Source organism: Micromonospora psammae (assembly GCF_036902725.1).
GTDB lineage: Bacteria > Actinomycetota > Actinomycetes > Mycobacteriales > Micromonosporaceae > Micromonospora.
Map to the genome: position 1 here is coordinate 1 of NZ_JBAKHM010000026.1, position 93620 is coordinate 93620.

General features: G+C 72.0%; 89 protein-coding genes and 3 tRNA genes. 51 read left to right on the forward strand and 41 right to left on the reverse strand.

What is annotated here, in order from left to right:
- Together V6U79_RS24755 and V6U79_RS24760 are read right to left on the reverse strand one after the other, a co-directional pair.
- Nucleotides 1-291: LLM class flavin-dependent oxidoreductase (locus V6U79_RS24755; RefSeq protein WP_334616000.1), on the reverse strand; the 291-nt coding region annotated here is incomplete at its 3' end.
- Between the two features lie 219 nt (nt 292-510).
- Entirely contained in the window at nt 511-1071 is a 561-nt protein-coding gene (locus V6U79_RS24760) for an NADPH-dependent FMN reductase (RefSeq protein ID WP_334525023.1), read from the reverse strand.
- 104 nt (nt 1072-1175) lie between these two features.
- Between V6U79_RS24760 and V6U79_RS24765 the strand changes: the two genes are divergently transcribed.
- From V6U79_RS24765 to V6U79_RS24775, 3 genes are all read left to right on the forward strand, one after another.
- Nucleotides 1176-1652, forward strand: coding sequence for a MarR family winged helix-turn-helix transcriptional regulator (locus V6U79_RS24765; RefSeq protein WP_334525026.1), 477 nt, complete (start codon nt 1176-1178; stop codon nt 1650-1652).
- A 39-nt stretch (nt 1653-1691) separates the two neighbouring features.
- Nucleotides 1692-1937: a DUF2283 domain-containing protein gene (locus V6U79_RS24770; RefSeq protein ID WP_334616001.1), complete on the forward strand. Its 246-nt coding sequence runs from the start codon at nt 1692-1694 to the stop codon at nt 1935-1937.
- 261 nt (nt 1938-2198) lie between these two features.
- Complete coding sequence (locus V6U79_RS24775) at nt 2199-3152, forward strand: TerC/Alx family metal homeostasis membrane protein (RefSeq protein WP_334616002.1); 954 nt, start codon at nt 2199-2201, stop codon at nt 3150-3152.
- 33 nt (nt 3153-3185) lie between these two features.
- On the opposite strand, the gene V6U79_RS24780 is transcribed toward V6U79_RS24775, so the two are convergent.
- Complete coding sequence (locus V6U79_RS24780) at nt 3186-3713, reverse strand: winged helix-turn-helix transcriptional regulator (RefSeq protein ID WP_334616003.1); 528 nt, start codon at nt 3711-3713, stop codon at nt 3186-3188.
- An 86-nt stretch (nt 3714-3799) separates the two neighbouring features.
- On the opposite strand from V6U79_RS24780, the gene V6U79_RS24785 reads away from it, so the two are divergent.
- Both V6U79_RS24785 and V6U79_RS24790 read left to right on the forward strand, forming a co-directional pair.
- A complete protein-coding gene (locus V6U79_RS24785; protein ID WP_334616004.1) occupies nt 3800-5236 on the forward strand; it encodes an MFS transporter in 1437 nt (478 codons plus the stop codon).
- A gap of 206 nt (nt 5237-5442) precedes the next feature.
- Nucleotides 5443-6633: an MFS transporter gene (locus tag V6U79_RS24790; RefSeq protein ID WP_334525040.1), complete on the forward strand. Its 1191-nt coding sequence runs from the start codon at nt 5443-5445 to the stop codon at nt 6631-6633.
- Between the two features lie 18 nt (nt 6634-6651).
- Here the strand turns inward: V6U79_RS24790 and V6U79_RS24795 are convergent, their stop codons facing one another.
- On the reverse strand, nt 6652-7623 hold the full coding sequence (locus tag V6U79_RS24795; RefSeq protein WP_334616005.1) for an MBL fold metallo-hydrolase: 972 nt from the start codon (nt 7621-7623) through the stop codon (nt 6652-6654).
- Nucleotides 7624-8077: 454 nt separating this feature from the next.
- On the opposite strand from V6U79_RS24795, the gene V6U79_RS24800 reads away from it, so the two are divergent.
- The 3 genes from V6U79_RS24800 to V6U79_RS24810 all read left to right on the forward strand — a co-directional run bounded on the left by V6U79_RS24800 (nt 8078) and on the right by V6U79_RS24810 (nt 11109).
- Nucleotides 8078-8755 carry a C39 family peptidase gene (locus tag V6U79_RS24800; protein ID WP_334525044.1) on the forward strand — a complete coding sequence of 226 codons (678 nt, stop codon included), beginning with the start codon at nt 8078-8080 and terminating at the stop codon, nt 8753-8755.
- Between the two features lie 240 nt (nt 8756-8995).
- On the forward strand, nt 8996-10093 hold the full coding sequence (locus V6U79_RS24805; protein ID WP_334616006.1) for a hypothetical protein: 1098 nt from the start codon (nt 8996-8998) through the stop codon (nt 10091-10093).
- 359 nt (nt 10094-10452) lie between these two features.
- Nucleotides 10453-11109, forward strand: a complete 657-nt coding sequence (locus tag V6U79_RS24810) for a hypothetical protein (RefSeq protein WP_334616007.1) — start codon at nt 10453-10455, stop codon at nt 11107-11109.
- A 423-nt stretch (nt 11110-11532) separates the two neighbouring features.
- Here V6U79_RS24810 and V6U79_RS24815 read toward each other — a convergent pair whose 3' ends face one another.
- From V6U79_RS24815 to V6U79_RS24825, 3 genes are all read right to left on the reverse strand, one after another.
- Complete coding sequence (locus V6U79_RS24815) at nt 11533-13326, reverse strand: S8 family serine peptidase (RefSeq protein ID WP_334616008.1); 1794 nt, start codon at nt 13324-13326, stop codon at nt 11533-11535.
- Between the two features lie 111 nt (nt 13327-13437).
- Nucleotides 13438-16230, reverse strand: a complete 2793-nt coding sequence (locus V6U79_RS24820) for a LuxR C-terminal-related transcriptional regulator (RefSeq protein ID WP_334616009.1) — start codon at nt 16228-16230, stop codon at nt 13438-13440.
- A 133-nt stretch (nt 16231-16363) separates the two neighbouring features.
- Complete coding sequence (locus tag V6U79_RS24825; RefSeq protein WP_334616010.1) at nt 16364-17245, reverse strand: phytanoyl-CoA dioxygenase family protein; 882 nt, start codon at nt 17243-17245, stop codon at nt 16364-16366.
- A 96-nt stretch (nt 17246-17341) separates the two neighbouring features.
- Between V6U79_RS24825 and V6U79_RS24830 the strand changes: the two genes are divergently transcribed.
- The gene (locus V6U79_RS24830) at nt 17342-18202 is read left to right on the forward strand and encodes a helix-turn-helix transcriptional regulator (protein ID WP_334616011.1); all 861 of its coding nucleotides are present in this window, start codon (nt 17342-17344) and stop codon (nt 18200-18202) included.
- A gap of 320 nt (nt 18203-18522) precedes the next feature.
- Here the strand turns inward: V6U79_RS24830 and V6U79_RS24835 are convergent, their stop codons facing one another.
- The 4 genes from V6U79_RS24835 to V6U79_RS24850 all read right to left on the reverse strand — a co-directional run bounded on the left by V6U79_RS24835 (nt 18523) and on the right by V6U79_RS24850 (nt 21022).
- Nucleotides 18523-19080: a hypothetical protein gene (locus tag V6U79_RS24835; RefSeq protein WP_334616012.1), complete on the reverse strand. Its 558-nt coding sequence runs from the start codon at nt 19078-19080 to the stop codon at nt 18523-18525.
- 73 nt (nt 19081-19153) lie between these two features.
- Entirely contained in the window at nt 19154-19300 is a 147-nt protein-coding gene (locus V6U79_RS24840) for a hypothetical protein (RefSeq protein WP_334616013.1), read from the reverse strand.
- Nucleotides 19301-19467: 167 nt separating this feature from the next.
- Nucleotides 19468-20370 (reverse strand): hypothetical protein, encoded by a 903-nt coding sequence (locus V6U79_RS24845; protein WP_334616014.1) that lies wholly within the window; start codon nt 20368-20370, stop codon nt 19468-19470.
- Nucleotides 20371-20554: 184 nt separating this feature from the next.
- A complete protein-coding gene (locus V6U79_RS24850) occupies nt 20555-21022 on the reverse strand; it encodes a hypothetical protein (RefSeq protein WP_334616015.1) in 468 nt (155 codons plus the stop codon).
- 167 nt (nt 21023-21189) lie between these two features.
- Here V6U79_RS24850 and V6U79_RS24855 point away from each other — a divergent pair, with 167 nt between their 5' ends.
- Nucleotides 21190-22509, forward strand: coding sequence for an MFS transporter (locus V6U79_RS24855; protein WP_334616017.1), 1320 nt, complete (start codon nt 21190-21192; stop codon nt 22507-22509).
- A 42-nt stretch (nt 22510-22551) separates the two neighbouring features.
- On the opposite strand, the gene V6U79_RS24860 is transcribed toward V6U79_RS24855, so the two are convergent.
- A complete protein-coding gene (locus V6U79_RS24860; RefSeq protein WP_334616018.1) occupies nt 22552-23295 on the reverse strand; it encodes an ABC transporter permease in 744 nt (247 codons plus the stop codon).
- A gap of 108 nt (nt 23296-23403) precedes the next feature.
- On the opposite strand from V6U79_RS24860, the gene V6U79_RS24865 reads away from it, so the two are divergent.
- A complete protein-coding gene (locus V6U79_RS24865) occupies nt 23404-24666 on the forward strand; it encodes a PP2C family protein-serine/threonine phosphatase (RefSeq protein WP_334616019.1) in 1263 nt (420 codons plus the stop codon).
- 41 nt (nt 24667-24707) lie between these two features.
- Here V6U79_RS24865 and V6U79_RS24870 read toward each other — a convergent pair whose 3' ends face one another.
- Both V6U79_RS24870 and V6U79_RS24875 read right to left on the reverse strand, forming a co-directional pair.
- Entirely contained in the window at nt 24708-25160 is a 453-nt protein-coding gene (locus tag V6U79_RS24870) for a MarR family winged helix-turn-helix transcriptional regulator (RefSeq protein WP_334616020.1), read from the reverse strand.
- Between the two features lie 353 nt (nt 25161-25513).
- Entirely contained in the window at nt 25514-26116 is a 603-nt protein-coding gene (locus tag V6U79_RS24875; protein ID WP_334616021.1) for a hypothetical protein, read from the reverse strand.
- A 330-nt stretch (nt 26117-26446) separates the two neighbouring features.
- Between V6U79_RS24875 and V6U79_RS24880 the strand changes: the two genes are divergently transcribed.
- Nucleotides 26447-26968 carry a GNAT family N-acetyltransferase gene (locus V6U79_RS24880; protein ID WP_334616022.1) on the forward strand — a complete coding sequence of 174 codons (522 nt, stop codon included), beginning with the start codon at nt 26447-26449 and terminating at the stop codon, nt 26966-26968.
- A gap of 93 nt (nt 26969-27061) precedes the next feature.
- Here V6U79_RS24880 and V6U79_RS24885 read toward each other — a convergent pair whose 3' ends face one another.
- Nucleotides 27062-27256, reverse strand: coding sequence for a helix-hairpin-helix domain-containing protein (locus V6U79_RS24885; RefSeq protein ID WP_334616023.1), 195 nt, complete (start codon nt 27254-27256; stop codon nt 27062-27064).
- 263 nt (nt 27257-27519) lie between these two features.
- Between V6U79_RS24885 and V6U79_RS24890 the strand changes: the two genes are divergently transcribed.
- A complete protein-coding gene (locus tag V6U79_RS24890; RefSeq protein ID WP_334616024.1) occupies nt 27520-28632 on the forward strand; it encodes a hypothetical protein in 1113 nt (370 codons plus the stop codon).
- Nucleotides 28633-28746: 114 nt separating this feature from the next.
- Here V6U79_RS24890 and V6U79_RS24895 read toward each other — a convergent pair whose 3' ends face one another.
- The 3 genes from V6U79_RS24895 to V6U79_RS24905 all read right to left on the reverse strand — a co-directional run bounded on the left by V6U79_RS24895 (nt 28747) and on the right by V6U79_RS24905 (nt 32164).
- Nucleotides 28747-29358 carry a hypothetical protein gene (locus V6U79_RS24895; RefSeq protein WP_334616025.1) on the reverse strand — a complete coding sequence of 204 codons (612 nt, stop codon included), beginning with the start codon at nt 29356-29358 and terminating at the stop codon, nt 28747-28749.
- Between the two features lie 868 nt (nt 29359-30226).
- Entirely contained in the window at nt 30227-31450 is a 1224-nt protein-coding gene (locus V6U79_RS24900) for an exonuclease domain-containing protein (protein ID WP_334616026.1), read from the reverse strand.
- Nucleotides 31451-31459: 9 nt separating this feature from the next.
- The gene (locus tag V6U79_RS24905; protein WP_334616027.1) at nt 31460-32164 is read right to left on the reverse strand and encodes a DUF6218 family protein; all 705 of its coding nucleotides are present in this window, start codon (nt 32162-32164) and stop codon (nt 31460-31462) included.
- Nucleotides 32165-32443: 279 nt separating this feature from the next.
- On the opposite strand from V6U79_RS24905, the gene V6U79_RS24910 reads away from it, so the two are divergent.
- The 3 genes from V6U79_RS24910 (at nt 32444) to V6U79_RS24920 (ending at nt 36425) form a co-directional block, all read left to right on the forward strand.
- The gene (locus V6U79_RS24910; RefSeq protein WP_334616028.1) at nt 32444-33310 is read left to right on the forward strand and encodes a YDG/SRA domain-containing protein; all 867 of its coding nucleotides are present in this window, start codon (nt 32444-32446) and stop codon (nt 33308-33310) included.
- Nucleotides 33311-33368: 58 nt separating this feature from the next.
- Nucleotides 33369-33959: a GIY-YIG nuclease family protein gene (locus V6U79_RS24915; protein WP_334616029.1), complete on the forward strand. Its 591-nt coding sequence runs from the start codon at nt 33369-33371 to the stop codon at nt 33957-33959.
- A 753-nt stretch (nt 33960-34712) separates the two neighbouring features.
- Nucleotides 34713-36425 (forward strand): GmrSD restriction endonuclease domain-containing protein, encoded by a 1713-nt coding sequence (locus tag V6U79_RS24920; RefSeq protein WP_334616030.1) that lies wholly within the window; start codon nt 34713-34715, stop codon nt 36423-36425.
- Nucleotides 36426-37328: 903 nt separating this feature from the next.
- Here the strand turns inward: V6U79_RS24920 and V6U79_RS24925 are convergent.
- The gene (locus V6U79_RS24925) at nt 37329-38837 is read right to left on the reverse strand and encodes a peptide deformylase (RefSeq protein WP_334616031.1); all 1509 of its coding nucleotides are present in this window, start codon (nt 38835-38837) and stop codon (nt 37329-37331) included.
- Nucleotides 38838-38954: 117 nt separating this feature from the next.
- The gene (locus tag V6U79_RS24930; RefSeq protein ID WP_334616032.1) at nt 38955-39320 is read right to left on the reverse strand and encodes a GntR family transcriptional regulator; all 366 of its coding nucleotides are present in this window, start codon (nt 39318-39320) and stop codon (nt 38955-38957) included.
- 144 nt (nt 39321-39464) lie between these two features.
- On the opposite strand from V6U79_RS24930, the gene V6U79_RS24935 reads away from it, so the two are divergent.
- The 10 genes from V6U79_RS24935 (at nt 39465) to V6U79_RS24980 (ending at nt 46808) form a co-directional block, all read left to right on the forward strand.
- The gene (locus tag V6U79_RS24935) at nt 39465-39863 is read left to right on the forward strand and encodes a transcriptional regulator (protein ID WP_334616033.1); all 399 of its coding nucleotides are present in this window, start codon (nt 39465-39467) and stop codon (nt 39861-39863) included.
- Between the two features lie 94 nt (nt 39864-39957).
- The gene (locus V6U79_RS24940) at nt 39958-40122 is read left to right on the forward strand and encodes a hypothetical protein (RefSeq protein WP_334616034.1); all 165 of its coding nucleotides are present in this window, start codon (nt 39958-39960) and stop codon (nt 40120-40122) included.
- Nucleotides 40122-41768 carry an FtsK/SpoIIIE domain-containing protein gene (locus V6U79_RS24945; RefSeq protein ID WP_334616035.1) on the forward strand — a complete coding sequence of 549 codons (1647 nt, stop codon included), beginning with the start codon at nt 40122-40124 and terminating at the stop codon, nt 41766-41768. The genes V6U79_RS24940 and V6U79_RS24945 overlap by 1 nt, the downstream gene beginning before the upstream one ends.
- Nucleotides 41765-42073 (forward strand): spread protein, encoded by a 309-nt coding sequence (locus tag V6U79_RS24950; RefSeq protein WP_334616036.1) that lies wholly within the window; start codon nt 41765-41767, stop codon nt 42071-42073. The genes V6U79_RS24945 and V6U79_RS24950 overlap by 4 nt, the downstream gene beginning before the upstream one ends.
- Before the next feature lie 31 nt (nt 42074-42104).
- Entirely contained in the window at nt 42105-42293 is a 189-nt protein-coding gene (locus V6U79_RS24955; RefSeq protein ID WP_334616037.1) for a hypothetical protein, read from the forward strand.
- Entirely contained in the window at nt 42290-42910 is a 621-nt protein-coding gene (locus V6U79_RS24960; RefSeq protein WP_334616038.1) for a hypothetical protein, read from the forward strand. The genes V6U79_RS24955 and V6U79_RS24960 overlap by 4 nt, the downstream gene beginning before the upstream one ends.
- Nucleotides 42907-43347, forward strand: coding sequence for a hypothetical protein (locus V6U79_RS24965; protein WP_334616039.1), 441 nt, complete (start codon nt 42907-42909; stop codon nt 43345-43347). Before V6U79_RS24960 ends, V6U79_RS24965 begins: the two co-directional genes overlap by 4 nt.
- A gap of 220 nt (nt 43348-43567) precedes the next feature.
- Nucleotides 43568-45304, forward strand: coding sequence for a replication initiator (locus tag V6U79_RS24970; RefSeq protein ID WP_334616040.1), 1737 nt, complete (start codon nt 43568-43570; stop codon nt 45302-45304).
- An 11-nt stretch (nt 45305-45315) separates the two neighbouring features.
- Complete coding sequence (locus tag V6U79_RS24975) at nt 45316-45591, forward strand: helix-turn-helix domain-containing protein (protein WP_334616041.1); 276 nt, start codon at nt 45316-45318, stop codon at nt 45589-45591.
- Nucleotides 45591-46808, forward strand: coding sequence for a tyrosine-type recombinase/integrase (locus V6U79_RS24980; RefSeq protein WP_334616042.1), 1218 nt, complete (start codon nt 45591-45593; stop codon nt 46806-46808). Before V6U79_RS24975 ends, V6U79_RS24980 begins: the two co-directional genes overlap by 1 nt.
- A 57-nt stretch (nt 46809-46865) precedes the next feature.
- On the opposite strand, the gene V6U79_RS24985 is transcribed toward V6U79_RS24980, so the two are convergent.
- Both V6U79_RS24985 and V6U79_RS24990 read right to left on the reverse strand, forming a co-directional pair.
- Nucleotides 46866-46940 (reverse strand) — tRNA-Val (locus V6U79_RS24985).
- Nucleotides 46941-47035: 95 nt separating this feature from the next.
- Nucleotides 47036-47611 carry a TIGR02611 family protein gene (locus V6U79_RS24990; RefSeq protein ID WP_334616043.1) on the reverse strand — a complete coding sequence of 192 codons (576 nt, stop codon included), beginning with the start codon at nt 47609-47611 and terminating at the stop codon, nt 47036-47038.
- Between the two features lie 294 nt (nt 47612-47905).
- On the opposite strand from V6U79_RS24990, the gene V6U79_RS24995 reads away from it, so the two are divergent.
- The gene (locus tag V6U79_RS24995; protein WP_007457244.1) at nt 47906-48337 is read left to right on the forward strand and encodes an SsgA family sporulation/cell division regulator; all 432 of its coding nucleotides are present in this window, start codon (nt 47906-47908) and stop codon (nt 48335-48337) included.
- Nucleotides 48338-48441: 104 nt separating this feature from the next.
- Here the strand turns inward: V6U79_RS24995 and V6U79_RS25000 are convergent, their stop codons facing one another.
- Nucleotides 48442-49218, reverse strand: a complete 777-nt coding sequence (locus tag V6U79_RS25000; RefSeq protein WP_334616044.1) for an SDR family oxidoreductase — start codon at nt 49216-49218, stop codon at nt 48442-48444.
- Nucleotides 49219-49381: 163 nt separating this feature from the next.
- Here V6U79_RS25000 and V6U79_RS25005 point away from each other — a divergent pair, with 163 nt between their 5' ends.
- The 4 genes from V6U79_RS25005 (at nt 49382) to V6U79_RS25020 (ending at nt 51751) form a co-directional block, all read left to right on the forward strand.
- Nucleotides 49382-50302, forward strand: coding sequence for a helix-turn-helix transcriptional regulator (locus V6U79_RS25005; RefSeq protein ID WP_334616045.1), 921 nt, complete (start codon nt 49382-49384; stop codon nt 50300-50302).
- A 7-nt stretch (nt 50303-50309) separates the two neighbouring features.
- Nucleotides 50310-50765, forward strand: coding sequence for an RrF2 family transcriptional regulator (locus V6U79_RS25010; protein WP_334525108.1), 456 nt, complete (start codon nt 50310-50312; stop codon nt 50763-50765).
- Nucleotides 50766-50926: 161 nt separating this feature from the next.
- Entirely contained in the window at nt 50927-51106 is a 180-nt protein-coding gene (locus V6U79_RS25015; protein ID WP_208569874.1) for a DUF4236 domain-containing protein, read from the forward strand.
- A 126-nt stretch (nt 51107-51232) separates the two neighbouring features.
- Complete coding sequence (locus V6U79_RS25020) at nt 51233-51751, forward strand: potassium channel family protein (protein ID WP_334525111.1); 519 nt, start codon at nt 51233-51235, stop codon at nt 51749-51751.
- On the opposite strand, the gene V6U79_RS25025 is transcribed toward V6U79_RS25020, so the two are convergent.
- Together V6U79_RS25025 and V6U79_RS25030 are read right to left on the reverse strand one after the other, a co-directional pair.
- Complete coding sequence (locus V6U79_RS25025) at nt 51711-52616, reverse strand: hypothetical protein (RefSeq protein WP_334616047.1); 906 nt, start codon at nt 52614-52616, stop codon at nt 51711-51713. The genes V6U79_RS25020 and V6U79_RS25025 overlap by 41 nt on opposite strands.
- A gap of 25 nt (nt 52617-52641) precedes the next feature.
- Nucleotides 52642-53163 (reverse strand): VOC family protein, encoded by a 522-nt coding sequence (locus tag V6U79_RS25030; RefSeq protein ID WP_334616048.1) that lies wholly within the window; start codon nt 53161-53163, stop codon nt 52642-52644.
- A 49-nt stretch (nt 53164-53212) separates the two neighbouring features.
- Here V6U79_RS25030 and V6U79_RS25035 point away from each other — a divergent pair, with 49 nt between their 5' ends.
- The 3 genes from V6U79_RS25035 (at nt 53213) to V6U79_RS25045 (ending at nt 57734) form a co-directional block, all read left to right on the forward strand.
- Nucleotides 53213-53674: a MarR family winged helix-turn-helix transcriptional regulator gene (locus V6U79_RS25035; RefSeq protein WP_334616056.1), complete on the forward strand. Its 462-nt coding sequence runs from the start codon at nt 53213-53215 to the stop codon at nt 53672-53674.
- A gap of 57 nt (nt 53675-53731) precedes the next feature.
- Complete coding sequence (locus V6U79_RS25040) at nt 53732-55249, forward strand: tetratricopeptide repeat-containing protein (protein ID WP_334616049.1); 1518 nt, start codon at nt 53732-53734, stop codon at nt 55247-55249.
- A 130-nt stretch (nt 55250-55379) separates the two neighbouring features.
- Nucleotides 55380-57734, forward strand: a complete 2355-nt coding sequence (locus tag V6U79_RS25045; protein WP_503629765.1) for a HelD family protein — start codon at nt 55380-55382, stop codon at nt 57732-57734.
- A 67-nt stretch (nt 57735-57801) separates the two neighbouring features.
- Here the strand turns inward: V6U79_RS25045 and V6U79_RS25050 are convergent, their stop codons facing one another.
- Nucleotides 57802-58221: a hypothetical protein gene (locus tag V6U79_RS25050; RefSeq protein ID WP_442933312.1), complete on the reverse strand. Its 420-nt coding sequence runs from the start codon at nt 58219-58221 to the stop codon at nt 57802-57804.
- A 260-nt stretch (nt 58222-58481) separates the two neighbouring features.
- Here V6U79_RS25050 and V6U79_RS25055 point away from each other — a divergent pair, with 260 nt between their 5' ends.
- Nucleotides 58482-58859, forward strand: a complete 378-nt coding sequence (locus V6U79_RS25055) for a hypothetical protein (protein WP_334525125.1) — start codon at nt 58482-58484, stop codon at nt 58857-58859.
- A gap of 88 nt (nt 58860-58947) precedes the next feature.
- Here V6U79_RS25055 and V6U79_RS25060 read toward each other — a convergent pair whose 3' ends face one another.
- The 3 genes from V6U79_RS25060 to V6U79_RS25070 form a co-directional block, all read right to left on the reverse strand.
- Entirely contained in the window at nt 58948-59877 is a 930-nt protein-coding gene (locus tag V6U79_RS25060; protein WP_334616050.1) for a sporulation protein, read from the reverse strand.
- Between the two features lie 108 nt (nt 59878-59985).
- The gene (locus tag V6U79_RS25065) at nt 59986-60762 is read right to left on the reverse strand and encodes a DeoR/GlpR family DNA-binding transcription regulator (protein ID WP_334525131.1); all 777 of its coding nucleotides are present in this window, start codon (nt 60760-60762) and stop codon (nt 59986-59988) included.
- A 44-nt stretch (nt 60763-60806) separates the two neighbouring features.
- Nucleotides 60807-62855 carry a beta-galactosidase gene (locus V6U79_RS25070; RefSeq protein ID WP_334616051.1) on the reverse strand — a complete coding sequence of 683 codons (2049 nt, stop codon included), beginning with the start codon at nt 62853-62855 and terminating at the stop codon, nt 60807-60809.
- Between the two features lie 279 nt (nt 62856-63134).
- Between V6U79_RS25070 and V6U79_RS25075 the strand changes: the two genes are divergently transcribed.
- From V6U79_RS25075 to V6U79_RS25090, 4 genes are all read left to right on the forward strand, one after another.
- Entirely contained in the window at nt 63135-64463 is a 1329-nt protein-coding gene (locus V6U79_RS25075; protein ID WP_334525137.1) for an ABC transporter substrate-binding protein, read from the forward strand.
- A gap of 21 nt (nt 64464-64484) precedes the next feature.
- Nucleotides 64485-65444 carry a carbohydrate ABC transporter permease gene (locus V6U79_RS25080; RefSeq protein WP_334616052.1) on the forward strand — a complete coding sequence of 320 codons (960 nt, stop codon included), beginning with the start codon at nt 64485-64487 and terminating at the stop codon, nt 65442-65444.
- Nucleotides 65441-66352: a carbohydrate ABC transporter permease gene (locus V6U79_RS25085; RefSeq protein ID WP_334525144.1), complete on the forward strand. Its 912-nt coding sequence runs from the start codon at nt 65441-65443 to the stop codon at nt 66350-66352. Before V6U79_RS25080 ends, V6U79_RS25085 begins: the two co-directional genes overlap by 4 nt.
- A gap of 169 nt (nt 66353-66521) precedes the next feature.
- Nucleotides 66522-68738 (forward strand): alpha-galactosidase, encoded by a 2217-nt coding sequence (locus V6U79_RS25090; RefSeq protein ID WP_334525148.1) that lies wholly within the window; start codon nt 66522-66524, stop codon nt 68736-68738.
- A 60-nt stretch (nt 68739-68798) separates the two neighbouring features.
- Here V6U79_RS25090 and V6U79_RS25095 read toward each other — a convergent pair whose 3' ends face one another.
- Nucleotides 68799-70139 carry a cellulase family glycosylhydrolase gene (locus V6U79_RS25095; protein WP_334525151.1) on the reverse strand — a complete coding sequence of 447 codons (1341 nt, stop codon included), beginning with the start codon at nt 70137-70139 and terminating at the stop codon, nt 68799-68801.
- Nucleotides 70140-70506: 367 nt separating this feature from the next.
- On the opposite strand from V6U79_RS25095, the gene V6U79_RS25100 reads away from it, so the two are divergent.
- Entirely contained in the window at nt 70507-71469 is a 963-nt protein-coding gene (locus tag V6U79_RS25100) for a TIGR03557 family F420-dependent LLM class oxidoreductase (RefSeq protein WP_334525154.1), read from the forward strand.
- Complete coding sequence (locus V6U79_RS25105) at nt 71466-72302, forward strand: alpha/beta fold hydrolase (protein WP_334525157.1); 837 nt, start codon at nt 71466-71468, stop codon at nt 72300-72302. The genes V6U79_RS25100 and V6U79_RS25105 overlap by 4 nt, the downstream gene beginning before the upstream one ends.
- Nucleotides 72303-72472: 170 nt before the next feature.
- Here the strand turns inward: V6U79_RS25105 and V6U79_RS25110 are convergent, their stop codons facing one another.
- From V6U79_RS25110 to V6U79_RS25135, 6 genes are all read right to left on the reverse strand, one after another.
- On the reverse strand, nt 72473-73276 hold the full coding sequence (locus V6U79_RS25110) for an endonuclease/exonuclease/phosphatase family protein (RefSeq protein WP_334525160.1): 804 nt from the start codon (nt 73274-73276) through the stop codon (nt 72473-72475).
- A gap of 1 nt (nt 73277) precedes the next feature.
- Nucleotides 73278-74768, reverse strand: coding sequence for a phosphatase PAP2 family protein (locus V6U79_RS25115; protein ID WP_334525163.1), 1491 nt, complete (start codon nt 74766-74768; stop codon nt 73278-73280).
- A gap of 78 nt (nt 74769-74846) precedes the next feature.
- A complete protein-coding gene (locus V6U79_RS25120) occupies nt 74847-75848 on the reverse strand; it encodes a YihY/virulence factor BrkB family protein (protein ID WP_334525166.1) in 1002 nt (333 codons plus the stop codon).
- Nucleotides 75841-76848 (reverse strand): diacylglycerol/lipid kinase family protein, encoded by a 1008-nt coding sequence (locus V6U79_RS25125; RefSeq protein ID WP_442933313.1) that lies wholly within the window; start codon nt 76846-76848, stop codon nt 75841-75843. The genes V6U79_RS25120 and V6U79_RS25125 overlap by 8 nt, the downstream gene beginning before the upstream one ends.
- Before the next feature lie 325 nt (nt 76849-77173).
- The gene (locus V6U79_RS25130; protein WP_334525172.1) at nt 77174-77752 is read right to left on the reverse strand and encodes a Clp protease N-terminal domain-containing protein; all 579 of its coding nucleotides are present in this window, start codon (nt 77750-77752) and stop codon (nt 77174-77176) included.
- A complete protein-coding gene (locus V6U79_RS25135; RefSeq protein ID WP_334525174.1) occupies nt 77752-77988 on the reverse strand; it encodes an HTH domain-containing protein in 237 nt (78 codons plus the stop codon). The genes V6U79_RS25130 and V6U79_RS25135 overlap by 1 nt, the downstream gene beginning before the upstream one ends.
- An 81-nt stretch (nt 77989-78069) precedes the next feature.
- Between V6U79_RS25135 and V6U79_RS25140 the strand changes: the two genes are divergently transcribed.
- From V6U79_RS25140 to V6U79_RS25165, 6 genes are all read left to right on the forward strand, one after another.
- Nucleotides 78070-78852, forward strand: coding sequence for a PP2C family protein-serine/threonine phosphatase (locus tag V6U79_RS25140; RefSeq protein WP_334525177.1), 783 nt, complete (start codon nt 78070-78072; stop codon nt 78850-78852).
- 628 nt (nt 78853-79480) lie between these two features.
- A complete protein-coding gene (locus V6U79_RS25145; protein ID WP_334525180.1) occupies nt 79481-80311 on the forward strand; it encodes a universal stress protein in 831 nt (276 codons plus the stop codon).
- A 127-nt stretch (nt 80312-80438) separates the two neighbouring features.
- Complete coding sequence (locus V6U79_RS25150; protein ID WP_334525183.1) at nt 80439-82841, forward strand: phosphoketolase family protein; 2403 nt, start codon at nt 80439-80441, stop codon at nt 82839-82841.
- The gene (locus V6U79_RS25155; protein WP_334616053.1) at nt 82838-83695 is read left to right on the forward strand and encodes a universal stress protein; all 858 of its coding nucleotides are present in this window, start codon (nt 82838-82840) and stop codon (nt 83693-83695) included. The genes V6U79_RS25150 and V6U79_RS25155 overlap by 4 nt, the downstream gene beginning before the upstream one ends.
- Nucleotides 83696-83926: 231 nt before the next feature.
- Nucleotides 83927-84937 carry an Acg family FMN-binding oxidoreductase gene (locus V6U79_RS25160; RefSeq protein ID WP_334525189.1) on the forward strand — a complete coding sequence of 337 codons (1011 nt, stop codon included), beginning with the start codon at nt 83927-83929 and terminating at the stop codon, nt 84935-84937.
- 92 nt (nt 84938-85029) lie between these two features.
- Entirely contained in the window at nt 85030-86703 is a 1674-nt protein-coding gene (locus V6U79_RS25165; protein ID WP_334525209.1) for a sensor histidine kinase, read from the forward strand.
- 40 nt (nt 86704-86743) lie between these two features.
- Here the strand turns inward: V6U79_RS25165 and V6U79_RS25170 are convergent, their stop codons facing one another.
- Nucleotides 86744-87382: a response regulator gene (locus V6U79_RS25170; protein WP_334525192.1), complete on the reverse strand. Its 639-nt coding sequence runs from the start codon at nt 87380-87382 to the stop codon at nt 86744-86746.
- Between the two features lie 181 nt (nt 87383-87563).
- Here V6U79_RS25170 and V6U79_RS25175 point away from each other — a divergent pair, with 181 nt between their 5' ends.
- Nucleotides 87564-88538: an Acg family FMN-binding oxidoreductase gene (locus tag V6U79_RS25175; protein ID WP_334525211.1), complete on the forward strand. Its 975-nt coding sequence runs from the start codon at nt 87564-87566 to the stop codon at nt 88536-88538.
- A gap of 57 nt (nt 88539-88595) precedes the next feature.
- Here V6U79_RS25175 and V6U79_RS25180 read toward each other — a convergent pair whose 3' ends face one another.
- Nucleotides 88596-89600: an NAD-dependent epimerase/dehydratase family protein gene (locus tag V6U79_RS25180; RefSeq protein WP_334525195.1), complete on the reverse strand. Its 1005-nt coding sequence runs from the start codon at nt 89598-89600 to the stop codon at nt 88596-88598.
- 482 nt (nt 89601-90082) lie between these two features.
- On the opposite strand from V6U79_RS25180, the gene V6U79_RS25185 reads away from it, so the two are divergent.
- Nucleotides 90083-90673, forward strand: coding sequence for a hypothetical protein (locus tag V6U79_RS25185; RefSeq protein WP_334616055.1), 591 nt, complete (start codon nt 90083-90085; stop codon nt 90671-90673).
- Between the two features lie 280 nt (nt 90674-90953).
- On the opposite strand, the gene V6U79_RS25190 is transcribed toward V6U79_RS25185, so the two are convergent.
- Both V6U79_RS25190 and V6U79_RS25195 read right to left on the reverse strand, forming a co-directional pair.
- Nucleotides 90954-91028, reverse strand: a tRNA-Val gene (locus tag V6U79_RS25190).
- Between the two features lie 9 nt (nt 91029-91037).
- Nucleotides 91038-91110, reverse strand: a tRNA-Gly gene (locus V6U79_RS25195).
- Between the two features lie 184 nt (nt 91111-91294).
- Between V6U79_RS25195 and V6U79_RS25200 the strand changes: the two genes are divergently transcribed.
- Entirely contained in the window at nt 91295-91534 is a 240-nt protein-coding gene (locus tag V6U79_RS25200) for a DUF6458 family protein (protein WP_334533620.1), read from the forward strand.
- A gap of 107 nt (nt 91535-91641) precedes the next feature.
- Here V6U79_RS25200 and V6U79_RS25205 read toward each other — a convergent pair whose 3' ends face one another.
- Nucleotides 91642-92460 carry an isocitrate lyase/PEP mutase family protein gene (locus tag V6U79_RS25205; protein ID WP_334533622.1) on the reverse strand — a complete coding sequence of 273 codons (819 nt, stop codon included), beginning with the start codon at nt 92458-92460 and terminating at the stop codon, nt 91642-91644.
- 69 nt (nt 92461-92529) lie between these two features.
- Between V6U79_RS25205 and V6U79_RS25210 the strand changes: the two genes are divergently transcribed.
- Entirely contained in the window at nt 92530-93504 is a 975-nt protein-coding gene (locus tag V6U79_RS25210) for an ArsR/SmtB family transcription factor (RefSeq protein WP_334533624.1), read from the forward strand.
- Nucleotides 93505-93620: the final 116 nt, after the last annotated feature.

Genomic DNA, 93620 nt, shown 5'->3' on the forward strand with positions numbered 1-93620 from the left:
CATCGCGTAGTCCTCGGCGATCTTCACCGGGTCGTTCGTGGTGATCAGCGTGGTGGAGGTGGACAGCAGGATCCGGTTCGTCCGCGCCGCGACGTACCCGAGCAGCGTGGTGGGCGAGGACGGGATGAACGGCGGGTTGTGGTGCTCGCCGATCGCGAAGACGTCCAGGCCCACGTCCTCGGCCAGCTTCGCGTACTCCACCACCGCCTTGATCCGGTCGTGTTCAGAGGGCGTCCGCCCGGTCAGCGGGTCGCGCTGCAGGTCCCCTACGCCGAAGATCCCGAACTGCATCTGACTCCCCTGCCTCATCGTCGCCGTCGCTCGCCCCTGCGAGCGGTTGGTGGTAGGCGTTGCCACACCCGGATGGCGAGAGAGGCCGGTCCGAGCGGTGCCGGTGCCTGGCAGGGACGCCAGGCACCGCCGCTCGGGGCGGCCTCTCTCGATTCCGTCACCGTCGAGCCCGGCGGGACGCGCGACGCTGCGCGTGGGTCCGGCCAGACGGTGGCGTGACTACTTGTTGCGCAGCGGCGCGAGGGCCTTGCTCCAGGCCACGACCTGGTCCAGCGTGGTGGTGAGGGCGGCCTGCTGGTGCTCGTTGGGCTTGAAGACGCTGAAGTTCTCGAAGTCGGTGAACAACGACAGGGCCACCTGGGAGCGCACGTCGGCCATCATCAGCTCACCGGCGATGAGCCGCAGGTGCTCCACGGCCCGGGTACCGCCCACGGAGCCGTAGCTGACGAAGCCGATGGCCTTGTTGGTCCACTCGCTGTAGAGGAAGTCGATCGCGTTCTTCAGCGCGCCCGAGGTGGAGTGGTTGTACTCCGGGGTCACCATGATGAACCCGTCGAACGAGGCGATCTTGTTGGCCCACTCCAGCGTGTGCGGCTGCTGGTACTGGCCCATCGACGGCGGGTAGATCTCGTCCAGGTGCGGCAGCTTGTAGTCCAGCAGGTCGACGAGCTCGAACTCGGCGTCCGTACGCTGCGAAGCCACGTCGTACACCCACTGGCCCACGGCAGCGCCGTTACGCCCCGGCCGGGTGCTGCCGATGATGATTCCGATCCTGGCCATCTGTGGTTCCTTCCTTGGCGACAGAACACCCGGCACGGGCATCCTTGCTTGACGTCGCAACTATAGACCGTGCATTTCCTTCGTCAAGCAAGTAGGCTGGGGTCATGTCCACCATCACACCTGAACCGAAATCAGCCCCGGAAGGGGTGCAACCACTCAGCCCGGACGAAGAAGCCCTCGTCCGGACCCTCAATCGCGTCATCTACGCGCTGCCCCGCGCCCTTGACGCCTACATGGTCCGCGAGCAGCGGCTCCCCTCCATCGACTACCTGACCCTGATGCACCTCTCCGAGGCCCCCGAGCGGCAGCTACGGATGAGCGAACTCGCCAGCGCCTGCGAGATGTCGCTCAGCGGCATGACCCGCGTGGTGCAGAAGTTGGAGGGGCAGGGGTTCGTCCAGCGGGTCAGGTGTGAAGAGGACGCCCGCGGCTGGAACGCCGTCCTCACCGACGCCGGCTTCGCCCGCCTCGAGGAGGCCTGGCCCACCCAGGTGGCCGCCGTGCGCCGGCACTTCCTCGACCACCTGGCGGGCCTGGACCTCAAGGCGCTCGCCAAGGCCCTGGAGAACGTCGCCACCTGAGGGGGTGGCGCGGGCCGTACCTGTGCCAGCCTGACGCACATGTACAAGGAGACACGGGTGACGCTGGTCTGCACCTACGACAGCGTCGCCGACGCGGCCTACCTCTATCTCGACCATCCCCTGCCGCCCGGCGCCGTACAGCGGGTCGTGCCGTTCGACCCCGCTGAGGGCATGTTCGTCCTCGACCTCGACGTCGAGGGCCACGTCGTCGGCCTGGAGGTCCTCGGCGCGAGCACCCGGCTACCCCCGGCGCTCCTGGGCGCGATCCACGACCAGGATCGGTAGCCGAGACGACGGCCGCGAACGGCCGCCAGGCCCGCCGCCGCACCCGCGCGCCTGCCCGGACGGCCCCCGGACGGGTGACGACGGCGCCGCAACCGCCTCGTCCGCCCCCACCGGCTGGCTACGATCATCGGCGCTGCGTCGCGTCGACCGGACACCACCGGCTCGTTGGCTGCTCCGCTCGCAGTAGCCGCCTGCCTGATCCGGCTGCCTCGGCGGCTACAGCCGCCGGCCATGCCTCGGTGGGATGCGGAGGGGCACCAGATGGACCAAGGGACGTTCGCGGCCCCGCTCTGGGCCTGGGCGGCGATCGGCGCCGTCATCGCCGTCATGCTCGCGGTGGACGTGCTCTCCCACCGCGACAACCATGTGATCGAGCTGCGCGAGGCGCTGATCTGGACCGGCGTCTGGGTCGCCGCCGGACTGGCCTTCGGCGTGGTCGTCTGGCTGGGGTGGGGCGGCGAGCCGGCGATCGCGTACTACTCGGGCTACCTGCTGGAGAAGGCCCTCTCCATCGACAACGTCTTCGTCTTCGCGCTGTTGTTCGGCTATTTCCGGGTACCCGCCGAGTACCAGCACAAGGTGCTCTTCTGGGGGGTGGTCGGGGCGCTCGCGTTCCGGCTGGTCTTCATCTTCGCCGGGGCGGAGCTGCTGCACCGGTTGGCCGTCGCCGGCTTCGTGCTCGGAGCCTTCCTGATCTGGACCGGATGGCGCCTGGCGGTGCGCGGCGAGCCCGACGTGGACCCCGAGCGCAACGTCGTGGTCCGGCTCTTCCGGCGGATGGTCCCGACCGAGCCGCACTACCACGGCAGCCGGTTCGTCGTACGGATCGACGGCCGGCGCCGGGCCACGCTCCTGCTGCTCGCGCTGGTGGCGATCGAGGCGACCGACATCGTCTTCGCGATCGACTCCGTGGCGGCGATCCTGGCCATCACCACCAACACGTTCCTCGTCTGGACGTCGACGGCGTTCGCCGTGCTGGGGCTGCGCAGCCTCTACTTCTGCCTGGCCGGGCTGCTGCGTCACTTCGGCTACCTGCGCTACGGCCTGGCGGTGCTTCTGGCGTTCGCGGGCACGAAGCTGATCCTGGCCGAGACGCCGGTGGGAAAGCTGCCGCTCTGGCTCACCCTGCTGGTGGTGGTGCTGACCCTCTCGACCTCCATCGGCTGGAGCGTGGTGGCCGCGCACCGGGAACGACGCCGCCAGGCCGGCCCCTGAGCCCGCCAGGGGCGTGACCTCCGCTCCAACGGCTCAGAGCAGCGGTTGGAGGAGCCGGTGCGGGCGTCGGCGCAGTGCGACGCTGACCGGGTCCTGGCGCGGCTGGGCGGGTACCCCCGGGCCGGTGTCGGCCTCGATGTCGCCGGGGGCCACGTCGGTGAGACCGCAGGCCGGGCAGCGGCTCACCGGGTCGAGTTCGGTGCCGCAGGCGGCGTGCCGGAAGGTCCGCAGCGACTCGCCGGTGGAGAAGTGCCGCTCGCCCCACCGCATCAGCGGGAAGATCACGGACCAGAGCTCGGTGCCCCGCTCGGTCAGCAGGTATTCGTCGCGGGGCGGGGAGTCCTGGTAGCGGTGGCGTTCGAGGATGCCCGCCTCGACCAGGGTGGCGAGCCGGTCGGCGAGCACGGCCCGGGGAATGTCCAGGTGGCCGAGGAAGTCACCGTAGCGGCGTACGCCGTAGAAGGCGTCGCGGATCACGAGCAGCGTCCACCGCTCACCGACCAGTTCGAGCGCCCTGGCCAGGTAGCAGTTCTGCCCCTCGTAGTTCTTCCCCAGTGCCACACGGCGATCCTACCCCCGGTCGGTTCATTCAACGAACCATTCCTGCTAGCCTCGGTTCATTCACCGAACCGAGAGGCTCATTCCGCATGTCGACATCCGCCGGCGTCACCCCACCGTCCGCCGACGCCCCGGTCCCGGAGGCGACCCGCTCCGGCTCCCGGGCCCTCTTCGCGGTCTGCGCCGCGACCCTGCTCGTGCTCATGAACTACACCGCGCCGCTGGCCGTACTGCCGCAGACCGCGCGGAGCCTCGGAGCCGACCTCACCACCCAGACCTGGCTGATCAACGCGATCACCCTCGGACTCGCGGCCACCCTGCTGGTCGCCGGCAGCCTCGGCGACGACTTCGGACGACGCCGGATATTCCGGGTCGGCCTCACGCTGCTGGCCGCCGGCACGGTCGGCGCCGCCGTCGCCCCCGACGCCACCTTCTTCATCGCCGCCCGGGTGCTCCAGGGCGTGGCCAGCGCCGGGATCCTCGCCGCCGGGCTGGGCCTGCTCGGACACGCCTTCCACAGCAACCACGGACGGTCCCACGCCACGGCCCGCTGGGCGTCGATGCTCGGCGCCGGCATCGCGCTCGGGCCGATCGTCGCGGCCGCGCTGACCGCCCTCGGCAGTTGGCGCTGGTCCCACCTGGTCCTCGCGGCGCTGGCAGCGGTGCTGGCGGCGCTCGGCGGCCGGCTGCTCCCCGAGTCCCGCGCCGATCGGATGGCCCACATCGACGTACCCGGGGTGCTGACCCTCGGCGCGGGCCTGTCGCTGCTGCTCGTCGCCGTCACCGCCGGACGCACCGGCTGGCTGCGGCCGGCGGTGCTGATCCCGCTGGCGCTCGGGGCGCTGCTGCTCGCCGCCTTCGTGGCGATCGAGGCCCGCGGCCGGGCACCGATGCTCGACCTCGCCCTGTTCCGCCGGCCGGACTTCCGGATCGCCACCATCGGCGCGTTCTTCACCGGACTCGCCGCGCTCGGCCCGAGCACCGTCCTGCCGACCCTGGTGCAGCGGTTGGTCGGCCTCAGCGCGCTGGGCACCGCCGGGCTGGCCTTCGTCTGGGCGGGCACCGCGTTCGTGGTCAGCAACCAGATGCGCCACCTCGGCACCCGCTCCGCGCCCAGCCGGCAACTCGCCCTCGGCTTCGCCCTGACCGCCGCCGGCTACCTGACCATGCTCGGCTACGCCGGTGCGCACTCCTGGATCCGTACCATCCCCGGGCTGCTCATCTCCGGGGCGGGCAGCGGGCTGCTCAACGCGGCACTCGCCCGGCTCGCCGTGTCCAGCGTCCCGGCCGACCGGGTCGCGATGGGCTCCGGCGCCAACAACACGGCCCGCTACGTCGGCTCCGCATTCGGCGTGGCGGTCTGCGTCACCGTCGCCTCCAGCCTGCTGCCGGCGGGCCGGACCGGCGGCTTCTCGGCGCCCGGCGCCGACGCCGTCCTGCTGCTCGGCGCCGCAGTGGCCCTGATCGGCGCCGCGACGGCGCTGATCCGTCGGCGCGTCGGCACCCCGGCCCCGGCCACGGCCTGACCCAGCGGTCCGGCGCGGGGCCCGACGCCGAGGGCGACGTGGTCCCGCGCCGGCCACCGCCGGGCCGGACCCGACCCGTTGGGCGAACCGGGTGCCGCCGAGCCGATTCGGGTCGCGTGCGAGGGGTCGCACCGGGTAGTCCGCTGCGGCCCGTCAGGTCGACCTCGCCGGGCCTCGGCATGCCGCACACCCGAGGAGCAACTCTGATGAGTACCGCCGCACCGGGACGCCTTTCGCCCGGAGTCGCCCTGTTCCTGCTCGCCTCGATCCTCGTGTCCTTCGTCGCCGCGTCGGCGGCCCCGACCCCCCTCTACGGCATCTACCAGGAACGCTGGAACTTCTCGCCGACCACGACGACGGTGGTGTTCGCCGTCTACGCCGTCGCGGTGCTGGCCTCCCTGCTCACGTTCGGCAAGCTCTCCGACCATCTCGGGCGGCGGCCGGTCCTGCTCGTCACGATCGCGGTCCAGGCCCTCTCGTTGGTCATCTTCATCCTCGCCAACGGGGTGGCAGCGCTGCTGGTGGCCCGCGTCGTACAGGGGCTGGCGACCGGCGCCGCCACCGGCGCCGTCGGCGCCGCCATGCTCGACATCAACCGCGTGCGTGGCACGCTCGCCAACTCGATCACTCCCGGTATCGGTACCGGTTTCGGCGCCCTGCTCTCGGCGCTGCTCATCCAGTTCCTGCCCGCGCCGACGCGGCTGGTCTACGTGGTCCTGCTGGTGATCCTGGCGATCCAGGGCATCGGGGTCGTGCTGATGCGGGAGACGGTCACGCCGATGGCGGGAGCGCTGCGGAGCCTGCGACCGGATGTCAGGCTGCCCCGCGCCGCGCGCGGTCCGGTCCTGGTCGTCGCTCCGGTGGTCTTCGCCGTCTGGGCGCTGGCCGGCTTCTTCCTCGCGCTCGGCCCGGCGCTCGTGCGCGCCCTCATGAACACCTCGATCGTGGTCGGTGGTCTGGTCGTCTTCGTCTTCTCGCTGTTCGGGACGATCGCCATCCTCCTGCTGCGCAACGCCGCCGCGCGGACCGTCATGCTCACCGCGATCACCGCACTCATCATCGGCATGATCATCACGGTGGTGTCGGTCACCGTCGAATCCATCCCCGCCTTCTTCGTCGGCCTCGCGTTCGGCGGCGTCGGCTTCGGTGGCGGATTCCAGGGCGCCCTCAAGACGGTCATGCCGCTGGTCGAGGCGCACGAACGCGCCAGCGTGCTCTCCCTGCTCTACATCATCTGCTACGTCGGTTTCGGCCTGCCCACCGTCATCGCCGGCTTCCTCGTGGTCTACGGCGGCGGCCTCCCCCAGACCGCCAACGAGTACTCCGTCGCCGTCATCCTCCTCGCCCTGGTCGCCCTGCTCGGGCTGCGCAGGGCCAGGAAGGCGTCCGCCGGCTGAGCACGCGGAGCCGGACGGTCAGGGTGCGATGCCGAACGGGCCCATCCGGCCGTAGTCCAGGCGCAGGGCCTCCGCCATGGACCAGGCGTTCGGCAGCGTGAACAGGTCCGCACCGCCCAGCCGGTCCACCCATCGCGGCACCATCTCGTCCGCCGCGCGAGCGGCCACCGCGTCGAGGTACGCCTTGAAGACGGCCCAGACGTTCCGGGGGTCGACCGGCGCCATGATCTCCGGCAGATCGACCGAGGAGAGCGCCGCCTCCGTGGTGCCGCGCAGGTCGTCCAGGTATTCGATCTGGGTCCTGACGTCGTCCGGGGTGCCCACCCGGTTGACATGCCCGCCGACGAGCTTCTCGAAGGGGTATTCCAGCGCCTGCTCCTGTGCCGTGACGAAGCCGGGGACGCTCGCCGAGATCGCGAGGTTCGAGAAGGGCACCCAGCCGGGGAAGACCACGTCCACGAGCATGAGGACGCGCTGCGTCGGGGCGAAGACGAAGATGTTGCCCTCGGCGTGGTTCGGCCCCTTGTAGTCGAGCTGGAGGCTGTGGTCCCCCGCCTCGATGGTGAGGGTGTCGTCGAAGACACGCGTCGGCCGGGGCCGATGGGGATCGTTCAGGAGCGCGAGCCGCTCGGCGGTGATGCGGTGGGCGTAGCGAGGCACGTCCTCGGGGTAGACCGACATCGCGCCGACGTGGTCGGAGTGCTGGTGGCTGTAGACGACGTGGGTGATCGGACGGTCGGTGACGCCGCGGATCGCCCGGAGGATGTTGTGGCCGAGGGTGGGCGGCGCGTCGACGGCGACGACGCCCTCGTCGGTGACCACGAACATCATCTGGTACATGCCCTCGGAGACCCAGAAGACACCGTCGGCGATTTCCTCCACGACGTACCCGGCCTCGGGTATCTCCGGTCCTCGGGCCACCGGCGGCACCGGCGCCTTCGGCAGTTCCCTGGCACGTCGCGCGTCGTCGGAGTAGGGGGACGTCGGCATTTCGCTCTCCCTCGACCGGGCCCGGGCCCTTCGCGTGCTGAAAGGTACGTCGGGACCGCGGCAGCGCCGCCGGACCCCCACGACCGCCGATCATCCTGGCGACGACACCCGCGGCGGCGCGGTACGCACCCCACTCACCCCGATGAGGTACGCCGGGACGCAACCGGACACCGGGCCAGCCGGCTCCCGACCGGTCGGAGACGCCCCAGAGGGGCGACACCGCCCCGAGAGGGCACGGCGCATCGGGACGCCGCACCCGCAGGCGACAGGTACGACACCTTTCCCACCGCCGACCAAGCCGACGCCGGGCCAGACCCGGGACCTGCGGGGCGGGATTGCGCGAAACCGTCTCCGCCTCCTCGCGGACCCGCGTATGCTCCCGGCGTTTTCGCGGAACCGGGTCGGGTAACCGACGGTCGACAGCGCGGGAAGCCAACCCGATGGGAGCTTCACGATGAACTCGCTATTCCGCAAGAGTGCCCTGTCCGTTGCCGGTCTGGTGTTCACCGGCGGCGCCGTCGCCGGTCCGGCGATCACCACGCCGGACGCCCCGGTCGACAGCCGCCCCGCCATCACGACGCAACCCCAGCCCCAGCCTCAGGCGCAGCCCCCGCCGCCTGCGGGCGAGGAGGACAAGCGGGTGCTGCCGCACGACTACCAGAGGCAGCCCAACGAGTACTACTGCGCACCGGCGGCGACCCGCATCGCGCTCTCCACCCAGGGCAAGGCCCTGCCCCAGCGCGAGGTCGCCAAGAAGCTCGGCACCACCACCGACGGCACCAACTCCGCGGACGACACCACCCGCGTGCTCAACGAGGTGACCGGCGGCGGCTACGAGACCACCCGGATCGAGGGCCCGACGGCCCGCCCCGAAGATGTCGACAAGCTGCGCACCGAGGTGGTCGAGGCCATCGACGCCCGGCGCGGCGTGGTCGCCAACACCACCGGGACCGCCGTCGACACCGAGGGCGAGCGACACTCGTTCCCGGCCGGGCACTACACGAGCATCGTCGGATACCGGGACGGCGGCGAGGTCCTGAAGATCGCCGACCCGTACGACCCGGAGAAGCACTACTGGATGACCGACGAGAAGGTCGCCGACTGGATCGCCGAACGCGGCTACTCCAGCTGATCCGACCGCGGCACGGAGCGGGCCGGGGACCCCCGAGCGGGGACCCGGCCCGCACCCCTGTCCGGCCCCACGCCGCGCCGACCGTAAAGACGGCGATGCGCGCGACGCGCAAGAGCAACGTCGGTCGTTGTGCGGATGACGCCAATCCCGCGTGTCGGAAGGTGACCGATCGCGCACGTGCGGCAACAATCAGCGGTTGTTGCCAGTTGTGCAGGCGGAGGAGTCGGGAGGGTGCCCGGGATGCGGTGTCGCGGCCCTCGACTCGCCCGGGCGACGGTGCGGGGACTGCTCCTGCTCGGCGGCGCGATCGCCACCTGGGGCGCCTACGACACATTCGCCGACGACGCCGCGCAGGCCGCCGCCGAGCCGCAGCCGAGCATCGTCGGCGATCTGCTGGGCGGCACCGGGGCAGTCGTCGACAGCCTCCTCGCGCCCCCGAGCGCCCCGCCCGCACCGGCGGCCACGGTCGCTCCCCGTCCCGCCCGGCCGGAACCGGTACGCCAGCCGGCCGCCAAGTCCACGAAGCCGGCCGACGCCCGGCCACCCGCCCGCGTCAAGCCGCACCCCGTCGTACGGGTCCCGCGCGTCGACCTGTCGCCGGCGACGGCGCCGGCCGGCCGCACGGTGGACGCGGCAGCCGGCCCGGGGCTGACCAAGGTCGTGGACGCGGTCGCGCGGGTGCCGCGTCCCGTCGTGGACGCCGCGACTCCGGTGCTGCGCGAGGTCACCCGGAACGAACTCCTCGCCCCCGTCGACGCGGTCGTCCGCCCGGTCGCCGAGCCGATCCTCCAGACTCTGGACCCCGTACTCGCGCCGGTGCTCGAGGTGACCCGGCCGATCCTCGGCCCGCCGGCGGACCCGGTGGACCCACTGGACCCGGTGGACCCGGTGGACCCGGTGATCCCGCCCGGCGACCCGGTGGTCCCGCCCGGTGACCCGGTGGTTCCGCCGCCGGGGCCGCCCGCTGCCGTGCCCACCACCACCGTTCCAGGCGCTACCGCCAACCCCGTCCGCGCCGCGGTGCTGGACCCCACCCGTGCGGTGTCCTCGCCGGCCACGCCTCACCGGACCGCGGCGGAGCGGCAGTTCGGCGGCGACCGGGCGGATGTGGACGCGGCCGCCGACGTGGACACCGGTCCCGTGCACGTCGCCGGCGTCGGCGTCCTGGCGGCGGGCTCCGCCGGCAGTGCCACCAGCTCCGCCGCCGCCGGCCACGGCGCCGCGGCGGACATCTCGCCCCGACCGTGGATGCCGGAGCTGACATCCGGGCGCTGCGTCCCGTCCCGGTGCGACGCGTACGCGCAACGATCGCCGCAGCCCGGCACCAGACCTGCCTGACCCTCACCCCCGCGGTGACGGCTGGCCCACGCCCGGGCCGGCAGCCGCGACCCGACCCGTCGAGTCGCGCGCGCCCCGCCGATCACCGTTCGGGCGACGCTTCGGTGAGCCGTGGATGAACGGCGAGCACCGGCATCGCCCCGCGCACCTTCACGGCGACACCGCCCTGCGGTGATCCGTGGGCGTCCCACGCCCGGTCACCGCGTTGCCCGGTGTCCCCCGCCGCCTCGATCTCACGCCGAAGCGGCCGGCGCGCGCCGGCCCGCCCGAGGCGGACGACGCGGCCTCAGCGCACACCTTCGCCCGACGGGAGAGCAACCGCTCCCACCGGGGACATCGCTGGTCACAGGAGATCCACCATGAGAGACGCAGTGCCCACCATCCGTGCCCGCTGGCACGACATCGCCGATACGGCTGACCTCGTCGCCACCTCCCTGCGAACCTCGGCCCTCGGCGCCTGGCTCGTGCCCCAGGAGGACCGACGAGGTGCCGTCCTGACCGCCGCCTCCCGCATCTGGGTCGAACACGCCCTGCTCTTCGGCGAGGTCTTCCTCCTCGCCGACCGCAGCGCGGCCGCTGTCTGGTTCCACCGCTACCGCCCCCTCCCGCCGCCGGCCAACTACCGCCAGCGCCTCGAGGCGGCCTGCGGTCGCCATGTGGATCGCTTCCAGACCCTGGACCTGATCCTGAACGCCCACCGCCCCACCGAGGCCCACAACCACCTGGCGTTCCTCGCCGCCTCGTCACCCGCCCGCGCGTCCGCCCTGCTCGCCGCCAGTCTGATCCGGATGGACCGGGTCGCGCTGCCCGCCTACGCGGAGGCCACCACCACCGTCGAGGCCGCCATCTACACCCGGCACGGCTACGTCGCCCGCGATCCCTTCGCGCTCCCCGACGGCACCACCGTGCACCCGCTGTGGCGGGTGCCGTCCGGCCACCGGGCCTTCCCGGCGGTCAGATCACGCAACAGTCGACCGCAGCGACCGAGGAAGGAGCTGCGATTGACGGCGACCTGAGGCGCGTAAGACCCGCCCTCGCGGTGACCGCCTCCGCCGAGCGGCGGTCACCGCGCACGTAGGTCCGGCACGGTATGCCTGGCTCCCCCCTTTCCACCACCTACCCGTCCGCCAGGCACCGCAGCGCCACCGAGGATGCCCGGTGCGACCGGGCCGCGGCCCGGGTCGCCCACGCCGCGCGCCTGGCGGTGACCGGGCGCGGGCGAGGCTGGGGATGAGCCCGCGCTGATCGGGCGGGGTTGGCCCGGCGGCGGCCCCGCGCCGTGATCGACTGCCGGAAGCCTCAGTCGCGGGCATCCGGCACGCGAGTGCCGGACCAGTCGTGCGACACGAACGCGGGCTCGTCACCGCGTCGCCGGCGGCCGGGCGGGTGCCCGGCCGCCGGCGGCCGATTTTCAGAACGGTCCGTGGCAGAGCCGATCGTCAGAACGGTCCGTAGCAGAGCGGCGTGCTGATGTGCGGGTAGCAGGTGACCTGGCGGGTGGTGCTGTGCGTCTGGTCGCGGCTGTCCCGGACGGTCAGCGTGACCTGGTACCGCTTGAAGGTGTTGCTGGTGTAGGTGTGCCGGACGCTCTCGCCGCTGCCGGTGGTCCCGTCGCCGAAGTTCCACGAGTAGCCGGCGATGTCGCCTTCGGGGTCGGTGGAGTCGTCACCGTTGAAGGTGCAGGTCTGCGCCTGGCAGAAGCCGTCGAAGGCGGCGGTCGGCGGGACGTCGCCGGCCTTCACCTGGCGGCGTACCGAGTCGGTCTTGCCCTCGTTGTCGGTCACCGTGAGCTTGACGCTGTAGTAGCCCGCCTTGGCGTAGGTGTGCGAGACGGTCCGGCCGGTGCCGGTGCTGCCGTCACCGAAGTCCCAGGCGTAACCGGTCACCGTGCCGTCGGAGTCGGTGGCGGTGGCGGCGTCGAAGGAGCAGGTGGTGTTGTCGTTGGAGCAGGCGGCGGTGAAGGCGGCGGTGGGGCGGCCGGGGTCGCGCGGCGGCGCCGGGTAGCTCTTCTCGTCGCTGACGTCGAGCAGCGGCTCCTTGACCCCGTCGCCGGACTCGTCGGTCCAGTTGGTGTTGGCCGTCTCCAGCAGCTTCTCCCGGATGTCCTCCACCTCGTCCCGGCCGGTCGGGTCGTTGTCGCCGGTGGCGAGCAGGGCGGCGGCCCCGGCGACGTGCGGCGACGCCATCGAGGTGCCGGAGAGGGTGCTGTACCCGCCGTCCTTGTAGGTGGAGTAGATGCACGCGCCGGGCGCGGCGATCTCGACGGTGGCGCCGAAGTTGCTGAAGTCGGCGAGCGTGTCGTCGGTGTCCGTGCGGCAGGTGCTGGCCGCTCCGCCGCCCGGCTCGCCGTTGAAGTCGGCCAGCGCCGACACGGTGATGACGTCGGGGTGGTTGGCCGGGAAGAACGACTTGGCGTCCTTGTCGTTGTTGCCGGCCGCCACGGCGAAGACCACGCCCTTGTCGACCGCGTTGGTCAGGGCGGTGGTCAGGGCGTTGTCGGTGCACCCGTCGCAGCCGAGGCTCATGTTGGCCACCTCGATCTCGTCGGCGTGCGCGGCCACCCAGTCGACGCCGGCGGTGACGCCGGAGAGCTGGCCGCTGCCGCCGTTGTCGAGCACCCGGACCGACCAGATCCGGGCCCCCGGGGCGACCCCGACCACGCCGATGCCGTTGTCGATGGCCGCTGCGGTGCCGGCGACGTGGCTGCCGTGACCGTTGCCGTCGTCGCCGGCGCCGTCGGTGCAGGAGGTCTTGTTCACGCAGTCGGTGCGCTCCACCACGTTGAGGTCCGGGTGGTCGGCGTCGACCCCGGTGTCGATGATCGCGATGTCGACGTCGGCCTCGTAGTCGGCCGTGCCGTTGAGCTTCAGGTTGGCGTTGTCGTCGGCGAAGATCCGTCGGATGCCGGTCGGCACATCCTGCGCCGTGATCGTGACGACCTGGTCGCGCTGCACCGACACGACCCGCGAGTCGCGGCGCAACGCCTCGGCGGCCCGGTCCGGCAGCGTGACGGCGAAGCCGCTCAGCGCGTGCCGGTACACGTGCTGGACGCGTCCCCCGTGGCGGCGGGCCTGGTCCGCGGCGAGTTTGTCGGGGTCGGCGGCCCCGTCGCGGAGGGTGACGATGTAGGTGGTCCGGGGGCTCTCCGCGGCGTGGGCGGGGGTCGCCGTCGCCATCGGGACCAGGGCGAGCGCGAGCCCGCTCAGACAGGCCCCAAGCTTCGTGGGTCGCACGGTTGCTCCTTCTTGCGGATGAAGGGGACGGGGTACGCGGCCGCGTCCCCACACCATCCACGTCCGTCACTGCGAGGAACAATCGGGGCATCGGTACGTAGGGGTACCTATCTAATGCCCGGGCAGCGCGACCCGGTGCCGGGAATCCGCGCCCAGCTTGCGCAGCACGTTGGCGACGTGATGCTCCACCGTGCGGGGCGACAGGAACAGCACCTCGGCGATCTGCCGGTTGGTCCGCCCCAGGGTGAGCAGCCGGGCCACCTCCTGCTCCCGGGGGGAGAGCCCGACGCCGTACCCGCGCCGGCCCCGCCGCTGCGCCGGGGCCGCACCGTGGCTGCGGGCGAGCCGGTGAGCGCGGGCGGCGTCGTAGACCGCGCCCAGGGCGGCGAAGCGTTCCGCCGCGGCGACGAGCCCGTCCGCGGCCGGCTCGCCCCGGGCCAGGGCACAGCGCGCCGACGCCTCGGCGGCCTGGGCCGCGTCGTACGGCGTCGGCAGGGCGGCGAACGCGGCCTCGGCGGCGCGGTACCAATCGCCCGCCGCGACCAGCTCGCCGGCCTGCTCGGCCACCGACGCCCGGCACATGAGCAGAGTGGCGGCGGTGTACGGGCAGTCCTTGCCCGCGGTCCCGTCGCGGAGGTCGGCCACGACCCGGCGTGCCTGGTCCAGGTGCCCGGACCGGTGCAGGGCGGTGACCGCGGCCTGGGCCAGCTCCCCGTGCCAGACCCAGGTCCCCTTCACCCGCGCGGTGTCCAGGGCGTTCAGCGCGTGGGCCGCGACCGTGTCGACGCCCTGGGCGAGCAGCACCCGGGTGTGGGCCGCGGCGGCCGCGGCGACCTGGGGCGCGGAGCCGTCGGCCGCGCTGCGCAGCACCGGCATGTCCAGGTACCGCGCCGCCTCCTCCCACTCGCCACGGGCGATGGCCAGCCTCCCCAGCACCAGCCGGGCGTCACCGGCGATCAGCGGCATGTCCCGGGCCTCCATCGCCACCTGGGCGGCCCGCTCCGCGAGGCCGTGCCAGTTGCCTGTGGCGTAGTCCAGCAGCAGGCCGCTGGCCCGCGCGGAGATGGCCTGGTACGAGGCGCCCGCGTCGGCGGCCACCCGCAGCGCCTCCCGCAGGTAGCGGCCCGCGCGCTCGTGGTGGCCCAACCAGACGCACGAGTCGGCCAGGTTGCCGTAGGCGCGGGCCACCTGCTGGCGTTGCCCGACCGTGTCCAGATGCCCGGTGAGTTGTTCGGCCAGTGACCACGTCTCCGGCTCGCCGAGCTGGGCGAGCAGCGAGAGCCGGTTGACGAAGACCGCGGTGGACAGGGCCGGGTCGCGGCCGCGCGCGGCGGCCTGCTCCGCCTGCCCCACCCACCAGCGGTGCTCGTCGACGTGTCGGGTGCCCCAGTACGGCATGCCGAGCGCCGCCATGCCCCGCCCCGCCAGCGCCGGCCGGCGGCGCAGCTCGCCCACCGCCCGGGTGATCTCGGCGCAGCCGCGCTCCGCGAGCCCGGCCTGGTTCATCAGCAACAGGCCCAGGGCGAGGCGGAGCTCACCCCGACTACCCGCCGGCAGGTGCGGGTCCTGGAGGATCTGCTCCAGCAGCGCCTGGGTCTCGCGGTAGCCGAGGCCGGTGAGCGCCACCCGGCCCAGCTTCAGCGCGAGCCGGGTGCGGGCCGGCCCGGTGACCATCGGGTCGGCCAGCGCCTCGCGCAGCAGCCCGACGGCCCGTGGGGTTTCTCCGGCGGCGACCGCCCGGTCCGCCAACGCCTCGGTGAACCGCAGCACGCGGTCGGGGTCGCCCACCGCCCGGCTGTGCCGCAGCAGCTCGGGCAGCGGCCGGTCGGGGGTGCCGTCGTCGAGTACCCGCAGCGCCGCCAGGTGCAGGCGACGCCGTTCCGGGCCGGGGATCGTCCGGTACACGGCCAGCGCGGCCAGCCCGCTGGCGAAGCCGTACCGGTCGACCGCGACCTCCGCCAGCACACCGGCGTCCAGGGCGTGGCGCAGGGCGTGCCGGACCGCGCCCTCCCGGAGCCCGCCGACCCGGCACAGCGTCGGCTCGCCGGCCGGCGCCTCCAGCACGGCGGCGACCCGCGCGACCTGCCGCGCCGCCGGGGGCAGGGCGGCCAGCCGGGCCGCGTACAGCTCCCGGACCGGCAACGGCACCGGGACGGTGGGCGGCAGGCGCAGGCCCTCCCCCGCCGTCGAGGCGTCGGCCGGCCCCGGTTCCAGCGTCTGACAGAGCTGCGCGACGAGCAGCGGATTACCGGCGGTCAGCTGGTGCAGCTCGGCGGCGACGGCCGCCGTCACCGGGCGACCGGTGAGTGTCCGGGCCAGCTCCGCCACCTCGGCCGCGCCGAGCGGCGGCAGTTCCAGCACCGCCGTGCGGACCGTCGGGGGCGGACGCCAGGGTCGGCCGAACACCGGCGTCCGCACCTCCTCCGACCGGTAGGCGACGACGAGCAGCAGCCCGGGCGGTGGGGCGGCGGCCAGGCAACCGAGCAGCTCGCGGGACCGCTCGTCGGCGTACTGGAGATCGTCCACCACCAGGGTCAGCGCCCCGGTGGCCAGCAGCGCCTCGCGCAGCAGCCGCAGCGTGGCGTGTCCGCCGCCGCCCGGAGCCGTCGACGTCACGCCCGCCGGCCGGGAGCCGCCGGGGGGCACCGCCGACCCGGTCCGCGGGCCCCGCCCGCCCTGGCCGCCCACCGCCGCCAGGATGTCGGTGACGAGGGCGTACGGCGACGGGTCCAGCGCCGGACACGTCACGGCCACGATCGGCGCCGGCGCATCGGCGAGGGCCCGGGAGATCAGGGTCGTCTTGCCCGCCCCGGCGGGGCCGGCCACGATGAGCACGGCCGGACTCGCGCGGACCACGTCGGCGGCGATCCGCAACTCCACTTCCCGCCCGACGAATGCCGGCATCCCGCACCCACGTCACCTCGGCGCCGCATGAAAGGGTGCCGCCCACCCTAATCGTCGACCCCGGGGCAGCCAATCGCTCCGGCACGCTCGTTACCGGGGTGGAACCCGCCGCCGGCCCGGAGCGCGCCGAAGGCTAGCGGGCGCAACCGCCGTCCCGGTCGGGCCGGATCAGCGGTGCCGAGGCGTCGGAATATCCCTTGTGGGCGTAGGGGTCGCGGCCGGCGACCATGACCACGTCCCGGTAGTCCCACTTGCCGATGTGCGTCCCGGCCGGCGGCACGAACCACGGCAGCAGCGACTCCGCGCTCATGTAGTGGTTGACCAGGGCCCGCCGCAGGCCGCGCGGGCTGCGGTTGGGCAGTGACCGGTGCAGGAGGTAGCCGTTGAAGAAGACGATCGAGCCGGCGGCCACCGGCACCGGTACGGCGTCCTCGTCGCGGAACGGGAAGTCGTACGCCTCGCGGGTGCAGTCGAAGCGGGCGTCGTCGTGCTCGCGGTCCGGATAGATCACACCCGGCCGGTGCGAGCCGGGCAGGACCCAGAGGCATCCATTGTCGACGGTGGCGTCGTCGAGGGCGATCCACGCCGCGGTGAGCGAGCGGTCCCGGGTGGGGATGAAGAACTCGTCCTGGTGCCAGGCCTGGCCGGGTCTTCCCTCGCCCTTGGTGAAGAGCATGGACTGCATGGCCTTCACGTTCGGCCCGACGACGGCGGTGAGGACCGGGACGATCGCCGGATGCGCCAGCATCTCGTGCATCGGGCGGGACAGCTTGTGCGGGAAGTGGACGCAGGCGTGCCGGCGGATCACCTCCTCGTCGGAGTCGAGGGGGTCGGCAGGGCGCAGGCCGGGCACCGGTCCGCGTTCGCCCCGGCAGATGCGCAGGGCCTCGTGGCGCAGGCGTCGTACCTCGGCCGCGTCGAGCGCGTCGGGGAGCACGACGTAGCCGTCGGTGTGGAAGCGCCCGGCCAGTTCGCGCTGGGCGGGGGAGATGGATGACGCCATGATGGCAGCCATGGTGCGCTCCTCTCGGCTCGCGGAGATGCGGCAAGCATGCTGGCCGTACCGGCTACCTGACCATGGAGCTTCCTGCCCCGGGCATGGACGATCCTGATGTGGGCGGGCGCCGAGGTGGTGGTCAGGGCGGGGCCCTCGGTGGTCGGCTACCCGCCCGGTTCGCGCTACGGGCCCCGGCTGCTCACCGACTTCGAGCTGGTCTGGCTGCTCGCCGGTGAGGCGCGGTGGAGCTGGCGCCACGCGGGGCACCGCGGCGACCTGGAGCTGCGCCCGGGTCAGCTGGTGCTCGCCCGGCCGGGCGTCCACGACGAGTTCCGGTGGAGCACCCGCCGGCCCACCCGCCACGGCTACGTCCACTTCACCCTGCCGGTCGACGCCGACCAGGTCGCCTGGCCGTGGCGGCGCCGGCTGACGGACCAGGATCCGATCAACGCCCTGCTGCGCTACCTGCTCTGGCTGGGCGGACACCACGGCGCCACCCATCCCCGGGTGGCGCAGGTGGTCGGCGCGGTGGTCGACCTGTTCGTCCACGGCCCGGTCGAGGAGCCGCCACCGGTGGAGCACGGGCCGGTCGACCGGCTGCTCGACGCGGTGGCCGTGGTCTGGGCCACCGGACCACGGCCGGTCTCCCTGACCGAGCTGGGCCGGGCCTGCGCCACGTCACCGGCCCACCTGTCCCGCACGTTCACCGCCCGGTACGGCACCTCGGTGGGCGTCGCGCTGGAGCTGGTCCGGCTGGCCCTCGCCGCCGACCTGCTCAACCGCAGTGACCTGAGCGTCGCCCAGGTCGCCCGCGGCGTCGGGTTCGACGATCCGCTGTACTTCTCCCGACGGTTCCGGCTGCGCTTCGGGCTGGCGCCCTCGGCGTGGCGGGCCGGCGGCCGGGATCCACGGGTGCTGCTCGACCAGTGGGGGCTGGGGCCGCTCGCCTGGCGGCTGACGGAGCGGCACAGCTGAGTGCCGAGCTGCTCGCCCTGCGGCCCCCACGGTGGCACCGCCCGGAGCGCGTCCGGCAGCCGAGGATGACCACCCCACCGTGCCCCGGCGCTGACCGGGCGCGGGGGCGTAGCGGTCAGCGCGGCGCGGCGGTGCTGTCCCGGCTCACCCAGCCGGCCGTCGGCACGTTGTCGAACCCGACCAGCGAGACGTCGCCCGGCACGTCCGGGCCCCACACTTCGAATGGGCCGAGGGCTACGCCAAGCGGGACGTGATCGCGCGCGGCGGCCTGGGGCGCTCCACCGACACCTCGACGCGGAGTGTGGCTACGCCCGGGGGACCTACCGGCGAGGCGACGGCTTCGCCCGTACGGCGTGGGCGGCGGCTCGCGGCAGCGGGCCGACGCCGGTACGGCGACCGGGACGCAGCGCGGCGTGCCGCTGGCCGGGACCGGGACCGTCCTGCGCGGCCAGGGCGTCGGCGACGGCTCCGGTGACGAAACCGTAGACGGACTTGTGCAGCAGGTCGATGACGAGTTCGGGGCGGGGCCAGGTCTGCGGCGGCGCTCCCACGCCGGTGGCGTTCTCCAGGATCTGATCGTTGGTCAGCCGCACCACGGTGAACATCCCCGACGCCCACGCGCCCCGCATCCCGGCCTGCGCCATGACGCCGCGCAGCACGCCGAGGAGCGCGCCCTGGCCGTAGTGCATCGTCAGGTTGCGCCACCGCGGCTGCCGCCGCGGCGACTCCGGCAGGCCGGTCAGCCGGGCCAGCACCCGGGCCGGCACGTGGGAGTCGGGCCGGCCGGTCACTCGCTGCTCCACCTTCTCCGCCGCGGTCATCACCGCCGCCCCGGCCAGGCCCGCGACCAGCCCCTGCCACACCGCACGCTTCAGCATTGCCGAGACCTACCCGCCGGTCGGGCCTTCACACCCGCCCCCTCGCCGACCTGTGCCGGAACTGCCGAGGGCGCTACATCAGCGAGCCCAGCAACAGTCGCTGGCAGTCCTCCTGGTTCCATTGGTAGGGCTTGCCGCCGACGACCGCGGATATCGTTTCCCGACCCTTGTCGGAATAGCCCGGCAACTGCTGGAGCAGCGCCAGGAAGTAGGCGGGCACGGCGTTCACCACGGTGATGGGCAGCCGTACCGGGAGCGCGGACCCGCCTCTCGGCGAGCGTTGGCGCAGCGCGATAGCCGCCCTCGTCGCCTGAGTCGAGCAGTCCCGCTACGGCCGGTCGAGCCGGCTCCCGACGGGAGCCGGCTCGACCGGAGCACCGGGACGGTTCACGCCGTCGCGCAGACGGCGTACGACGTGGCGAACCAGTTGCCGGCGAACGCGTCCTCCTCGTACGCCCCGACGGTGTCGGAGGTCGGGGCCGTGGCGGCGCCCCCGTTGGGGCGGAAGTCGTCGACGACCGCCTCACCGGTCGCCCCGTCCACCTCGTAGCCGGCACCGGTGAGCACCTTCCCGGCCGGGCAGGTCGCGGTGATCCCGCGGAAGTCGGCCGAGTTGCTGGCGCTCAACGCGCTGATCCGCACCAGGCCCGGCAGCGGGTTCGCGCAGATGGCGAACGCGGTCGCGTCCCAGTTCAGGCCGGTGACGTCGGCCTCGTAGGCGCCGACGTTGACGCTCGTCGGCGCGGCGGCGGCACCGCCGTTGGGGCGGAAGTCGTCGACGACGGCTTCCCCGGTGACCCCGTTCAGCTCGTAGCCGGTGCCGGTCAGCACCTTGCCGGCGGGGCAGGCCGCGGTGATGCTGCGGAAGTCGTTGGAGTTGTTGACGCTGGTGGCGGAGACCCGCACCAGCCCGGCCACCGGGTTGGCGCAGATGGCGTACGCGGTCACCGACCAGCTGCCGGCATAGGCGTCCGCCTCGTACGCGGTCACGGTGACGGCGGTCGGCGCGACGGCGGGACCGCCGTTGGGGCGCAGGTCGTCGACCACCGCCTCACCGGTCGCCCCGTTCAGTTCGTAGCCGGTGCCGGTGAGCACCTTCCCGGCCGGGCAGGTGGCGGTGGTGGTGTGGAAGTCGTTGGAGTTCGTCGCGCTGGTCGTCGTGACCCGCACCAGGCCGGGGACCGCGGCGGACGCCGGGCTCGCCGGGACGACCACCGCGGCGGCGGTGAGACCGAGCAGGAGTACGGCCGCACGGGCGCCGAACCGCCGGGATTCCTTCTGTTGACGCATGTTGCTCTCCCGTCTGTGACCCCGACGGTGGTGGGTCGACCACCCACTGGCGGTCGCCGCTCCCGGACGCCGGGGCCGATTCATTGACGGGCTTACGCTAGGTAACTCGCCTACCAGGCATTATCTCCAAGTTGACTACGTCCAGTAGTCGACTGCGCATGCCGAGGCGCGCTGACCGCGCGTCTCAGTAGTGGGCGAGGATCTGGGTGACCGGGTGGCCGAGGAGGGTGGCCACGTCGGCGAGTTCCCGGTCGTCGAGTTCGTACCTGGCGCGGGTCGCGTTCAGGGCAGTGACCTCGAATCGGGCGAAGCCCACCGGCCAGTCGTAGCGGAGCGAGTCCAGCGGGACCACCGCGCCGCAGCACGGCACCGTCACGGCGAGGTCGTCGAAGCTCTCGCCCTGCTCCTCGATCAGGTCATGGAACCACTCCAGGTCGATGTCCCCGTCGCACCGGGAGCACGTGATCCGGGTGGTGTTCTCGCCGGCGTCGATCAGGGTGACCCGGTCGTAGAACTCGTGGTCGACCTGCTCGACCGAGTCGCCGGGGTCGGCGAAGAGTCGCGCCACGTAGGCCACGGCCGCGGTGGCGGCCTCCGGGGTGGGCTGCCAGTTCAGGTCGGTCGGGATCAGCCGGATGTACCCATCGCTCACGGCGGTCAGGATGCCGGACGTCGGCGTCGCTGCCAACGCCGGGTGGTCACACCTGGGGCGGTCCGAGTGCGACCACCGGTGGCCGCCGGACGGATGGAACGGTGCCGCATCCGGCCACCCGCAATCCGAACGTCGACGGCGGTCGCGGGACTAGGCTGATCATCACCATGACCGAGTCCGGACGACGCCGTCGTACCCCGTTGCTGTTGCTCGAGGCGGCGACGTTGCTCTCCGGCATCGGCAACGGGGTGGCCATAGTGGCCCTTCCCTGGCTGGTGTTGGAGCGCACCGGCAGCGCCACCGCCGCCGGGGTGGTCGCGGCAGCCACCGCGCTGCCGCTGCTGCTGTCCAGCCTGATCTCCGGAACGGTCGTCGACCTGCTGGGCCGGCGCCGCACCGCGCTGGTCTCCGACAGCCTCTCCGCCGTCTCGGTCGCCGCGATCCCGGTCGTCGACGCCCTGCTCGGGCTCAACCTCGGGTGGATCGTGGGGCTCGCCGTGCTCGGGGCGGTCTTCGACCCGGCCGGGTTGACCGCCCGGGAGACGCTGCTGCCGGCCGCCGCGCAGGCCGCCGGCTGGCGCATCGAACGGGCCAACGGGGTGCACGAGGCGGTGTGGGGGGTGGCCTTCCTGGTCGGCCCCGGCGTCGGCGGCGTGCTGATCGCCACGATGGGGCCGGGCCCGACCTTCTGGGTCACCGCCGTGGGTTTCGCCCTGGCGGTCCTGCTCGTCGCCGCCGTGCGAGTGCCCGGCGCCGGCCGACCGGAACGGCCACCGGCCGGTCTGTGGCGTGGCACGGCCGAGGGTCTGCGCTTCGTCTGGCGGGATCCCCTGCTGCGGGCCATCGCGCTCATCACCATGGCCCTGGTCGCGCTCTACCTGCCGGTCGAGGGCGTCCTGCTGCCGGCGTTCTTCGTCGCCCAGGGGGAACCCGCCCGACTCGGGGTGGTCCTGATGGCGATGAGCGCCGGGTCGGTCGTCGGCGCGCTCGCCTCCGGCGCCGCCGGTCGGCGGGTTCGTCGCCGTACCCTGATGGCGGTCGCCCTGGTGGTCACCGGCGCGGCCCTGCTGGGGCTCGCGTTCCTGCCGCCCTACCCGGCGATGCTCGGCTTCGCCGTGGTGATCGGCCTCGCCTACGGGCCGGTGAACCCGCTGTCCAACTACGCCATGCAGACCCGCACCCCCGAACGGCTGCGCGGACGGGTGGTCGGCGTGATGACCTCCTTCGCCTACGCCGCCGGCCCGGCGGGGTACCTGCTCGCCGGTCCCCTGGTGGAGTGGCTCGGGCTGCGGTCGGCCTTCCTCGTGCTGGCCGCGGCGCTGCTGCTGGCGGCGGTGATCGCCGCGCCCCTGCCGGTGCTCCGGATGCTGGACGAACCACCGCGGTACCCGCCCGCCCCGCCCGGCAGCACCTCCGGCGCGACGGAGGGGCCCGTCCCGCTGGGCGAGCAGTGGGCTCCCTCCGCACACCGGAACGCCGATCAGTGACCGCCACCGGCGTCCGCCGCGCTCGTCGGGTCCGGGCCCAGGTCAGGCGGGGTGGAGTCGGCCGCGGGCCACCAACTCGACGGTGAGGACGACGGCGACGGCCTCCACGGCGAGAAGTCCGACGAGCACCACCAGCTGCGTCACTCCGGCGGCGAGGGGGCTCGCCCCGCCGAGCAGCACCCCGACGAACGCGCCGGGCAGGGTCACCAGGCCCACCGTCCGGGTCTGATCCAGTGCCGGGACCAATGCCTGTCCGGCCGCCGGACGGCACACCAGCAGCACGGCGTCCCGGGGCAGCAGACCCAGGGCCAGGCCGGCTTCCACCTCGCCGCGCCGGATGGTCAGCTCGTCCAGCGCGCGGCGGCCGGCCAGCGAGGTGGCGGTCATCGCCCCGCCCGTCAGGATTCCCGCGACCGGGATGATCGCGATGCCGCGCAGCGGCACCAGGCCGGCCAGCAGCAGTCCCGCCACCACCAGCGCGCTGCCCGCGACGATCGGCGCGCCGGCCCACCACCCGCGCCCGCCGCCGGTGATGCGCCGGCCCGAGGTGCCCGCCGCCACCACCCACATCAGGACCACGAAGGCGGCCGTGGCCCACAGGGACTCGACGATGGCCGCGATCAGCAGGGACACGGCGCCCACCTGGACCACGGCGCGGACGGCGGCGATGACGACCTGCCGACCGTGGCCCAGCTTCCCGACGGACACGACCAGCGCCGCCGCGAGGGTCAGCACGACCAGCGCCACACCGAGCTTCGGACCGACCACCAGCATCGTCGAGGACATCGGGCCAGTCTCCCGCGAGGCGCCGTACCGAGCAGCCGCAGCCGGACGGACCGACCTGGCCGTCGGGGTCGCCGTGGTTGTCGGTCGCGCGGGCCTATGCTCTGCCGCGTGGACGAGAAACGGTGGAGCGGCGTCGACCTGGGCAACGTGCTGCGCGCCGTCGAGGACGCCGCCCCGGTCGACGCGGTGGAGGCGATGACCCGAGGGATCGGCGTCGACCTCGGCGCGCTGTCGGTGTCGTTCCTCATCGCGGACATGAGCGGCCGGGCTCTCGTTCGGCTGGCCCACGTTCCCTTCGGAGACCCGACCGGCCGACGCCGGCAGGACGAGGACGTCGCCACCGTGCTGCCGTTCGACGGCGGACCACAGGAACAGGCGCTGCGCTCCCAGCGCGTACAGGTCCGTCCGAGCGGAAACGATCACGTCGTGATGGCGCCCGTCACGCAACGGGGCGAAGCGATCGGGCTGCTGGAGATTTCGTTGCCGGCCACGCCGGACGACACCACCCTGGCCGAGATCTCCCGGGCCGCACACGCGCTGGCGTTCGTGGTGATCGCCGCCCGCCGGCACACCGACCTCTTCGAGTGGGGTCAGCGAACCACTCCGTTCACCCTCGCCGCCGAGATCCAGCGCCGGCTCCTGCCCTCCTCGTTCACCTGCGAGGCCGGCTCGTTCACCCTCGCGGCGTGGCTGGAGCCGGCGGCCACCATCGGCGGAGACACCTTCGACTACAGCCTCGCGCGCAACCTGCTGCATCTGAGCCTCACCGACGCCGTGGGCCACGGCGTACACAGTGCCCTGACTGCGACGCTCTGCGTCGGCAGCCTGCGGCACACCCGCCGCCGCGGTCACACGCTGCTCGACCAGGCCCAGGCCGCGAACTCGGCGCTGATCGAGAACCCACCCGGCGGGTTCACCTTCGCCACCGGCCTGCTCGGCCGGCTCGACCTGCGCACCGGCGTACTGGCCATGGTCAACGCCGGCCACCCCACCCCATTCCTGGTCCGCGACGGAGCCGTCCAGCCCGTCGCGCTGCCGGTCGATCCGCCGTTCGGCGTACTGCGACGGGGGAGCTACCGCACGACCGACGTCCCGCTGCGCCCCGGCGACCGGCTCATCCTGTTGACCGACGGCATGCTGGAACGCGGCGCCGCCCACCTCGACCTGCCCGCACGGCTGCCGGACCTCACCGAGCTGCACCCCAGGGAGGTCGTCCGCGTACTCGGCGACGCCGTCCTCGACGTGGCCGGACCCACCCTGCCCGACGACGCCTGCATGCTCGTCCTCGACTGGCACGGCGACCACGGTGACGACCGCTCCACCACAGCCGGCGCCGACCCCCACCGAGCGAGCGCTATTCCGTACGCCTGAGAGCGGAAGCGGGACGGCGGGCTGGCGGACAGGGTCGGGCCTCACTCGGCCCAGGGCTGGAAGCCGGTGTCGAGGACAGCGCCGAGGGACGCCCGCAGTCGGGCTGCCTCGTCGGCGCCGAACTTCTCCTCGAAGCGGACTTGCGCGCCGCGCCACAGCGGCAGCGCCGCGTCGATGCGGGTGAGGCCGTCCGGCGTGATCGTGACGATCCTCGCGCGGCGGTCCGTCGCCGACGGCGCGATGGTCACCAGTTGCTCCCGCGCGAGCGGCTTGAGGTTGGTGGCCATCGTCGTCCGATCCATGGAGATCATGTCGGCGAGCCTGGTGATCGTCATCGCGCCGTGGGCACTGAGCTGCCGCAGGATGGTGAACTGCGTCGCCCGAAGGCCGACCGGGCTGAGGGCCTTGTCGTAGGTCGCCGTGAGGTACCGGGCGGCCCGGCGCAGCGCCAGGCAGTTGCACGGATCGTCGAGGTTCGTCGGCGTTACGGTCATGATCCTCCCCTGGCTTCCGCACCCACGTCCGGCGCCCCGTGCTCGCGGCTCCGAGGCGTGCTCGCCTCTTCCGGGCACCCTGGCAGCTCCGCAAATACGAGCATATGCTCGTAACTGACAGCGCCCTGCAGCCGGTCACCGTGCCGGAATAGGTGCGAAACACCTACAACTCGGACGAGTGGCTCATCCGGCACAGCGTGTGAGCACCTCAACCATGCAACGGAGGATCACCATGCGTCGTATCTCCAAGCCCCTCACGTCCGTGTCGGTGGTCGTGCTCACGGCCGCCGTCGCCGTGGGTTGCTTCTTCCAGGTCTTCTGAACCCCGCCCCCACCTTCCAGCGGTACGTGATTCAGCCGTCGCGGTGCGGATCGGTGAGAGCGTCCCAGTCCTCCGCGTTCATGGGGAACGGCCCCCAGTACGGAAGGTAGAAGGCCCGCCGCGACGGATCGGCAACCGTGAACGGGGTGAACTGCGGGTCCGCGATCAGCCGGTGGACGAACTCGGCGGTCGACATGTCGAACCGGTGCCACGGCTCACCGCCCTCCGTCCGGGCGACCACAGGCCACCGATCGGATTCGGTCGAGCGGTCCGCGAGCCAGTAGTACTCCCCCTCCCTCTGGTCGCCACCCCACTGGATCAGTCCCGGCCCTTCGCCGAGCCCGTACATGTCATAGGGGGCCCACAACCCCGAGGACCCGTGCTCGTGCGCGTACTGCCGGCAGAAGGCCCACGTCCGGAGCAGCGGCTGGGCGTTGTGATCATCGGTCGGCCGCAGCAGGTCCAGGTACCCGTAGAAGGCCCCGGGCACGAAGCGCCGACACAGCTCCTTGAAGTCGGTCGGCAGCGCCACGCCGAGCCCGGCCTCCACCTGTTCCCAGTCGGCTTCCTCGGGATCCTGCCGCCATCCGGTCACCTCGACGATCCGGTCGATCCAGGGCAGATGATCATCCATGGCCCGGCAAGGTAACAGCGCAGGCCGACATCTCCCGCTCGCTCCTCAATGACTCGACCTCCCGGTGCCAGGCCCGGAAGCGCTACGGTCATGAGGACGAGGGGTGCGGGTGGGAATGAGACGGATCATGTCGGTCGCCCTGACGGCGATCGTTTGTCTCGCGCTGACGGGCTGTCCGCAGGGCGGGGCCAGTGACGGCGCCTGCGAGTCGCCGCCGCCAGGAACATCGCCCCCGCCCTGCAACGACCACCCTGAAGCCCCGGCGTGACAAGGGACGGTCTGCGGTCGGCCTCGGGTAGTGGCTCGCTGTCATCCCGTGATGATGACCGGATGGACGACCTCAGAATCCGAGACCGAGAACCAGCGGACCTGCGACGTTGCCTCCCGGTCCTCGCCGACGTGCATCGCCTGGACCGCTACCCGCTGAACTGGCCCGCTGACCCACACCGATGGCTGTCTCCGGACAACGCCCTGCACGCCTGGGTCGCCGAGACAGGATCCAGCACCGTGGTCGGCCACGTCGCCGTCCACCGCGCCAGCTCGGCGACAGACCCTGCCTCAGCGCCCGTGGCCGAAGTCAGCCGCCTGTTCGTCGCCCCGGCCGCCCGCCGCCACAACGTGGCAACCAGGCTCCTGCACCACACCCGCCAATGGGCCACCGAGCACCAGCTCGGCCTCACTCTGCACATCGTCGACCATCCCCGGTCAGCCGCCGCCATCGCCCTGTACGAGCGCAGCGGCTGGCAGCACACCCACACCGCCACCGCCGCCTGGACCAGCCCTGAGGGTCGACCCGTACGTCTGCGCCGCTACACGCTCGCCGACAAGGTGCCGCCGAACCGGAGCGCGTGATCTTCCAGCCGGACGTGTCACGCACGTCCTGATCGATACGCCAGCAGTCGGCCGTCGAGCTGCCGGGCGCGCTACGACTGAGCGGAATGGGCCTTATCCGAGACTCAGGTTGTGCTGCTCCAACGCACTCTGGATGATCCCGAGCGCTTTCGGTCCCATGCCATGCAGCTTGGCCAGCTCGGCACGCGGCACCCCTACCAGGTCGCGCAGCGTGAAGTAGCCGGCGTTGTTCAGGGCTCGGGTCGCTGGCGCACTGGTCTTCGGCAGGGTGTCGAGGGAGGAACTCACGCCTGGGATCCTAAGCGGATGGATATCCACGAGCCCACGAATCACGACGTGTTGACGCGTCGCTACCCCGTGCTACTCGGGCCGGTGGGCTTCACCCGCATGACGCGGACGATTCCAGACTCGTGCAGCCGTTGTGCCTGGACTGCTACGACCACGACCGGATCCGGCGTGAACGTCCTGCCCAGGAGCGCTCATCCCACAGCGCGACGACCGTCGGGGGAAACGACCGGAACCAGGCGGCAAGATCTTGGCAGGATGGCAGCGTGATCTTCACCCCTCGTCTCCTGGCGTCCTTCCGCGTACCGGCGAACGCCCCGCGCGTACCCGACTTCCCCCAGACCGCAGACACGCCCGCCGTCCAGCGGTGGCCGCATCGCCGCCTCGTGGTGATCCGCCGGGACGATGAGCTGTTGGCGTACGACCTGGACCGGCTCCTCGCCGGTGACGACGCTCCCGCCGCCCGGTTCCCGGCGCCGTGGCCGCGCGGGGCGGGCGGGCGTGATGCGGTGAGCCCCACCCTCGACCTGGCTGTCTTCAGCGGTCAGCACGCGCTGCACGCGGTCGACGCAGCCGGCAGGCTGCGCTGGCGGGTGCGGCACTCATGCTGGGCCTCGTCCTGCTTGTCAATCCACGACTCCTACACCGAGTACGCGGGCAGCGACGGGCACCGCCACCCCGATCGGGGCTCCTGCTGGATCAGCGCGGACGGCTCCACGGTGTGGGCCCACGTACGTACCCCGCTGCCGGGTGACGTCGAGCCGGAGTACGACGAGGAGTGGCTCGTGCTCGACGCCGTCGACGGTCGCATCCTGGGACGGGCCTCGACCGGCACCGCGGCCGCCGGTTCCCACCACATCCCTCACCCGGACCCGGGCCAGATGGGCCTCAGCGTCGGCGAAGGCCAGGACGGTGCGCCGCTGCGGTGGGGCCGGTGGGACGGCACTCGGCTCACCGTCACCCGCATCGGCGACGACGACCGCTGCCTCGTCGATGTCAGCCCCGGCGGGAGGCGGTTCCTCACCATCGCTCACTCAGGGAGGCAGCCGGCGATCCATCGTCTTCCCGACGGCGCGGTGACGCACGAGGTCGCCGCGCACCACCGGCTTCCACCGCACCCTGAGGCGCCGTCGGGCGCCGAGGACGAGCACTTCTGGGGGTACGAGTGCGGCTTCGTCGACGAGGGCAGGGTCATCGCGAGCACCAGGCGGAGGTACGGGCACCCGCGGCACTGGCTGATCGACACGGCGCGGGGCGAGGTGCTCGGCCAGGTGGAGTACCCGATGCGTGTATCGGAGGACCCGATGGCGCTTGGCGACGGCACCTGGCTCACCTCCGGTGAGAAGGACCGCTTTGGGCTTCTGCTGTGGACTCTCTGAACTGGCATGGGTGGCGTCGTTGATGCCGAGGTCACGGGCCACCGACCACCGCAGGCGCGATGAGGATGGATGGTGTCCACCCCACAGCCACCACCCACGACTGTTCTTGCAGGTTCAGTTCTCGCGGTTCGGGTCGCCGAGAGCGTCCCACTCCTCAGAAGTGGTGGGGAACGGCTGCCAGTACGGCAGGTAGAACGGCCGCCACGTCCCAGTGGCCATCGAAAACGACTCCAGCTCCGGGTCCGCGAGCATGCGGTAGACGAACTCCGTCATGGACATGTCGAACCGGTGCCACGGGTGGGGTGGGTCGTGCCGAGCGACCACGGGCCACCGATCAGACTCCACCGAGCGGTCCGCCAGCCAGAAGTACTGACCCCCGGACGAGTCGTGACCCCATTCGATCAGCCCGGACCCCTTGTCGGGCCCGTACAGATCGTGCGGGGCGTACAAGCGCGCGGCGGGATCGTCATGCTCGCTCACCCAACGCCGGCTGGAGTTCCACCACCCGAGCAGCGAAGTCGAATCGTGATCGTCGGTCGGTCGCAGTAGGTCAAGGACCCCCATGAACAGGCCCGGCACGAACCGCCGGCACAACTCCTTGAAGTCGCTAGGCAGCGTGACGCCGAGCTCGGCCTCCGCCTGCTCCCAGCCGACACCGCCCTCAGGCTCGTGGCGCCACCCGGTCACGTCGATGATCCGGTCAATCCAAGTCAGCTGATCATTCACGGCCGGCAAAGTAACAGCACGGGCGGACATCATCTCGCCTGGTCGTCACCCGCCCGCTGACCGTTGCTGCACTTCGCTGCTGGGCGACAGCAGAAAGGCCACCCCCCGAAAGCCGGGAAGTGGCCTTTGACCTGCGTGGGCGATACTGGGATCGAACCAGTGACCTCTTCGGTGTGAATGTTGATCTCGTCCCCTGGCGCGCTTCAACCGATGCCACTTAATGCCGTCAGGTTCGAGCCCGCCACCGTTGGAGGTCGTTCAGGCTGGGTTGACCCCGGCCACCTTGCTGACTTCCTGCTGACTTCGCCGCCCGACCGGAACTGGATGGATTCGGCCATGCCGCCGAGCCATGCGCGTCGACCGCGTCAATCTGCCCCGTGGAAGTCCTCATGAGATTCGTAAATATTGTCTCTTGAAATGCTGTTCTTGTGAGCGCAACCTTCACACTTCCACGTATACCGATGGTCATCAAAACCAGTCTGACCGTTTAGGTGCGCTCCGCACCTGTCGCAATACCAATCAACGTCTGGGAACCTTGCATTCACCGCGATACCTCTCTTTCGAGGAAGGACAAGTTACTCACGCGAGGTATGGTTTGATTAGTCGTCATCTTCACCGTACCCATAGAGGGTGTTCTCGTGCCCGCAATGACGGCAGATGGTGTAAGCGTAGGCGTTGTCGCCGTCCTCCCAGGGAAGAATAATTTCTCCTCCGGACAGATCCCCTTGTCAGGCAACGCACTCTCTCATGTCGGCTCCTTCCTTCCCCTCGAATGCTTTTGGATTCAAGATTGCATTCGCCAAGGCCCGCCAGCCCCTTGGACTGGTAGCGACCCCGCCAGGACAAAACCGTGGTACGACACGCGGCACTACAAGGCAGGGGCGGTGAGTCCGGCCAGCAGGTTCTGGTAGGCGGTGGGGTGAACGATCGGGATGCCGTACTGTCGAGCCTTCTTGGCCTTGCCCGACATGGTGTCGGGGTCTGCGGCGACTAGAAGGCGGGTCTTCTTCGTGACGCTGTTGCCCACTTGGAGGCCTGCAGCTTCTGCTTCCTCCTCCCACTCCCACCGCGGCGGCTCCATGGCGCCGGTGAAGACCACCATGTCACCGGGCTGGAGCCGCCAGGCGTCACGCCGACGCTGCCGCGGGATGTCGGTAGCTGCGGCGGCCAGAGCCTTGTCGACGTCGGATCGTTGGAGGCCGAGCAATCCGGCCACCTGGTCCAAGTCATGGCGCTCATTCGGGGTCAGGAGGCCGTCTTCAAGCGCGATCCCAGCGAGGCTGGCTAGGTAGGTTCGGTGTAGGTGCTCGACGTCGACGCGGGCGAGCCCAAACGCCTCCGCCGTGGCGACAAGCGCGTCGGCCTCCGTGGCCGAGATGTGCCGGTCAAGGAGCGCCTGGTCGAGCAGGTCCATGTAGGCGTCGCGCTGTGGCTCCTGCAGCCGTGGCAACCGGTCGACCAGTCGGGCCAGGAAGTGCTGTTCCCGCTGGCCTGCGGCACGCCGTTGAACGGCCACCACTGGGTGCGTGGCAATCGATGGCCAGGAGAGTCCCGCGGCCGCCGTTAATGCAGCTGCCCAAGGGGGCGGGCTGCCGGCTGCTGTGAGGTAGTAGCTCAGGAGTTGGGCGGCGGCACGGGCGTCATGCAGCGCTGAGTGCGCCTGGTACGGCGGCAGCCCAGCCACCCGACAGCAATCGTGCAGGCTACGACTGGCCACAGGCAGGAAGTGCGAGGCCAGCCGCATCGTGCAGAGGCCAGCTACCTGGTCGATCGGTGCATGGATCCCCACGCGCTGGTACTCGGCGCGCAGGAACGGGCCGTCGAAGGTCAAGTTGTGAGCGACCAGGACCCGCCCGCGCAGCATGCCGACGAGGTGACCAGCAACCTGGTCGAAGCGAGGCGCCCGCCGTGCCTCCGCGGCAGAGATGCCGTGAATGAGCTGTGGCCCGAGGTCGCGGTCCGGGTTGACCAGGCTGCACCACTCGTCAGTAATCCGACCGCTCTCGTCAGCGTGCACAACCGCCACTTCGACGATTCGGTCGTGCCAGCTGGTGCGAAGACCCGTGGTTTCGAGATCGATGACTGCGTACACGTCGCTCCTCTACGCCGAGACCAAGGAGGTGCGGGCGGCGGCCCTACGCAGTCGCGCCAACCACCGCGGCGGGAGCGGCTGCGGGTCACCCAGCGCGCGCAGGTAGACGCGGCGGTACCGCGCCTGCTCGGTGTCCTGCCACAGCTGGGCGGTACTGGCGACAACGGCGGTCAGCGCCAGAGCCGTCGCCGCGACCGGTGACGCAGCCGTGGAATGGGCCCGGGCGGCCCACTTGGCGAGCTCCTGCTGGTCTGGCATCTCGGTTGGCCACGCCAACCGAGCGATCTTCGACTTCGTGCTCGCCCTGTGCTGCTCCACCGCAGCCGCATAGACATGCCGGTGTTCGTCGATCTCTGCCAGCAGCTCGGGGATGGTGACGATGTTGCACCGGAGGGCGGTGAGCAGTTCGGCCGGCAGGACCTCGGCGATCCTGGCCAGGGCTGCGGTAGGGGCCTCTTCGTCCCAGCCGACCAGGCATCGGTCCTGCATCATCCACATAATCCGACGCAGCTGCTCGGGGTCCCGTTCGATCTCGTCGAAGCGGACCACCCACGCTCCACCTGCGCGACCCGTCGGGCTGAGGCGCCACACGGCCAAGGCGTCGGCACCGCTGCTATCGAGCCCGACGGCCAGAACTCCGTGGCCCCGCGCGCCGGGCACGTAGTCGACCGTGACGGACAGCTCGTTCTCGGATGCCTCCACACCGAAGCTCATCGCAGGTCCTCAATAGTTGACAGCGGGAGGATCACCGTAACGGCCGCCGGTGACACCCGGGGTCAGCCATCTGGGCTGTTCAGTTGCCTGGACCGCGATCTACGCTCGCACTAGCGTCCAGTCTCGACAGCACTTGCCGTCTTCCGAAGAGCCCGAGCTCGGCCTGATTCTGAATGGGTGCAGGAGCGCCTGGATGCTTGGCCGACCGCTGTAGGGCTAGCCCTTGCAGAGCCTAGACGCGCCGCAACAAGTGTCGTGGTCGTGTCCTAGAGTGCCGCCATGGTCGACCGCATCTACGGTGACATCCCTGGCTTCCCTGTGGGCACCACGTTCGTCAACCGCGCAACCCTGGCAGCATCCAAGGTTCACCGGCCCCTCCAGGCAGGCATCTGCGGCGGGATCGACGGCGCTGAGTCGCTCGTCGTCTCAGGCGGCTACATCGATGACGAGGACTACGGCGACGAGCTCGTCTACACCGGCCAGGGAGGGAACGACCCGGCTACCAAGCGGCAGATTGCCGACCAGGAGCTGACTCGCGGAAACGCGGGGTTGGCACGCAGCCAACTAGACGGCCGGCCGGTTCGGGTTGTCCGGGGCGCTGGCGGAGACCGGAAGTACTCCCCCGCCAGCGGGCTCCGGTATGACGGCCTATTCCGAGTGGTCGACCATTGGCACGAGACGGGCAAGGACGGCTACCGCATCTGGCGTTTCCGGCTGGTGACGCTCGACAGCACCGACCTGCCGCCTTCTCCCCCCGCAGGCGCCACAGGGCCCGCTGAGCGAGTCGCGACCGTCGTTCAGCGCCTGATTCGCAGTACGAAGGTAGCTGTCCAGGTGAAGCTCATGCACGACTTCACCTGTCAGGTGTGCGGCCTCCGACTCATGACGCCCGCGGGCCCCTACGCGGAGGCTGCTCATATCAGGGCTCTCGGAAAGCCCCATGACGGCCCGGACGAACAGGGCAACGTCCTCTGCCTGTGCCCCAATGACCACGTCCGCTTCGATGCCGGCTCCATCTACATCGACGCTGCCTGGATAGTCCGCGACAGCAGCACGCACGCGGAGGTCGGCCCGCTGCGGAAATCCGCCGCGCATGCCATCGACCCTACTCAGCTGGCCTACCACCGAGAGCATCACGTCCCGTAGTAGTCGGCTCTCCAAAGTCTGCTAACCGCAATCGAGCACCTGAGCCATGGGAGTACCAATGGGCCCGGAGGAAGCATTACTCCGTCCCTCCCGGCTGTACCGAGCTGAGGAGGTCCGTGGACGAGACTGCCCGATACCTGCGGCTCCCGGCGTGTACGCCTGGTACTTCACATCCCTACCACCTCTGGTGCCGGTCGCCGGTTGCCATCGACGGGACGCGGCGGTGTTGCTCTACGTGGGCATCTCGCCGAAGGCGCCGCCGAGCAACGGCCGCCCTCCAAGCCAGCAGACCATCCGCAGCCGCATCCGCTATCACTACCGAGGCAACGCAGCCGGGTCCACGCTGCGCCTGAGCCTTGGTTCACTCCTCGCAGACGAACTCGAGATCTCCCTAAAAAGAGTCGGCAGCGGGAAGCGTCTGACCTTCGGCCGAGATGGCGAGAATCGGCTCACCGCTTGGATGGCCGAGCACGCCCAGGTCGTGTGGACCGCGACGGACCAGCCGTGGAAGCTTGAGGAGGAACTCATCCGGTCATGCGTGCTTCCACTCAACCTCGACCAGAACCGCCACAGCTCGTTCCATAGCCAGCTCTCCGCCCTTCGCGCCGCACAGCGGACGCACGCGCGGCTGCTGCCTGCGGAGCGATGACCGCCGCTTGACCTACCTGCCACTGCTGGTCTCTGGTCCACTGCCGCAGGTCGTGATGACAGAAGCCGGCGTACAGGTCGACTCGTCCGTCGCCCACAAGGTCGCAGCCTAGGTCAAGGCTGCGACCTCACCGTGTAGCTCGTTGCCTATGGGCGTTGCTGGTCATCGGTAGTCGACTCTTGACGCCCTGAATACGCCCTGACGCCCTGAGAGCGCCCTGATCTTGCTTGGTAGCGGGGTCGGGGGTCGGGCAGTTTCCGTCTATGCCGCTCGCCAGCGGAGACGGCTGTCGATGGCGGAGGTTCGTCCTAGAGGCTGTGATGGTAGGGCGGGTTAAGTCGGATCTCACCGAAGTCTTGCTGGACTGGTCCGAAAGCTTTATCGCCAGCTTGTCAAGCCCGTTCCAGCCACCGACCTCTTCGCTGTGAATGTTGATCTCGCTGCAGTGATGCTCTCATCTGTGCGACCTGGTGTCGTTGTATGCGCCTGGGTCATCATTCAAGCTTGCATAGCGGTGGATACCGCTTGGCCTCCTGCTGACCTCTTGCTGACAGAACCATAAGGCGCGCCTGCCTTGGCTGACGGTGCCGAAGCCCTGATGGAGGGCATGCAGCTCGGTGCCGACGCGGTGCTCCTGCCAGTCAGCGACGTTCAGTCAAGCTTCTCCATCTTGGGCACTTGACCCGCAAGCTGACATGCAGCAGCATTGACGGACGTGTCCTATTGCCTCGCTCGGTCAGGATTGATTAGTCGATGAGCGATCTCACAAGCTACCCCATCCGGAAGCTCTTGGACCACATCTACGGAGGCCAGATTAGGATTCCCGCTTTCCAGAGAGGTTTCGTGTGGGATGCAGATCATGTTGCCCATTTCCTCGACAGCATCTACAAGGGCTATCCTTTTGGCTCACTGCTCTTCTGGCTAACGCAGGAGAGGCTGACGTCCGAGCGTAAGCTTGGGCCGTTTACCTTGCCTGCACCCCAGGATCGTTATCCGATTACTTATGTGCTCGATGGGCAGCAACGAGTCACTTCATTGTTCGTGACGTTTCAAACGGAGTTCGTGCAGCCTCACGATCCTGAATGGCGCTCGGTCTATTTTGACTTGTCGGCTCCAGAAAACGTTCAGCAATCGCAGTTCGTGGCCCTCCGACCGAACGAGGTGGACCAGGCGGCTCATTTCCCTCTGAACTCACTCTTCGATTCGGTTTCATACAGGCTAGCTTCAGCCAGGTTCGTGCATGAACGCGAGATACGCAAGATTGACAGGCTGCACAGTGTTTTCAAGGAAGCTCAGCTGCCCATCCAAATGATGGAAACCGAGGACCGAGCTACCGTAGCTATCGTATTCGAACGCATCAACCGGATGGGTGTCGAACTTACGACCTTAGAGCTTCTTTCCGCGTGGACATGGAGCGAAGAGTTCGACCTCAGAAATAAGCTTGAACAGCTGCAGGAAGAGCTGGAGGACTTCGCCTTCGGCGACATCGGCGCCGACCCCAACTTGGTTCTTAGATGTTGTGCGGCCATTCTAAAGGGTGACCCGTCGGTCGAAGTCCTTATGAACCTCGATGGGACAGAGATTCGGGACAACTTCGAAAGGGTCGAGAACGGGATAAAGGGTGCGATTGAATTTCTTAAGAAGCAGCTAAAGGTTGCCACGATCAAAACCCTTCCGTATCCGCTCATGCTCGTACCGCTGAGCGTCTACTTCGCCGTCCCAGGTGCGGCCCTGCGGGTGACGCCTGAGGAAGAGGTTGCGGCATTACGGCGATGGTTCTGGCGATCGTGCTTTTCTGAGCGCTATAGCGGTCAGTCTGTGCGCGCCGCTAGGGCGGATGTGGTTGAAATGCAGAAGCTTCGCGAAGGGGCAGCAAACACGCTCGGCCATTTCGCGGTAGAAATCGGGGATTACTTTTTCCTCTGGACAGATTTTCGGATCAACAGTGCGAAAACTGCTACGTTCGTAACGATGCTCGCTCAGCTCAATCCTCGAAGCTTTATTTCTGGAAACTTCGTTGACTTAGATCGGGTGCTACAGGCTTACAACAAGGCTGAGTTCCATCACATCTTTCCGCGCGCATTCGTAGAGAATGAGCTGCCCGAGGCGCGCCACAGTATCTTCGTTAATTCGCTCGCAAACTTCTGCTTTCTGTCTCGCGCAGACAATAACAAAATTCGGGCAAGCGCACCCTCCGAATATCGCAAGCTCATGCCTAAAGATGAGGTGACGCTTAAGGAGATTCTAGACTCCGCTTGTGTCAGCCCTGTCCTCTTCGCAGATGACTTTGAAGCATTCATTGTTAATCGAACGAAGACACTAATCGAAAAGGCCTACCAATTGTGCGGGATTGAGCCGGAGTCGAGGCAGAGACATGGAAGGGCAGAGACGCCTGACATGACCTTCGTGCGGCCCCGACTGGTGGTTGAAAGGCGGGCAGAAGCAGCGGGAAGTGATACGCCCTGACGGACGTAGAGGTTTCCCATTGATGCCATCCCGTCTGCCGCCGACCCACACTCCGTGGAGTGGGCCAGGGCCAGGGTGACAAGGTGGAGCGCCCTGCCGGACGTACGACCTTGTCACCCTGGCCCTGGTCTGCTCGGCTTGCCTGGGTCGGTGGTAGACGGGATGGCAGCTCCTCAACCACCCACCCACCGGAACCGTTCGGCAACTCCATCTCGGAGTCGTTTGGCCCCCGCCGGAGGCAGCTCTAACCCCGACCCTTCCTCGCCTCTCACCTTCTCCCCAGCCTCTTCCTGTCTGGTCCTCGGGGAACTCGACCGGGAGACAGGTGCGGATGAGAGCGCTTGCGGCGCCGCAGGGGATGGCGTCAGCGGTCCCGGGGATCGTTCGCCAACTGGTCGCCCGACGCGTCGCACAATCTGCTGCGCCTCCGGAGCGCTGGGAACGGGTGAGGGAATGTCTGCCGAGCCTTCTGGCCCCGAGACTGGTCACCGGACACACTGACTGATCCAGGGGCGACGCGCGGGGCGGGGCGTGGTTTGCGGGCCGGCTGACTTTCCGCCCCGGCGCCCGTGGGCGCCGGGGCGGCGGCTCCGCAGGAGCCGGTTGCCGCGCCCCGACCCGCGCCGCGCGGAGCGCCTTGATCTAGTACAGGTCAATTCGGCAACAGATCACCGGCAGCTCCGAGCCGACCGCGGCCAGCACGACAACAACCTGCCGCCCGACAACTTCCGCCCGCAGCGACCACGCAACCCCGGCGCCGTACCGGCATCCGCTCGGCACAAGCTGCCTCGGACCGATCCGCCAGCCCGAGACGGCTTCCTTCCGTTGCCCCGGCGCGTCTTCGGCCTGCGCCCTCTACGGCGCTTCGGCCACCCACTCCAACCTCTCCCCCGCCCCCTGCCCTTACTGGGACCAGGGCTTACCGGTGCCCTTGTACTGCGACACGGGGATGGGGGACACGCCGTCGCGCATCTTGGCGCGGTAGAGGATGCCGTACACGTGGTCGATCTCGTGCTGGACCAAGCGGGCCACTCCCCCGGTGAAGGCGGTGATCCGAGTGGTGCCGTCGACGTCCTGGTGCTCGACCTCGATGCCGTGGGGCCTGGGCACCATCCCTCGGACGTCAAAGAAGCTCAGGCATCCCTCGTACTGCTCGTCGGTGTCGGCGGTCTCTGCGATCACCCTGGCGTTGAGCAGCGTGATGATCTGACCGTCGGGGGTCCGCACAAGACTGGCGTTCCGGCTGATACCGATTTGCGGCGCAGCGATGCCCATGCCCTTGGCGAACTCGTGCACCTGCGCGGCCTGCTCCATCATCGTGGACAGTTGCGCGATGACCCGCCGGGCATCCTCCGACTCGGCGGGCAGGTCGAAACGGCGGGCTTCGGTGGTAAGGATGGGGTCGCCCTCCTGCACGATCCCGACCTGCTGCATCCGGTCGCTCGGGGTGAGCGTGTCCACCTGGTCCTCCTTCTCGGTTGCTGCCTTGAAACGCCACGCGATACGGAAGCGCGTGTGCAGGGGCGGCTCGGTCGTTGCCCAGGTGAACGTGACGTTCTCCCCGTCGCTCTCCCTCGTGATCGGCGTACGGAAGGCGGACGGCTCCGCGGTCATCGACGTTTCCGTACCCCACACGACGGGGTCGAGGGCTGCCGGAAGGGTTAGAGACAGGCTCAGCCGTCGAGTGGGCAGCCGGATGGCGCGCTGCCACCATGGGCCCCACTTGTGCGCCGAGACGGTGTAGACGTACTCGATCCATCGTTCTTCGCCCGGATACAGCGGGAAGCGGCCGTCCTGGTTCTCGAACTGCAACCAGACCTCTTTGAAGGCGTCCCGATCGTGCATGATCGTCCACGCCATCGACTCACCCGCGCACCATGCGGTCAGGTTGATTTCCGCCCAGGTGAGCGGGTCGTTCCGGTACAGGTGGTTCGACCGCTCGGGATCGCCGGGGTGACGATCAACAGCGATGCGTACCAGGTACCGGGTGACCGGCTCGCTGCCGATGTTGCGTAGCAACCGCCGCACTCGGGTGCGGTACACGCCGTCAGCCAGTGTGAGTTCGGCGTGCTCGTGCTCCACGACCAAGTCGGTGCCCGGCGCAGTCTGGGGATCAGGTACAACCGCCTCGGGTCGACGCTGGGAGGGTGCCGGGTGAACCTGCGTCGCCGCGTGCAGCTCGCGCCAGCGTCGGATGAGCGCCTGCCCCGCCTTCAGTCCTCGGTCGGCGCTCTCCGCGAAGTCTCGGCTCGGGACGATGGTGCCGCCTTCGACCTTGCTGACGTACGACGGGGTGTAGCCGACCAGACCCGCGAGAGCCTTCTGCGAATAGCCGGCGACCTCGCGCCAGTGGCGCAGTTCCGCGACGAAAGCGGCGTGCTCCTCCGACAGCTGCTCCCGGTCCTGATTCACCGACGGTCCTCCCGTGGCCCTGTGAATGGAATGAACGGCGGTTGATCGCTGGTCACCCTGTCGGCAACCGGTTCTCACCGGCTGTCATGGCTACATGCCAAAGACAGCAAGCGAGGCTCAACGCTTGGTACGGCGAGAGCCCTCCAACGCAGCAACCCGGGCCTGTAGGTCCGCCAGGTCCGCGCTCTGCTTCTCGACAACGTCCGCAAGCTCAGCCAGGCGACTGGACACGTCTGGCGCCGACCGTCGCTGGTCCACGACGAAGACTCCCCGCCCCTGCCAGGACTCGACCAGCCCCTCATCACGGAGCAGGCCGATCGCCCCGGTGACGGTCATCAGCGCGACCCCGTACTGCTTCGCCAGCTCCCGGCCGGACGGCAGCCTGGCGCCCGGCTCGTACTCGCCGTTCTGCACCGCGCGCCGCAGGTCATCCGCGATCTGCACGTACGGAGGCCGCGGGTCGTTCGGGTTTACCTCTCCCACGCCGACAGCTTACCCAGAGCGACCTAGAACTCCCGCAAGGTCGATCAATGGCTGAGGCTAGACTGATCTAGATCGCACTAGTACAGTCTATTCCAGTTCAGACGGTTACCGCCGTCGAAGACGCATCAACAACAGGAGGTAGCGATGGCCCTCAGGGGTGGCACGCGGTTTGCGGTTCCGTTTGAGGCGGTGTTCCCGCACGGGTGCGTGTTCGTGCCGGACTCGATCGCGGAGGCGCAGGACTTCAACGAGGCGACCCGGCAGCGGACGCCGTCGAAGGACAAGCTGACGGGTCAGCGGGTGTGGCAGTGCCGGGTGATGGACATGGACCCGGAGCTCGGATCGCGGTCGCGTGAGGTGTCGATCAAGATCCTGTCGGATGTGCAGCCGGTGCCGCCGGTGGGTCCGTTCCAGCCGGTGGAGTTCGAGAACCTGGCCGTGACGCCCTACGTGGGCAGCAACGGCCGGCTGGCGTACTCGTTCCGGGCGTCCGCGATGGTCGCGCCGAAGACCCTGGCCGAGTCGCGGAAGGCGGCTGCCTGATCTCACGTGGTGCGCGGGGCGGCCCATGCCCTAGGAAAGCCGGCCGCCCCGCTGCCCGATCCAAATCCTCTCGGCCTGGAAGGACAGGTCCATCATGTCAACTGTTCTGGACTGGACGCGCGGCGGTGGTGCCGGCGAGCCGTCCCCCTGCGTGATCTGCGGGAAGCCGGCGATCTGCCGCAGTCCCGCCGGTAAGCCGGTGCACAAGGTCTGCGCCGAGGCGTGGACCGAGCAGCGCACCCGCAAGGCGGTGGCGTGATGCGCGCCCCGCGGGTGAACTTCCGCCGGTTCCAGATCACTGCCCCTTGGCCGCTGGTCTGGACCTTCACTGCGGTGTTCCTGCTGGCTCGCCTCGCGGTTCTGCTGGCCCGGCTGAGTGTCGCCGCGGTGCGGCACTGGCGGGCTTGGCCTGTCGTCGCCCTCGTCCTGCTCGCCGTCGACGCCTACCGGGATCACGGCTGGTGGCCTCACCTCCTGGTCGTCATCGTCGCCGCTGTCTCGGGCATTGTCTGGTGGTGGCGGGGACGCGAGTCGTTCCACCGCCTGGTCGTCCTGCGCGCCGTCTCCTGCTGGCGACGGCTGTGGGTGTATCGGCGTCAGTGGCACGAGGTCATGAGCCTGTGCGGGCTGGTAAAGAAGTACGACGGCGGGGAGAAGGTTCCGACGCTGCTGTCGGTGCGCTGCACCTACGCCACCGACGAGCTGGTCCTTCGGATGCCTCGCGGGCAGAACCCGGAGGTCTATCACAAGGCCGCGCGGGACCTGGCCTACTCGTTCGGCACCCGCCACTGCCGGGTCTTCTCCGGCCGTCGCCAGGCACCTCCGCTGCGGGCCGGCCGGTTGGCGTGGCTGCTGCGACTGATCGACCGGGTCCGCTTCCGCGACCGCCCGCGTCACGTCTGGCTGGTGTTCATCCGCCGCGACCCGCTGACCCGGATCGTCGCCCCGCTACCCGTGCCGACCCGGCCGGACTTCGCTGCGCTGCCGTTGGGGCTGCGGGAAGACCTGGCCGTGTACTGCCTACGCCTCCTGGCTACCCATGTGCTGATCGGTGGGGCCACGCGGATGGGCAAGGGCTCGGTGATCTGGTCGCTCATCCGTTCCCTCGCCGCAGGCATCCGCTCCGGCCTGGTCCGGGTATGGGCCATCGACCCCAAGGGCGGCATGGAACTGGCCATCGGCCGGTCGCTGTTCTCGCGCTACGTCGATGACGACTGGTCCCGCATGGCTGACCTCCTGGACGACGCCGTCGCCCGGATGCGGGCCCGTCAGCAGATCCTGCGGGGCAAGGCCCGAGTGCACACGCCGACGGTGGATGAGCCGCTGATCGTCGTCGTCATCGACGAGATCGCCGCCCTGCTGGCCTACCTGCCCGACAACGAGATCCGCAACCGCATCGCACAGTCCCTCGGGCTGCTGCTGTCCCAGGGTGCCGGGCTCGGCGTCCTGGTGGTCGCCGCTACCCAGGACCCCCGCAAGGAAGTCGTCTCCGTCCGCGACCTGTTCCCGACCCGCATCGCCCTCGGTCTGACCGAGCGCGGCCACGTCGACCTGCTCCTCGGTGACGGCGCCCGCGACCGCGGTGCACTGGCCGATCAGATCCCCCTGTCGGGCAAGGGCGTCGCCTACGTCCTGCTGGACGGTCAGCCCGAACCGGCGCGGGTGCGTTTCTCCTTCATCTCTGACGACCTGATCCGCGAGATGGCCGCGACGTTCCCCGCCCCGGCCGACGCGCAGCCCGAGCCGATTGCGGCGCCGGCTCAACGCAAGCCCGCCAGGACCAACGGCAACGGCGGGCGCACCTACCGGCCCACCCCGTCGAAGCAGTCGGCGCCGCTGCTGCCGCCGTCGCTGCTCAACGCCCTGGACCTCGACACCACCCCGAGCGGAGGTGACCCCCGATGACCGCCCACGATCTGCCCGAGTCGGCCCCGGTCCCCATGCCCTACGCCGACCAGCCCGACGACGCCCCCGAACCTCGCCGGTTCTACCGGCTGCGCGCCCCGCACGTCGACAAGGCATCCGTCCCGGTCACCGTCCGGGTCACCCCTGGCGATGACCTCTACGTCGCCGTCGGCGCGGGCCGCCGCCGCATGTACCTGACGCCCTCGGAGGCGTGGGCGCTGTGGCGCTGCCTCTCCGAAGCCGTCGCCTCTACCGGTGAGCCGCCGGAGTGGATCCGCGTGCACATCACTCCCACCACCCGCTGACGCTGCCCGACCCGCAAAAAGGAGTCCCGTGATGGCTGCCCGTCGACTCACCCTGCGCCCGATCCGCCGCATCTGCCTCGACCTCAACCACACCGACCCCGACCAGACCTGCCCCTACTGCGCCCCCGACGCCCACGTCGACGCCATCCTCGACGCCGCCCTCATCCGCCACGCCCAGCTCGCCGCCGACGACGCCGAGATGTGGGGGTGGGCCGCATGAGCCGCCTGCGCAACGGTGACCGATGGGAAGCCGCCGCCCTGGTCGTCATCCTCCTGGCCGTCGGCGGGATGGCCGGGGCCGCGTCGTTCACCCACGTCAAGGACTGGACGATGGTCCACGCCCCGGCCGGGACCGGGGAGTGGTTCGGCTGGTCCAACGCGGTCATCTCCGAACTGACCCCCGCCGCGGCGCTGCTGGTGATTCGGCGGCGCCGCCGCCGTGACCCGCACGCCCCGGTGCTCTACCCGCTGTCGATCCTCGTCGCGGCGGTGGCGCTGTCTCTGGCCGCGCAGATCGCGGTGGCCAACGACAGCTTCTCCTCCCGGCTGCTGTCCTCGGTGCCCGCGCTGGCGTTCCTCGCCCTCTCCAAGCTCGTCCTCACCGGCGGCCCCGCCCCGATGAAGCCGGCCCCGGCCCCGGTCTCTGAGCCCGTCGACCTGGCCCCGGCCGACCTGCCCACCAACCCGGCCCCGGTCCAGGCCCCGCCCGCCACGGTCTACGTCCCCCCGACCCCGGCACCGGTCTCGACACCGGCTCCGGTGCGCTCAGCGCTCATCTCGTCCGCCGTTCAGACCCCCCGCAATGGTCAGGTTCTCGCCTCGGAGGTGATCCGATGACCCGCACCAAGCTCGCCCGCCAAACCCCCACCCGCCACCGCTCGAACGTCCTGGCCCGCCGGGTCGTCGGCACCCCCGCCGAGGTCGCCGCGACCGTCGCCCTGGTCCGCGACTCCGGCCGATTGCTGTCCATGACCCACCCCCACCAGATCCCCGGCACCGACCGCGTGACGGTCACCGTCCGGTTCCTCGACACCCCCGGCCCGGCCCCGGCCCCGGTGCGGCGGCTCCGTCGCGGCCACGTCATCGCCGCCGCCACCGTTCTGGCCGTGGGCGCCGTAGCCACGGTGGGCTACCTCGCCGTGCAGCTGGTCGACGCGGTCCGCGCGGCCGCCCCGCTCATCGCCGGGATCGTCCTGGTCCTCGTCGTCCTCGCCCTGCTGCTCCGAGGCAAGTCCGGGTGCACGGGGCTGCACTGCTCGGGCTGCAACCACTGACCGCCATGACCGGGTGGCCCGCCTACTGCGCCCGATGCCGTGGGTGGGCCACCGCCCTCATCGAAGCCGGCCGTCCCGGCACCGGCCGCTACCGCGCCGAGGTCGCCTGTCCACGACATGAAGCCGCGGCGCACCGCTGGGCCAGCCGCGTCGGCCCGTCCCGCTCCACCCCGCTCACTCCGACCCAACCCGCGCTGTTCGACCTTCCGGAGGTGACCCGTTGACCGCACTCACCTTGCCCGGCCTCACCCCCGGCAACGCCCCGCCCGTCGTCGTCCCGGCCACCGTCGATGCGCCGGCGGCTGGCTCCCGCGCTGCTCGCATGGCGCTGCCCATGTCCCGCCAGGTGCTGAAGGAGATGGCCGCCGAGTACGGCGTCTGCCTGCACCCGGTCACCCTGCGCCGCACCGACCTGCACACCGGCCAGACCGAGGTCATCGACCTGCCCTGCGGGTCGACTCGGGAAGACAAGTGCCCGCCCTGCGCCAAGCGTGCTCGGCGGCTGCGACAGACGCAGATTCGCGAGGGCTGGCACCGCACCGACGAACCCGCCCCCGGCCCCAACCCGGCCACCGACGCGCAACGGGAGTTGATCCTGCTACGCGGGCATCTGGAATTCGCCCGCGACGAAGCCCAACGCGCCGCCCAGTTCGACCAGCTCCCCGCCATCGACCAAGCCATCACCGAAGTCGAAGAAGCCATCGCCGCCGAGGGCCTGCGTGGTCAGGTCGCCCCACCCCACAACGACGGGGAGGAAGGCGAGCACGGTGGGCGCCGCAAGCGGTCCACCCGCCGCCGACAGGACGCCCCGGACCTGCCCCGCAAGAAGGTCGAGCCGCGCACGCTCGGCAAGGTCTACACCGCACCGGACGGCACCGAGCACCGGCCGTCCATGTGGCTGTCGCTCACCCTCGACTCGTACGGCCGGGTCCTGCCCGACGGCACCCCCGTCGACCTCGACACCTACGACTACCGCCGGGCCGCCTGGGACGCCGTGCACTTCGCCCGGCTGCTCGACCGGTTCTGGCAGAACCTGCGCCGGTGCGTCGGCTGGAACGTCCAGTACGCCGGCTGCGTCGAGCCACAACGTCGCCTCGCCCCACACGCCCACTTCGCCATCCGCGGCACCATCCCCCGCGCGGTGCTGCGCCAGGTCGCCGCCGCCACCTACCACCAGGTCTGGTGGCCCCCCGCCGACGAACCCGTCTACACCGTCGACCGGCCCCCGGTGTGGGACGGCGACCGCGGTGAGTGGATCGACCCCGACACCAACCAGGCGCTGCCGTCGTGGGCTGACGCCCTGGACCTCATGGACACCGACCCCGACGCGCAACCAGCGCACGTCGTCCGCTTCGGCGCCCAGGTCCACGCCGAAGGCGTCACCCCCGGCACCGTCCACGCCAACCGGACCATCGGCTACATCACGAAGTACATCACCAAGAGCGCGGCCGACTGCCACAAGACGGAGACCGACCGCCAGCGCGACCACCTCGACCGGCTCTGGCAACAGCTCCGGGTCACGCCGTGCAACGAGCGGTGCGCCAACTGGCTGCTCTACGGCATCCAGCCCAAGAAGGCCCACGGGCGCCTGCAAGCCGGGCGCTGCAAGGGCAAGGTCCACCAGCGCGCCACCCTCGGCATCGGCGGCCGACGCATCCTCGTCTCCCGCGACTGGTCCGGCAAGACCCTGTCCGACCACCGCGCCGACGCCCGCGCCTGGGTCCGCAACCTCCTCGGCGTCACCACCGGCGCCGACGACACCGACCCCGTCGACCAAGACGCCGCGCCCGCCTACGCCTGGGAACTCGCCCGCCCAGACGACCCCGACATCCCACCCCTGCAACACCGGCTACTACGGGCGCTGTCCCAACGCGCCCAGTGGAAGGCCGCACTCCTCGCCGCGAGAGATCGCGCGGCCACCACCGTCCACACCACCGTCGACCGCCCTACGTCCTGACCGGAGGAATCATGGAACGCGCCACCATCCCCACCGCCACTCGCCTGACCGCCGGCCCCGACCTACCCGGCCGGCTCCTGCGCAGCGGCGACAGCCGGGCCGTCTACTCCGTCCGCGAGGTCGCCCGACTGCTCTCCCTCTCTCTGGGCAGTACCTACGCCCTGGTCCGTGAGGGCGAGATACCCGCCCGCAAGCTCGGCGGACGCTGGGTCATCCCCAAGAAGCGATTCCACGACTGGCTCAACGAGACCACCGAGCAGGCCGACGGCCCGGAGGGGTGGGCCTGATGGGACACATCGTCAAGACGCCTGCGGGCACCTTCCGCGCCAACTGGCGTGACGCGAGCGGCCGGCAGAAGGCCAAGACCTTCCCGACCCGACGGCAGGCGGCGGCCTTCCTCGCCGAGACGGAAACCGCCATCGCCCGCGGCGGGTACGTCGACCCGCACGCCGGCCGTCTGCTGTTCGGGAAGTACGCGGAACGGTGGCGGGAGTCCCGCAACGACGAGCTGACCACAAGGGCGCGGGACGCCTCGATCCTGCGAACCCACGTCCTGCCTCGCTGGTCGGACGTGCCCCTGTCCCGCATCGATCATCTCGCCGTTCAGCGCTGGGTGACGGACCTCGGCACCCGTCGCTCCCCTGCCACCGTGGCCGAGTGCTACCGGCTGCTGTCGGCCGTCCTCCGCACGGCGGTTCGTGATCGGCTCATCGGCGCCGATCCGTGCGAGGGCGTCAAGGTGCCGTCACGGCGGAAGAAGGACACCGACGGGCGCGTGCTGTCCCGCGCGGATCTGGTCGCTCGGCTCCTGCCGGCCGTCCCTGACCGATATCGGGCGCTGGTCGCCCTGGCCGGCGGTACCGGGCTGCGGTGGGGTGAGTGCACCGGGCTCCGCTGGGAGTCGCTCGACCTGGCCGCGAAGACGGTCGAGGTGGTCCGGGTCGCCGTCGAGGTGGCCGGCACCGTCACGATCAAGCCGTATCCGAAGTCTCGGGCTGGCCGGCGGACCGTCCCGGTGCCTGACTTCGCGGTTGACCTGCTGGCCGCCCATGGTGAGGCGTTCCCGTCTGGTCCTCGCGGTGAGGTGTTCACCAACTCGTCCGCTGGCCCGCTGCGTCGAACCCTGTTCCGGGCTCGCGTCTGGCGGCCGTCGCTCGTCCGCGCCGGGCTGCTCGGAGACGTGAGCCGCCTGGGCCACTTCAAGTGGCGAGCAGCCTGGATCGACCTGGAGGGCGTAAAGCGCACCGCGGAGTTCACCACCGAACGGGACGCGGTCGCGCATGTGGCGAAGATGGCGCCGAGCGGACTCCGCTTCCACGACCTGCGGCACTCGTACGCGACGGAGCTGGTGTCGCGGGGCGTCCCGGTCAACGACGTCCAGGCGGTGATGGGCCACGAGAAGCCGTCAACGACTTTGAACCTTTACACCCATCGGTCGGACGGGCGGGATCAACGCATCCGCGACGCGTTCGCTGACGATCCGCTGACGCCCAACGACAACTGACGATGGAATCAGCAAGAGCCACCCTCTTCCGAGGGTGGCTCTTCTGCGTTACTTCAATGGTGGGCGATACTGGGATCGAACCAGTGACCTCTTCGGTGTGAACGAAGCGCTCTCCCGCTGAGCTAATCGCCCTCAGCGACGATGACTCTACCTGATCGTGGGACCGGACCGGAAATCCGGGGTCCGCGTGCCGCGGGCGACCCCCGGAGCACCCGATGATCGGCAGCTCAGTTGGTGGCCAGGTAGTGCAGCAGCCGCGCCACGAGGTCGATGCCGAGGCTGTACTTGAGCGACAGCCACACCACGACCGCGACGAAGACCAGGCCCACCGCCCCGAGCACGAACCGGACGGGCAGTGATTGGGTGGTCACCCACCGGGTCCAGGCGTGGACGTGTCGCCGGGTGAAGGCGAGCAGCCGTCGCGCCCAGTGGAACTCGACCGCCCAGATGGCGAGTCCGCCGATGACGATCAGCCAGCCCGGCCCGGGGAGCGGGATGAGGGCGATACCGACGGTGACGACGAGGGCGCCAGCGATGGCAATGAAGATCTTCAGCGCGATCCGACCGGTGGGGTTCGCCCGGATGAGGTCGAGGGTGGTCCGGACCCGTCCTCGCCACCCGGTGAGGCGCCGCTCGGCGAGCGCGACGCCGCTGGCGCCAGGACGGGGGCCACGGCCCTGGTGGGCGCCCCCCGACGCCGGCCGTCCGTCCCGTTCGTGTCGCTCCATCGGCACCCCGTACCCCCGCCTTTCGGCTGCTAGGACCCCTACTTTCGGTGATTCGGTCGCCCTCGACGCATCCATTGAGGAACGGTTGGTGACCATTTCACCCCTCAGTGTCGCCCCGGCCCGTCACTACTGCAGACCACTGGACGTTACCGGAGTAAGTCGACGACTGAACCACCCGACTTCGGGCGGGCCCCCGCACTGGGCAGAACCGGAAATCCTACAAGAATTCTCACATTCTCGCGGCGTTTCCGACCCCCTTCCCACCACTGGGTGAAGTCAGCGTATGGCGGAGCGTAGCCAGAGGTAGCACCTGAGTATGGGAAAAGCGGGACACGCGCGTTCCGCAGCGGTGCCGGGGGGAGAACGTCCATGAGTGTCATCCGACCGACGACCGTAGAGGTCGAGACGTCGCTAAGGCTCGTCGCACCTGACGCCACCGCCTTGCCGGTGCGTGCCAGCCTGCGCTACGACCCTGCTGACCCGTATGCGGTCCATGTCCTGTTCCACGCCGAATCCGCCGGCGGTGAGGCCGTGAGCTGGTCCTTCGCCCGCGAACTGCTGGTCACGGGCCTCGACGAGCCGGCCGGCATCGGCGACGTCCGGGTCTGGCCCTGGGCCACCCCGCGCGGCGACTTCGTCGCGCTCGCGCTGTCGTCGCCCGACGGCAACGCTCTCTTCGAGGTGCCGCGCAGCGTCCTGGTGCGCTTCCTGCGGCGGACCTACGTCGTCGTCCCGCGCGGCCGCGAGGCCGAGCACCTGGACGTCGACACGGCGGTGAACCGGCTGCTCGCCGGTCGCTGACCAGACCGAACCGGGGCCGCGCGGATCTGCCGAGTCCGCGCGGCTCCGGCTACACGCTCAGGTACGCCCGAAACCGTGCGCCCCGCACCGTTCGCCGGGGGCGCTCAGCCGTGCGTCGTGATGCCGCCGTCCACCGGGATCACCGCGCCGGTGAGGTACGCCCCCGCCCGGGACGACAGGTAGATCGCCGTGCCGGCCATGTCCTCGGGCCGGCCGATCCGTCCCAGCGGCACCTGCTGCTCGATCGCCGCCCGGGACGTCGGGTCGTCCAGCGCGAACGCCATCATCCTGCTCTCGAACGGGCCCGGGGCGATCGCGTTCACCGTGATGTGCTCGCCGGCCAACTGGTGGGCGAGGCTGCGGGTCAGCATGTGCACGGCCGCCTTGGTCGCCGAGTACGCGTACACCTCCATGAACGGCACCCGGAGCCCGTCGACCGAGCCGATGTTGATCACGCGGGCCGGGTCGTCGGGGCTGGCCGCGGCGCGCAGCGCCGGCAGCAGCGCGGTGGTGAGCCGGAAGACCGCCTTGACGTTCACCGCCCAGAGCTTGTCGAAGGCGCTCTCCGGGTACGCCTCCAGCGGCGCACCCCAGGTCGCCCCGGCGTTGTTGACCAGCACGTCGAGCCGGTCGCTGCGCGCGCGGACGGCGGCGGCCAGCCCCTCGGCGCCCGCGTCGTCGGCCAGGTCGGCGGGGATCGCCTCGCAGCGCCCCTCGGCGGAGAGCTCCTCGGCCACCGACTCGCACACGTCGGCCTTCCGGGACGAAATGATCACGTGGGCGCCGGCCCGGACGAACCCTCGGGCGATCATCAGCCCGATCCCCCGGGAACCGCCGGTGACCAGCACCGTCTTGCCGTCGACCGCGAACAGGTCCGTCATGCCCATCTCCTCGCCGCGCCGGCTGCCTACCGCTCGGTAACCTAGCCCGGCCCCGGCGGCCGGACAACCCTCGACGCGACGCCGGCCCGCGCGTCGCCGGGGTGGCGGCGGAAGTCCCGTCGCCGGGATGCGACCGCCCGCCCCGCCGGTTACCGTCGACCGGATGGTCCCTTCCGGTCAGCTCTCCCCGGCCCGTAACGACCTGCCCTGGTCCGAGATCGCCCTGCTGGAGCTCGGCGACCTCGCCCCCGAGCCCGGGTGGCGCCGGCCGGTCCTGCTCGACGCGGACCTGCTCGTCCTGGTGACCGGCGGCCACGGCACCGCCGAGCTGGACTTCCGCCCCCTGCCCTGCCGCCCCGGCACCCTGCTGCGCGCCCACCCCGGGCAGGTGCTGCGCTGCACCGCGCCGCTCGACGCGACGGTGGTGCGCTGGCACGCCGACGCGCTGCGCGGCCTGGACGTCGACCCGGACGCCGTCCCGGCCCACCACCAGCTCGCCGGCGAGGACGAGGACGCGGTGATCAACGAGGTGAGCCAGCTGGCGGTGGACACCCGCCGGCACCGCGACGACCCGGCCGCCCGCGGCCTGCTCCGCCACCAGCTCGCCGTGCTCCTGCTCCGGCTGGCCCTGCTCCCGCGCGGCGGCGCCCGGGGCGGGCAGGGTGCGCCCGGCGACGCGGATGTCCCGCAGCGGGCCGAGCTGGCCACCTTCCACCGGCTCTGCCGGGAGGTCGAGCGCGGCTACCAGCACACCCGCCGGGTGGAGGACTACGCCGCCCGGTTGGGCTGCTCGGTGCGGACCCTGACCCGGGCCTGCCTGGCGGTGACCGGGCGCAGCGCCAAGCAGGTGGTGGACGAGCGGGTCGCGCTCCAGGCCAGCCGGCTGCTCGCCGCCACCGACGAGCCGGTGGCCCGGATCGGCCGCCGGCTCGGCTTTCCCGAGCCGACGAACTTCGGCCGCTTCTTCACCCGGGAGGTCGGGATGAGCCCGGGCGCGTTCCGGGCCGCCCGGGACCAGCCGCCCGCGCGGATCGTCCGGCCGCGCCGGCCCACCGACGCCCCGGTGCGTGAGGGCCGGGCATGATGGCGGGGTGCAGATCTCCGCGCGCGGCGAGTACGCGGTACGGGCGGCCCTGAGCCTGGCCACCGCGTACCCGTCGCTGCTCTCCACCCAGGCGATCGCCACCGAGCAGGACATGCCCCGCAAGTTCCTGGAGGCCGTCCTGGCCGACCTGCGCCGGGCCGGGATCGTCCGGGCTCAACGGGGCGCGGAGGGCGGTTACACCCTGGCCCGACCGCCCCGCGAGGTCACCGTCGGGGCGATCCTGCGCGCCGTGGAGGGCCCGCTGGCCGGCGTGCGCGGCCTGCGCCCGGAGGAGACCAGCTACGACGGCGCGGCGGAGAACCTGCCCCGGCTCTGGGTCGCCGTGCGGGCCGCCGTCCGGCAGGTGCTCGACGAGGTGAGCCTGGCCGAGGTGGTCAGCGGCCGGATGCCGGCGCACGTGCGGAAGCTGACCGCCCTGCCGGACGCCTGGGAATCCCGCTGATCAGACCGTCGGGCTTCGTCCGAGGTCCGGCGGCATCGACCGGATCCGGGGCGCCCGACACCGTCCACTGCGGAACGGAAGCAGGTTTCGTGATTTCCCCGTCCGGGCATGTTCGGAACCGAGACAGCAGGGCATTACGGGGAACGCGAAGGGAGCCCACGATGGGTCTGATGTTCCGCAAGCGCAAGAAGTACGGGCCGATCATCCTGAACTTCACCGAGAACGGCTTCTCCTCGTGGAGCATCAAGATCGGTCGCTGGTCCTGGAACTCGAAGGCCAAGGCGCACCGGGTGGACCTGCCGGGGCCGCTCTCCTGGAAGCAGGACAAGTCCCGGGCATGACGTCCCGACGTCGAGCGGGGTGCCGGTGGTTCACCGGCACCCCGCTCGACGTTCCGCCGGCCGTACGACGTGCCCCGCTTCGCCGTTTCCGGCCTGGCCGCGGCGTCCCCGTCGGACAATCGCCGGATGGGCGGCAACCGACGGGACCGACGGCACGCGCTGGTGGTGGCGGCACTGCTGCTTCTCGCCTACTTCCTGGTGCCGGTCCAGGCCGACCCGGACACCACCCGGCTGGTGCTGCGCTCCACCGCCGCCGCGCTACTGGTGGCCACCGTCGCGCTGCTGGTCACCCGGCAGGTACGCCGGCAGCTCACCGCCGCCGCGCCGCGTGGTGAGTCCGAGGTCCGCTCGCTGATCCGGCTCTCCGTCGCCCTGTTCGCGGGGCTGCTGACCTTCGCCCTCGCCGACTACGTCGTCGCGATGAGCCGGCCCGACGAGTTCGCCAACCTGGACACCCGGATCGACGCGCTCTACTTCGCCCTGGCCACTCTCACCACCATCGGCTACGGCGACGTGCACCCGCAGGGGCAGATCGCCCGGCTGGTGGTCTGCGCGCAGATGGCCTTCAGCATCGGGGTTATCGCCACCGGAGCGTCCATCGTGGTCAGGCAGTTGACCGAGCGTCCGGGGCAGGGCCGGGGCTGATGGTCACGTCGCCGCCGAGCCGGCCGTGCTCCGGGTCGCGGCGCAGCACGCCGGCCTGGAGCAGGGTGTCGAGGGTCCGGACGGTGTCGGCGGCCCGGTAGACGGTCGCGGTCAGGGTGTGCCGGCGCAGCTCGGTGACCGTACGGGGGCCGGACCGGTCCAGCTCGGCGAGGAGTTCGCGGCGCAGCGGCCCCGGCTCGGGGTGCAGGGCGATCTCCAGCAGCCCGCCGGCCGGGTCGGCCGGGTCGCGGTAGCGCACCCCGGCGAACTCGTCGGCCTCCCAGAGCGCGTCCTTGAACGCCTCCAGGCTCTTGTCCAGTCCGGTGCCGAACGCGAGCAGCCGGGCCGGCGAGCCGTCGGCGGGGACCAGCTCCACCTCGGTGACGAGCGGGAAGCCGGCCGCCGTCAGCGCCGGGCGCAGCGTCGCCGGGGCCGGGCAGGTGACCAGCAGTTCGGCCGGGCGGCCACCGGCCGCGGCGGCCAGCACGGCGGGGTCGGGCAGGACGCCGTCGACCAGGGTCAGCAGCGGCGCGCCGGCGGCCCCGGCGGCCTTCAGGGTGACCGGCAGCCGGCTCGGATCGCCGGGCACCACGTGCACGGCGACGTCGGCGGGCAGGGTCGCCTCGACCGCGCCGAGCCGGGCCGTCAGCTCCGGTCCCCCGCCGGCCAGCACCAGCACGGTCAGCCGCCGGCCGCGCAGCCGGTCGGCGAACTCGGCCACCACCCGCAGGGCCGTCTCGGCGGTGCCGGGGTCGCCGGCGTACGCCAGCGCGAGGGTGGCCCGCCGGGAACGGTGCATCGCCCCCGGCAACCAGTGGTCGAGCTGGCGGACGAGCAGCTCACGCAGGACGGCGTCGGTCGACATCCTGCCGTTCTACCCTATGGCCGCCTCAGGCCGGGACGGAGATCCCCACCCCGCCGCGGGTCTGGCCGCCGTAGCGCCGACGCTCCCGGTCCAGGTCGAGCCGGCCGATCCGCTTGCGGGCGCTCAAAGCGGCGGCGTCGAGCAGGTCGGCCGGGACGAGCCAGACGATCTCGAACTCCAGCCCGTCGGGGTCCTGCCCGTAGAGGCTCTTGGTGGTGCCGTGGTCGGAGGTGCCGACCAGGGCGCCCGCGGCGGCCAGCCGGTCGGCGGTGGCGGCCAGCTCGTCCAGGGTGTCCACCTCCCAGGCCAGGTGGTAGAGGCCGACGGTGGCCCGGCCGGCCTGCGACCGCCCGGCCGCCGCGCCGATCTCGAAGAGGCCGAGGTCGTGGTCGTTGGTGGAGTCGGGCGCCTGGAGGAAGGTGGCGCCGCGGAAGCCGTCCGGGGTCATCGCGACCGGGCGGAAGCCCAGCACGTCCCGGTAGAAGGCGACGCTGCGGTCGAGGTCGGCGACGTAGAGCACGGCGTGGTTCAAGCGGTGGATTCCCATGGGTCGAGGCTAGCGCGGCTTGGTTGAGCGCTCAACTAGATGCCGTATGATGGTGCTCATGACCCGGTGGCTGGACCCTGACGAGCAGCGGACCTGGCGGGCCTTCCTCACCGCCTCCCGGGCGCTGATGGAGACCCTCGACCGCGAGCTGCAACGCGACGCGGGCATTCCGCACGCCTACTACGAGATCCTGGTCCGCCTCTCCGAGGCGCCGGGCCGGCAGCTGCGGATGAGCGAGCTGGCCGAGACGACCGGCTCCTCGCGGAGCCGGCTCTCGCACGCCGTCGCCCGACTGGAGACCGCCGGCTGGATCCGCCGGGAGGAGTGCCCGACCGACCGGCGCGGCCAGGTCGCCGTGCTCACCGACGCCGGCTTCGACGCCCTCGCCGCCGCCGCGCCCGGTCACGTCGAAGGGGTACGCCGTCACCTCTTCGACGCCCTCAGCCCCGCCCAGGTCGACCAGCTGCGCCGGATCAGCGAGAGCCTCACCGACCACCTGACCGCTTCTTGACCAACTTGCGCCCGGGCAAGGGTTGTACTTACCGTCGCCGGGTGAGCACGATGGGGCGTGTCCTCCGGCTTCGGTGAACTGACTGTCCAGGCGCACCACCTGGTGTCCACGGGCGACCTGGCCGGCGCCCAGCGGCTGCTCTCCGACGCGCTGACCGACGCCGACCCCCGCCCGGACCACGCCTCGCCCGAGCTGGCCGACGCCGCCGGGCTCCAGGCGCGGGTGCTGGTGGCGCTCGGCGAGCCGCACTCCGCACGCGGCTGGGCGGCCTTCGCGTACTCGGCGGCGAGCCGGCTCCACGGCCGCTCCGACGAGCGGACCATCTCGGCGGCGGCCACCCTCGCGGCGGTGCTGCACCGGGTCGGCAGCGACGCGCGCGCGGCCCGGCTCTACTCCGAGGTGATCCTGGAGCTGACCGCCCGGGACGGCCCGGAGTCACTGCGGGTGCTCGCCGCGCACGCCGATCTGGCCACCGTGGAGTACGCCCGCGGCCAGTGCGGGCAGGCCCGGGAACGCCTCCAGGACGCCTGGGAGCTGCACCGGGAGGTCTACGGCGACGGGCATCCCAGCGGCATCAAGATGCTGGCCCGGCTCGGGGCCATGCAGCGCGACTGCGGCCGCTTCGCCGAGGGGCACGACAACCTCGCGCTCGCCCGCGAGCTCGCGGCGGCGTACCTGACCCCCGAGGACCCGCTGGCCCGTCAGGTCGCCGCGCTGGCCCGGGCCGCCGCCGATCCGGACCACGTGTGCCCCGACGAGGAGCCTCCGGTGCCGGAGGCGCCGGTGGTGCCGGCCGCCCGGACCCCGCCGCGGTCGGAGGGGCCGCCCGACCCGCCGGTCTGGCCGGTGACCCCGCCCGACGAGACGTACCCGCCGACGGTGCCCGGGCAGCGGCTCCCCCCGGACGACGGCGCGTACCCGGACGACCCGCGGGAGGGCTGGCGGCCGCCCGAGCCAACCCCGGACGCCGACCGACCGCCGCACGACCCGGTCCCCCCGTCCGTGGTCGGGCTGGCCGGCGGGTACGCCGAGGAGGCCGACGGGGTGCGCCGGGTGGATCCCGGCCCGGACCGGTCCCGCCTGCTGCCGGTGGTGGTGCCCGGGCGCCACGCGCCGCCGCCGCGCCGGCTCCGGGCCACGCCGGCGGTGGTCGCCGGGGTGGCCGTGGTGCTGCTGGGCACCGCCGCGGTGGTGGCCGGGGTGTCCCAGGTGGACGGCGACGACGACGGTCCCGCCGCGCAGCCGCCGACCTCCGCCACGGCCTCGACCCCGCCGGCCTCCCCCACGGTGGCTGCGGCCCCGCCGGGGACCGCGCCGGGCGCGGTCAAGCTGCGGGACCGCCGGGACAACATCGCGCTGGACTGGACGTACCCGGCGGGCGCCGAGGGGCCGGTGGTCATCTCCGGTGGCCGGGCCGGCCAGGATCCGCGCGCCTTCCGGGAGTTGCCGGCCGGGACGACCAGCTTCGTGGTCTACGGGCTGGACCGCGCCACCGACTACTGCTTCACCGTGGCCGTGGTCTGGAACACCGACACCGTGGCCAAGGCCCGCGAGGTCTGCACCCGCCGCGGCTGAGGGCCGCCGGCGCCGAGGGTCCGCCAACGCGCGGCGCGGCGGGGCCGTGGCGTGGGAGTGTGACGTGGTCGCGGGGCTTGGTGCGGTGGCCCGGCGCACGGTATCTTTCTCAGTTCAGACACAAAAAGGAATGGCTGATCGCAGCCATTCCTGGCGCAATAATAATCGACAAGGAGACGGCTTGTCAACGCAATCCGGCGGTTCCGGGGAGCTGGGGCAGCACGAGGACGAGATCGGTCGTGAGCAGGAGTACGTCTCCATGCTCTACGACCGGCTGGACGGCATGCGCGAGCAGGCCGCCCGACGGCTCGCCGAGGAGCTGCGCACCACCGGCGGCACGTTGCAGGCCCGGTCCCAGCGCGACAGCTCCGTACGGATGTACGCCGACCAGGTCGAGCAGTTCTCCGCGGTGGAGAACGGCCTGGCCTTCGGCCGCCTCGACGACGCCGACGGCGCCCGGCACTACATCGGCCGGATCGGGATCTTCGAGACCAGCGGCGACTACGACCCGCTGCTGATGGACTGGCGGGCCCCCGCCGCCCGGGCGTTCTACCTCGCCACCGCCGCCAACCCGCAGGGCGTACGCCGGCGCCGGCACCTGCGCACCCGGCAGCGCAAGGTCACCGGGCTCAACGACGAGATGCTCGACATCGCCGCCGCCTCCCCCACCGCCCACGAGGAGCTGACCGGCGAGGCGTCGCTGCTCGCCGCGCTCAACGCCGGGCGGACCGGGCGGATGCGCGACATCGTGGAGACCATCCAGGCCGAGCAGGACCGGATCATCCGCGCCGACCTGCCGGGCGTCATGGTGGTGCAGGGCGGCCCGGGCACCGGCAAGACCGCGGTGGCGCTGCACCGGGCGGCGTACCTGCTCTACACCCACCGCCAGCAGCTCTCCACCCGCGGCGTCCTGCTGGTCGGGCCGAACGCGACGTTCCTGCGCTACATCTCCCAGGTGCTCCCGGCGCTGGCCGAGACGGGCGTGCTGCTGCGTACCCCCGGCGACCTCTTCCCCGGGGTGAGCGCGCGGCGGGCCGAGCCGGCCGAGGCCGCGGCGCTCAAGGGGCGGGCGGTGCTGGCCGAGGTGCTCGCCGCCGCCGTCCGCGACCGGCAGTGGGTGCCCGACGAGGCGCTGGAGATCGAACTGCCGCAGCAGGAGATCCTCCGGCTGGAGCCGGAGACCGTCCGGGAGGCCCGCGACCGGGTCCGCCGCGCCGACCGGCCGCACAACCTGGCCCGGGCGCTCTTCGACGTCGAGATCGTGCACGCGCTCGCCGGCCAGGTCGCCGAGCGGATCGGAGCCGACCCGCTGGGCGGGGAGAACCTGCTGGACGAGGCGGACCTCGCCGAGATCCGCCGCGAGCTGCGGGAGGAGCCCGAGGTCCGGGCCGCGCTCGACCGGCTCTGGCCGGTGCTCACCCCGCAGCGGCTGCTGGCCGACCTGTACGCCTCCACCGACCGGATCGCCGCCGCCGCGCCGATGCTCACCGAGGCCGAGCGGGCGCTGCTGCACCGCGAGCCGGGCGGCGGCTGGACGCCGGCCGACGTGCCGCTGCTCGACGAGGCCGCCGAGCTGCTCGGCGAGGACGAGCGGGCCGCCGCCGCCCGCCGCGAACGCATCCGCTCCTTCCAGCGCGAGTACGCCGAGGGCGTGCTGGAGATCGCCCGCGGTTCCCGCTCGATCGACGTGGAGGACGAGGCGGACGGCGGCGAGATCCTCGGCGTCACCGACCTGATCGACGCCGACCGGCTGCTGGAACGGCAGGAGGAGGCCGACCGGCTGACCACCGCCCAGCGGGCCGCCGCCGACCGGAGCTGGGCGTTCGGGCACGTCATCGTCGACGAGGCGCAGGAGCTGTCCCCGATGGCCTGGCGGCTGCTGATGCGGCGCTGCCCGAGCCGCTCGATGACCATCGTCGGGGACGTGGCGCAGACCGGCGCGCTCTCCGGCACCCCGTCCTGGGGTGAGGCGCTGGAGCCGTACGTGGCGCGGCGCTGGCGGTTGGAGGAGCTGACCGTGAGCTACCGCACCCCGGCGGAGATCATGGCGGTCGCCGCCGACGTGCTCGCCGAGATCGATCCGGCGCTCCGCCCGCCGCGCTCGGTACGCGCCAGCGGCGTGCCGCCGTGGGACCGTACGGTCGCCGCCGGGCGGCTCGCCGGGGAGCTGGTCGAGGCGACGACGCGGGAGGCCGCCGGGCTGGCCGACGGCCGGCTCGGGGTGATCGTCCCGGCCGGCCGGATCGACGAGCTGGCCGGCGCGGTGCTCGCCGCGCTGCCCGAGGCGGCCGTCGGCGAGCAGCCCGAACTGGAGAACCGGGTGGTGGTGCTCACCGTCGGCCAGGCCAAGGGCCTGGAGTTCGACTCGGTGCTGGTGGTCGACCCCGACGGCATCGTCGCGGAGTCCCCGCGCGGGCGCAGCGACCTCTACGTCGCCCTCACCCGCGCCACCCAGCGCCTGGGCATCCTCCGCCCCACCCGCTGACCCCTCCGACACGGGAAGTGGTGGCCTCCTCCGGAGGCCACCACTTCCGCCGTCATCGCCGCGCGGGTCAGCCCGGATTCGCCTTGTCGTTGGTGAAGTTGCCGACCTGGCTGCCGCTGGCGGACTTGTCGCTGGTGGAGCCGCCGGCCGGGGTGCTCAGGCCGCTGGTGGTGGCGTCACCGGTGGTGGTCGGGGCCACGTCGGGGTGCCGGTCCGGCTGTCTGGCCACCCGTCGCACGCTCGCCGGGCCGGCGGTGCCACCGGTCGTGGTGACCGCACCCTGCCCCCGGGTCGGGCCGCCGTCGCGCAGCACCTCCGCGGCGATCGGCGAGTCGGCCGGGTCGTCCGGGTCCAGCTCCTGGATCACCCGCAGCGGGTCGGTCTGCGGCACGGTCACCTCGTCCAGGGCGCCCTCGCCGTACACGCCGGCGGTGAGCCGGTCCTCGGCCTTGCGGGTGGACTGTCGCATCGGATCGTTCTCAGGCACGTTCATCACCTCGCAGAACTGGCGGTAATCCACTGCCTGCCCGCTGAGCCGACGGACAAACCGGCTGCGCCGACGTACCCCGCCGGTGGCACCGCGCCCGCGGCGCCCGGCGGCGATCCGGCCGGGATCCGGTGTTAGCTGCTCGGAGCCGCCGGGTAACCCCGTCGTGCCCCCGCCACAGCAGGCGAACCGTGCCGTGGCCGATACGCGGTGACGGGGCGAGGGAGTGCAGGTACTCATCAAATCCTGAGGAGGACCAGATGAGCACGCAGGCTGCATCCACCAGGCCGATCAACCGGCCGATGCAGGACGCCTCCAACCGGACGGCCGTCAACGAGACCACCCGTCCGATGCCGGCGATGCACGACGGGCATCGCGATCAGCCGATGCAGGCGCCGGGTACGGAGACCAAGCCGTCGTTCGCGACGACCGAATTCTGGGTCTACGTCGCCGGTGTGATCGGTATCCTCGCCGCGTCGTACCTGGTCGGTAAGAACTCCGTCGGGGTGGACATCTTCCGCGCCCCGCAGGCCTGGTTCTTCATCACGCTGCTGACCATCGGTTACATGGCCAGCCGCGGTCTGGCCAAGGCCGGGAGCAACTTCCGCAGCGGTGACGAGCGCAAGGCCCGCCACTGACCGTACGAGATCGGTTCCTGAGCACATCGGCCCCCGGGACAGGTGTCCCGGGGGCCGACGTCGTCAGCGGGTCACTCTCGTCAGCGGGTCACTCGAAGTCGCCACCGAAGTCGCCCTCGAAGGCGTCCTCGATCAGCTCACCGGCGACCATCCCGCCGGCCACGCCGAGGGCCGCGCCGGCGACCATCCCGCCCATGCCGTGGCCGCGGCCGTGGTGGCCGTGGCCGGCGGCGCGCAGGCCGCCGTAACGGGAGGTGGTCTCGCGCAGCCAGCCGTCGACGACCTGCGCCCAGTCGACCCGGTCGGCGTCGGCGTGCGAGACGGAGTAACGGCCGAAGGCGTCGTGTCCGGGGCTGAGGAAGCCGCCGCGCTTGTCGCACTCCAGGATCACCTCGATGCCGTGCGGGCTGGTCACGAAGGTCAGCTCGACCTCGGTGGCGCTCTGCGCGTACTGCGGCGCGGCGAAGAACTCGATCTCCTGGTAGAACGGCAGCGTCTGCTGGGTGCCGCGGATGTGGCCGCGCTCCAGGTCGGCGTGCTTGAACCGGAAGCCGAGCCGCTGGAACGCCTCCAGGATCCGCTCGTGCACCGGCAGCGGGTGGATGTTGACCTGGTCGAGGTCGCTCTTGTCGACGGCGCGGGCGATCGCCAGCTCGGTGCGCAGCCCCATCGTCATGCCGTGCAGGCGCTGGCCGTAGACGTCGGTGATCGGTGTCTCCCACGGCACCGCGAGCTGGAACGGGATGGCGAGCTGCTGCTTCGGCGCCAGCTGGAGCGGGCCGCTGACCGCCATCCGCTGGAACTCCATGATGCCGGCGTACTCGGTGTCCCCGCCCTCGATCTCGACCCGGGTGACCAGCCCCACGGTCACCTGCTCGATGTTGGCGGGGGCGTCCCCGCCGAGCAGGTTGACCTGGCCGTCGAGGGTCAGGCCGGGCCGGGTGTTGGGGTTGGCGAGCACCGTGTCGACGCTGGGCCCGCCCACGCCGAACGCGCTCAGCATCTTCTTGAACACCATCACAACTCCCGCTTCACCGACAGCGCTCCACCATGGAGCGCGCACTGCGCTACGCACGGACCCTAGCCGGTACCGCTGTGAGCCGCCTGGGAGGTCCTGCTCCGGCGCTCAGCCCACGTCGACGACGATCAGCTCGCCGACCTGCTCGCCGATCTGCCGGCGTCCGTCCGGCGGCAGCTTCGCGTCGGTGATCAGCACGTCCGCCTCCTCCAGCGGGGCGATGGTGGCGATGCCGATCGTCTCCCACTTGGTGTGGTCGGCCAGCACCACCAGGCGCCGGGCCGCCCCGATCAGCCGTCGGTTGACCGCCGCCTCCAGCAGGTTCGGAGTGGTGAAGCCGGTGCGCGGGCTCATCCCGTGCACCCCGAGGAAGAGCAGGTCGACGTTGAGGGCGGCGATCGCCGCCTCGGCCACCGGCCCGGTCAGCGCGTCCGACGGGGTACGGATGCCGCCGGTCAGCACGACGGTCTGGTCGGCTCGCGGGTTCTGGTAGAGCGCGTCGGCGACCGGGATCGAGTTGGTCACCACGGTCAGCCCCCGCACGTCGGCCAGGAGCGTGGCCAGCGCGGCGGTGGTGGTGCCGGCGGAGAGCGCGACCGCCATGCCCGGCTCGACCATCGCCGCCGCCCGGTCGGCGATGGCCCGCTTCTCCCCCCGCTGGCGGATCGACTTGGCGGCGAACCCGGGCTCCTCGGCGGAGCCGGGCCCGGCGAGGGTCGCCCCGCCGTGCACCTTGTCGACCAGCCCCCGTTCGGCGAGCACCTCCAGGTCCCGGCGGATGGTCATGTCGGAGACCCCGAACCGGCTGACCAGGTGGCTGACCCGCACGCCGCCGCGCTGCCGGATCAGCTCCAGGATGGCGCTCTGCCGTTGCTGGGCCAGCATCAGACCTCCTGCTCCACGGGACGGACGGGCAAACGGTACGCAGGTCAGGCCGGGGCCGGGGGGTCCGACGCGTCGACCGGCCGCGGTGCCACGGCGCCGCCTTCCTCGCGTACCACCGCCACCTCACCGGCCGGGACGACCAGGTCGCCGGCGCAGTGTGCCCCGCCGAGCAGCTCGACGCCGGTCACGTCGAGCCGGACCTCGGCGTCGGTGTGGTTGAGCACGAAGAGCCAGGACCGCTCGCCGGCGCGGCGGCGAACCACCTCCACGCCGCTCGGGGCCTCCACCGGTGGGCGCACGCCGGCCTCGGCGATCAGCCGGGCGACCAGCCGGCCGGTGGCCGCCTCGTCCAGCCGGGCGCCGACGTACCAGGCGGCGCCGTCGCCGACCCGGTGCCGGGTCAGGGCGGGCACGCCGGGCAGCGGCCCGTCGGCGTACGACGCGAGCACCTCGGCGCCCTCCGGGTGCAGCCACTCGGTCCAGACGTCGGCGGTGGCGCCGTCGTCGAGGCGCACCGTCTCGCCGGCGCGCAGCGGGAAGAACTCCTCGGTACGGATGCCGAGCAGCTCGCGGAACGCGCCCGGGTAGCCGCCGAGGCGGACGTGGTCGTGTTCGTCCACGATGCCGCTGAAGTACGTGACCAGGGCGGTGCCGCCGCCCTCGACGTACCGGCGCAGGGCCTCGGCGTCGGCGTCGCGGACCAGGTAGAGCGTGGGCGCCAGGACCAGCTTGTACGCGGAGAGGTCGGCCGAGGGGTGCACCACGTCGGTGGTGACGCCGGCCCGCCAGAGCGCCCGGTACAGCGCCTCGATCCGGTCGAGGTAGGTGACGTCGACGCTGGGGTGGGAGTCCAGCTCCACGCCCCACCAGGCGTCCCAGTCGAACAGGACGGCCACCTCGGCCTCGACCCGGCTGCCGCGCACCTCGGCGAGGGCCTTCAGGTCGGCGCCGAGCCGGCAGACCTCCTGGAACACCTTGGTGTCGGTGCCGGCGTGCGGGACGAGCGCGGAGTGGAACTTCTCGGCGCCGGCCCGGGAGGCGCGCCACTGGAAGAAGAGCACCCCGTCGGCGCCCCGGGCCACGTGGGCGAGGCTGTTGCGGCGCAGCTGGCCGGGGGCCTTGGCGACGTTGCGCGGCTGCCAGTTGACCGCGCTGGTGGAGTGCTCCATCAGCAGCCAGGGGTCGCCACCGGCGACGCCGCGGGTGTGGTCGGCGGCGAGCGCCAGCCCGAGGTGTGAGTGGGGGTCGGCGGCGGTCAGGTAGTGGTCGTTGGAGACCACGTCCACGTCGGGCGCCCAGGAGTGGTAGTCCAGGTACTTGATCCCGGTGCCGATCATGAAGTTCGTGGTGACCGGCTGCCGGACCAGCCGCTTCAGCACCGCCCGCTCGGCGCGCAGCTGGGCGCGCTGCTCGTCGGAGGAGAAGCGCAGGAAGTCCAGCTGCTGGGTGGGGTTGGCGAAGGTCGGCGCGGTGCGCGGCGGGTTGATCTCGGCCCAGTCACCGTAGCGCTGGCTCCAGAAGGTGGTGCCCCAGGCGTCGTTGAGCCGGTCCAGGTCGCCGTAGCGCTCGCGCAGCCAGCCACGGAACGCCTCGGCGCTGACGTCGCAGTAGCAGTGCACGTTGTGGCAGCCCAGCTCGTTGGAGACGTGCCACATCACCACGGCCGGGTGGTCGGCGTACCGGCCGGCGACCGCCTCGACCAGGGCGAGCGAGCGCTCCCGGAAGATCGGCGAGCTGGGGCAGTACGCCTGGCGTCCGCCGGGCCAGAGCACGGTGCCGTCGGCGGTGCGGGGCAGGGTCTCCGGGTGCCGGTGGGCCAGCCACGGCGGCGGGCTGGCGGTGGCGGTGGCGAGGTCGACCCGGATTCCGCCGTCGTGCAGGACGTCCAGGGCCCGGTCCAGCCAGCCGAACTCCCACCGGCCGGGGGACGGTTCGAGCAGCGCCCAGGAGAAGATCCCGACGGAGACCAGGTCGACGCCAGCGCGGCGCATCAGCGCCACGTCTTCGGCCCAGACCTCTTCGGGCCACTGCTCCGGGTTGTAGTCGGCGCCGTAGAAGATCCCGTCGCCCTGCCACGTGAGGTCCTGTCGCATGCCGGAGAGCGTGCCCCGCCTGATCGAACAAGTCAACACTTTCCAACACCGGCAGAATTTCCAACGTTTACCTCCGGAATCCGTTGCCAACACTGCGATATCGATCCGGAGCTGCCCTCTTGACAGCGACGCAGGGAGGGGTAGCTTCAAGCGCCACCGGCAGTTCGTGTTTGCCAATGTTGGTTCTCGGTGGATCTTTGTTGGCATTCCCGGAGGTCGGACCCCGCCACCACTGACGGCCCTTGGGCGCAGCGCACCTCTTCTTCCGCAGGAGGCACCATGTCCCGTCCCCGTACCGAAGCCGAGTACCTGGCCCGGCTCGTACCGCCCTCCGTCGCCGGCGTCGGACGGCGCTCGCTGCTCGCCGGCACGGCCGGCGCGGGCGCGCTGCTCGGCACCGGACTGCTCGCCGGATGCGGCTCCGACTCCGGCTCCGGGTCGGAGAGCAAGTCGGTCTCGGTCGGCTCGAACCAGTCGGACCCGAAGCCCAAGGACGTCATCGCCAAGGTGATGGCCGGGTTCCAGACCTCCTCCGGCATCCAGCCCGCGGTGAACACCGTCGACCACAACACCTTCCAGGAGAACATCAACAACTACCTGCAGGGCAAGCCGGACGACGTGTTCATGTGGTTCGCCGGCTACCGGATGCGCTTCTTCGCCGCCAAGGGCCTGGCCAGCGACGTCAGCGACGTGTGGGGCAAGCTCTCCGGCTACTCCGACGCGTTCAAGAAGGCGTCCACCGGCGACGACGGCAAGCAGTACTTCGTGCCGGCGTCGTACTACCCGTGGGCGGTCTTCTACCGCAAGTCCGTCTGGCAGCAGCGCGGTTACCAGGTGCCGAAGACCCTCGACGACCTGAACGCCCTCGGCGCGCAGATGAAGAAGGACGGGCTCAACCCCATCGCGTTCGCCGACAAGGACGGCTGGCCGGCGATGGGCACCTTCGACATCCTCAACCTGCGGATCAACGGCTACCAGTTCCACGTCGACCTGATGGCCGGCAAGGAGGCCTGGACCTCCGACAAGGTCAAGAAGGTCTTCGACACCTGGGCCGGCCTGCTGCCGCTGCACCAGCCGGACGCCCTCGGCCGTACCTGGCAGGAGGCCGCCCAGTCGCTGCAGCAGAAGAAGAGCGGCATGTACCTGCTCGGTCTCTTCGTCGCCCAGCAGTTCAGCAACGACGAGCAGAGCGACCTGGACTTCTTCACCTTCCCGGAGATCGACTCGACGATCGGGGCGAAGGCCCTCGACGCGCCGATCGACGGCTACATGATGGCCCGCAAGCCGAAGTCCGAGGCGAACGCCAAGAAGCTGCTGGAGTACGTCGGCTCCAAGGACGCCGCCAACATCACCGTGAAGAACGACCCGAGCACCCTGGTCGCCAACACCGGCGCCGACACCAGCGGCTACACGGCGTTGCAGAAGAAGGCCGCGGAGCTGGTCGGCTCGGCCACCGAGATCGCCCAGTTCCTCGACCGCGACACCCGGCCGGACTTCGCCTCCACGGTGATCATCCCGGCGCTCCAGCAGTTCATCAAGGACCCGAAGGACGTCGCCGGGCTGCTGACCAGCATCGAGAACCAGAAGAAGTCGATCTTCACAAGCTGACGGCGAGAGGGGGAGGACGTCGTGTCCGACCTGCCGCTGATCCAAGCGGATCCCGCCGTGCCGTCGCCGGCCGCGACCACCACCACCAAGGGTGGTCGCGGCCGCCGGCTACGGCTCCTGTCCACCACCGACCGCGTGATCATCACGCTGATGGTGCTCGTACCACTGCTGCTCGTCGTCGGCCTGGTCTGGCTGCCGGCGCTGGCGACCGTGGCGCTCTCCGGCACCGACTGGGACGGCATCGGCCCGGTCAGCGAGATCGAGTGGGTCGGTGCCCGCAACTACTCCGACGTGATCAACATCTACCCGCCGTTCACCCCGGCCGTGCAGAACAACCTGCTCTGGCTGGCGGCGCTCTTCGTGGTCGCCACCCCGATCGGCATGTTCCTCGCCGTCCTGCTCGACAAGGAGATTCGCGGCAGCCGGTTCTACCAGACGGCGCTCTACCTGCCGGTGGTGCTGTCGCTGGCGCTGATCGGCTTCGTCTGGCAGCTGATCTACTCCCGCGACCAGGGGCTGCTCAACGCCGTCCTCGGCACCGACACCGACTGGTACGGCGACCCGAACGTCAACATCTGGGCGGTCATGTTCGCCGCCGGCTGGCGACACGTCGGCTACATCATGCTGCTCTACCTGGCCGGCCTGAAGGGCGTCGACCCGTCGCTGCGGGAGGCCGCCGCGGTCGACGGCGCCTCGGAGACCAGCACCTTCTTCCGGGTGGTCTTCCCGGTGATGCGGCCCATCAACATCATCGTGCTGGTGGTGACGGTGATCGAGTCGCTGCGGGCGTTCGACCTGGTCTGGGTCATCAACAAGGGCCGCAACGGCCTCGAACTGATCTCCGCCCTGGTCACCCAGAACGTGGTGGGCGAGGCGAGCCGGATCGGCTTCGGCTCCGCGCTGGCGACCATCATGCTGATCGTCTCGCTGGTCTTCATCACCATCTACCTGACCACCGTGATGAGGGAGGACCGGCGATGAGCACCGCGACCCTGACCCGTGAGCCGGCGGCCACCACGCCGGCCCCGCGGCGCGCGCCGCTGCGGCCCGCCCGGGTGGCCCTGCACCTTTTCCTGGGGGCGATGGCCGTCGGCTGGCTCTTCCCGATCTTCTGGGCGGTGCTGACCTCGCTGCGGTCCTACGACTACACCGCCGCCAACGGCTACGTCTCGCTCGGCGGCTGGACCTTCGACAACTACGTCACCGCCTGGCAGACCGCCGAGTTCGGCAAGCACTTCGTCAACTCGGCCTACATCACCGTTCCGGCGGTGCTGCTGACGCTCTTCCTGGCCTCCTGCGTGGCGTTCGTCATCGCCCGGTTCAGCTGGAAGACCAACATCATCCTGCTCGGTCTGTTCACGGCGGCGAACCTGCTGCCGCAGCAGGCGCTGCTGATCCCGCTGTTCCGGCTCTTCACCCAGGTTCCGCTGCCGGCCTTCATGAGCGACTCGGAGCTGCTCTACGACAGCTACTGGGGGCTGATCCTGGTCAACGTGGCCTTCCAGTGCGGCTTCTGCGTCTTCGTGCTGAGCAACTACATGAAGGCCCTCCCCCGCGACCTGTACGAGGCGGCGATGGTCGACGGGGCGAGCGTGTGGCGGCAGTACTGGCAGGTGACCATGCCGCTGTGCCGGCCGGCCCTGGCGGCGCTGGCGACCCTCGAGGTCACCTGGATCTACAACGAGTTCTTCTGGGCCACCGTGCTGATGCGCACCGGCGACAAGTTCCCGGTGACCAGCTCGCTGAACAACCTGCGCGGCGAGTTCTTCACCGACAACAACCTCGTCTCGGCCGGCTCGGTGCTGGTGGCGATCCCCACCCTGGTGATCTTCTTCCTGCTCCAGAAGCAGTTCGTCCGGGGCCTGACCCTGGGTGCCTCGAAGGGCTGACGTCGGGGCCGGGCGTCCGACTCCCGGCCCCACCGGACATCCAGAACAGCGACGTGCCTGCCGGTCATGACCATGGCCGACAGGCATGTCGCTCATCGCGATCCGGCCGCCCGGTTCCGTCGCCGAGGGTGACGGAACCCGGCGTGCCCTCACGGAAAGATGAGCGGCCATGACGAATCCGAGCGTCATCCACCTGCGCCGGGCGCGGACCAGCCTGGTGCTCGACGCACGCGGTCCCGGCCTGCCCCGGGTCGTGCACTGGGGCGCCGACCTCGGCCCACTCCCCGCCGACGAGCTGCCCGCGCTGGTCGACGCGACCATCCCGCCGGTCGTGCCGAGCAGCTTCGACGCGCCGACCGTGCTGTCCCTGCTGCCCGAGGCGAGCGCCGGCTGGAGCGGTCGCCCCGGCCTGGCCGGCCACCGCGCCGGCCGGGACTGGTCCACCGCCTTCCGGCTCGACAGCGTGGACGTGTCCGACGGCGGCCCGGAACCGGGCCGCCCGGCCCTCGGCGGCGACGCGGTGGTCGTATCCGGGGAGGACGGTGCGCACGGCGGGCCGGGCGCGGCGCGGGTGACCGTGCGGGCGACGGACCCGGCCGCCGGTCTCGCGCTGACCACCGAACTCGTCCTCGACGCGACCGGCCTGCTGACGCTGCGGCACCGGCTGCGCAACGACGGCGCGGCCCCCTACGAGGTGCGGGAGCTGACGCCGGTGCTGCCGGTGCCGGCGGTCGCCACCGAACTGCTCGACCTGACCGGCCGCTGGTGCCGGGAACGCGCGCCGCAGCGGCACCCGTGGCCGATGGGCGCCTGGGTCCGCGAGGGTCGGCACGGCCGCACCGGACACGACGCCACCCTGCTGCTGGTCGCCGGCACCCCCGGCTTCGGTTTCGGCCACGGCGAGGTGTGGGCGGTGCACACCGCCTGGAGCGGCGACCACGTCACCGTCGCCGAGCGTCGCCCCACCGGGGAGTCCACCCTGGGCGGTGGCGAGCTGCTCACCCCGGGCGAGATCCTGCTCGGCCCCGGCGAGGAGTACGCCTCCCCCCTGCTCTACGCCGTGCACTCGACCGTCGGCCTGGACGGGCTCAGCGACGTGCTGCACACCCACCTGCGGGCCCGACCGGAGCATCCGCGCTGGGCCCGACCGGTGACGCTGAACGTCTGGGAGGCGGTCTACTTCGACCACGACCTGGACCGGCTGAAGAGCCTGGCCAACCGGGCCGCCGAGGTGGGGGTCGAACGGTTCGTCCTCGACGACGGCTGGTTCCGGGGCCGCCGGCACGACCGGGCCGGCCTCGGCGACTGGCACGTCGACACCGACGTCTGGCCGGACGGGCTGCAACCGCTGATCGACCACGTACGCGGGCACGGCATGCAGTTCGGGCTCTGGGTCGAGCCGGAGATGGTCAACCCCGACTCCGACCTGTTCCGCGCCCACCCGGACTGGGTGCTCGCCGCACCCGGCCGGCTGCCTCCCGAGTGGCGGCACCAGCAGGTGCTCGACCTGGCCCGCCCGGCGGCCTACGACCACCTGCTGTCCCGGCTCGACGCGCTGCTGACCGAGCACGACGGCATCGCGTACCTCAAGTGGGACCACAACCGGGACCTCACCGAGGCCGGCCACGCCGGACGGCCCGGGGTGCACGCGCAGACCGTCGCGGTCTACCGGCTCCTGGACGAACTGCGCCGCCGGCACCCGGACGTGGAGATCGAGAGCTGCTCCTCCGGGGGCGCGCGGGTCGACCTGGAGATCCTGCGCCGCACCGACCGGGTCTGGGCCAGCGACTGCAACGACGCCCTGGAACGCCTGGCCATCCAGCGCTGGACCGGGCTGCTGCTCCCGCCGGAACTCGTCGGCACGCACATCGGACCGGAGCGCTCGCACACCACCCACCGGGTGCACGACCTGGGCTTCCGGGCGGTGACCGCGCTCTTCGGCCACCACGGCATCGAATGGGACATCGGGTCGATCACCCCGGCCGAACGCGCCGAGCTGGCCGCCTGGGTGGCACTGCACAAGCGGCTGCGCCCGCTGCTGCACACCGGGCGGGTGGTCCGGGTCGACCACCCCGACCCGGCCGTCCAGGCGCACGGCGTGGTCGCCCACGACGGTTCCCGGGCCGTGTACGCGGTGTCCCGGCTGGGCACCTCCGCCGCGCAGATCCCCGGGCCGGTCCGGCTGCCCGGGCTGGACCCGCGGCGGCGGTACGCGGTACGGCCGGCGGCGGGCGTGCCGGAGCCGGCGGTGCTGCAGATGACCGAGCCGGGCTGGCTGCCGAAGGGGGCCACGCTGAGCGGGGCGGTGCTCGCGACGGTGGGGCTGCAACTGCCGGCCCTGCACCCGGAGCAGGCGCTGCTGCTGGAGGTCACCGCGGTCGACTGAGATTCGACCGGGAGAGGTGGCCGGGTCCGCGCGGACCCGGCCACCGGTGCCCGAGCGAACTCAGCTCGCGGTGCAGCTCACCGCCGGCGCGGCGTTGCCGCCGTTCCAGCTGGCGATGAAGCCGAAGGTGGTGCTGGCGCCGGCCGCGAGCCGGCCGTTGTAGTCGACGTTGCGGGCGGTGTACGTCGCCCCGCTGCCGGTGAGCGCGGCGTTCCAGGACTGGTTGACGCTCTGGCCGTTGGCGAAGGTCCACCGGGTCGTCCAGCCGGTGATCGCCGTGTTCCCGGCGGTCACCCTGACCTCACCCTGGAAGCCGCCCTGCCACGAGTTGACGATGGTGTACGCGGCGGTGCAGCCGGCGCTCGGCGGCGGGGTGGTCGGCGGGGGCGAGGTGGGCGGCGTGGTCGGAGTGGTGCCGGAGTAGACCGACGCCTCCTTCGCGGTCGCCCGGATCCCGTTGGCGCCGTTGAAGAGCCGCTGCCCCCAGCTGGTCAACCGCGCCGGGTCGAAGCCGGTGGCCATGTCGAGGTACTCCACGCCGCCGCCGTTGCCGCTCCACGACCAGCCGAGCCAGCCGATCCCGTTGGCCTGGCTGTACGACAGGATGGTGTCCTCGTCCGGGTTGCCGTCGGAGTGGTTGAAGCCGAACTCGCCGACCACGATGGGCAGCCCGGCGCTGCGGAACCGGCCCAGGTAGTCGGTGATCTCGGCGGCGGTGTCGAAGACGCCGTACATGTGGATCGAGAAGACGGTGTTGCGCGCCGGGTCGGCGTTGAACACCGTGGCGGCGTTGTTCCGCATGGTGAACGACCAGTCCTGGCCCCAGTTCGGGGCGTCGACCATGATGGTGTGGGCGATCCCGCCGGCGCGCAGTCGCTTGATCGCGTTCGCGGTGTCCGTGGTCCAGGAGGCGTAGTTCTGGTTGCCGTACGGCTCGTTGCCGATGTTGACGATGACGTACCTCTCCTGGCCGTTGAGCGCACCGGCGATGCTGAGCCAGTAGTCGACGGCCCGGTCCAGGGTGACCGCGGCGCCCTCCTCGCCGTAGCCGGTGGTGTCGTGCACCTCCAGCACGCAGATCAACCGGTTGGCCTTGCAGAGGGAGATGACGTTGCCGACGTCGGCGGCGCTGTTCCTCGTCCAGCGGTCGCCGCTGGAGAGCACCACCCGGACGGTGTTGGCGCCCAACGCCTTGATGTCGGCGAAGGAACGGGTCTGCTGGGGGTACCAGGTGTGGGCGTGGTTGACGCCGCGCATGACGAACTCGGCGCCTCCTGCGTCGTAGAGCCGGCCGTTGGCGACCGAGAACCCGGCCGCGGCGTGGGCCGGGTGGACGAAGGTGAAGACGGCGGCGAGGACGGTGAGCAGGGCGACGCCGGCGACGGTGAGTCGCTTTTCCATGGCTTTCCTCGGGAAGGTCGACCCCGTGCCCTTGGCGGGGTGGCGGTTGGGTGGTGACGGTGGCGCACGGCTGCAGCCCGACAGCCGTCGCCCGGTACTCCCTGACAGCGCGGACATCAGCGTAGGCCGATGCGATTCGGAAAGCAACCGGTTAAGTTGACAGCCCGCTCGACGTCGTCAGCCGGTGGCGGCGACTCGCCCATTACCCCACCCGCAGACGGTGAACCGGTTAAGCCGGGCCGGTGCACCCGACCCCGGGCTCCGTCCAGGGCGCACCGGCCGGCGCCCGGAGAAACGGACAGCGGGGGTTGGCCGGCGTCGACCGGGGTATCCGGTGACGATCCGTCGGGCGGAAGGAGCAACCAGGATGGTCACCGTCGGCTACACCCTGATGTGCGAGCAGGCCGGTCCGAAGCAACTGGTCGACTACGCGGTGCGGGCGGAGGCCGCCGGCTTCGACCAGCTGGTGATGTCCGACCACTACTACCCGTGGCTCGACACCCAGGGCCACTCCCCCTACGCCTGGTCGGTGCTCGGCGCGGTCGCCCACGCCACCCAGCGGGCCGAGCTGATGTCCTTCGTGACCTGCCCGATCCTCCGCTACCACCCGGCCGTGGTGGCGCAGAAGGCCAGCACCGTCGGGGCGCTCTCCGACGGCCGGTTCACCCTCGGCCTCGGCGCCGGGGAGAACCTCAACGAGCACGTGGTCGGCGGCTGGCCGCACGTGCAGCAGCGGCACGAGATGTTCGAGGAGGCGCTCCAGATCATTCGGCCGCTGCTCAACGGCGAGACCCTGACCTTCTCCGGCAACCACTTCGACGTGCCCGAGGCGTACCTGTGGGACCGGCCCGACCGGCCCGTCCCGATGGCCGTCGCGGCCTCCGGGCCGTCCTCGGCCGCGCTCGCCGCCGAGTACGCCGACGGCCTGGTCGCCACCGAGCCGGACCCCCGGATCATCCAGCTCTACGACGACGCGGGCGGCGCCGGCCAGCCCCGCTTCGGCCAGGTCGCGATCTGCTACGGCCCCGACGAGGCCGAGTGCCGCAAGATCGTGCACGACCAGTTCCGCTGGTTCGGCATGGGCTGGAAGGTCAACGCCGACCTGCCCGGCCCGGAGGCGTTCGCCGCCGCCACCCAGTACGTCCGCGAGGAGGACGTCGCCCAGGGCATCAGCTGCGGCCCCGACGTGGACCGGCACGTCGAGGCGTTCAAGCAGTTCGTCGACGCCGGCTTCACCCACGTGGCGATCGTGCAGGTGGGCGGCGAGACCCAGCCGATGTTCCTGGACTGGGCGCAGGAGCAGCTGCTACCCCGGCTCCGTGAGCTGTGACCGGCAGGCTCTCCGCGCCGGGGCGGTTCGGCCCGACCGAGCTGCGCCTGGCGCTCGCCGCGCCCCGACCGGCCGCCGGGCTGACCAGCGAGTGGCGGCTGGTGAACGGAGTGCGTACGCACACCCGGCGCGGCGGCGACCCCACCCGGGACGCCGCCCCGGTGGTGCTGGTGCACGGACTCGCCGTCTCGCACCGCTACCTCACCCCGCTGGCCGTCGCGCTGGCCCCGACCCATCCGGTGTACGTGCCCGACCTGCCCGGCTTCGGCCTCAGCGCGCATCCCGACCGGGCCTACGACGTACGGGAGCACGCCGCACACCTGGCCGCCTGGCTGGCCGCGTACCGGCTGCCGCCGGTCTGCCTGCTCGGCCACTCGTTCGGCGCCGAGGTGGCCGCCGCGCTCGCCGCCCACCACCCCGAGGCGGTACGCGCCCTGGTGCTGGCCGGGCCGACCAGCGACCCGGCGGCCCGCACCCGCCGGGGACAGTTCGGCCGCTGGCTGGTCGACACCCTGCGGGAGGCGCCGTTGCAGGCGCCGATCCTGGCCCGGGACGTCGCCGACGCCCGCCCCTGGCGGGTCTACGCCACGCTGTCGCACTCGGTGCGCAACGCCATCGAGGCCGACCTCGTCCGGGTGGCCGCGCCCACCCTGGTGCTCACCGGCGACCGGGACCCGGTCGTCCCCCGATCGTGGCGGGACCGGGCCGCCCGGCTCGTCCCGCACGCCCGCGCGGCCACCGTGCCGGGGGCCGCGCACAACGTCGTCACCACCGCCCCCGAGCAGGTGGCCGGCGCGATCCGCACCCTGCTCGCCCCGACCCTGACAAGGTGAACCATGCGCATCGGCAACACGGAGATCCGTCCACTCGGCGGGGGCCTCGGCTGCCTCCTGATGATCCTCTTCTCGGTGCTCGCCTCGGTCGTGCTGACCGTCCTGCTCAACCTGATCCTCTGAGCTGACCCCCGCCGCCGCCGCCGCTCCCTCGTCCGGGACGGCGGCGGTCAGGCCGGGTCGAGAGCGAACTCGGCGACGACCGGGTAGTGGTCGGAGGCGTACTCGGTCTCCCCGCCGCGCAGCACCCGGCAGTCCCGCACCCGGGCGGCCAACGGGGACGTGGCGAAGAGGTAGTCCAGCCGCATTCCGGAGAACTCCGCCCCGCCGCCGTGCCGGGTCGGCGCCGTCACGCCCTCCTCGGCGGCGCCGGGCCGGGCGCCGAGGTCGACCAGGCCGGCGGCGAGCAGCCGGGCCACCGCCCGGGTCTCCACGGTGCGCCCGTCGCGGCGCAGGTGCCGCCGCCGGTACGCCACCGGCAGCCGGGCCACCCGCTCGGCGTGCTCGCCGCCCGGGTCGAGGGTGTTCAGGTCGCCGGCGAGCAGCGCCAGCTCGCCCGACGCCCGGCGCACCGCCGCGGCCAGCCAACCGGCCTCCACCCGCCGCCGCAACCCCGAGTACGGGTCGAGGTGCGCGCTGAGCACCGTCGCCGGGCCGGCGTCGCTGGCCAGCACCACCCGCTGCGCGGCGTGGTGGAAGGGGCGGCGCAGCGGGGCCGCGGCCACGGCCCGCCACGGCGGCCGGACCAGCACCGCCACCGGCTGACCGAAGCAGGACCGGGCCAGGTGGGGACGCATCCCCACCCGGCCCGCGAAGTCGGCCAGCACCCCGCCGTCGTCGAAGCCACGCAGCTCCTGCACCGCCAGCACGTCCGGCCGCTGCCCGGTGACCACCCGGACCACCCGGTCCAGCCGGCCCGGACCGTCGTGGTCCCGCCCGCCGGTCCGGATGTTCCAGGTCATCACCCGCAGCACGTCAGTCCACCCGGGCGGCCTTGGCCAGCTCGTCGTCCAGCTCGTGGAGCTGCTCCGACTCGATGGCCGGCGTGTTGCCCTCCGCGACGTCGGCGTTGGGGCGGACCACCCAGTAGAGCAGCCCGATCCAGAGCGCGCTCAGCAGGATCGCGCCCATGAAGTCGGTCGGATGGTGCATGCCCCGGTACATCCGGGAGATCGCCACGCCGACCGGCATGATCACCGCCAGGGTCACGAAGAGCCAGCGCCACCACCGGTCGGTGCGCGGCAGGACGACCAGCGTGATCGCCGCCCAGACGCAGATGGTGGCGGCGATGTGGCCGGACGGGAAGGAGGAGGTCGGCATCGGCCCGTCGAGGTTGCCCACCGGCGGGCGCGGGCGGTCCACCGCCGCGGCGGCGGCCAGGAAGAGGCTCAGCTCACCGAACATGGCCAGCGCCACGAAGAGCACCGGGCGCCAGCGGCGCCAGATCGCCAGCACCAGCGGGCAGAAGACCAGCGAGATGAGCAGGATGGCGTGGGTGTCACCGGCCTTGCTCCACCAGTAGCTGACGTCGTCCCGGCCCGGGGTGCGGTGCTCGGCGAACCACCGCGGCACGTCGGTGTCGAGGGTCGCGAAGAAGGTCCCGCCGGCGTGGTAGCTGACGAAGATGCCGAAGCCGTATAGCGCGCCGAGGACCAGCACCCAGCCGACCAGCAGCTCGAAGACCGCGGCCCGGGGGTGCGGCAGCAGGTGCGCCTCGTCGGGGGCCGGCGCCACCTCGTGCGCGGCCTCCGGCTCCAGCCCCTCGGTCAGCGTCGGCAGCCGCCGGCCGCGCTCCAGCCGCCACAGCCGGAAGGCGTACGCGGTGACGCCGAGCCAGGCGGCGCCGAGCAGCCAGGCCCCCAGCACGTCGGAGACGAAGTGCACGCCGAGCGCGACCCGGGTCAGGCCGATGAGGAACACGACGGTGGCGACCAGGGCGATGGCGGGCTTGCGCCAGCGCGGCGCCATGGCCGGCAGGAAGACCAGCAGCAGTGCGCCGTACGCGACGAAGGAGCCCAACGCGTGCCCGCTGGGGAAGCTGTTCCCCGAGTAGGCGCCGATCGGCACCTCCACCTCGGGGCGGAGCCGGTCGACCAGCGTCTTCAGCGCCGGGTCGAGGATCAGCGCGCCGACACCGGTGACGATCAGGAAGACCGCCAGCCGGCTCTGGCGACGGATCAGCAGGCCGAGCACGGCCACCGAGACCAGCCAGATGATCACCGCCCGGCCGCCGAGGTCGGTGAGCGCGGTCAGCACGGTCACCAGCGGCCCGTGCGGCGCGACCAGGTCGTTGAGCCCGGCGGCCACGCCGTGGTCGACGTCGTAGAGCGGGGACCACCGGACCCGGACCAGGACCAGCAGCAGACCGAACCCGACCCCGGTGCAGAGCACGAGCGCCAGGCCGGCCAGCGTCCGCTCGGTGAAATGACCCAGGGGTCGTGCCAAGACGTCCTTCACCGCGCTCACGGCAGCCTCCCTATCTCCTGGCGACGCGCAGTACCCGATCGGCGCTTCGCGTACACCCGCAGGGCGGCAAGGCGGGGGTCAGAGCGAGGTCATCTCCCCGGTGTCGAGCAGCGGCTCCCGCTCACTCTCCGGCTCCCACAGGTCCGGCTGGGCCGGCTCGTGCACGCCGATCCGCATCGCCTCCAACTGGGCGGCGAAGGAGAGCCCGCCGAAGAGCGCCATGCCGGTGAGGTTGGCCCAGAGCAGCAGGGCCATCATCCCGGTGAGCGCGCCGTAGGTCTGCCCGAACCCGTCGCTGAACCGCACGTACGCGGCCAGCAGCAGGCTGGCCAGCCACCAGAGCGCGGTCGCGATGCCGCCGCCGAAGAAGAGCCAGGACAGTCCGGGCTGGTTGCGCCGGGGCGCGCGCCGGAAGATCACCGAGACGGCGACCACGGTCAGCGCGAGGCTCAGCGGCCACCGCACCACGGCCCAGACGCCGCCGGCGAAATCACCCCACTCGTAGTGCCGTTGCACCGAGGCGCCGATCGCCCCGCCACCGACCAGGATCAGGAACCCGGCCAGCGCCGGCACGCCGGCGGTGACCGCGAGGACGGCGGCCCGGACGTACTTGGCCAGGGCCGGGCGGTCCCGCTCCACGCCGTAGATCCGGTTCGCGCCCCGTTCGATCTGCGCCATGGTGGTGGTCAGCGCGACCAGGCCGGTGAGCAGACCGAGGGTCAGCGCCAGTTCGCCCGCTTCCTCGGTGCGCTCGCCGTCGCTGAGAAGTTCCCGGACCATCTGCTCGCTCTGCCCGGGGGTGAGCGCCAGCACGGTGTCGGCGACCACCTGGCCGCCCTCCTCCACCCCGAGCTCGGTGATCAGACCGGTCAGCGCGATCATGAACGGGACCACGGCGAGGCAGAGCTGCAACGCGAAGGCCCGGGAGTGGCTGAACCCGTCGCCGTAGCGGAACCGGATGAAGGCGTCCCGCAGCAGCGACCAGCCGCCCTGGCGACGCAGGGTGTGCCAGGCGTCGTCGGCGGAGAGCTCGTCGGAGGACATCAACCGGGTCTCCGGCACGAGCCTGGTGCTACTCACGGCGCGCCTCCTCGATCAACTGCTCGCCGCGCTCCGCCGCCGCGTCGGCGTCCATCGCCAGGTCGGGGTGGCCCTCCGGCCGCGGCACGCAGAGCCAGAGCGCCTCGGGCCGGACCTCCGCCGTCAGCGTCCGCCCGGGCTCGATCAGGTCGCCGTCGAGCTGGCGGGGCTGCGCCCGGTTGCTGGTGATCTCGACCCGGCGGCCCCGGAGGACCTCCATCCGCGGCACGCTGCCACGCCGGCGGACCAGCGCCCAGCCCATGGCCAGCCAGTGCCGCAGCGTACGAGGGGTGAGCACGGCCACGTCGAGCCAGCCGTCGTCCGGCTCGGCGTCGGTGAGCAGCCGGACGCCGCCCTGGAGCCGGCCCACGTTGGCGACCAGCACCGAGCGGGCCCGGCGGCGCAGCGGCGGCCGGTCGTCGATCCGGATCGAGACCCGCATCGGCCGGTCCCGCAGGTGCTTCGCGGCTCCCATGATGTACGCCGGCCAGCCGATCCGCGCCTTGGTGGTCTCGGAGGTGTCCTGGAGCATCTGGGCGTCGAAGCCCATCCCGGCCATCACCGCGAAGTACCGGTCGTCGACCGCGCCGACGTCGAGCCGGCGCAGCCCGCGCTCGACGGCGACCTCCAGCCCGGCGGCCAGGTCGGTGGAGAGGCCGAGGTTGGCGGCGAGCAGGTTACCGGTGCCCTGGGGCAGCACGGCCAGGGCGGCGTCGGTGCCGACCAGCCCGCTGACACAGGCCATCACCGTGCCGTCGCCGCCGCAGGCGAAGACCACCTGCGCGCCGGCCCGCACGGCCGCCTCGGTCTGGCCCCGGCCCGGGTCGGCGACGGTGGTCTCGTACCACGTCGGCTCGGGCCAGCCGGCCGCGCCGAGGGCGTCGTTCACCGTACGCCGGAAGTCATCGAGATCGGTCACCTTGGCGGGGTTGACCACCACCGCCGAGCGCGGCGCGACATCGTCAGCGGTCACCGGGCGCCTGTCCTGTCCACCATCCACGGCGCAAGTGTGCAGCAACACCCGTCGGTCAGCGAGCCCACACGGCCCGACGTCGCGTGTGCCGCAAACAGGTTTCAGCGGCGCCGCCACTGATCGACCCGTTCGCCCCGGGCCGCCCGATCCGCGACGTCGGTCACCCGGCGGACCCAGTCGACCCGCGGCGCCTCGGTCACCGCCTCGTCCCCGCCGGGCCGGGGCCGGCCGGTCGCCGCCTTCCAGGTGACCGACCGGACCCCGGTGGACCGCTCGCGGTACGACTCCAGCCGGTCCCGCCACTGCGCCGCCGTCCGGCGTGGGACCGCTCGCCGTCGTCGCCGGGTACCGGTCAGGCCGCCGTCCGCGACGCGACCTCGACGCGGCGGCGCAGGTCGTCCAGATCGACCCCCACCTCGGCGAGGACCAGCGCGCCGAGTCCGCCGCCCTCGCGCAGCAGCCCGAGCAGGATGTGCTCGGTGCCGATGTGGCGGTGGCGAAGCCGCAGCGCCTCGCGCAGGGACAGCTCCAGCGCCTTCTTCGAGCGGGGCGAGAAGGGGCCGCCGACGTACCGTTTCAGGCCCCAGCGTCGGCGGGGCGCCGGCACCGCCGCCCGCAGCGCGTCCGGACCGAACGACTCCTCGATCCGGGCCACGATCGCGGCCAGGTCGATGCCGATCTCCCGCAGCGCGGCGGCGTCCGCCGCACCGAGGCCGGCGCCGTCGTCGGCGGTGTGCCGGGCGATGCGGGCACGTAGGTCGCCGACGCTCACGCCGGCGTCGGTGAGCACCCGGGCGGCCAGCGCGTCGGGGTCGGCGAGCAGGGCCAGCAACAGGTGCTCGGTGTCGACCGGGCGCTGCCCCTCGGCCCGGGCCTCCTCGATTGCCCGTCTGACGACCGTGCGGGCCCGGTCGGTGAACCGTTCGAACATCACGCCTCCCAGTTGCCGCGGACCGCCGGTCGCCCGGCGTGCTTCTTGTGGACCGCCTGCCGGCTCACCTCGAGCGCGTCGGCGATCTCCTGCCAGGACCAGCCCTGCCGTCGGGCGTTGTCCACCTGGACCACCTCCAGCCGTTCGAGGAGCCGGCGCAGGGCGAGCACCGCCCGCAGCCCGATCTTCGGATCGGTGCTGCCGGCTGCCGCCGCGAGTTCCGTCGCCTGACTCATGCTGTCAACGTACGTTGACAACGCCACGTTGTCAACCCCGGTTGACACATCTCCGGCCGGCTGCGGTGTTAGCGTCGGCCGGTGCGCCGCCGCCCCTCCCCCGACCGCCCCACCGCGCTGCGACACCGGGTCGGCGCGGTCGAGCTGGAGATCGCCGCCGGCAGCGTGGTCGGTCACCGCTATCCGGCGAACTTCGACGTGCTGCACGTGGACGCGGCGCTGCCGTTCGTCGCGGTCGCCGACGGGATGGGCGCCGGGGAGGGCAGCCGGGTCGCCGGCAGCACGGCGATGACCACCCTGGTCGAGGGGGTCCACGCCAGCTGGCCGGGGACGGGGCCACGGCAGTTGCGGGCCGCGGTCGCCGAGACCCAGTCCCGGGTACGCGCCGCCGGCGCGCGACTGGCCGAGCTGACCGGCTGCACACTGACCGCGCTGCTCGCCGAGCCCGACGGCGAGCAGGCCTGGATCGTCCAGCTCGGCGACTCCCGCGCCTACCGGCTGCGCGACGGCCTCCTGGAGCTGATGACCGTCGACCACACCGCCGCCTGGCTGGGCCTGCTGCACGGCTGGTACGCGGCGGACTCCTCCGAGGCGGCCCGGGCCCGCTACCAGCTCCTGCGCTACGTGGGCCACCCCGACGCGCCCACCGCCGACCTGCTCGCCGTCCCGCTGCGCCCCGGTGACACCTGGCTGCTCTGCACCGACGGGGTCAGCGACCAGCTCGACTACCACCCGCTGCGCGACCATCTGGCCGGACCGGACCCGACCCGGGCGGTCCGCGACCTGCTCGCCGCCACCCTGGCCGCCGGCGGCGACGACAACGCCACCGCGGCGGTGCTCCGGGTCCACCCGGCCACCCACTGAGCCCCCAACCACCCACGCGGGCCCACTTCCCCGCAGGCCCGTCCACCCCCGGGCCACACCACCACCGCCACCCGTCACCCGTCACAGACGTCGGGCGACTCCGCGAGTGGAACGCCATTGCTGTCAAACGCCCGGCATGACGTACCTGAGGTTCCGCTCGTGGGTCCGGGCCGCCTGCCAGCACGCGTGCCGCACCCAGGTTCGGCGCGGTGGCCGCCGAGTCGCTCGGCGCGGGGGCGGAACCGGCCGGGCCGTACCGGAAGATGATCGCCTCGGTCGACGCGGCGATGGCCAGGTCGTACTCGAACCGGCTGCTCGCCGCGACGCCGGAGACGGTGGCCCGGGTGATCGAGCGGGCGGTCCGCCGGCCGCCCCCGCACCCGCTACCAGGTCACCGCCGCCGCCTGGACGATGGTGCACACCCGCCGGCTGCTCGGCGCGCGGGTCTTCGACGCGGTGGCCCGGGTCAAGTTCCGCTGAGGCGTCCGGCACCCCGCCGCCCCGACACGCCCGCGCCGGTCCGGGCCCGCCCGAGTGCGCCGAACCCGGCCCGGCGGGGCGGTGGCGCGACTAGCGTCGGTGGGGTCGGCGTGGCCGTACGGTGCGGGGCGCCCGGGAGGTGAGCCGGATGACCGGATCCGCCGGTACGCCGGTCGTGGCCGGCATCAGCCCGTCGCCACAGGCCATGGAGGTCGTCCGGCTGGCCGCCCGGGAGGCCGCCGCGCACGGTCGGGACCTGGTGCTGCTGCACGCCTTCAACTGGCAGGCGGCGTTCGAGGAGCCCTCGGTCTCCCGGCCCCGCGACCAGGCCGAGGAGCTCATCGACCGGGCCACCGAGGTCGCCCGCGAGGTCGAACCGACGGTGACGGTCAGCGGCGAGATCGTCGAGGGCGCACCGGTCACCGCGTTGATCCGCCGCTCCGACACGGCGTTCCTGCTGGCGATCGGCGACGGCGGAATGGCCGGCTGCGGGGACTGCGTGCCGGCCGACGCGACCGGCGTGCAGCTCGCCGCCCGGGCCGGCTGCCCGGTGCTGGTGGTCCGCCCCGAGCCAGCCGTCTCCGGGCCGGTGCTGGTCGGGGTGGACGGGTCGACGAGTTCGCGGACCGCGCTGGACTTCGCCTTCGACTGCGCCGCCGGCCGGGAGGCCCGGCTGCTCGCGGTGCGGGTGCTCGAGCCGGGACGCGCCGACGACGGCGACGACGTGCTCCTCGATGCGGTGGCCCGGGCCGGCCGGCACCATCCCACGGTCTCGGCGGAGTGCCACACCGTACGTGGCGAACCTGGCGATGTCCTGGTCGAGCAGTCGCGGTCCGCGCAGCTGGCGCTGGTCGGCGCCCGGGGCGACGAACCGTGGCGCGGCATGCTGGGCGCGGTGAGCCAGTCCCTGCTGTACCACGCGCCGTCGCCGGTCATCATCGTCCGCGGCCTGACCGACACGCCGCCGGACGGGCCATGACGCCCTGCGGTCGCGGGACCAACGGCCCTGATCCCGCGCGCCGGGCCGGGCGACGCTGGACAGGCCCCGGGGCGGACGCCCGCTTTCGGAATGCAGAAGTCCCCGACGCGCGAGAGGCTGACGCAACATGGAGACCGCTCTCGATTCGCACAGCACACTGACCGAAGACGAGCTGCGCCGGCTGGACGCCTACTGGCGGGCGGCGAACTACCTCACCGTCGGGCAGATCTACCTGCTCGGCAACCCGCTGCTGCGCGAACCGCTGACGCCCGAGCACGTCAAGCCCCGACTCCTCGGTCACTGGGGCACCAGCCCCGGGCTGAACCTGCTCTACGCGCACCTCAACCGGATCATCGTCGCCCGTGACCTGTCGGCGATGTTCATCACCGGCCCCGGCCACGGCGGCCCGGCCCTGGTGGCCAACACCTGGCTGGAGGGCACCTACAGCGAGCTGTACCACGCGGTCGGCCGCGACGAGGCGGGCATGGCGAAGCTGTTCCGCCAGTTCTCCTTCCCCGGCGGCATCCCGAGCCACGTGGCGCCGGAGGTGCCGGGTTCGATCCACGAGGGCGGCGAGCTGGGGTACGCGCTGAGCCACGCCTACGGCGCGGCGTTCGACAACCCCGACCTGCTGGTCGCCTGCGTCATCGGTGACGGCGAGGCCGAGACGGGCCCGCTGGCCGGCAGTTGGCTCTCCAACGTCTTCCTCAACCCGGCCCGTGACGGCGCGGTGCTGCCGATCCTGCACCTCAACGGCTACAAGATCGCCAACCCGACGGTGCTGGACCGGATCCCCGGCGAGGACCTGCTCGACATGATGCGCGGCTTCGGCCACCAGCCGTACGTCGTCGAGGGCGACGACCCGACGAAGGTGCACCAGCTCCTCGCCGCCACCCTCGACCGGACGTGCGACGAGATCGCCGCCATCCAGCGGCGGGCCCGCTCCGGCGGCACCGTCGAACGCCCCCGCTGGCCCATGATCATCCTGCGTACGCCGAAGGGCTGGACCGGCCCGCGCGACGTCGAGGGCAAGCGGGTCGAGGGCACCTACCGGGCCCACCAGGTGCCGATCGACGCGGTGCGCAAGAACCCGGAGCACCTGGCCGAGCTGGAGCGCTGGCTGCGCAGCTACCGACCGGAGGAGCTCTTCGACGCCACCGGCGCCCCGGTCGCCGAGCTGGCCGCCCTGCCCCCGAAGGGCGACCGGCGGATGAGCGCCAACCCGGTCACCAACGGCGGCATGATGCTGCGCGAGCTGAGCCTGCCCGACTTCCGCGACTACGCGGTCGACGTACAGCGGCCCGGCGAGACCGTCGCCGGCGCCACCGGTGCGCTGGGCCCCTGGGTACGCGACGTGATCACGGCCAACCCGCAGACGTTCCGCCTCTTCGGGCCGGACGAGGTCGCCTCGAACCGCCTCGGCGCGGCGTTCGAGGTCACCGACCGGGCCTGGGTGGCCGGCACGGTGCCCGGCGACGACCACCTCTCCCCCGACGGGCGGGTGATGGAGGTCCTCTCCGAGCACCTCTGCCAGGGCTGGCTGGAGGGCTACCTGCTCACCGGCCGGCACGGCATCTTCACCAGCTACGAGGCGTTCATCCACATCGTCGACTCGATGGTCAACCAGCACGCCAAGTGGTTGAAGGTCACCCGGGGCATCACCTGGCGGCAGCCGGTGGCCTCCCTGAACTACCTGCTCTCCAGCCACGTGTGGCGGCAGGACCACAACGGCTTCTCGCACCAGGACCCGGGCTTCATCGACCACGTGATGAACAAGAAGGCCGAGGTCGTCCGGGTCTACCTGCCGCCGGACGCCAACACCCTGCTCTCCACCATGGACCACTGCCTGCGCAGCTGGCACTACATCAACGTGGTGGTCGCCGGCAAGCAGCCCGCGCCGAACTGGCTGTCCATGGAGGATGCGATCCAGCACTGCCGCCGCGGCATCGGCATCTGGGACTGGGCCAGCAACGACGAGGGCGCCGAGCCGGACGTGGTGCTCGCCTGCGCCGGGGACGTGCCGACGCTGGAGACGCTGGCCGCCGCGGACCTGCTGCACCGGCACCTGCCCGAGCTGAAGGTGCGGGTGGTCAACGTGGTGGACCTGATGCGGCTCCAGCCCGCCTCGGAGCACCCGCACGGGCTGTCGGACAAGGAGTTCGACACCATCTTCACCCAGGACAAGCAGATCATCTTCGCGTACCACGGCTACCCGTGGCTGATCCACCGGCTGACCTACCGGCGCACCAACCACGAGAACCTGCACGTGCGCGGATACAAGGAGGAGGGCACCACCACCACCCCTTTCGACATGGTGATGCTCAACGACCTGGACCGCTTCCACCTGGTGATCGACGTCATCGACCGGGTGCCCGGGCTCGCCTCGCGCGCCGCCCACCTGCGTCAGGACATGGTCGACGCCCGGGAGTCGTGCCGGGACTACACCCGCCGCTTCGGTGAGGACGACCCACGGGTCGCCGAGTGGCGGTGGATCCGGGAGACCGAGCCCGCGCTGCGGAACGGGCAGTGACCTCGACGGAGATCCTGGTCGGCTACGACGGCTCCGCCGACGCCGCCGTCGCCCTGGACTGGGCGCTCGACGAGGCGGAACGCAGCGCCCGGCCGGTCCACCTGGCGTACGTCTTCGAGTGGCTGACCGTGGCCGGCTGGATCGGCCCGGGACCGGCCCCGGGTGTCTGGCCGGACCAGACCGCCCGCCGGCAGGTCGAGGAGCTGGTCCGCGAGGCGACCGCCGACGCCGCCGCGGCGCGCCCCACGGTCACCGTGCACGGCGAGGTCCACGACGGCCCGCCCGCGCTGGTGCTCCAGGAACGCTCCGCGCGGGCGGGGCTGCTGGTGCTCGGCAGCCGCGGCCACGGCGGCTTCACCGGGCTGCTGACCGGCTCGACGGTGCTGGCGGTGACCGCGCACGCGCACTGCCCGGTGGTGGTCGTCCGGGAGGCCGGCGCCGGCGCGGTGGGCCCGGTGGTGGTCGGCGTCGACGAATCCGAGCCCTCCCGGGTGGCGCTCCGCTTCGCCGTGGAGCACGCCGCCCGGCGGGAGGCGCCGCTGCGGGTCGTCCGGGTCTCCGAGCCGCCCGGACGGGCCCCGGATCACGACGTCGAGGTGGAGGCCGCGCGGGAGCGGGCCGCCGTGCGGGACGCCGTGGCGCGGTGCCGGGAGGACTTCCCCGACGTGGCGGTCACCGTGGACGTCACGCCCGGCAACCCGGCGGCCGTCCTGGTCGAGGCGAGCCGGGACGCCCAGCTCATGGTGGTGGGCAGCCGCGGCCGGGGCGGGCTGCGCGGGATGCTGCTCGGCTCGGTCAGCCAGCAGCTCCTCCAGCACGCGCACTGCCCGGTGGCGGTCGCCCGGGAACGCTGACCACGGCGACCGCCGAGGGCGCCGTCCTCCGGGGGTCCACGCCGGTCTGCCCGGGTTTCGGGTCGTCGGCGAGACCGGACAGTGAGATCCGGAGGAATCGGGCGGGCCGGAAGGCCCGCATGACGGGACCTCCGTCCCGTGCGGACCGTCGGGCGCTGACGCAGGATGGAGCGGCAGGCCGCACCCGGGACGTCGGGGCGGGCACGACGGGGACACGGAAAGGTCGCCACGATGAGCCACGAGACGCCGGCCGCTGATCGGCCGCTGACCACCGCGCTCGCGGAGGCGGCCGCCACCGCCGGTCACGCCCCCTCGGTGCACAACACGCAGCCGTGGCGCTGGCGGGTCCTGCCGGACGCCCTGGAGCTGCGGGTGGACCGGGACCGCCAGCTGGCCGCCACCGACCCGGAGGGACGCCTGTCGACGCTCAGCTGCGGGACGGCGCTGCACCACGCCCGGCTGGCGCTCGCCGCCGAGGGATGGACGGCGGTGGTGGAGCGGCTGCCCGACCCGGCGCAGCCGGACCTGCTCGCCCGGCTGACCGGTCTGGACCGCTCGGGAGCCGACCCCGACGCGATGCGCATGGTGCAGTGCATGCAGGTCCGGCACACCGACCGGCGCCCGGTCAGCGACGAGCCGGTGCCCACCAGCGCGGTCGGTGACATCGCCCGGGCGGTCAGCGCCGAGGGCATCCGGTTGCAGATCCTCGACGGCGACCAGGTGATGGAGCTCGCGGCGGCGGCGTCGCACGCCGACACCATCGAGGCGGAGGACCCGCAGGTGCGCGAGGAGCTGCGGTACTGGACCAGCCGGGCCGGCACCGGCACCGGCCTCCCGCCGGAGGTGCTGCCGGAGCAGCAGCCGCAGACCACGGTCCCGGCGCGGGACTTCGGGCGCGTCGGCGAGCTGCCGGTCGGCCCCGGCCACGACAAGGCCGCCGTGTACGCGCTGCTCTTCGACGACGAGGACGAGCCGGACAGCTGGCTGCGGGCCGGAGAGGCGCTCTCCGCGGCCTGGCTCACCGCCACCCGGCTCGGGGTGTCCATGGTGCCGCTGTCCGGGGCGGTGGAGGTGCCCGGCACCCGCCAGATCCTGCGTCAGCTGCTCCGTGGCCTCGGCTTCCCGTACCTCGTGCTGCGCCTGGGGATCGCGGACCCGGCGCACGCCGGCCCGCCGCACACGCCGCGGCTGCCGGTGCAACAGGTGGTCGACACCGCGGCGGTACGCGACCAGCGCTCGTGACGGCCTCCTCCCGGACGGACACCGGGCGATAGCATCGCCCGGTGGCCAGCGCACCGACCCCCCGCGCCGAGCACCCCACTCCCTCGCTGGGGCTGAGCCCGCTGTCCCGGGTCCGCCTCGACGAGCTGCTCCAGGAGATGCTGGACCGGGTCGGCGAGGTGATGACCAGTCGGGAGCGGCTGCGCGCCCTGCTCGACGCCGTCGTCGGCATCGGCTCCGACCTCGACCTGCGCAGCACCCTGCAACGGATCGTGCGGTCCGCCTGCGAGCTGGTCGGCGCCCGCTACGGCGCGCTCGGCGTGATCGGGCCGGACCGGCTGCTGCACGACTTCATCGTCCACGGCATCGACCCGGAGCTGCACGCCGCGATCGGCGACCTGCCGCACGGGCGGGGCGTGCTCGGCCTGCTCATCGACGAGCCGCGCCCGGTACGGATGCCCGACATCACCCAGCACCCCGAGTCGTACGGCTTCCCGCCGCACCACCCGCCGATGCACAGCTTCCTCGGCGTGCCGGTGCGCATCCGCGACCAGGTCTTCGGCAACCTGTACCTGGCCGAGAAGCAGGGCGCGCCGGAGTTCAGCGAGGACGACGAGGAGATCCTGGTCGCCCTCGCCGCGGCGGCCGGCGTGGCCATCGAGAACGCCCGGCTCTACGCGCTGGCCCACCGGCGGGAGCGCTGGCTCGCCGCCACCGCCGAGATCACCTCGGTGCTGCTCGGTGAGGTACGCCGCACCGACGCGCTGACCCTGGTCGCCCGCCGGGCCCGGGAGGTCGCCGAGGCGGAGCTGGCCCTGGTGCTGCTCTACGACTCCGACGTCGGCCAGTTCACCGTCGAGGTGGTCGACTCGGCCGACGGGGCCGCCCGGGAGCTGGTCGCGGCGGTGCTGCCGGCCGGCGAGACCAGCTTCGCCGGCTCCGTCACCGAGCGCCGGCACGAACTGCTGGAAAACCTCGCCGAGGCCGCGCCGTGGCCGGTGCCGGTGGTCGCCGGACCCGCGGTGGTTTCCCCCCTCGCCGCGGCGGACACCCTGCACGGCGTGCTGGTCATCGCCCACCGCCCGGGCGCCGGCCGGGCCACCGACGACGACGTGACCCTGCTCGACAGCTTCGCCGGCCAGGCGGCGCTGGCCATGGAGCGGGCCCGCGGCCAGGAGGAACGCGAACTGCTGGTGGTCCTGGAGGACCGCGAACGGATCGCCCGCGACCTGCACGACGTGGTGATCCAGCGGCTCTTCGCCACCGGCCTGCAACTGCAGAGCGCCGCCCCGATGGCCGCCCGGCCCGAGGTCGCCAAGCGGATCAACGCGGCCGTCGACGACCTGGACGCCACCATCCGGGACATCCGCCGCACCATCTTCGAGCTGCGCACCCCGATGAGCGCCGCGCTGCGCACCGAGATCCGCGAGGCCGTCGACCTGGCCGCCGAATCCCTCGGCTTCCGTCCCGTCCTGGAGCTGGACGGGCCGATCGACAGCGCCGTGCCCGACCCCGTCCGACCGGACCTCACCGCCGTGCTCCGCGAGGCGCTCTCCAACGCGGTCCGGCACGCCCAGGCCCGCCGGGTCGCCGTCGCCGTCCGCGTCGACGCCCACCAGGTGGCCGTCACCGTCACCGACGACGGCGTGGGCTGCGACCCGGCCGCCGCCCGGGGCGGCCTGGTCAACCTGCGGGAACGCGCCGAGCGGCACGGCGGTGAGTTCGAGGTACGCCGGGTGGAGCCGCACGGCACCGAGCTGAACTGGTGCGTCCCCCTGCGGGACTGACCGGCGACGCCGGGCCCGCCGACGCCGGCACGGCGGACGGTCAGCGGCCCTTGCCGAGCAGCCGGGTGGCGAGCACCGCGGCCTGGGTACGCCGCTCCAGGCCCAGCTTCGCCAGCACGCTGGAGACGTAGTTCTTCACCGTCTTCTCGGCCAGGAACATCTTCCCGGCGATCTCCCGGTTGGTCAGCCCCTCCGCCACGTACTCCAGGATGCGGCGCTCCTGCTCGGTGAGCGTCATCAACTCGCGGGGCTGCTCGACGCCGCTGCGGATGCGCTCCAGCACCCGGGTGGTGATCGCCGGGTCGAGCAGCGACTGGCCGGCGGCGACCCGGCGGACCGCGTCGACCAAGTCGGTGCCCCGGATCTGCTTGAGCACGTACCCGGACGCGCCCGCCATGATCGCGGCGAAGAGCGCCTCGTCGTCCTCGTACGAGGTGAGGATCAGGCCCTTGATCGAGGAGTCCACGGCCCGGATGTCCCGGCACACGTCGATGCCGTTGCCGTCGGGCAGCCGGGCGTCGAGGATCGCCACGTCCGGCCGCAGGGCGGGGATCCGCCGGGCGGCCTCCGACGCGGAACCGGACTCACCGACCACTTCGATGTCGCCGCTGCTCTGCAACAGGTCGGCAAGGCCACGACGGACGACCTCGTGGTCGTCGAGGAGGAACACCCGGATCATTCCTCGTTTCTACCCGCCCGGGTCGCCACCCGCACGGGCCGAAAGTCCCCACCCTGCCGCGGCGGGGCGGGCAGGGGTGCCCGGGCGGACGGGACATCCGGCCCTGCCCGCCACCACCGGCGGTGACGCACCGTGGAGAGGAACCACCCACGGCATGACCTGCCATGGAAGGAGCATGACCATGGAGACCGGCTTCACCGTCGCGCAGCTGCGGACCGCCGTCGCGGACGCCGTCCGCGCACCCTCCCTGCACAGTTGCCAGCCGTGGCGGTTCCGGCTGCGCGACGGCGGGATCGAGCTGTCGGTCGACCGGGCGCGGCGGCTGCCCGCCACCGACCCGAGCGGCTGGGGGGCCCGGCTCGCCTGCGGGGCGGCGCTGTTGAACCTGCGCCTGGCGCTGGCGGTGGCGGGCACCCCGGCCACGGTGCGGCTGCGGCCGTACCCGGCGGAGCCGGACGTGGTGGCCCGGCTGGTCCCCGACCGGCCACGCCGCGCCACCCCGACCGAGCAGAGCCTGCACGCGGCCATCCCCCGCCGGTTCAGCAACCGGGCCCCGTTCTGGCCCGACCCGGTGCCCGCGGACGTGCGCTGGCGCCTCGGCGAGGCGGCCCGCACCGAACAGTGCTGGCTGGAGCTGGTGATCGGCACCAGCGCGGTCAACGCCTTCGCCGAGATCGCCCACAGTGCCCACCGGGTGCTGGAGCGCGACCCCCGCTACCGGGACGAGCGGGCGGAGTGGATGCGCCGGGAGCCCGCCCCCGACGGGGTGCCGGCCGCCGCCGGCGGACCACGCGACGAACCGCAGGACCTGCTGCCGTCGCGCGGTTTCGGCGGGCGCGACCGCGCGCCCGGCCGGGACTTCGAACCGGAGCCGCTGGTCGGGGTCCTCGGCTCGGCGGGCAACACCGCCGCCGACCAGATCGTCGCCGGGCAGGCCCTGCAACGGGTGCTGCTGACCGCGACCGACGCCGGGTTGGGCGTGTCGCTGCTCTCCCAGCCGATCGAGGTGCCGGGCGCCCGCGAGCAGCTACGGCTGTCGCTCGGCCGGTACGGCACCCCGCAGATGGTGATGCGGATCGGGTACGGCCAGCCCGGGGTGGTCACCCCCCGGCGCGACGTGGACGACGTGCTGGACCTGCCCGTGGTGTCGGCCTGAGCCGTCCCGCCCGGCCGGGCCGGTCGCGCCGGCCGGGCGGCACGGGGCGCGCGGGGGTCAGGCCGGGTGGAGGGCGCCGAGCAGCGTCGCCTCCCGTTCCGGGTCCAGCCCCACCGGCTCCCGCGCCGGCCGCCCGGCGCGGGGCGGGACGGTGCCGACCCGCCGCAGCCACCGCCAGGTGTCGGCGACGGTCTCGGCCGCCGGCCGGCAGGTCAGCCCCGCCGCGTACGCCTTGTCGACGCCCCGCTCCTGCATCCAGCGGTACTCGTGACCCGACGGGACCCAGATCGGCAGGTCGTTCCAGGGCACCACCCCGGCCGCCAGGATCGGCTCCGGGTCGGTCCAGCGCAGCCGGGCGTCGGACCCGGTCACCGCGAGGGCCGCCGCCAGCAGCTCGCCCATCGTGGCGTGCCCGGTCCGGCTGATCACGTTGAACGCCCCGCCGACGCCCTCGACGCCGCGGTCCAACGTCCAGGCCGCGAGGTCACGCACGTCGACGTACTGCACCGGCAGATCCTGCGGTCCCGGTGCGAGCACGTCGCCGCCCCGGGCGACCCGGTGCAGCCACCACGGCAGCCGGCCGATGTCCTCCCCCGGGCCCAGGATCAACCCGGCCCGCACCAGCAACGCCCGATCGCCGAACACCTGCACGGCGGCCCGCTCCCCGCCCGCCTTGCACCGCGGGTAGTCGCCGTCGCCGGCGTCGGGCGCGGCGTCCACCACCGGGGCCTCCTCGCCGACGCCGTCCGGCACGGGCTGGGCGTAGACCGCCCCGCTGGAGACGTACGCGTAGTGCGGCACCGCCTCGGCGAGCGCGCGCGCCGCGTCCCGGACCGCCCGGGGCGCGCCGTCCCAGGTGTCCACCACCAGGTCCCACCCGCCGCCGGCGAGGGCCGCCAACCCGTCCGGCGCCGTCCGGTCACCCCGCAACCGGTGTACGCCCGGCGGCACCGCGCCGTGCATCCCCCGGTTGAACACCGTCACCGACCAGCCGCGGCGTACCCCCTCGGCCACCACCGCACCGCCGACGAATCCCGTACCACCCAGCACCAAGAGCCTCATGGGCCCCAGCCTCCCCGGTGTCCCCTGGTGACCGGTAGCCCGATCTGCCGACGGCAGAAGCGCCGGCCATGCCGGCTCGGGCGTCCTCTCAGAGCGTGATGGCGCATTCTGTCCGGTTCGGTGCGCGTGGTCCCGTGACCGGGGCATCCCCAGGCTGGAATCGTGGCGGGGCTGGGGTCGTTACATCTCCTGTACGACCGCAGCGGCGGTGGCTTGCCCTGCCGCCCGATGGCCCCCGGCGGAATGACCGCAGGTCCCCGGTCGTTACATCCCCTGGACGATCGCACGAGCAGCCCCGCCGCCTCCCGGCGGAATGATGGCCGGCCGCCGGTCGTTACACACAGTCCCGGTGCCGCGCTTGCGAAGCCGCCGATTGAAGACTTCTCCCCCTTTGTGATCTTTCGAGCGCCTGTCGTGGTGCTCACGTCGTGTCCCGACCCCCATTGGGACGCGTCGTCGACCCCCCGAATGGAGCTTTTCTGATGAACACGATCATGCGTAAGAGCGTTCTGGGTATCGCCGGTCTCGCGATCGCCGGTGGTCTCGCCGCCGGCCCGCTGAACCACGGCGAGCCGACCACCACCAACCCGGCCGTCGCGGTCGCGGTGCAGGCCGACAAGCCGGGCGTGGACAAGACCAAGCTGATCCCGCACGGTGTGCAGGGCAAGCAGTCGCGCATCGACCTCGGCGACGAGCAGACCGCCAACGTCAAGGCGATCATCGCCGCGACGAAGAAGGCCGACATGGACGAGCGCGCCGCCGTCGTGGCGATCGCGACCGCGCTGCAGGAGTCGAAGTTGGAGAACCTGGGTCACCTGGGTGCGCGTAACGACCATGACTCGCAGGGCCTGTTCCAGCAGCGCCCGAGCTCGGGTTGGGGCACGGTGGAGCAGATCACCGACCCGGAGTACGCGACCCTGGCGTTCCTGAAGGGTCTGAAGCAGGTCGACGGGTGGCAGGACATGCCGCTGACCGAGGCCGCCCAGACCGTGCAGGTCTCGGCCTACCCCTTCCACTACGCACAGTGGGAGCAGCAGGCCGCCGACCTCGTCGCCAAGCACTGGAACAACTGACCAAGACAGACCGCTGGCCGGCACCCCACCCGGGGTGCCGGCCAGCGGCGTCTGACTCGCCGGATCATGAACAGTTGTTGTCGCTGGGACGACAACAACTGTCCCCAAATCCCAACCCCCACCCCGATGATCATGAAGTTGTCGCCAGGTTCGGAGATCCACACTGCCGATAAGTTCATGATCAAGAGGGCGAGGGGCCCGGGGGCGAGGGACGGCGGGGGGAATGACGGAAGCCCCGGCTCATCAGAGCCGGGGCTTCTCACGACGGATCGTGTACGCCTGGTGGGCGATACTGGGTTTGAACCAGTGACCTCTTCCGTGTCAAGGAAGCGCGCTCCCACTGCGCCAATCGCCCGTGGTCGAGAGCGGACGACGGGATTCGAACCCGCGACCCTCACCTTGGCAAGGTGATGCGCTACCAGCTGCGCTACGTCCGCGTGCCGCCCGGTTTCCCCGGCGACGGACAGAACTCTACCCGACGACAAGATCGGCCGCGCCGCCGCCCCGCCCGCATCCGCGCGTACCGATCGACCCGGCGCATGGAGGGCCATGGTTGCGCTGGTCACCGGCGGGGTACTGACCTCCCTCGACAGCACACCACATCCCCTGAAGGAGGCTGTCGTGGGAATCGGAACGAGTATCTTCCTGCTCGCCGTCGGTGCGATCCTCACCTTCGCGCTGGACGCGAGCGTCGGCGGCGTCAACCTCGACGTGGTCGGCTGGATCCTGATGGCGGCCGGCCTGCTCGGGCTCATCATGACCACGTTGGTCTGGGGCCGCCGCCGCGCGGTGGTCACCCCGACCGAGCCGGTGGAGTACCGGCGGGTCGAGGAGCGCCGGGACATCGCTCCGCCGCTCTGACCACACCCGCCCGCCGCGTCCGGCCGACGGGGCTGATCGTCCGCGCGCGACGAACCCGAGGGAGCGTCGACCACCACTGGTGGTCGGCGCTCCCTCCGCGTACGGGGTCAGCCACCCATCAGGTCGTTCAGGACCCCGTACTCGACGGCGTCGGCGAGCGCCGCGTACGTGCCGGTGGCGTACGCCTCGTCCGCCGCCCGGCGGGCCACCGCGTACGCCGCCTCGGCGACGGATGAGCCCAGGCTGACCCGGGCGACACCGAGCCCCGCCAACTCCGCCACCGGTGGGGCGCCCGGCCCGACGAGCACGTTGAGCGGCGCCGGTACGGCCTCCACCAGGGCGGCGATGACGTCCGGGGCGACCACGCCGGGCACGAACACCCCGTCCGCACCGGCCGACAGGTACGCCCGGGCCCGGGCCACCGTCTCCTCGACGCCGCCCACGCCCCGCAGGAAGGTGTCGACCCGGGCGTTGACGAAGAGCGGCACCCCGGTTTCGTCGGCCGCGGCACGGACGGCGGCGAGACGGGCGCACTGGTCCTCCACCTCGCGCAGCGGGCCGGCGCCGTCGTGTCGGGCGTCCTCGACGTTCACCCCGACGGCGCCGGCCCCGATCACCGCCCGGACGGTCCGGGCCACCTCGTCGGGGGTGTCGCCGTACCCCGACTCGATGTCGGCGGTGACCGGCGACGGCACCGCGGCGACCACCCGGCCGACCAGGTCGACGGCCGCGTCGCGGCCCAGGCGGTCGCCGTCGGGTGCGCCCAGGCTCCAGGCGACGCCGGCGCTGGTCGTGGCGATCGCGGGGGCGCCGGCCGCCGCGACGATCCGGGCGCTCGCCGCGTCCCACACGTTGACGAGGACGAGCGGCCGGCCGGGGACGTGCAGGGAACGGAGGAGCTCTGCTCTGCGGTGTTGATCGGTCACCCGGTCAGTCTGGGAGCGGACCGGCGCCGGCCGTAATGTTTCAGTCCCAGTTGAAACCAAGGGGGTCCGGTGGTAGCGATCGGCCTGTCGGCGAGCGCCGTCGCCCGGATCCGCTTCGCGGTCTCCTGCCTCTGGGAGGTCGTCGCCAGCGTCCGCGTGCTGCGCGACCCCGGCGACCACGCGGTCCACCTGCCGTGGGCGCGTCGCGTCCGACCCCGGCTGGCGCGGGCCGGCCTCTTCGACCGCAGCCTGCTCTGGCAGCTCGTCCCGGCCGGCCCCGGCTACCTGGCCGACTTCCTGACCCCACCGGCGGCCGGCCTGACCCCGGACCTCGGGCAGGAGCTGGCGGCGCTGCGCGCCACCCCGGCCGCCACCGTCCGCGCCCACCTGGACCTCTACCCCGGCGCCCGCCCACCGGCGCTGGCCGACCTGTACGCCGACCCGGACGCCGGCCTGCGGGTGCTGGCGGAGGAGATCGGAACGTACTGGCGGGTCGCGCTCGCCGCCGACTGGCCCCGGATCCGCACGCTGCTCGACGCCGAGGTGCTCCGGCGGGCCCGCCGGCTCGCCGAGGACGGCGCGGCCGGGCTCCTCAACGACCTGCACGAGCGGGTCCGCTGGGAGGGCGACGCGCTGCTGATCAGCCAGCGGCACTGCACCGTGCCGGACGTACCGGACGGGGCGGGCCTGGTCCTGGTCCCCTCGGTCTTCGTGTGGCCGTCGGTGCTCAGCATCGCCGCCGGTGACCTGCCCCAGCTGGCGTACCCGGCGCAGGGGCTGGGGACCCTGTGGGAGTGCCCGACGACGGCGCCGGACGCGTTGCGCGCGGTGCTCGGGAAGGGCCGGGCCCGGCTCCTCGCGGAGCTCGACGCGCCGCGGTCGACCACGGAGCTGGCCCGGCGGACCGGGCTCTCCCTGGCGGGGGTGTCGCAGCACCTGGCGGCGCTGCGCGCCGCCGGTCTGGTCGTCACCCACCGGCAGGGGCGTTGCCTGCTGAGCAGCCGGAGTGTCGTCGGGGAGGCGCTGCTGCACGCCTCGACCTGAGACCGGCCGGTACGAGAAAGGCTCGTCACCCTGTCGAGTGACGAGCCTTTCCGCTGGTGGGCGATACTGGGTTTGAACCAGTGACCTCTTCCGTGTCAAGGAAGCGCGCTCCCACT

Bases quoted from the DNA above. Each gene is read 5' to 3' on its own strand.
- V6U79_RS24760 (WP_334525023.1), bottom strand. From the start codon at position 1,071: ATGGCCAGGATCGGAATCATCATCGGCAGCACCCGGCCGGGGCGTAAC.
- V6U79_RS24765 (WP_334525026.1), top strand. From the start codon at position 1,176: ATGTCCACCATCACACCTGAACCGAAATCAGCCCCGGAAGGGGTGCAA.
- V6U79_RS24770 (WP_334616001.1), top strand. From the start codon at position 1,692: ATGTACAAGGAGACACGGGTGACGCTGGTCTGCACCTACGACAGCGTC.
- V6U79_RS24775 (WP_334616002.1), top strand. From the start codon at position 2,199: ATGGACCAAGGGACGTTCGCGGCCCCGCTCTGGGCCTGGGCGGCGATC.
- V6U79_RS24785 (WP_334616004.1), top strand. From the start codon at position 3,800: ATGTCGACATCCGCCGGCGTCACCCCACCGTCCGCCGACGCCCCGGTC.
- V6U79_RS24790 (WP_334525040.1), top strand. From the start codon at position 5,443: ATGAGTACCGCCGCACCGGGACGCCTTTCGCCCGGAGTCGCCCTGTTC.
- V6U79_RS24795 (WP_334616005.1), bottom strand. From the start codon at position 7,623: ATGCCGACGTCCCCCTACTCCGACGACGCGCGACGTGCCAGGGAACTG.
- V6U79_RS24800 (WP_334525044.1), top strand. From the start codon at position 8,078: ATGAACTCGCTATTCCGCAAGAGTGCCCTGTCCGTTGCCGGTCTGGTG.
- V6U79_RS24805 (WP_334616006.1), top strand. From the start codon at position 8,996: ATGCGGTGTCGCGGCCCTCGACTCGCCCGGGCGACGGTGCGGGGACTG.
- V6U79_RS24810 (WP_334616007.1), top strand. From the start codon at position 10,453: ATGAGAGACGCAGTGCCCACCATCCGTGCCCGCTGGCACGACATCGCC.
- V6U79_RS24820 (WP_334616009.1), bottom strand. From the start codon at position 16,230: ATGCCGGCATTCGTCGGGCGGGAAGTGGAGTTGCGGATCGCCGCCGAC.
- V6U79_RS24825 (WP_334616010.1), bottom strand. From the start codon at position 17,245: ATGGCTGCCATCATGGCGTCATCCATCTCCCCCGCCCAGCGCGAACTG.
- V6U79_RS24830 (WP_334616011.1), top strand. From the start codon at position 17,342: ATGTGGGCGGGCGCCGAGGTGGTGGTCAGGGCGGGGCCCTCGGTGGTC.
- V6U79_RS24835 (WP_334616012.1), bottom strand. From the start codon at position 19,080: ATGCTGAAGCGTGCGGTGTGGCAGGGGCTGGTCGCGGGCCTGGCCGGG.
- V6U79_RS24845 (WP_334616014.1), bottom strand. From the start codon at position 20,370: ATGCGTCAACAGAAGGAATCCCGGCGGTTCGGCGCCCGTGCGGCCGTA.
- V6U79_RS24855 (WP_334616017.1), top strand. From the start codon at position 21,190: ATGACCGAGTCCGGACGACGCCGTCGTACCCCGTTGCTGTTGCTCGAG.
- V6U79_RS24860 (WP_334616018.1), bottom strand. From the start codon at position 23,295: ATGTCCTCGACGATGCTGGTGGTCGGTCCGAAGCTCGGTGTGGCGCTG.
- V6U79_RS24870 (WP_334616020.1), bottom strand. From the start codon at position 25,160: ATGACCGTAACGCCGACGAACCTCGACGATCCGTGCAACTGCCTGGCG.
- V6U79_RS24875 (WP_334616021.1), bottom strand. From the start codon at position 26,116: ATGGATGATCATCTGCCCTGGATCGACCGGATCGTCGAGGTGACCGGA.
- V6U79_RS24880 (WP_334616022.1), top strand. From the start codon at position 26,447: ATGGACGACCTCAGAATCCGAGACCGAGAACCAGCGGACCTGCGACGT.
- V6U79_RS24905 (WP_334616027.1), bottom strand. From the start codon at position 32,164: ATGAGCTTCGGTGTGGAGGCATCCGAGAACGAGCTGTCCGTCACGGTC.
- V6U79_RS24910 (WP_334616028.1), top strand. From the start codon at position 32,444: ATGGTCGACCGCATCTACGGTGACATCCCTGGCTTCCCTGTGGGCACC.
- V6U79_RS24915 (WP_334616029.1), top strand. From the start codon at position 33,369: ATGGGCCCGGAGGAAGCATTACTCCGTCCCTCCCGGCTGTACCGAGCT.
- V6U79_RS24920 (WP_334616030.1), top strand. From the start codon at position 34,713: ATGAGCGATCTCACAAGCTACCCCATCCGGAAGCTCTTGGACCACATC.
- V6U79_RS24935 (WP_334616033.1), top strand. From the start codon at position 39,465: ATGGCCCTCAGGGGTGGCACGCGGTTTGCGGTTCCGTTTGAGGCGGTG.
- V6U79_RS24940 (WP_334616034.1), top strand. From the start codon at position 39,958: ATGTCAACTGTTCTGGACTGGACGCGCGGCGGTGGTGCCGGCGAGCCG.
- V6U79_RS24945 (WP_334616035.1), top strand. From the start codon at position 40,122: ATGCGCGCCCCGCGGGTGAACTTCCGCCGGTTCCAGATCACTGCCCCT.
- V6U79_RS24950 (WP_334616036.1), top strand. From the start codon at position 41,765: ATGACCGCCCACGATCTGCCCGAGTCGGCCCCGGTCCCCATGCCCTAC.
- V6U79_RS24955 (WP_334616037.1), top strand. From the start codon at position 42,105: ATGGCTGCCCGTCGACTCACCCTGCGCCCGATCCGCCGCATCTGCCTC.
- V6U79_RS24960 (WP_334616038.1), top strand. From the start codon at position 42,290: ATGAGCCGCCTGCGCAACGGTGACCGATGGGAAGCCGCCGCCCTGGTC.
- V6U79_RS24965 (WP_334616039.1), top strand. From the start codon at position 42,907: ATGACCCGCACCAAGCTCGCCCGCCAAACCCCCACCCGCCACCGCTCG.
- V6U79_RS24975 (WP_334616041.1), top strand. From the start codon at position 45,316: ATGGAACGCGCCACCATCCCCACCGCCACTCGCCTGACCGCCGGCCCC.
- V6U79_RS24980 (WP_334616042.1), top strand. From the start codon at position 45,591: ATGGGACACATCGTCAAGACGCCTGCGGGCACCTTCCGCGCCAACTGG.
- V6U79_RS24990 (WP_334616043.1), bottom strand. From the start codon at position 47,611: ATGGATGCGTCGAGGGCGACCGAATCACCGAAAGTAGGGGTCCTAGCA.
- V6U79_RS24995 (WP_007457244.1), top strand. From the start codon at position 47,906: ATGAGTGTCATCCGACCGACGACCGTAGAGGTCGAGACGTCGCTAAGG.
- V6U79_RS25000 (WP_334616044.1), bottom strand. From the start codon at position 49,218: ATGACGGACCTGTTCGCGGTCGACGGCAAGACGGTGCTGGTCACCGGC.
- V6U79_RS25005 (WP_334616045.1), top strand. From the start codon at position 49,382: ATGGTCCCTTCCGGTCAGCTCTCCCCGGCCCGTAACGACCTGCCCTGG.
- V6U79_RS25015 (WP_208569874.1), top strand. From the start codon at position 50,927: ATGGGTCTGATGTTCCGCAAGCGCAAGAAGTACGGGCCGATCATCCTG.
- V6U79_RS25020 (WP_334525111.1), top strand. From the start codon at position 51,233: ATGGGCGGCAACCGACGGGACCGACGGCACGCGCTGGTGGTGGCGGCA.
- V6U79_RS25025 (WP_334616047.1), bottom strand. From the start codon at position 52,616: ATGTCGACCGACGCCGTCCTGCGTGAGCTGCTCGTCCGCCAGCTCGAC.
- V6U79_RS25030 (WP_334616048.1), bottom strand. From the start codon at position 53,163: ATGGGAATCCACCGCTTGAACCACGCCGTGCTCTACGTCGCCGACCTC.
- V6U79_RS25035 (WP_334616056.1), top strand. From the start codon at position 53,213: ATGGTGCTCATGACCCGGTGGCTGGACCCTGACGAGCAGCGGACCTGG.
- V6U79_RS25045 (WP_503629765.1), top strand. From the start codon at position 55,380: ATGGCTGATCGCAGCCATTCCTGGCGCAATAATAATCGACAAGGAGAC.
- V6U79_RS25055 (WP_334525125.1), top strand. From the start codon at position 58,482: ATGAGCACGCAGGCTGCATCCACCAGGCCGATCAACCGGCCGATGCAG.
- V6U79_RS25060 (WP_334616050.1), bottom strand. From the start codon at position 59,877: ATGGTGTTCAAGAAGATGCTGAGCGCGTTCGGCGTGGGCGGGCCCAGC.
- V6U79_RS25065 (WP_334525131.1), bottom strand. From the start codon at position 60,762: ATGCTGGCCCAGCAACGGCAGAGCGCCATCCTGGAGCTGATCCGGCAG.
- V6U79_RS25070 (WP_334616051.1), bottom strand. From the start codon at position 62,855: ATGCGACAGGACCTCACGTGGCAGGGCGACGGGATCTTCTACGGCGCC.
- V6U79_RS25075 (WP_334525137.1), top strand. From the start codon at position 63,135: ATGTCCCGTCCCCGTACCGAAGCCGAGTACCTGGCCCGGCTCGTACCG.
- V6U79_RS25085 (WP_334525144.1), top strand. From the start codon at position 65,441: ATGAGCACCGCGACCCTGACCCGTGAGCCGGCGGCCACCACGCCGGCC.
- V6U79_RS25090 (WP_334525148.1), top strand. From the start codon at position 66,522: ATGACGAATCCGAGCGTCATCCACCTGCGCCGGGCGCGGACCAGCCTG.
- V6U79_RS25095 (WP_334525151.1), bottom strand. From the start codon at position 70,139: ATGGAAAAGCGACTCACCGTCGCCGGCGTCGCCCTGCTCACCGTCCTC.
- V6U79_RS25100 (WP_334525154.1), top strand. From the start codon at position 70,507: ATGGTCACCGTCGGCTACACCCTGATGTGCGAGCAGGCCGGTCCGAAG.
- V6U79_RS25130 (WP_334525172.1), bottom strand. From the start codon at position 77,752: ATGTTCGAACGGTTCACCGACCGGGCCCGCACGGTCGTCAGACGGGCA.
- V6U79_RS25135 (WP_334525174.1), bottom strand. From the start codon at position 77,988: ATGAGTCAGGCGACGGAACTCGCGGCGGCAGCCGGCAGCACCGATCCG.
- V6U79_RS25145 (WP_334525180.1), top strand. From the start codon at position 79,481: ATGACCGGATCCGCCGGTACGCCGGTCGTGGCCGGCATCAGCCCGTCG.
- V6U79_RS25150 (WP_334525183.1), top strand. From the start codon at position 80,439: ATGGAGACCGCTCTCGATTCGCACAGCACACTGACCGAAGACGAGCTG.
- V6U79_RS25160 (WP_334525189.1), top strand. From the start codon at position 83,927: ATGAGCCACGAGACGCCGGCCGCTGATCGGCCGCTGACCACCGCGCTC.
- V6U79_RS25170 (WP_334525192.1), bottom strand. From the start codon at position 87,382: ATGATCCGGGTGTTCCTCCTCGACGACCACGAGGTCGTCCGTCGTGGC.
- V6U79_RS25175 (WP_334525211.1), top strand. From the start codon at position 87,564: ATGGAGACCGGCTTCACCGTCGCGCAGCTGCGGACCGCCGTCGCGGAC.
- V6U79_RS25180 (WP_334525195.1), bottom strand. From the start codon at position 89,600: ATGAGGCTCTTGGTGCTGGGTGGTACGGGATTCGTCGGCGGTGCGGTG.
- V6U79_RS25185 (WP_334616055.1), top strand. From the start codon at position 90,083: ATGAACACGATCATGCGTAAGAGCGTTCTGGGTATCGCCGGTCTCGCG.